Here is a 115,343-nt window from a genome sequence, read left to right on the forward strand (position 1 = left end):
GCAAGACCGCCGAACTGGTCGCGGAAATCTCTGCTGCCTGCCGTGAGCAGGACATCGGTGCAAGTCAGATCAACGAAGCGATCCAGCAGCTCGACAAGGTAACGCAGCAGAACTCCGGCGCGTCCGAAGAGGTATCTGCCACCTCTGAAGAACTGGCTGCGCAGGCTGAAGAGCTTCAGGCGAGCATCGCCTTCTTCAAGGTCGAGCGCTCAAATGCCGCAGCTCCGACGCATTCCGCCCAGATTCGACACGCAGCGCCGGTATCGTCTTCGCGCAGTGCTGCGAAGCCCGCCGCTCTAGGTCGCCGCCCTGCCCCGTCGAGCCCTGTCCACGCCCAGCAGGCACGAGCAAAGGGATTTGCCTTGGACATGTCCATGGGTGGCCCGGACGAGAATGACGATGACTTCCGACACGCTGGCTGATGAACAAATGGACGTGGGCGACAAGCCCGCTTCCCTGACCTGACGCAACAATCTCTCAATCGGCAATGGCGACCAAGACTTCTGGAGAACACGCAAATGGCGAGCCCAACATCTATCATGCAATACGTGACTTTCAGCCTTGGCGAGGAAGTCTTCGCGGTCCCAGTGGACGTCGTTCGTGAAATCCTCGACCACGAAGAGGCGTTCAAGATCCCTCATGGTCCCGATTATCTTCTCGGCCTGAGAGATGTCCGCGGCCAAGGCGTTCCGGTCATCGACCTGCGTCTGCGCCTTGGCATGACCAAAACGGTGAAGACATCGCATACGCGCATTCTGGTGCTCGACATTCCCTTCGTCGAAAAGGTATTGGCGCTTGGTCTCGTTGCCGACAAGGTCTTCGAGGTAACCCCTTTCAGGCAGGACCAGATCGAGACCGCGCCTGACATCGGCATTCGCTGGAACTCCAGCTATATCGCTGGAGTGGTTCGGCGCGAAAGCGATTTCGTCGTCATCATCGACCTCGCAAAGCTGTTCACCGGCGACGCCGGGGAGCTTGCGAAGGTCGACAACGGCCCGATGCGCGCAGCCTGAAAGGACGAGTAATTGAGTACCGCTGTCAGCGTTAATTTCGACGATAGTATAAGCACACGTGATTTCCGCCAGCTGTCCAGCTTCATTTATGATTATTGCGGAATCAAAATGACGGATGCCAAGCGTTCGATGCTGGAAGGACGGCTTCGCAAGCGCTTGCGCGCCACAGGCTTTACAACCTTTGCGGATTATTGCGAGTACCTGTTTCGCCAGGACGGCCTCAAAGATGAGGTTATCTATCTTATCGACGTCGTAACGACGAACAAAACGGACTTCTTTCGCGAACCGAACCATTTCGACTTTCTCGAAAGGACCGCTCTTCCTACGCTTGCCAAAAAGGGGATCAGACAACCTCGCATGTGGAGCGCCGCTTGCTCGACAGGCGCCGAACCCTACACCATGGCGATGATCATGGCGGAAGCCGTCGAGAAGGGTGTTATCTCGGATTTCAACATTCTCGCAACGGATCTATCCACCGACGTTTTAAAAAAGGCACATTCCGGCATCTACAATCGTGACCTTTTGGAGCCCGTTCCAAACGCGATGCACCGAAAATACGTCATGCAGGCGCGAGACAAATATCGCAACGATGTCAGGATTTCGCCGAAGCTCCGCTCGAAGGTGGGATTTGCGCGTATGAACTTGATGAACCCTTCCTATGATATCGGCGAGCCGGTTCACACCATCTTTTGCCGCAACGTGCTGATTTACTTCGACAAGAAGACACAGACGCACGTCCTGACTGAGCTCTGCAAATGCCTGGCCCCCGGCGGGTATCTCATGATCGGACATTCGGAATCTGTGACGGGCATCAGTCTGCCGGTCAAACAGGTCGCAAACACCGTTTTTGTCAAAGAGTAAGTCACCATGGTCAAAAAAGTCCGCGTTCTCATCGTTGATGATTCTGCTAGCGTTCGGCAGACGCTGACTGCCGTGCTGGAAGCCGATCCTGCAATCGAGGTCATTGGTGCGGCGTCCGACCCCTTCATGGCCGCCAAAAGGATCCAGGAGGACCTACCCGACGTTATTACGCTTGACGTCGAGATGCCGCGAATGGACGGCATCACTTTCCTGCGCAAGATCATGTCGCAGCATCCCATACCCGTTGTGATGTGCTCCTCGCTCACCGAAGCCGGTTCCGAAACACTGGTGCAGGCGCTGGAGGCCGGAGCGGTCGACATTATCCTGAAACCGCGCATCGGTGCCGCCGATCATCTGGCCGAATCCGCGTTTCGCATCTGCGAGGTGGTCAAAAGTGCCGCCCATGCCCGCGTAAAGAACATACGCATGCAGCCGCGTGGGACAGGCACACTCGGCGTTCAGGCCAAGCTCACCGCAGATGCTGTGCTGCCGCCACCTTCCGGCAAGGCTATGGCACGCACCACAGAAATGGTAATCTGCGTCGGTGCGTCGACGGGCGGCACCGAGGCCCTGCGAGAAATGCTGGAGAGACTACCCGCAAACGCGCCCGGCATGGTCATCGTCCAGCATATGCCGGAAAAGTTCACCGCAGCCTTTGCCAAGCGTCTCAACGGCCTGTGCGAAGTCGAGATAAAGGAAGCCGAAGACGGAGATCCCGTGCTGCGCGGTCATGTGCTGATCGCTCCCGGCGACAAGCACATGCTGCTCGAGCGTCAAGGCGCACGCTACTACGTTTCGGTTAGGAACGGACCGCTCGTGTCACGCCACAGGCCATCGGTCGATGTACTGTTCCGGTCCGCCGCCCGCTCTGCAGGATCGAATGCCATGGGCGTAATCATGACAGGCATGGGTGACGATGGCGCGCGCGGCATGCTCGAAATGCACCAATCGGGCGCGTATACGATTGCCCAGGACGAAGCTTCTTGCGTGGTCTTCGGCATGCCGAAGGAAGCGATTGCCCATGGCGGCGTCGATAAGATCGTACCGCTGGACCAAATTGCTCGCGAAATCATGGCAGAAGATTACAAACGCTAGTTTGTGATCCTCCATCTTCAGACGCTGTTAACCATATTGTTGAATGATTGAACGGCACTATGAAGCGGTGCGTTCAACGCGCGATGATCGCCTCCCTCTTTTGCTTGGGTCCATTATGGCAGTCATCACATTCGCAAACACCAAAGGTGGTGCAGGCAAGACAACGGCGGTTCTTCTACTCGCCTCGGAGCTTGCACGGCGAGGACTGCGTATCTGCGTTATCGATACCGACCCGCAGCGATGGCTTTCCAGATGGCGGGAGAATGCCGATTACCGCGTCGATCTTTCCGTCATTACCTATGTTTCGGCGACCAGTCTGCAACAGCATGTGCTCGACAATCGCAAAGTATTCGACCACGTGATCATCGATCTTCCGGGAGCGCAATCACCACTGCTTGCGACAGCCGTTGGTCTTTCCAATCATGTCGTCATCCCGGTACAAGGCAGCACGATGGACGCCCAGGGCGGCGCGCAGGTGTTGGAGCTACTGCGCTACCTCGATGATCGCGCAGGCATCAAGATCCCGCATTCGGTCCTGCTGTCACGCGTCAATTCGATGGTTACCACACGCGCCTTGCTTGCAGCCAAGGCGCTACTGGCAAAACGCAACGTCAACGTTCTCAATACACCGATCGTCGAACGCGCCGCCTTCCGCGACATGTTCGAGTTCAGCGGCTATCTCCACATGATGAACCCGTCCCAGGTCAGCAACTTGGACAAGGCTCTTCAAAACAGCGCCGCTCTTGCCGACGAAGTGCTGAGACTTCTTCCCGCCCAGTCCACGACGCGATTGTCTTCAGCGGCGTGATAGCGCTCAGTTGAAGCAAACATCGCGCTATTCGCGCTTGTAATCGTCGTGCAACCGGATGATGTCGTCCTCTCCGAAGTAGGAACCGGTCTGGATCTCGATAAGCTCCAATGGAATCTGGCCGTCATTGGCGAGCCGGTGGGACTTTCCGATCGGAATATAGATGGACTCGTTTTCGGTTAGAAGCCGGGTCTCATCCTCAATCGTCACGGTTGCCGTACCGCGTACGATGATCCAATGTTCCGACCGGTGGTAATGCTGCTGGAGCGAGATGCGGTGGCCAGGCTCCACCTTCAAGTGACTGACACGGTAGCGCGGACCGGAATCCGTCTGCTCGATATGTCCCCACGGACGATAGGCGCGCTTGTGTCGCTCGGTCTTGAGCGAGTGATCGCCATCCTTCAAGCTTTCGACGAGACCTTTAACTTCCTGCACGCGATCCTTCGGCGTGACGAGGACTGCGTCCTTGGTCGCAACGACCACCAGGTCTTTTGCTCCGACGACAGTCGTCAAAATTCCGTTAGAGTGGACAAGGCAACCTTCTGAATCCAGCAGGACACCCTGCCCTTCGATTGCGTTTCGATCATTATGCTTGTCGGCGATTTCCCAGATGGCATCCCAGCTTCCGATATCGGACCACCGGAAATGACCACGAACAACAGCCATGCGCTTGGTGTTCTCGATCACGGCATAGTCGATAGAATTCTTTGGCGACGCTTCGAAGCTCTCCTTATGCAGGCGAAGGAAACCCAGATCGCTCTCGTGGTTATCAACTGCCGCCTCGACCGCCTTCAAAATGTCCGGTGCGTAATTTTGCAACTCCTCGATCATGATATCAGAGCGAAACAGAAAGTTGCCCGAGTTCCAGAGATAGCCTTTTTCAACGTAGCTAACCGCGCGCTCTTCATCAGGCTTTTCAACGAAAGCCTCGACGCTGCACAAATCGGGGTTCCCATTCAGGCTTTCACCGGCATTGATATAGCCGTAGGAGGTTCGCGGCTCCGTCGGCGTCAAGCCGAAGACCACGATGTTGCCCTGCTCTGCGGCTTCAGCGCCCAGACGCACGGCGTCCGCGAAAAGGTCTTCGTCCATCACCACATGGTCAGCAGCAAGCGCCAGCACGAGCGAACCCTTCTCGCGACGGTCGGCCAACACAGCAGCCGCAGCCATCGCCGCGGCGCTGTCGCGCCTTGCAGGTTCCAGGACGACCGTTGCAGGAAGGTCGACCTCCTCTGCCTGTCGCCGCGCAAAAAAACGGAAGTCCTCATTGGTGATGACCAGCGGCTCGTCGTAGAGGCTCTTATCGCCGACACGCTTCAATGTCTGCTGATAGGTAGACAGTTCACCCACCAGCGGCTGGAACTGCTTGGGCAGCTGATCGCGTGACACCGGCCAAAGTCTTGACCCCGCGCCGCCTGCCAGAAGTACGGGAGTAATCTTTCGAACCTGCTCATTCACGGTATAGACCTTTCCAACGCATAAAATTCCTGCGCCGGACAATATAGAAATTTCCCGATACCGCCATCTTCGGTTTGGGAAAGCTTAAGGCGAAAGCTCAGCGGTACACGGTACGCCCCCTCTGCCCGGCACATTCCTAACGTCACGGGGGAGTTCGAGTTCCCTAATCTGAAAGCCGTAGCGCTTATCGACATCACGCTTGACGGTGTTCCACAAAGTCTCGACCGTAATTTCAGCAATCAATCGATTGAATCGAAGCGTTGGATCTACTCGTTCATTTTTGCTGCACCGAACAACATTCAGAACTTGGCAGCTGCGCAAAAAATACAATAACAACGATGGAATTTTATGCCGTTTGTTATGAAGGAAGGTTCCTCAAGCTCATGTCAGATACGACCAAACCAGCCAGCACGAGAGCGTCGGTGACGGATCAGGAGGCCCTCGATTTCCATTCGCAGGGCCGCCCCGGTAAGCTTGAGATCACTCCAACGAAGCCGATGGCGACGCAGCGAGATTTGTCTCTCGCCTACTCCCCTGGCGTTGCCGTTCCGGTCAAGGCGATCGCCGAAGACCCGGCCACCGCTTATGATTACACCACGCGTGGCAACATGGTCGCGGTGATTTCCAACGGAACCGCGATCCTCGGCCTGGGGAACCTTGGCGCCCTGGCGTCGAAGCCGGTGATGGAAGGCAAATCCGTTCTCTTCAAGCGCTTTGCGGACGTCGACTCCATCGATCTGGAAGTCGATACCGAAGATGCGGATGCCTTTATCAATTGTGTTCGCTATCTCGGCCCGTCTTTCGGCGGTATCAACCTCGAAGACATCAAGGCCCCTGAATGTTTCATCATCGAAAGTCGCCTGCGCGAACTGATGGACATTCCGGTATTCCATGACGATCAGCACGGTACGGCCATCATTGCCGCCGCCGGCCTCATCAATGCCATTGCCCTCACAGGGCGCGACTTCAACACCACGAAGCTCGTCTGCAATGGCGCGGGTGCAGCGGCGATTGCCTGCATGGACCTCATCAAGGCCATGGGCTTCAACCCTGCCAACATCATCATGTGCGATACCAAGGGCGTGATCTATCAGGGCCGCACTGAAGGCATGAACCAGTGGAAATCGGCACATGCGGTAAAGACGGAAGACCGCACGCTTGCCGAAGCTATGAAGGATGCGGATGTCGTCTTCGGCCTGTCGCAGAAGGGCGCCTTCACCGAAGAGATGATCGCCTCCATGGCACCGAAGCCGATCATCTTCGCCATGGCCAACCCCGATCCGGAAATAACGCCAGAAGAAGTTTCGCGCATTCGCGACGACGCGATCATGGCGACAGGGCGTTCGGACTATCCGAACCAGGTCAATAACGTGCTTGGCTTTCCCTATATTTTCCGCGGAGCGCTCGACGTTCGCGCCAGCCAGATTAACGACGCGATGAAGATCGCAGCCGCGCAGGCGTTGGCGGACCTTGCCCGTGAAGACGTGCCGGATGATGTCGTTGCCGCTTATCAGGGCAATCGTCCTCGCTTCGGGGCTCAATACATCATTCCGGTTCCTTTCGATCCGCGTCTGATCTCGGCTATCCCTGTTGCTGTGGCCAAGGCCGCGATCGAGACCGGTGTCGCGCGCCGTGTCCTGCCGGATCTCGACGCCTACGCACGTGAACTTTCCGCCCGTCGCGATCCGATGGCATCCACAACGCAGCGCCTCTACGAACGCATTCGCCGGTCACCGAAGCGCGTCGTCTTCGCCGAGGCAGAGGAAGAGCAGGTCATGCGTGCGGCAATCTCCTTCACCGCGCAAGGTCTTGGCACGGCGATCCTGCTTGGTCGTGACGACATCATCAAGGCGAATGCCGAGCGGGCCGGCATCGATCTCGACCGCCCGAATATCCAGATCACCAACGCACGCCTCTCCGCGCGGGTGGATTCCTATATCGATTATCTCTATGCGAGATTGCAGCGAAAAGGCTTCCTGCTGCGCGACGCCCAGCGTCTGATCCATAATGATAGAAACCATTTTGCGGCCTGCATGGTGGCGATGGGCGATGCCGACGCCATGGTCACTGGCACGACGCGCAATTACTCGACAGCGCTCGAGGATGTGCGCCGCTGCATCGACGTCAAGCCGGGTCACCGCGTCATCGGCGTATCGCTGGTCGTATCGCGCAATCGTACCGTCTTCGTTGCCGACACAGCCGTTCATGACATGCCATCGGCGGAAGATCTGGCGGACATCGCGGAGGAAGCGGCGGGGCTTGCACGTCGCTTTGGTTACGAACCGCGAGTGGCCATGCTCGCTTATTCGACCTTCGGCCATCCGACGGGTGAACGCTCCGACAAGGTACGCGAGGCCGTTCGTATCCTCGACAAGCGCAATGTGAATTTCGAGGTTGATGGTGAGATGTCCGCCGACATCGCACTCAATCATCAGAAGATGCAGAGCCAGTATCCGTTTGCCCGCCTCTCGGGACCGGCCAACGTCCTCGTTATGCCCGCCATCCATTCCGCGTCGATCTCGACCAAGATGTTGCAGGAACTGGGCGGCGCCACTGTCATCGGCCCACTGCTGGTGGGCCTCGACAAATCGGTACAAATCACCGCCATGGGTGCGAAAGACAGCGATATCGTCAACATGGCGGCCATTGCCGCTTATAACGCAGGACGATGATGCGAAAGGATGCCAGGTCCGCCGGGCATCCTTGTCTCGCGCGCCGGGCGCGAGAATTTCCTGTTTCAAACGCGACATTCTTCATCAACAAATACATCAGCTCGTGCTAAGTGGCCTCGGAAACATTCGCCGCTCCGGCGGGTGCGCGTTACAAATAGCTGGATAGCCCATGAAAACCTGCACATGCCCGGCGGAAGACATGCCCGGCAGAAACAGTCTTTACGCCCGGTTGTCAGCATGCCTGCTTGAAAAGCCGAATGCAGTCATCGCTCTTTTCGGCGTCTATTATCTTGTTCAGATCGTTGTAAGGCTCTTACTCCCTCCGGCCTTGCGCATCGATGAGGCGCAACAGGTGTTGTTCGCGCAATGGCTGGCACTCGGCTATGATGCCCAGCCGCCGCTCTACAACTGGTATCAGCAAGTCTTCTTCGAAATTTTTGGGACGTCGTTGCTTGGCCTCGCCGTCGCCAAGAACCTCATGCTCTTTCTGATATTCGCCATCTACGTCAAGCTGGCTGATGCTGTGCTGAAAGAGAAGCGTCTGATCATTGTTGCCGCGCTGGCATTTTTCCTCAGCCCGCAACTCTTCTGGCAGGCGCAGCGCGATCTCACGCATACTACGATGTTGATGCTGACCGGCCTCTGGGCGATCTATACGAGCGTTCGCCTTCTTCAAAAGCCGACTACCCTTGGCTACGTCCTCACGGGGCTCGCGGTCGGCCTGGGTATGTTGTCCAAATATAATTTTATCCTCATTCTGCTAGCCACCTTGCTCGCCGTTTGGTTTCATCCAAAGGGCCGGGAACGCATTTTTGACCGTCGCTTTCTTCTGACGATCGGTATCAGTTTTCTGGTGTTTCTGCCCCACTCCATATGGCTCTTCGACAATCTGCAATTCGCATCCGACGTGACCTTGCGGCGTATGGCGGAAGAGGCGCCGGAAAGCCGGTGGCTGCAGATTCTCACGGGCATTGCGCGGGTTTTGTTGGGGTCAGCGATCGTCATCATCCTGCCAGCGCTGATGCTCTTCGCATGCCGCGGGACCAAACGGGAGCTGGAAAGGCAAGAGCCGGAAGGTTCGTCTTGGCTGCGTTTCTTCCTTCATTATTTTCTTGCCCTCGGGGCCGTGCTCCTCGTCGTCATCGTCGCCACCACGATGACCGAAGTCCGCGACAGATGGCTGCTCCCGCTCGTCATGCCGTTTTCCATTCTCGGCGTGTTGTGGCTTGAACGGAAAGCCTTCGATGTCGCATCTTTCGTCAAGAAGGTGCTTCCCGTCTGCCTTGTCGTCATGGCGCTTATTCCGATCGCCTTGATCGTTTCCGTGCCGGTCCAGGCGATGTTCGGCAATACATCCAGATCAAACAATGACTGGCAGGTATTCCGCCATCACCTACAAGACAAAGCCATCACACCCTCGCTCATTGTGACCTCGGATTGGTTCACGGGTGGAAACATGCGTTTCCTCTTCCCCGAAATCACCGTCGCAACCACGACTTATGACGATTTCGACCCTGCCTTCCGGCTTACTGCCGATCGTCCCGTTCTGATGGTCTGGACGACAGCAAGGGATCAATCTGCGGGCATGGCGCAATGGCTGGAAGCGCAGATGGGCGCAACCTTGAAGGACCTCAGCATCCAAACCTTCGAGGCGCCGATGTACTTCAAAGTGGAGGGCAAGATGCAAAGGTTCAGCTACATCCTGATCAAGCCCGAGAACGTGATAAAAACGGCAGGGCAGCCATAGAACCATTGTAAGGCGAAACAACCCTTCGAGAGGTCGGCGCCCTTTAGTCGACAAACAGTATTTAAAGGTGCTAATCAGGTCGACAGATCAGCGATCGGCGCTTGGCTCGTTCCGGATGGATGCGACATGGATAGAAACGGCTCTCAGGGGAAATGCGAAGTGCTGGTCATAGGCACCGGGATCATCGGTGTCATGTCGGCGCTCTATTTGCAAAATGCGGGCAAGTCCGTGACACTCTTGGAACGAGGCGAGATCGCACGTGGAGCAAGTGCGGGCAACGCCGGTATTCTAGCCTTTCCAGAGATCATTCCGATACCCGCCCCTGGGATCATGAAGAAAGCACCGAAGTGGCTGATCGACCCACTCGGACCATTAAGCGTTCCTCCAGCCTATGCTCACAGGATCGCACCCTGGTTATGGCGCTTCTGGAAAGCCAGCTCTCCACGCATGTTCGAACATGGCATGCGGGTCCAAACAAGGATGATGGCGCTTGCCGCAAAAGAAATGCAGCATGTCGCCGCGATGCCGGAGCTGTCGTCTTTCATCTCCAACACCGGAACGCTCGATCTTTACGACAGCGCAACGAGCTTCGACGCGTCGAGCCACCACTGGGAAGAGAAGGCAAAAGCGGGCTTCGTCTTTTCCAGAATTCAGCGTAACGAGATCGACGAGTTGCAGCCAGGCCTTGCCCCGCAATTCAAACACGCGATCTACACACCCTCCGGTTTGCAGGTCGGCGACCCGCACGAATTTACCAAAGCCATTGCCGAACTGGTTATTGCACGTGGTGTGAGCTTCAGAAAGGGTGAAGCAGTCCGGATTCAAACCGTCGGTGAAAGCACCATCGTTACACTCGCCAATGGCGATAAGATCGATGCCGACAAGGTCATCCTCGCCGCCGGTGCATGGTCGAAGCCACTCGCGGCTTCTCTTGGCAATACGGTTCCTCTGGAAACCGAGCGTGGCTACAACACGACCCTGCCTGCCGGCAGCTTTGATCTGAAACGCCAGATCTACTTCAACGATCACGCCTTCGTCGTCACCCCGCTGTCGAGTGGGGTACGCGTCGGAGGTGCCGTCGAACTCGGCGGTCTCGACCTGCCGCCAAACTTCCGTCGCTCCGAAGCGATGTTGAAAAAAGCAAGCCGCTTCCTGCCGGGCTTGAAAACCGAAGGCGGTCAGCAGTGGATGGGGTTCCGCCCCTCGCTACCCGATACTCTGCCAATTATCGGACCATCGCGTGCGACGCGTTCGGTCATCTACGCTTTCGGCCACGGCCATCTTGGTCTGACGCAATCGGCAGCAACGGCCCGCCTTGTCACCGAACTGGTTTGCGAGCGCGAGACGTCTGTCCCTGTCGATCCCTTCCGCGCCAACCGCTTCTCTTGACCTCGACGCAAAAAGGCCCGCTTCGACAGCGGGCCTCTCATCATTCACTTCGATAAAATCAGAACGGCGAATCGGGGAAGTAGAAGTCCTTCGCATTATCCTTGGTGACAAGCGTGGCATCCAGAATATAGGTGCCGCGGACTGGAACCTGATCGTAGAAATTGGCAGCGGTCAGTTCCATTGCAGTCGCAACCATCGACGGCGGATAGAGAACGTCGACCGGGATCATCTTGTCGCCGTCCATGACCTTCTTGATCATGTCCTTGGAGCCTGCGCCGGCAACGACGTATTTGATGTCGGTGCGCTTGGCCTGCTCGATGGCCTGAAGAACGCCGACTGCCATGTCGTCATCCTGACACCATACAACGTCGATCTTCGGATACTTCGTCAGATAGTCCTGCATCACCTTGAAGGCATCGTCGCGGTTCCAGTTGCCGAACTGGCGGTCGAGAACCTTCACCTTGGAGCCGGCAATGCCCTTGTCGAAACCGTCCTGGCGCTGCTGATCGATCGGGATCGGAAGACCGCGAATGATGACGACTTCAGCTTCAGGTGTCTTTTCCGCGATGTATTTGCCAGCGACTTCGCCGAGTGCCGGGTTGTTGCCGGCGACATAGAGGTCGCGCACGGTGTCGTCGTTCACGCTCGGTGCGCGGTCGACAAGCGCCACGAACTTGCCATTGCCTTTGACTTCCTTGATGGCGTTGACCAGCGGATCCGGGTCGGACGGCAGGATGACCAGCGCATCGATGCCCTGGGTCTCGAGATCCTGCACCGCATTCGCCTGGGTTGCGGCATCCGGCGATGTCTTGACGATTACGTTCAGGCCCGGATGCTCCTGCATCAGAAGCTTTGCAACGCGCTCAGCGTGAAACACGACGCCCGATGTCCAGCCATGGTCGGCGGCCGGGATCGAGACGCCGATCGTTACCTTCTTGTCTTCGGCATGTGCTGCCCCTGCCAACGCCACCATGGCGACAGCCATTCCCAACAGTCTTTTACGCATGTGTCTTCCTCCCACAAGATAAGGTCTCATTCCTGAAGCCGGGCGACCTCAAAGCCCGGTATTTCTTGAGCACCGCCAGTCCGACCGGACACATTCGGCGACGCTCCAAGATTCTGTGATCCGCATTAGCGCTGACGCATCAGCGAACGTTGTACCAACATGGCGATGATGATGATCGCACCCTGAATGGCGCCAATCAGATACTCACTGATGAAGTTTGAGAGCAGCATGATATTGCCGACGAGTTCGAGAATGAACGCGCCGCAGATCGTTCCCCAAACGCGACCTGCTCCGCCCTTCAGCGCTGTGCCGCCGACAACGACCGCAGTGATCGCCTGCAACTCCCACATCATTCCGGTCGTGGCAGATGTCGATCCCAGGCGTGGCACGTAGAGAAGAACGGCAATGGCAACACAAAGCCCCTGGATGACGAAGGCAATGGTGCGAACCCGGTTGACGGCGACGCCGGAATACTTGGCAACGTCGCGGTTCGATCCCACCGCCGTTACATGCCGCCCGTAGCGTGTCCGGTAAAGAATGAAGGCAGCGATCGCCGTCACCGCGAGGATGACGATGATCGGAACAGGCACTCCGAAAATCGTGCCGAAATAGGCCGGGCGATACATGCTCTGTAATTGCGGTTCGCGCAAGGTAATGGCGCCGCCTTGCGATAGCCATGTGGTCAAACCACGATAGACGCCCATCGTACCGAGTGTGGCGATGAAAGGCTCGATCTTGCCGACCGTGGTGATCAGGCCGTTTGCCAATCCGCAAAGCGAACCGGCAATGACAGCGAACACGATTGCCGCTGCCAGCATCAGGGCAGGATCGGCAATCGCACCTGAATTCATCAGCAGGATCATGAGGCTTGCAACAAAGGCGACCATGGAGCCGACCGACAGGTCGAGATCACCGGCCGAAATGACGAAAGTCGCACCAACGGCAATGATGGCGATGAAAGCACTTCGGGTCGCGACATTGGCCAGATTGGTGATGCTGATGAAGTTGGGATTGACCAACGCCCCAACGATCAACAGCAACAGGAGGGCCACAAAGGGCGCCACTGCGCGCAAGTCGACATCGCGAAAGGATCGCGAACGGCGGGCACTCTTTTCCTTGCCATCTTCACTTATGCTCATACCCACAAAGGACCTCCCGTCCTGCGATTGTTGCCCGTGCGATCTCGCTTGATCGAGTTCTGCATCAGGCTGCTGTCTTTGTTTTCAATCCGGCGGCATAGCGCATGATTTCATGCTCGTTGATCTCGTCACCCTCAAGCATGCCGACAATCCGACCTTCGCGCATCACCGCAACGCGAGTGCAAAGTCCGATGACTTCCTGCATTTCAGAGGAGACGACGATGACGGAATGACCATCGCGCGCAAGTGCCGAGATGAAGTGATATATTTGCTGCTTGGTGCCGACATCGATACCGCGTGTAGGCTCATCAATGATGATGATTTTCGGCTCGGTCTCCATGACCTTCGCCAAAAGAAGCTTCTGCTGGTTGCCACCCGACATCCGACCGACCATCACATTGCCATCGCGCACGCGAATATCGAAGCGCCGACGCGCCTTCTCGAGAGCTTTCGCCTCGCTGCCCGAACTGAGATAACCAAAGCGCCCATGACGATCGAGCGATTGCAAGGTGAGATTGAGGCCCATGCCGGCACCCAGCAGAAGCCCCTTGGATTTGCGGTCCTTCGTCATATAGGCAAGTCCTGCATCGATAGAGGCATGCAGATCATGCGAGGGAAGTGTAACGCCATTGGCGTCTACATCGCCCGTCTGCCTGCCCTTCAGGCCGACAATCGCCTCCATCAGTTCCGTTCGTCCAGAGCCGATCAGACCGGAGAAGCCCAGGATTTCCCCCCTGCGCAGATCGAAATTCGCGTCCTTGACGTAGCCGGTGGAGACGCCTTTCACATTAAGAACGATCTCTTCATCCACATCCGGCTCGCGTTTTGCCGGGTAGAGGCTCGAAAGTTCACGCCCTACCATCAATTGCGCGATCGCCTCTCCATCCAACATCGAGGTCGGGGCGGTCTTGACCCAATGACCGTCTCGAAGAACGGTGACTCGGTCGGTCAACTCCATCACTTCGTCGAGCTTATGTGATACGAAAACGAAGCTCGTTCCCTGATCGCGCAGCTTGCGCACCTGCTTGAACAGATAGCTGGTTTCTTCCCGTGACAGGACGGCGGTCGGCTCATCCATGAAAACGATGCGCGCTTCACGGCTGATAGCCTTGGCGATTTCCACCATTTGCTTTTCTGCGATGGAAAGGCTGGAAATCAGCGCATTCTCATCAACATGACAATTGAGAAGGTCGAGGATGCGGCGTGTTTCGGCACGCATGAATTTGCGATCGAGGACCCCGAAGCGCGTTACCTCACGACCAAGAAAAATGCTTTCGGCAACGGTGAGGTGTTCTGCGAGATTGAACTCTTGATGGATGATGACAATGCCAAGAGCTTCAGCCGCGCCGTTCGGCGGCAGCCTCACAGGCTGCCCGTCCAGAAGAATATCACCGGAGCTTGGCTGCTCGAACCCAGACAAAACTTTGACAAGCGTAGATTTACCTGCACCGTTTTCGCCCATCAGAGCATGGATTTCGCCCGCCCTCAGCTCAAAATTGACGCTGAACAAGACCTGCACACCATTGAACGATTTTGAAACCCGGCGTGCGCACAGCACCGCATTGCCGTTCTCGACGGTTTCCATCCCACTCCTCCATGCGGCTCCCATTCCGCTAGGTCGGTGTAAACCTTTACATGGACAATGTAAAGGTTTACATTGCTTCTCGTTACACAGATGTGATCAATCCATTTGACGCAAAGCGCGGCGTGTGTAGTGTCCGGTCGCAGGCAGACCCGAGGCTTTTCTTTGTCCAATTCGCCACCAGCCACGATTGAAGACGTAGCCCGTATTGCGGAGGTTTCGATTGCCACCGTGTCTCGCGCCATCCACAACCCTGAAAAGGTTGCAAACTCGACCCGGCTGAAGGTCAATCAAGCCATTGCAGTGACAGGCTACACCACCAATGCAGTGGCAAGGAGCTTGAGACTGGGGCGCTCCAATATGATCCTAGTGGTGGCGCCAGATATCGGCGATCCCAATTTCTCCAATATTCTGATTGGGTTGGAGAACGAGGCTCGCGCCCATGGATACGGTATCCTGATCGGACATACGCAGAACGATGCCCAGCGCGGTCTTGAGTATCTGAAGTTTCTCAATGCCAATCAGACCGCCGGTCTCATCCTGTTCACCGGTATTCTCCCGTTTGGACATCAGGCGATGACGGCGCGTCTTCCGCCGAGCGTTGGCGTCTTCGAGCCCATCTTCAACGGCGGCATTCCTTATGTCGGCGTGGACGATACCGCAGGCGCTCGAAAGGTGGTGGACATGCTGATTGCCGAGGGACATGAGCACATCGCCTTCATCGGCGATTCGCGCGTTCGCCTCGCCTATATGCGCAGGCGCGCAGGCTTCGACGAGGGCATGAACGCCGCGGGCTTGGCGAAGAGCAACCGCATGATATTGGAAGGCGACGGCACGCTGGAAAGCGGGCGGCTTGCCGTGGAACAGCTTTTCATGCGCGACAAGTTGCCGACAGCCTTCATGTGTGTAAACGATCAGACGGCCATCGGGGTCATGATCGGCCTGTCTGCACGTGGCTATGATGTGCCTGCGGATTTTTCGGTGACGGGCTTTGACGACATTCCGCAAGCCGTCTTCATGTCGCCGCCGCTCACCACCATTCGCCAGCCCCGCAGCGCGATCGGTAAGCATGCTATGGCGCTTCTCTTGCAACTCCTCAACAATGAGGAGCCGGCGCAGTCGGACATCCTGCTGACGCCTGATCTTGTCGTCAGAAATTCCGTGGCGGCGCCATCAAGGCGCGGCCAGAGACCGCGCGACAGAAGCTGATCAAAAAAGGCCGCTGATATTTAGTAAGTATCCCGGCGCGCAGCTTCTTCGGTTTGGGATTGCGCCCAAAGCGTTGTCTGGACAGCGTTCTGAAACTCCATCACCTCTTCACGCATGGCTGTCTCGTCGTAGCCCAACTCCGTCAAATGCGCGGCGAGCGCACGGCATTCATCCCGCCAGAACCGGTTCGCCTGATCCCCATGAAGGGTCTCCAGCATATCAGCGCAACGCTGAATATCGCGCAGACGGTTTTTGACGGGAAACGCAATTACTTCTGAACGCTTGGTCACACATACACCTGACAGCTTGAGAATCGGTTCCCAAGTTTTACGGTCTACATAGTTAACGAAGTCTGGAGAGGTCGAGCGGAACGGGTTATCGGCAACTCGACGTCACGTTTTGCTCAGGATTCCCGTCAAGGGCGATTGCCTGAGGTCGCATCCTCCGATGTGAAAATATCCTTGTTGAGCATATTTTTACCCTGAAACCTTACCTGAATTTCATGTTCGGCGGGGTATTTGAGCCTATTACTTGGTTGAAACGATGCCAATTTGCCCATATATTTTATGGAAAAAGAACAGATGAAAAATTGTAGCCCACAAAGCGGGGTGACATCAGGCGAGGAGAGAGACATGTACGCGCCCCGCGTTTTCGTCAGCATGATCTGCGCCTTGCTGGTGTTCGCGGTGGCGACATATTGGATCCATGGCTCCTTCTACACAACGTTGATCCAGACCGCCATCTCGCTTGTCATCATTCAGATATTCTACTTCATCGGTGTCGTGTTTATGGTATCGCGCGAGAAGAAGCGCATGCGCAAGACACTCGAATTTCAGAAAGATCGGCCTGCTTCACCCGACCAGGCAGGCCCGGAAGCCATACCGGCCGTCAGTCGTCATCGCCCGACGCTAAAAGACATCTGACTGCGCTCACCTCCTGAAGTGTTTTGAATATATTTCGCAGGTGCGAAATAGCACTTCCCTCTCCTCATCCCTGCCATGTTTCCTCTCCAGTAATCATGTCGAATGCTGAAGAACGGGAGCGAAGTCATGGGCTCACAATCCATCTGCGTCATCATTGCAGCTAAAAATGCGTCATCGACGATCGCAGAGGCGATCCGATCAGCGCTGGTGGAGCCGGAAGTCTCGGAGGTCGTCGTCATCGATGATGCATCCACGGACGACACGTTTCAGGTTGCCAAGCAATGCGATGACGCAACGGGACGACTAGTCGTTGAGCGCTTCGATATCAATCGCGGCCCTTCCGCCGCACGCAATCATGCGATCGGCATTTCCTCGGCACCGCTGATCAGCATTCTCGACGCGGACGATTTTTTCTTCAACGGGCGCTTTGCCGCAATGGTGGAGAAGGACGACTGGGATCTGGTGGCAGACAATATAGCCTTCATTCAGCAAGGGTCACCTTCGGCAACCGGTATCACTCCCCGTCGCTTTGCCCCCCAGCATCACTTCCTGACGCTCACCGAATTCGTAAAGGGAAATATTTCCACAAGAGGAATTGAGCGCGGTGAAACCGGCTTTCTGAAACCCGTCATCCGCCGATCGTTCCTCGACCAGCACCAGCTTCGCTATGACGACGCCCTGCGTCTTGGTGAGGATTACGAACTCTACGTTCGGGCACTTGCCTCAGGTGCGCGATACAAAGTTATCCACAATTGCGGTTACGGTGCCATCGTGCGCGGCAATTCCTTGAGCGGACGACACAGCACACAGGATCTCAGGCGTCTCTATGAGGCCGATCGCAAGATTCTCGCCGACTACGCTCTGTCGGAAGAGGAACAATCGGCGCTGAGGGAGCATGAGCGGCACATTCGGGAGAAGTTCGAATTGCGGGATTTCCTCGACGCCAAATCACAGCGTGGCTTGGGCGGCGCCATGGTTCATGCATTGTGGCGCCTTCCCGCCGTTCCTGCCATCACCAACGGGATTTGGCACGACAAGACAGCACGCTTGCGCAAGAAGCCCGCTCAGCCCGCCGATATTCGTTATCTTCTGAAAGGAACGCCGCTGTCTTCCTGATGGAAAAAGCGGCGTTTTTTCGTCTCAGAAATAGTCCCGCTTGACGGTTTCCAGAACCGCCTGAAAACGCTCCTTACGCTCTTCCAGCCGTCCGTCGGGGCTCAGTCTTGGTTCCGCACGGCTTGCCTGCCATAGCGCCAGAATCGACGGAGCGGCGAGAACCTGCTTTGCCAGTTTGCGCAGCGGGCGTTGGGTATCGGCACGGACGAGCACGTCGCCATCGTCATGTGGCGCGGCAGAGGTACGTTCGACGATGACGGGCGGTGGCGGTGGCGGAAAGCTCATGCCCCAGAACTTCGAACCTTTCTTTGCAGCTTCTGCGCGTGTGGACACGGGAATGTAACGAGGCTCGTAGGCGACGCCGACGCTTCCTGCCCAGTCACTCCACTTGAAGCTGTTGATCGATTGCGAGGTGCTGACCGCTACCCAGGGAACGCGAAACGCATCGGCGAGGATCGCGCCATGCATGGATTCGGCCACGATCATTTCCGACTGGGCAATCTGCTTGATCACGGACTTCGCCTCTCCTCTCGGATCGAGATAGGTGAGACCAGCCGGTTCGCACACAGTGTCCCACATGCCGAACTCCGCCGATTCCCAATGGGGAACGAAGGTCTTCTTGTAGATCTTCTGCAGGTTCTGAAACTCCGGCATCTCCGTCACCATCACGGCAGGATCGACGATGCCCTTTTCGGGCGGCAATCCAAGCTTGGCGGCGGTCATTTCACCGCGCACGCAACGAATATCCCAGAGATCGGGGTTCGATGTATCGGGCACGGCACCATATCCATATCCGCTGCCGATCACCAGCTTGCGCTGACCGGGGGGGAAGAGCACATCGTTGAGAACGGTGCCGACTCCGACAAGCAGAACATCCGGATGAACATCGCGAAGCCCCGGCAGCAGGAAATCCCAGAGCCAGAGATTGAGGTCGTCGCCGAAATTCCCGTGATGGGATTCCCAATGGTAAGGTTTCATGGATCACTCCTGAAAGAAAAACGGAATGCAGGGATCATGACTTCGAGCGGGCAAATTTGCCCGCACCAAGTTCGAAAGCTGCACGCAAAATTGCTGGATCACGCATCATCCATTTGAACAGAAGGCCAAGCTCCGGCGCCTTGCGGCGTTTCAGATTACCTGCCTGGCTCCAAAGCGCCTGTCTGCGCGCCGTATTTTTGTAAGATGCGATAGACGCAACATCGGCGGGCCGTGCCGAAAACCTGCTCTGCAAGGTGTCGAGCGCGACCCAGGTATTGAACTGCTGGCGCAGAAACTCCGGCGAGGTGTTGTCGATGCTGTGAAAGATATTGACGCCCATGCCGCGTGCGGCACCGGCATCGTCACACAGAAGGGTGCGCTTTGACGCCAGAATGCAGTCGCAGAAAAACAGGACATCTTCTGCCGCCAGCCGAAGTGCTGGATCAAAACGGATTTTTTCAAACAGCGGCCTGCCGATGACCATGCAGGAGAGATGAAGAAAGCTCCAATTTCGCAGCATGACGCTGGCGAGATCCGGCAGTTCGATGACTCGCGGTGATTCGCTTAAGCGCTCGGCACCCTCGTTCTTCTCAAGCTCCGACATAGCGAAGTGATAGTAAAACTCATCGCTTGCCTGCATCGACGCCCAATAGCATTCGCCTTCGAAGCGGTCGAGGCTCAGTTCAGCGTTCGTCAGATGCTCCGGCGTCCAGATATCGTCCGAATCAAGAAACGCGACGTAGCGCGTCTCAGTTGGCACGTGATCGAGCCCGGTATTGCGCGCTCCGCCTGGACCACCATTCGGCTGCTTGACGACTTTGATACGATTCGTCTGCTCTTCGCTGAGCTCAGCCAGTTCATTTTCAATAGGATACGGCGATTCATCGTCGACGATCACAAGATCGAAATCCTGGCATTCTTGCGAGAAGACCGATGCCAATGCACGACCGAGTATGCCATGTTTCTTCTGGTAGTATGGGATAACGACTGTAAATTTCGCCATTGTTTCGCCCCTTGTTTCATCAAGAAGTGTCGGGCCCGCCGTAGGACTACGGCCCCGATGAGTGGCAAACCTCCCGCCGGCATACCTTATTTCGCCGGCCTCCAGACACAGGATGGACCCATGCCTCCAGCCCCAAGCGTCAAAACCATCACGGCCAATGTCGGCTGGAGCGTGCTATCAAAGACAGGCACATTCGGGCTTAAATTTGTCACAGTCCCGATTCTCGCACGTTTGTTGACACCGGAAGAATTCGGTGTGGTAGCGGTCGGGCTGACCGTCGTGCAATTCCTGACGATGATTGCGGGCGCTGGCCTGACCTCCGCACTGATTGTGGAGAAGGAAGAGGATATGGATACGATCCATACCGTATTCTGGGCCAATCTCGCCATCTCCTGCACCATGGCGGCGATCCTTTATTTCGGTGCCGAGTTTTTCGGTGGGCTGCTGGGCGCTGTTGAAAGCGCCTATCTCCTTCGCATCATGGCCTTTCTTATTCCGCTGCAATTGGCAGGCGATGTCGCTTATTCGCTGCTGGCGAGACGAATGAATTTCAGCAAGGACGCCATCTGGAGCATGACGTCCGAAAGCGCTGCGGCCGTTCTTGCCGTCGTCCTAGCCTTTGTTGGCTTCGGGGTCTGGGCTCTGATCATCCAGCTTTTTGCCGCAGCACTCATCCGGCTCGTAGGGCTATACGTCGTATCGCGCTACAGACCGCGTTTCGTTATGAGGCCGAGGCGGCTCGTCCCATTGCTTGGCTTCAGTTCCGGTCTGATGGGATCGGAACTCGCCAATTTCGTCACGTTTCAATCGCCAATGGTCGTCATTGCCCGGCATCTAGGACTTGCCGACGCCGGCGCCTACTCCGCAGCCAACCGCTTCGCCAGTATACCCAACCAAGTGGTGCTCTCTGCCGTTATGGGCGTTCTTTTCCCGGCCTTTAGTCGGATGATGGACGATCGGCAGCGGCGGCGCGAAGCGCTGATGTTCAGCACGCAGGTGCTGACCGTCATCCTTGCTCCCATGATGTTCGGCCTTTGGGCGGTAGCAGAGCCGGCAATGCTCGTCATATTCGGGCAAAATTGGGCCTATGCCTGGCCGGTTCTCGGTCTGCTTGCGCTTTCCAAGGCCATTCTGACGCCATGCAGCACCTTCATCCCCTATCTCAAAGGGGCAGGCTATGGTCGCGTGCTGTTCTGGTCGGCAACGATCCGCGCTGTCGTCACTACTGGCGCCGTCTGGCTTGCGGCAATCTATGGGTCGCTGATCGATGCGATGGTCTGGCTTTGCATTGTCAATGCGGCAACACTCGTTGCCTATTCCTGGGCAGTATTCAAGGCAAGTGAGACACCCTTCTTCTCCGGTCTCTACATCAGCAACAGACCGATGATCTCCGCTTTCATCATGGCGCTCGGTGTCCGCTACATTCTGCAATGGACGGGCCCTGCGCTTCCTCATGCTTACATGCAGGTTCTGGTGGGAGCTCTTGCAGGCGGCGTCATCTACGGCGCACTGATCCTGCTGACCGAAAGAGCGCTTCTGCTCAAAATCATCGGGCTCGTGAGAGCGCGCAAGGGCGCAGGCGCTCCGGCGACGATCGCCACATAACGGAATGCAGCCCCCTTGCCACATCTGCGATTTCGTTTTCAATGTGGCGTAACAAGACAGCGCATCGCGATCTTTTTTGCGATGCAGCATAAATCCCAAGCGCTATCCACAGTTGAAAGCCTGCTTGCCCCAACGCGGGATCCTGTTTTTAATCAATAAATTTCAATAGCTTGATATGAAATTTCATTTTTGAGTATTCGCACCCAGACATTTACCCCTCATATCTTGCGGCGCGTTTTTCCCGCGCCGCCACATTTTATCCTCAAGTCAAAACCAGACTCTTAGTCACGGGCTTCAAGTTCGCTTTGTTTGAATCGCGGTGAGGGGAGACACCGCCCAACAAGGGTAACTGATGTGACTGTTGATCAGAACCTATCTTCCCGTATCAATCTGATGCGTATAATTTTGATATCCGGCATCGTACTTGTTCACGTGCCACACGACCCTGAAACGAGCCCGTTTCTGGGTCTCTATGGCGTGTTCGACTGGTTGCGGGTGTTTTTTGGCGATGCGCTTTTCCGCATCGGCGTGCCATGCCTGAGCGCGATCTCCGGATATCTCCTGTTTCGTCGCGGCTGGAATGCCTTCAATTATCCGGCAACGATCAAATCCAAGACCAAGACCGTGCTTCTACCGTTTATCCTGTGGAATGGCGGGTTATTGATCGCGGTCATGCTTCTCCAGCGCGCAGGTGTCGGCGTTGGTTATTTTCCGGACCTGTGGAACGCCAGCCCGCGCGAAATGCTAAGCCATGGGGTGGCGGTGGAAGAACTGCCCGTCAACGTTCCGCTCTACTTCCTGCGCGATCTCTTTGTCTGCATCCTGCTATCCCCTCTGCTTGCGCTATCGGTTCGGCGCTTCGCCGTGCCGACGCTTGCGGTCCTGTTGCTGTTGACGGCCATACCCGATCTCAGCCTGATGGTCGTGCAGAAGAAATCCATCCTGTTCAGTTTCACGCTCGGCATTGCGCTTGCTCTTCACAAGATCGACCTGAAGATGCTCGATCCCTATGCCAAACTCTTGACGGTCACTACGCTGATCTTGTCCGCCGGGCTTGCCACCGGGCTCTATTTGACGGGGCCGGAATTCACCTTTGGCCTAAACCTTCTGCGAAATCTGCTGGCGGTTTTCGGCGCTCTGGGCTTCTGGGTCGCCTCGTCCCTGCTGGTGGAGAACCGTCTCGGGCGGCGCTTGTCTGAGACGGGGAGCCTGAGCTTCTGGATTTTCTGCGCTCACTACCCGCTGCTAGTCATTCTTTGGATGGTTTGGAACAAGGGAGGGGCGGACTTCTACCCCGCTTTCTACATCGGCGCGGTAGCCGTGACCTTCGTGCTTCTCATCGTCACCAATCAACAGATGCGCGCTAGGCTTCCAGCACTTTATGCGATCCTGACAGGCAGCCGTAGCGGGAAACCGAAACCTCTCGCCCACAACAGCGCGGCAGAGCCGGCTTCGTCTCAACGCATTTCCGCAACAACCGCTTACACGCCACGACGGAGGTAACACATGGCCTACCCCTCCCAACGCCAGTCGCAAATTCTGGCGACCGCTTTGATCGCGCTTACCAGCATTTCTCCTGCCTTCGCCCAGGAAGACAACGGAAAGTCCTTCGTCGAGAACTTCGATAGCATGGACCGCTCCTTCTGGTACGTATCCGATGGATGGAACAATGGTCCGCACCAGAATTGCACCTGGTCAAAGAAGCTGGTGCAGTTCGAAGGCGGCCATCTGCAACTGGGATTCTCCGATGAAAAGCTTGGAGATCGCAACTATTCGTGTGGCGAAATCCAGACGAAAGGCCGCTACCGGTATGGCACCTACGAGGCCCGGATCAAGACCGCGTCCGGACCCGGCCTCAACTCGGCCTTCTTCACCTATATCGGACCAACCGACAAAAAACCGCATGACGAAATCGACATGGAGATATTGGGAAAGAACAGCAACCAAGTTCAGCTGAACCAATATATCTCAGCCAAGGGCGGCAATGAAAAGCTGGTGGATGTGCCAGGCGGCGCCGACAATGGCTTCAATGATTACGCATTTGTTTGGGAACCGCAGCGGCTGCGTTACTATGTGAATGGCAAGATGGTTCACGACGTCACCGACCCGTCGAAAATACCGCAAAATGCTCAGAAGATCTTCTTCAGCCTTTGGGGCACCGACACGCTGAAAAGCTGGATGGGCAAATTCGACTATTCCGGCCCAGTGGACATGCAGGTGGATCGCTTCGTTTTCACCGCGCTCGGCGACAAGTGCCAGTTTCCTGAATCGGTTGCCTGCAACGCCGATAACAACTGACGCAAGCCAACTCGAACGGATTGGATGACTGGATCGACCATGACCCATATTCTCTATCTCGCGCATGATTTGGGCGACCCCGCCATCCGCCGCCGCGTCATGACGTTGCAAGCTGGCGGGGCGACCGTCAGCCTCGCGGGTTTCAAGCGCGGCGACAATACGCTGGCCAGCGTGGATGGCCTGATGCCTATTGTGCTCGGGGAGACTGCGGATGGCCGTTTTGCCCAGCGTATCGCATCGGTCGCAAAGGCAAGCTTCAATCTTGGTGTAAGACTGAAGGGGAGCGCAAAGCCAGACATCATCCTTGCCCGCAATTTGGAGATGCTCGCACTCGCCCGTCGGGCGAACGCTTTTTATGGAGCCGACATTCCGGTGGTCTATGAGTGTCTGGATATCCATCGCTTGCTGTTGAATAATGGATTGCCTGGCAAATTGCTGAACGCGGTTCAGCGTGCTCTTGGCCGAAACGTCAAATTGCTTGTCACAAGCTCGCCGGCATTCGTCGAGAATTATTTCACGCCACGCTCCGGCCTCAACCTTCCGGTGCTGTTGCAGGAAAACAAGGTGCTGGCACTGGACAGCGCCACCATACAAGCTCCCTCCCCCCGAGTGCCCGTAGCCGGACAACCCTGGAAAATCGGATGGTTCGGCGCATTGCGCTGCCGCAAGTCTCTGCAAGTTCTAGCCGACTTTGCAGCGCGCATGGATGGCAAGGTCGAGGTGATCCTGCGCGGTCGTCCGGCCTACTCCGAATTCGACGATTTTGATGGCTTCGTCGAAAGATCGCCGCATCTCACTTTTCTAGGGCCGTATCGAAACCCGGAGGATTTGGCGTCGATCTATCGTGAGGTCCAGTTCACATGGGCGATCGACTTTTTCGAAGAAGGTCTGAACTCAAGCTGGCTGTTACCTAACCGGCTCTATGAAGGCTGTTTGCATGGTGCCTTGCCGATTGCGGTTGCAGGAACTGAGACAGCCCGTTTTCTTCAGGAGCGTCATATCGGCCATGTTCTGGAGAAAGCAGACCCTGCCTCTTTAGAGGGACTGTTTGCCGATCTTGACGATGCAGCTTATCTGAACGGGGTACGCAAGCTTGCGACGATCGGGCGCGAGCAATGGGTGACGGACACAAACGCTTGCCGTGAATTCGTGCGCGTTCTTCAGTCTCTGACGTCACAGACGTCGGGAACTTCTGCCGATCCGGTTGCCCCACTTGCTCTGTGCGGGAGAACATCATGAAGTCAGGATCAATCCCTCACGTGAAGACCTTGATCGTCATTCCCTGCCTCAATGAAGCACGAACCATTGACGATTTGCTGTTGAAGTTCTCCAGCACACTGAACAATCGCGATGATCGTATCATCGTCGCAGACGGCGGCAGCACGGATGGAACACGCGAAATCGTCGCCGATTTCTCGCGCCAGGATCAGCGTGTCATTCTACTGGCTAACCCCAAACGCATACAGAGCGCGGGGATCAATCTGGCTGTGGACGTTTTCGGCGTAGGCTACGACTATATGATCCGCATCGATGCGCATGGTGACTATCCCGATGACTATTGCCACCGGCTGCTGGAAGACGCGGTCGCAACGGGCGCGGATTCAGTGGTGGTCGCAATGGAGACCGTTGGGCACGGCGTCTTCCAGAAGGCAACGGCCGTGGCGCAGAACTCCAAGCTTGGCAATGGCGGATCGAAGCATCGCGAAGGCGCGAAAGGCCGTTGGATCGATCACGGCCATCATGCGTTGATGCGGATTGAAGCCTTCAAAGCCGTCGGCGGCTATGACGAGAGCTTCAGCCACAACGAGGATGCCGAACTCGACCATCGCCTGCGCAAAGCGGGCTTTCGTATCTGGATGACCGACAAGACCCGCATGACCTACTATCCACGCGCCAGTATCGGACCGCTTTTCCGCCAGTACATGGGCTACGGGCGCGGCAGAGCTAAAAATGTGCTCAAGCACCGGTCCATACCCAAAATTCGTCAGATGATCCCGCTTGCCGTGCTGCCCTGTGCCGCCCTTTCTGTGTTCGGCTTTGTGCATTGGATTGCCGTTCTGCCGCTTTGCCTCTGGATTGCCGCATGCCTGGCATATGGCGTGTGGATGGCGATTGTAGAAAAGAACCCTTACGGGCCGCTCGCGGCGATCTCGGCTATGACCATGCACCTAGCGTGGTCGACAGGTTTCTGGCGCGAGCTCATAGGCTCCATCACAGCAACCCAGCCGCTTGCAGGAAAGGCTGTCTCGTGACGATCAACTCCGCTTTGCCAATCCCGCCTGCTTTGCTGAAGGTCGATATCGCGATCTGCACCTATCGCCGTCCCATGGTGGCGGATACGTTGCTGTCGCTCTTCCGACTGGAGGTTCCGGCCGATCTTTCCGTTCGCCTGATCGTTGCGGACAATGACGCCGAGCCGTCAGCGCGCGGTATTATCGATGCATTGCGGCAGCGCTCGCCCTTCCCGATCCATTATGTCCACTGCCCGAAGTCAAACATCTCTATTGCGCGAAATGCCTGCCTTTCTCACAGTGAAGCGGACTATCTGGCCTTTATCGACGATGATGAAACGGCACCATCCAACTGGTTGGCTGAACTCCTGAAAACGGCACAGAAAACGGAGGCAGACGCGGTACTTGGCCCGGTAACCGCGCTTTACGATAATGACACCCCTCTCTGGATGCGAAAGGGCGATTTCCACTCGACACGGCCCGTCTGGGTCAATGGCGAAATCGTCACTGGCTATACGTGCAACACGCTTTTGCGGATGGCGTCCCATGCAGTGAAAGGCAGACGGTTTGCGCTGTCTCTTGGACAAAGCGGAGGCGAAGACACGCATTTCTTCACTCATATGCATCAGGCAGGAGGCCGCATCGCTTACGCTGAAAAGGCTCTTCTGACAGAGCCCGTACCGGGCAACCGAGCAAGCTTCACATGGCTTGCCAAGCGGCGCTTCCGCTCCGGTCAGACCCATGGTCGATTGCAAGCGGAGCATAAAACGGGTCTGCGTCGACTGCCGCTCGTTGGAGTGACAGCGGCGAAGATTGCCTACAGCGCTGCGTTCACGCTTCTGACTGCATTCGATCCCGTGCGCCGCACGCGCTCCGCCTTACGCACCGCGCTTCATGCCGGCGCACTGAGCGGCATTTTTGGTGTTCGCGAAATCCGTCAATATGGCACGGTGGAGACTGTATGAGCGCGCTGCAAACGCAACCGGACGTCAGCTTTATCATCGCAGCCTATAAGGCCAGCGATACCATCGTCGCGGCCATCGATAGCGCTTTGTCGCAAGACAATGTCTCGCTTGAGGTCATCGTCGTGGATGACTGCTCCCCCGACGATACGCGAGCCGTGGTTCACGCCGTCGCTCAGCGAGATCCACGCGTCAAGCTCATTGCCCTTGACGACAATCGCGGTCCGGGTGGTGCACGAAATGCAGGGATCGATGCTGCTCAGGGACGTTGGATTGCCGTGGTCGATTCCGACGACGTCATCTATCCGGATCGCGCCGTGCAGATGATTGGGCGCGCGGAGAAGGCCAATGCGGAGATCGCCGTCGACAATCTGGACGTCGTATATAGCGACGGACGTGCGCGGGAGACCATGTTCGAGCCAGCTTTTCTGGAAGCCAAAGCATATCTGACTTTGGAAGACTTCATTCGTTCCAACATCGTTTTCAAGTCGACGTTCAATTTCGGTTACATGAAGCCTATCTTCCGCCGCAGTTTTCTCAACGACAATGGTCTGCGTTTTCGGCCGGAATTGCGCATCGGCGAGGACTACCTTCTCCTCGCATCGGCGCTTGCCTCTGGCGCTTCCTGCGTTATCGAGCCAATGCCGGGCTATGTCTATCATGTGCGGCAAGGATCGATCTCCCGTGTGCTCGAAATCCACCACGTAGACGCGATGATCGAGGCGGATCAAAGCTTTCTTCGGGAATTTCCGCTTTTGCCCGCCGCAACGGATGCACAAGCCGAACGAACGAGGAGCCTCATCGAGGCGAGGCATTTCCTCATGCTGGTCGACAGCATCAAACGGCGTTCGGTGGGCGAAACGGTCAAGATCGCGCTTCGTGACCCGATCGCTTTGAAACATCTCCGCATGCCGATCTCTATTAGACTCCAGAAGCTCCGAAATACTTTACTTTCTTCATCCTTATCTCCGGCGACGCCGTCCAGAAACTGAACGCTGCGGGTCAGGCGAGGCAATGACTGCCGCGCGTCCCGCGCCCTTTTAAAAGTTACAAGGTAGGTCCATGAACCAGAAAACCTTTAGATCAAACGGCCATTTCCACGACCCCGAGAAGGATTCCGACACCTTCATCGACCTTGACCGCCTTTGGGCCGCGATTGTCCGCCGCGCCAATGTGATCGGTGCCTGCGTCGTTGCGTGCATGGTTCTGGCCGGCCTTTATCTTGTGGTCGCGACACCGGTCTATACCGCAATGACGCAAGTACTGCTGGATGAAAGCCTCTCTCGCTACGCCGAGGAAGAAGCGCCTGTCCCGGCAGCACAGGTCATCGACAACCGCATTGCCAGCGCGGTGGAAGTTCTTAAGTCGAAGGAAATGGCCCTGACCGTTGTCGACAAGGCGAAGCTTGACGAGAACGACACGATCGTCAACCCGTCCATGTCGCCCGTGGATATTGTCAAATCATCCGTCAAGACGATCGTCGATCTGGTGACACCGAGCGATCCTGCCGCCTCCGAAGATGCCATCCGCAATGGCAAGCGAGAAAAGGCAGCCGCTGTCATCCAGCAGGCGCTGACCGTGGAGCGCGTCGGACGAAGCTCGGTGATCGCCATCTCTATCCGGTCCACCGACCGCCAGTTGGCGGCAACCATCGCCAAGACCTACGCCAATGCCTATCTGACGGAACAGTTGAACGCCAATTTCGACGCTTCCGAGCGTGCTTCCGTTTGGCTACAGGAACGTCTGACGGATCTGAACCAGCGCGCTCAGGCCGCTTCGCTTGCTGTCGAAAAATACAAGTCCGACAACAATATCGTCTCCTCTCGCGGGGAGTTGATCTCAGAGGGCCAGCTTGCCGATCTGAACGGTCAGTTGATCGCAGCGCAGGCCGATGCCGCGACCGCTCAGGCACGCTACACGCAGTATAAGACAATTATCGATCAGGGACCGGAAAACGCTGTCAACAATGCGGTCGTTTCGGCGCGGGACACGGACAACACCGTCATTCAGGACTTGCGCAAGCGCTACATTACGATCTCCGACCGCGAGCGCGGCGTGGTGCAGCAGTTCGGCAAGGATCACCCGCAGGCCGTCGCACTCGAGTCCGAGAAAAAGGATGTGGCAGGCCAGATCTACCAGGAGCTTCAGCAACTGACCGGTAGCTTCAAGAATGAATACGACGTGACGCAATCGCGCGTGAAATCGCTACGCGAGAACATCGACAGAGTTGCTGGCCGCAATTCGCAGACCAACATAACGATGGTCAAGCTGCGGGAACTGGAACAGCAGGCCGCAGCATTGAAGACTCTATACGAGTCCTATCTCGGCCGCTTCGAGGAGGCATCGCAGAAACAGTCGTTCCCGATTGCAAAAGCACGCATCATCTCTGAGGCAGGACTTCCGACATCGCCTTCCAGCCCCAAGAAGACCATGACGATGGCGCTGTCGATCGTACTCGGGCTGATGCTCGGTGGAGGCCTGGCAGCGGTCCTGGAATTCCGCGACCGGTATTTCCATACGGGCAACGACGTTCGTGACAATCTGCGTATGCGCTTCCTCGGCTACCTGCCCTTCATTGGCGAAAAGGGCGTCGAGAGTGGTAAATCGGAAACGGGCGCCGCCACCCCGGACGTGCCGGATGCCAATATCGAGGACAATGGGCAAGTCTCGTTCCAGAAGATGCTGCGACTTGCCGTCGACAGTCCGCGCTCCAGCTTCACCGAAACGCTGCGCAACGTGAAACTGACGGCAGATGTCGTGATCCAGGAACGTCAGTGCCGCGTCATCGGCGTCATTTCTTGCCTGCCGAATGAAGGCAAATCCGTCGTGGCGCTCAATCTCGCAGGCCTGATCGCCACCACCGGAAAGCGGACCCTTGTTGTGGACGCCGATATCCGCAACCCCGGCCTCAGCCGCATGCTGACGACGCGTCAGTCCGCCGGGCTAGTCGAAGTCGTTCTCGACGACGTTCCATGGACGAAAGCGGTCAAGGTCGACAGCCGCACCAAGATGGGCATCCTGCCGGTTTCCGTCAGCAATCAGTTCGCCCATTCGAGCGAGCTTCTGGCATCAGCCGGCATGCGTCGGTTCATGGAATCTGCCCGCGAAGCCTGCGATTACATCATCGTAGACCTTGCGCCGGTCGTACCCGTTATCGACGCGAAGGCGTTCGCCTCACAGGTGGATGGTTTCGTCTTCGTCACCGAATGGGGCAAGACGCCGATCCAGATGGTTCAGAACCTGATGAACCACGAACCGGAGATCGCCAGCAAGACTCTCGGCATCGTCCTGAACAAGACGGACATGACAGAACTCCAGCGCTACGCCGACCCCGGTGGCTCGGAGCACTATCACGAGCAGTTCGACGCCTATTACGGTGACGCCAAGAAGCCGACGCCCGAAACGGTGTGACCAGGCAGACAATAGGCATGGATATTGGAAAGCGTGGCGCGTTGATTGAGGCAGTGATAGCCTCATTCACGCGTCCAGGCCGTGGTAAAGCTCTTTAGAAATGCCCGCCCATGAGCGGGCATTTTCTTAGCGTGCCCTTGCGAGCCGACAGATTATTCGCCTTTATGTCGGCACGATCGATGCCACGCAGGATAATGCTACATGACTTCCCCTATCGCTTATGTCTCTCGCGCAACCGATGAGGAGGAGGCAAATTGGATCGCGATGCTGTCTCAGGCGATGCCGGAAGAGACGATCGTTTCCGTGCGTCAGATGACGGACGACCAGCACAAAGCTGCGGAAATCGCCGTCGTTGCCAATCCCGATCCCGACGATATCGGCAAACTTTCTGGTCTGAAGTGGATTCACAGCCTGTGGGCAGGGGTCGAGCGGCTGGTCGCCGAACTTGGGCCCTCAACGCCGCCCATTGTGAGGCTGAAGGACCCGGAATTATCGCGTGTAATGGCGGAGGCCGTTCTTGCCTGGACCTATTATCTGCATCGCGACATGCCAGCCTATCGTCAGCAGCAGGAAAGGCGGATCTGGAAAGACCTCGACTACCGGCATCCACGGGAGGTGACCGTTGGTCTCATCGGTTTGGGTCTGCTTGGCACGGCATCCGCAAAGCGTTTGCAGGATGCCGGCTTCAATGTCATGGGCTGGAGCCGTTCGCTCAAGATCCAAGAGGGCGTGGAAACCCTGTCCGGCGAAGCCGGTCTTGATCGACTTCTGGCAATAAGCGATATCGCCGTGTGCCTCGTTCCCCTGACCGCGCAAACCCGCGGGCTGATCAACGCTCGCCGCTTGCAGCGTATGAAAAAGGGCGCTTCCATCATCAATTTCGCAAGAGGCGCGGTCATTGCTGGCGACGATCTTCTGGAATCGCTTAACAGTGGCCATATCGCCCACGCCGTTCTCGATGTCTTCGAGAAAGAGCCACTGGATGCGAACTCTGCCTTTTGGACGCATCCCAAGATCACGGTTCTCCCACACATCTCGGCCCCGACCGATCCTCACTCATCTGCGGCGATCGTCGCACAAAATATCCGCAACTGGCGGCTTAGCGGAAACCTGCCGGCAACGATCGACGTGCAGCGAGGCTACTAAGCCTTGAGCGTCAAGGCTTGCCCATTGCCTGCTCGATTGCAAAACGGACGTCGGTTTCAGTATAGGGCTTGCATAGCAGCACGGCACCAGCAGGAGCGTTCTTCGGCAACAGATTGTCGCCGGTGGCGAAGACCACGGCAATGTCGGGCTTGCGCTGTTTGACCAGCACGGCAAGTTCCGCGCCTCCCATATCCGGCAGGCCGAGATCAGTCACCAGAACGTCCACCTCTTCGCGGTCGAGAAGGTCCAGCGCCTGAGATGCGTAAGCGGCTTCGACCACTGCGTGACCGCTTTCCATCAGAATATCGGTCGTGTTCATGCGGATCAGATCGTCATCTTCGACAAGCAGAATACGCAAGGCGTCTGTACTGACAACCTTCGCCGATATCTCGGGCGCGGCGGCGCTGTCGGGCGTGCGGTCGCGTCCCGCCTCTGCCCTCTGCTTCTGGTTGGCGATGACATGGCGCAAACGTCTGGCAAGCGCTTCACGGGTGTAAGGTTTCGACAGAAGCTCGACGCCCGGATCCAGCTTGCCACCATGAACAATGGAGTTTTCCGTGTAACCGGACGTAAACAGGATCGCCAGATGAGGCATGCGCTCCTTCACGCGCCGTGCCATCTCGCTGCTTTTGAGCGGCCCGGGCATGACCACATCGGTAAAGATGACATCGATCGGCACGCCGCTTTCGGCCACCGTCAATCCAGCCTGAGCATCCCGTGCGGTGAGCACGCGATAGCCGAGATCAGACAGCATTTCTACCACGGTGCCACGCACCTCATCGTCGTCCTCGACAACGAGAACGGTTTCAGATCCACCGACGACGGGACCGTTGTGAACGACGATCTCGCGATCCTCATCGGCAATGGAGCGCGGCAGATAGATGCGAACCGTCGTTCCCTGCCCGATCTCCGAATAGATCTTCACATGACCGCCGGACTGCTTGACGAAACCATAGACCATCGACAGGCCAAGACCCGTCCCCTTGCCTTCAGGCTTGGTGGAAAAGAATGGTTCGAAGACGCGGTCGAGGATTTCCGGTCGCATGCCGCTGCCGGTGTCGGTCACCGCAAGCATGACATATTGTCCAGGTTCGACCTCAGCATGACTGCGGGCATAGTCCATGTCCAACGAGGCATTGCCCACTTCGATCGTCAGCTTGCCAGCGCCTTCCATTGCATCGCGCGCGTTGATCGCAAGGTTCAGAAGGGCGTTCTCAACCTGAGTCGGGTCGGCAAACGTATTCCACAGGCCACCCGCCGTGATGACCTCGACTTCGACCGCTTCGCCGAGCGAGCGTCTGAGAAGATCGTCCATGCCGGCGACGAAACGGCCGACATTGATCACCCTCGGTTCCAGCGCCTGACGACGTCCGAAAGCCAGGAGTTGGCTTGCCAGTTTCGCGCCACGGCTGACCCCGGCCAGCGCATTGCCGACCCGGCGCTCCGCCCGTTCGTTACCCGCGACATCCTTGGAGAGGAGCTGAAGATTTCCGGCAATGACCTGGAGCAGGTTGTTGAAGTCATGCGCAACGCCGCCGGTCAACTGGCCGATGGCCTCCATTTTCTGCGCCTGCTGAAGCGCAAGCTCCGTCTGGCGGCGCTCGGCAATTTCCTTTTCGACGCGCGCCTCAAGGCCTTCGTTCAACTGACGAAGCTGCTCTTCGGCCCTGATCCTGTGACGGATTTCACGCTCGAGATTGGCGGCATGTTCCTTTAGAGCCACCTCCGCGCTGCGCTGCTCGGTGATGTCGGTATGGACGCCGACCCACTCAATGATATCGCCTGTTTCTCCGATGATCGGCACGCCACGAATGGCGAACGTGCGATACATGCCGTCACACCTACGGACACGATGTTCCCATACATAGGTGGCCTTGGCTGCAACCGCGCGATTCCAGCTGTTTATGGAACCTTCGCGATCAGCCGGGTGCACCGCCTCGGCCCAACCGAAACCCTGATATTCCTCGAAAGACTGGCCGGTCAGTTGCGACCATGCTGGCTGTTCACCCTTCATCCGTCCTTCGGGACTGTTGGTCCACAATACGCCATGAACTGCATTGACCGCGGCCTTGAAACGGCTGTTGCTGACGATAATTTCGCGCTCTGCCTGCTTGCGGTTTTCGATATCTATGATGAGGATGTAGCAGCCGTCGACTTCACCTCTGTGATCGCGTCTTGGAACATAACGAATTTCAGCCGCATGCCGTACTCCATCAGCACGTTTGATGGTGGTATCGGACACAACCTCCTCACCAGCCATCGCCTTTTCTATGAAGGGCTTGCGCTCGCGAAAGAATTCCTCGCCGACGACATCGATAACTTGCTTGCCAAGAACATCTTCAGGCTTGCGCCCGAACCACTCGAAATAGCCCTGATTGGCAAAGCGATAGGTGTAGTTGAGGTCGATGAAGCCGACGAGAATGGGCAAAGCGGCGGTTAAACGGCTGAGTTCCTCGCGGCTTGCCGCCAGCGCCTGAACTGTCTTAACCTTTTCGGTGTTCTCAAGAACCGTACATAACAGACCTTCGACAACACCCGCATCATTATAGATCGGCGTGTAGAAGAGATCGAATACCACTTCTTCCGCAGCGCCGTTTCGGTGAAGCACCATTCTCTGATCGCGGAAGGACTGGATTTCTCCACGAAAACCCGCTTCCAGAACTTTCCGATTCCAGTCCCAGATTTCCGGCCACACCTGTGCAGCGGTACCACCAAGCGCTTGCGGATGTTTGTTTCCGGCAATTTCGAAGTAGCCGTCATTGTAGATCATCACATGATCGGGCCCCCACATCAAAACCTGCGGGATGGGGGAGTTAACGACTGAATTCACCTTCAACCGCAATATGGACGACCAGTTGGAAATCGGCCCCAACGAGGTTCTGGACCAGTCGAACGCCCGTACCAGCGCACCGGCTTCTCCACCGCCAACGGGCCAATTGGCCGAAGCGTCCATATCACTCATGCAAATTCACCAACAAGAACGTAGGCTTGCAACAGCCAAGCCTTGAACACAGGAAGTGGAAAGCGCTTTCGCTCGCCCTTTCGAATGCACTTATGAAGCTTTTTTTTCAACACTATGCAAGAGGCATGGAAGCGCTATTAGGTACAGCCATGTGCCAACCACTTCGAAAGAGCGTTTGAGGCCGCTTTTCCAGTTGCAAAACAAGCCGTTAGAAGGTATCCGCCCGTCGGCGCCTCCCAGTCGAGCATCTCCCCCGCGACGAAGACGCCCGGGCGTGCTCTGAGCATGTAATCGTCATCAATGCCCTCCCAGCGAATCCCTCCCGCGCTGGAGATTGCTTCTGCGATCGGACGAGGCGCATCTAGACTGAGTGGAAGCGCCTTGATCAGCCGTGCGATCTGACTGGCAGACATGCCCGCGAGGGATCCGCATTCGCGCAAAAGCGCCACCTTTACCGGCGGAAGACCAACACTCTTGCGCAATCTGTTCGAGAGACTGTCCTTGCTGGAGCCGCGCGCCAGATCCCGCTCGATGCGCTCCTCGGAACGACCCGGCGCCAGATCAATTGTCAAGACGGCTTGGCCTGTCGCCGAGAGGCTATCCCTTAGCGCGGCGGAATGGGCGTAGATCAGACTACCCTCCACGCCATGCCGGGTGACGACAAACTCGCCTTCGAACCGCCCGGCAGACGAGGTCGTGGTCACGGATTTTACCGGCTCGCCAGCGAAACGATCGCGAAAATGGTCGCTCCAGGCAACGTCGAAGCCGCAATTGGCCGGCTGGAAATCCGCGACATCGACTCCGGCATTTCGGAGTTCTTCCACCCACTCCCCGGTTGAGCCAAGCCGCGGCCAGCTCGCTCCACCAAGCGCAAGCAAGACAGCATCCGGTCTGATCTCAAGCGGCCCAGTCGGGGTCTCGAAGAGAAAGGTGCCATCACCCAGTCCAATCCACCGATGTCTGGTCCTGATTTCGACACCGTCACTAGCGAGACGGCCAAGCCATGCGCGTAGCAAGGGTGACGCTTTCATTGCCCGCGGAAAGACCCGGCCGGATGTGCCGACGAAGGTTTCTTGTCCCAATGCATGCGCCCAGTCGCGCAGCATAGACGGGGTAAAGCGATCGAGAGCTTGTTTCAGCCGAGGCTGCGAAGCACCGTAGCGCGTGGTGAAGAGTGCGTAGTCCTCGCCGTGGGTGATATTGAGCCCGGACTTCCCGGCCATTAAAAACTTTCGCGCAACGGTCGGCATAGCTTCATAAACAGTTACGTCTACACCCGACGAGGACAGCTCTTCGGCAGCCATGAGGCCCGCCGGGCCTGCGCCAATGATAGCAACCTGTTTTCTGCGCATCGCCAACCGTCATCCTTCGCGTGTTTGCTCTTATTAATCCGTTTGCCACCGTGCGTATATCCGCTATTGAGACGTCATGTTCACACTGACCCGAACGGTAAACTTCGAGCAGGACATCAGGAAAAGCCGGTTCCTCGCGATAGCTGGTCCGGTGGCCGATGAGGACGCGGCTAAACGCTTCATCGCTCAGCACTCTAACTCCGCAGCCAATCATAACTGCTGGGCCTGGAAGATCGGACAAAACTACCGCTTCAACGATGACGGCGAACCTTCCGGCACAGCGGGCAAACCCATTCTTCAGGCCATTGATGGACATGCCCTCGATCATGTCGCGGTGGTCGTGACGCGCTGGTTCGGGGGCATTCTCCTTGGCAGCGGTGGTCTCATGCGCGCCTATGGCGGAACGGCGGCATCCTGCCTCAAAAGCGCGGAAAAGACTGCCATCATTCCAGCCTATCAGGCACGACTGAGCTGCGTTTTTTCCGATCTCGCACTGGTCAAGGCACGCCTTCTTTCCATCGATCACCTTGTGATCGAGAGTGAAACATTCACCGACTCGGGCGCGGATCTGAAGTTGTCCGTGCCGGTCAGCGAGGCGGAGCGCATTGCGCAAACGATCCAGGACGTGACCAGCGGACGTGCCAATCTTCCCCTGCCGGAGTAGCAGGCCTGTGCTGCGCTGGCATGCTCCCCAAAACATGCTATGAGGCGTGCATGTCCGTCGATTTGCACAACCCGATCTATAATCCGCCGCGCGTGCCCTTCATCTCGATTGTCCATCAGGATGAAGGCTTTCTCGTGCTGGACAAGCCAAGCGGCCTCCTGTCGGTACCGGGACGTGACCCGGCTCTTGCGGACAGTCTCGCAACCCGAGTGCAAAAACAGTTTCCATCAGCGCAGATGATCAACCGCCTGGATAAGGACACTTCAGGTATCGTCTTGGTGTCTCTCAATAAAAAGGTGCATGCGGCGATTGCCAGCCAGTTCGAAAGCCGCACGACACGAAAGATCTACAAGGCTATCGTCTGGGGAGACGTTAAGGGCGAGGATGGTGAGATTGATCTCCCGCTTGCCTTGGACCAGGACAACAAGCCACGCCATCGGGTGGATTACGCGGACGGTCGCCCGGCGCAAACGCAATGGCATGTTTTGGAGCGTCTTCCTCTGCCTTCAACGCGGCTCGAGCTGCGGCCTCTGACAGGAAGAACTCACCAGTTGCGCGTCCACATGAAAGCAATCGGTCATCCAATTCTCGGAGATGAATTCTACGCGGAAAGTGAGGCACTTGCGGCATCGGGCCGTCTTCTGTTGCATGCGGAAGAGCTCGGTTTCACCCATCCCGATGGGGGCGATGTCACCTTTCGTGTTCTAGCCCCCTTTTGAGATGCATGATGGCACCGAAACAAACCAAAGAAGAATTTGTCGTTGATTTTGTCGGTGGAGCAGTCGGTCATCGGCTGCGCTCCGGTGAAGGACGCGGGCAGGCCTTGCCGAAGGCAGCTGGCTTCACCAAAGGCCGTACACCGCGTGTCGTAGACGCGACGGCGGGACTGGGCCGGGATGCGTTTCTGCTCGCCTCACTCGGTGCTGACGTAACGTTGATTGAAAGATCGCCGGAGATGCATGCGCATCTGGCAGACGGGATTGCTAGGGCGAAGGCGGAAGGCGGAATCTATGAAGAAATCGCATCACGCATGACCCTTCTTCTTGGCGATTCCAGAGACTTGATAAAGGTTCTATCCCCCGAGGTGGTTGTCGTCGATCCGATGCATCCACCGCGCCATAACAGTGCGCTGGTGAAGAAGGAGATGAGGGTATTACGCGCTGTGGTGGGTGCAGACCCGGACCAGCTTGAGCTGATGATGACAGCCCTGGAATGCGCATCGAAAAGGGTTGTACTGAAGTGGCCGCTGAGGGCGGCGCCGATGGAGGGACTGCCAAAGCCCTCTCACCAGATTTGCGGAAAAAACACCCGCTACGACGTCTTCATGATGTTCCGAAATTTGCCTGCAGACGACTAGCGAAAAACGGGTTTGCGATGGGCGTTCATCAATAGCTCATGACGCGAAGCAAACTCCCCGAAAAGCTTGCGAAGACGTTTCTCCTCAGCTTCGTCAAGCCTGTAGCGCCGGCAAAATTCCACGACGCTCAAAATCGGCTTGACCTCTGTAGTGTCGAGCGTGCCCTTATCCAATATTTGCATGATGCCCTCCTGTCTGACGTGGATAAACGCCGCGCCAAAGGGAATGTTCCTCACTAAAATGCGTGGAGGATATTTTGCATGCGCGAACACGCGTCGATCAAGTTTTCTTGACGCTTGTTGTTGCAACTAAAAAACGCTCGAATTGTTCCCGGTCCGCTCGATAAAAACTGGAAGGGAGTGCCATGTTGCGCCTACGAAAGATGCTGTCCACCACGATTCTATCCGCCATGCTGACTGTGCCGGGCTACGCCATCGCACAATCATCCGGCCCGGCTGAAACCAACCCGCCGCACGGCAAAGATCAGAGGCCTGCTTTCGAAGGGCAGACCCGAGCGCCACAGCCGGAGAAAATGCCGTCTCTGCAAAAGACCGTCATAGCCGACGACCTGCCGCATCTGTGGTCGATGGCCCTACTTCCCGACGGGCGTATCCTTGTAGCGGCCAAGGAAGGCGCCATGCACATCCTCGCCGGGGGTAAAGTCGGTCCTGCTATCGAAGGCGTGCCGGAAGTCGCTTCGTCTGGCCAGGGCGGTCTTCTCGACATTGCACTCGCACCTGACTTCGCCACATCGGGAATGATCTATTTTTCGTTCTCCGAGCCGCGCGATGGCGGGAACGGCACCTCGGTAGCCTCTGCAAAGCTCGTTGAGAAAGACGGCTCGGCAACATTGGAGAACACCACCGTTATCTTTCGTCAAATGCCGACCTATGACGGAGACAAGCATTTCGGCTCGCGGCTGGTCTTTGGCAAGAATGGGGAGCTCTATGTGACGGTGGGCGAACGCTCCGACAAGGAACCACGTGTTCAGGCGCAGGATCTGTCCAGCGGCTTGGGAAAAGTTTTCCGGATCGACACCAGCGGCAAGGCGCTCAAGGACAACCCTTTTGCCGGACGTGAAAACGCGTTGCCTGAAATCTGGAGTTATGGTCACCGCAACATCCAGTCTGCCGCCCTCGACGGTGAGGGACGCCTCTGGACAGTAGAACACGGGCCGAAGGGCGGCGATGAGCTCAACCGTCCCCAAGCGGGTCTGAATTACGGCTGGCCGGTCATTACTTACGGCATCGAATATAGCGGCGACAGGGTTGGTGAAGGCTCGACCGCCAAGGAGGGCATGGAGCAGCCAGTCTATTATTGGGATCCCGTCGTCGGTCCTTCGGGCATGGTTTACTATGATGGCGATGCAATTGCGGAGTGGAAGGGCTCCTTCCTCATCGGCGGCTTGGTTACCAAGGGTCTGGTGGTGCTGAAAATGGACGGCGACAAGGTTGTGTCGGAAGGGCGTCTGCCGCTGGACGCACGCATCCGTGACGTGGAGCTTGGAAAAGATGGCTCTGTCTACGCCGTGACCGAAGAGCGGGGCGGCGGAAAATCGCAGATCATTCGCCTGGCTCCGGAAGCCTGATCAAATTCGCAGGAGCGGGCGCGTCCCGCTCCTTTTTTGCGGGAACGGACGCTGTTCACGACAGTTATTTGAGGAAACTCGAAGGCAGCGTGAGCATCATGAACCAACATCCCGTCCGACTCCTGAAGAAAATCGGCCTCACCTATGTCAGCGATCAGGAACCGGGCATTACCCGGGAGCGGCGCGGCAAAGGCTTTTCATACCGGCTTCCGGATGGCACGCTGCTCTCCGACAAGATAGAAATTACCCGCATCCGGTCACTGGCCATCCCACCGGCCTATCAGCGCGTCTGGATTTGCATGGAGCCCTCCGGGCATCTTCAGGCAACCGGCTTTGATGCGAGAGCGCGCAAGCAGTATCGTTATCATGCCGATTGGCATGCCTTCCGGGGTGAAACGAAATTTTTCCAGCTGAAGGCGTTTGGTGAAGCCCTCCCGGCGATTCGCCGCAAGGCGATTTCCGACATAGAAAAGGACGTTAACGGCCAGAGCCGGACACTTGCCGCACTGGTGCTTCTTCTGGATGCAGCCTATCTTCGCGTGGGCAACAAGACTTATCTGGAGAGCAACGGAACCTATGGAGCCACCACTCTTCTGAAGCGCCACGTGTCACTCGGAGAAACCATCGAATTGCGGTTCGTTGCAAAGGGTGGCCAGAAGGTCCGCCGCAGCCTCCGGCATCCCCGCCTGCAGAAAATCCTTGAAGAAATCGCCGACTTGCCCGGCAAGCAGCTCTTCGTCTGGCAGGATGAAAATCACGTCGTCCATCCAATCGATTCCAGCGCGTTGAACGCTTACCTTTCGGAAACATCAGGCGAAGGCATATCGGCCAAGACCTTTCGCACATGGGGCGGTACGCTGGCAGGGTTCTGCCATGCCGCCGAGCGGCTGGCGAGCGGAAGTACACCGACGATCAAAAGCATCTGCGAGGCAGCCGCTGAAGAACTGTCCAACACGCCGACCATCTGCCGCAAAAGTTATGTGCATCCCTCCGTCCTCTCCCTGGCAACGGAGCCCAAAGCCATCAAGCGGCTGGAGACCGTTCTCGAAGCCCCTGCCAAAGCGATATCTGGGTTGAGGGCCGACGAAAGGCGCCTGATTGCCTATCTCCCCTGATAACCGGGTGCGCTGATCGATCTCTTCCGTTCAGCTTGGTGTCAGCAACGCCCTCCAGAAGGCACTGATGAGCCGGCAAAGCAAAATAACTGTGCGCCTCCGGCTACACCCATTGCCACTGGAGAGCATAAGTTTTGGCACCTTTGACAGATGACCTTCATCGCAGCACCATCCGGCGTCCCGAGATCGGCAGCATCACGCTAAGTGTTATTACTGCGCTCTATCTGCTTTTCTTCATGAACCAAACCTTCTGGTCGAAGGTGAACACGCATCTCTCGGCCTATCCAGTGGCCATATACGCGCTCTACATTGCGATGACGGCGTTTTTCATCGCAGTTCTGGTGACATTCTCGGCGAAGTACATCATGAAGCCGATCTTCATGGTGTTGATCGTCATTTCGGCATTGTGCTCCTGGTTCATGGATCGCTTCGGAGCGGTTATCGACCGCGACATGGTGCGTAATGCATTCGAAACGACCACCGGCGAAGCGAACAATCTGATCACATCTGCTTTCGTCGTGCATATGATCATTTATGCGCTCGTTCCAATCGTGCTTCTCGCGTTCGTCCGCATCCGCCATCGCCCAATTCTCGGGAAGCTTTTCTGGAATACGGTCAGCGTGATCGCTTGCCTGGTCATCATCGCCGGAATGGGTGCGTTAAACTCCAAAACCTTCACCACTGCCATTCGTCAGCACCGGGACATCGTCAAGAGCCTGAACCCAATCACGCCGATCTTCTCGACCGCGCATTATCTCCAGGCCGCGAATAAGGAAGCGCAACTGACGGTCACGCAGACTGGTCTGGATGCGAAAGTGAAGGCCCCGGTCGTGGCTATCAACAAGCCGCGCATCACGGTGGTCGTTGCGGGCGAGACCGCTCGCGCTGCAAATTTTTCCCTGAACGGCTACGGACGGGAAACCAATCCGGAACTGAAGAAAAGAAATATCATCTATTTCCCGAGCACGGTCAGCTGCGGAACCTCCACTGCAATCTCCATTCCCTGCATGTTCTCGAAGTTCACCCGTTCGGAGTACACACATAGCAAGGCGCTTTCGAACGAGAATGTCATGGACGTTCTGGTCCATGCCGGCATCGACGCGCAGTGGCTCGACAATGACACCGGAAGCAAGGGCGTTGCCGACAGAATTCCCTATTTCGACCTGAGCGCGACGCGCGATCCCACCTTCTGCAAGACAGGTGAATGCAGCGACGACATCTTTCTCGACAGGCTGGACAGCTGGCTCGACCGCGTTACGAAAGACAGCGTCATCGTCATTCATCAACTTGGCAGCCACGGTCCGTCCTACTATCTTCGCTATGGCGACAATTTCAGGACATTCACGCCGGATTGCCGCACCTCCGAACTCGGCAATTGCAAGGACGAAGAGATCGTCAACTCATATGACAACACGATCCTTTACACGGACCATTTCCTCTCGGCCATCATTGACAAGCTGAAGGCACGCTCCAACAAGCTGGCGACGGGGATGCTCTACGCTTCCGACCATGGTGAGTCTCTTGGGGAAAACGGCCTCTATCTCCATGGCGCACCTTACATGCTTGCACCGGCAGAACAGACGCACGTGCCATTCCTTGTCTGGATGGATGATGATTTTGCACGCTCCATGGGTGTCGACCGCGCCTGCCTTGCCGACGAGGCAAAGGCTGGTGGCAAGTCCCACGACAATTTCTTCCATAGTATCCTCGGCATGATGAACGTTTCGACTTCAGTCTATGACTCATCGCTCGATGTGTTCCGCCCGTGCCAGTCGAAGCCCTCGACCTGACAGACAATCGCCTTGACGACGAACTGCCCGGAGCGATACGCATGGGCAGTTCAGGAGTGAGGGTCGAGTTGCGGGTTCTATTGGTTGAAGACGATCACGTTTTGGGAGAGGCGCTGAGGGACCATGTTGCCGCGGCAAATCACGCGGTGGATTGGTTTCAGACATTGAGCGAAGCGACAGCCGCAACTCAGACTGTGAGCTACGGCTTGATCCTGCTCGATCTGCGTCTACCCGACGGAGAAGGACTGGCACTGCTTCGAACGCTGCGCAAAGCAAACAACCCTGTTCCCGTTATCATCCTGACTGCCCATGACCAGGTCTCGGATCGGATCGAAGGCCTGAACGCAGGTGCCGACGATTATCTCGTCAAGCCGTTCAATCTGGGCGAGTTGACCGCACGGATGCTCGCCGTGTCGCGACGTTATGAAGGCCGTTCGACGCCGATCGTCAGGCTACCGGGAATTGAGATCGATCAGGCAGCGAAGAGTATTACGGTCAATGACCGGTCGCTGTCGCTGAGTGCGCGCGAGTGGGCGGTGCTTGAGAAACTTGTCGAAAGGCCGGGCGCACTCGTCTCGAAAGCGCAATTACAGGAAACGCTCTACGAATTCGGCGCCGAGATAGAGAGCAATACCGTCGAGGTCTATGTCAGCCGCCTGCGCAAGAAAATCGGCTCTGACCGCGTCGAAACCGTAAGAGGACTTGGTTATACGATACGCTGATCTCATCCCCCAGAAGAACAGCATGACGCGTCGGATGGTTCTTGCTCTCGTGAGCGTGCTGGCGCTTTCCTGGATGGTCGCTTGCGCCATGGGCGTGATGGTGATGCAGGACGAATTTGCCGAAATATTCGATAGCGGTGTCCAGGAAACAGCCGACAGGCTGCTGCCGCTTGTCGCTGAGGATCTTCGCGAGCGCAGTCCGGAGGCGCAGCGCCGCCTAGGCCAACCCAGCACCGGCACGGAATATCTGACTTATCAGGTACGCGACCGCGACGGCGCGGTCCTGCTGCACTCCCACGACAGTGCCAGAGAGGGCTTCGACGTGCCGCTCACACCGGGTTTCGCCGACACCGATACCCAGCGGATCTACACTGTCGTCACACCGGAAGGTGATCTTTACCTTCAGGTGGCGGATGCCTTTGCCAATCGGCGTGAAGCCATAGAGGAGGCTTCAACGGCACTTATACTGCCTGTTCTGGTCCTCATCCCTGCAAGCATCATCGCGGTTATCCTGGTCATTCGCCGTACCCTTGCGCCAATCCAGATATTGAGGGACGATATTGGCCGTAAGGATGGCGGCAATCTCGCGCCCGTCGATTCAGGCACACTTCCCGCCGAACTCGATCCAATAGCGCGCTCTGTGAATCTGCTTCTGGAAAGATTGCGCTCCGCATTGGAGGCGGAGCGCTCTTTCGCCTCCAACAGCGCGCATGAATTGCGTACACCGATCGCAGGCGCATTGGCACAGGCACAGCGCCTCAAAGCCGATATTCCGGCCAACTTGGCAGGCCGCGTCGACCAGATTGAATTGTCGCTCTCGAATCTGGCGCAACTCTCCGAGAAACTGCTGCAAATGTCGCGCGCCGAAGCAGGTATCGGCATTTCGGATACGCTTGTCGATCTTCTGCCAGTCGTTGGACTGATGGTGACGGACATGGATCGTTCTGAACTTGGTAACGGCCGCATCCGCCTTCACCATGCTGCGGATGCGGCGCTGAAAGCCAAAATCGATCCCGACGCCTTTGGCATCGCTATCCGAAACCTCCTGGAAAATGCGCTGACACATGGCGCGGAGGATTCCAAGGTGGAGGTGTTTGTGGAGGATAGCACCGTACGGGTGGTCAATGATGGTCCGACCGTTGATCCTGCGTTGCTGCCACGCCTGACGACGCGTTTCATGCGGGGCCAGACCCAGGCTGCCGGCTCAGGGCTTGGCCTTGCCATCGTAAGCAATCTCGCAGAGCGGATGAACGCGTCCCTGACGCTTGCCTCTCCCGCACCCGGCCGTGAAGAAGGCTTCGAGGCGCGTATCGATCTGCCAAAGCAAGGTTGAGGCCTTCGGAAACAATATCCGAAGGCCGGGTTCGCTCAATCCTCGTGGATGTGGCTGTGGTCGCGCGTATCGCGCATCTTTACATACACAATCAATGATAGCGCGATCATCAGCGTAACATACCAGAAGAACCAGCTTTCATGCCCAATCTGCTTGAATTTCAAGGCTACGAATTCCGCAGTGCCGCCAAAGATGGTGTTGGCCAGCGCATAGGGGAGCGCCACACCGAGCGCACGAATATGGGCGGGAAACAGCTCTGCTTTAACCACCGCGTTGATCGACGTGTAGCCCGTTACGATCAATAGGCCGCCAAGCACCAGGGCAAACGCGATATAAGGGTCTGTGGTCGTCGAAAGAACGCTGAAGATGACATAGGTGAACAGCGTGCCAAGAATACCGAAACCGACCATCAGCGGCTTACGGCCGATTTTATCCGACAGGGCGCCTGCCAGCGGCTGGCAAAGCATGAAGACAAAAAGCGCGACCGTGGTGATCTCGGTCGCGGATTCCTTGCTGAAACCGGACGTATTGACGAGGAATTTCTGCAGATAGGTGGTGTAGGCATAGAAAGCGAGCGTGCCGCCAGATGTCAACGCCATCACCATCAGCGCCTCTTTCGGATAGTGCTTGAAGAGCGCCCATCCGCTGGATTTTGGTGTCTGAGCGGTGGCTGCCTTAGCGTTCTGGAAAGAGTGGGTTTCGACAAGCCCGCGCCGGATGTAGAACACCGCGATGGCAAGGATACCACCGATGAAAAAGGGAATGCGCCAGCCCCATTGGCTGAGTTGCTCTGGCGTCAACAGGCGCTGTAACACCAGAAGCACGGCAAGCGCGACAAGCTGACCGGAAATAAGCGTCACATACTGAAAACTGGAAAAGAAGCCACGGCGGTTCTTTCCCGCCATTTCGCTGAGATAGGTTGCGCTTGCCCCATATTCGCCGCCAACGCTGATCCCTTGGATCAGGCGCGCGAGAACGAGAATGGCGGGCGCTGCAATGCCGATCGTCTCGTGCCCGGGCGTCACGGCAATCATTAGAGATCCCAGACACATGAGCGTTACAGACAGCGTCAGCCCCGCCTTGCGGCCCTTGCGGTCTGCGTAGGTTCCCATCAGCCATGCACCGATCGGACGCATCAGAAAGCCCACGGCAAATACCGCGGCTGCACTCAACAGCTCTGCCGTCTGGTTGCCAGATGGAAAGAAGATCGGCGCGAAATAAAGGGTAAATGCGGAATAGACATACCAATCATACCATTCGACGAGGTTGCCCGCCGATCCGCCGATGATCGACTTCAATCTCGTTTTTTGATCAGGAGGAGTTCCAGCGGTTGTTTGATCTGGAAGGTTGCTCATGGTGGTCTCCGTTTATTTCAAGCCGGAAAAACAATATTTGGGCCGTGGGGTGCTGGTATCAGCAACTGGCGTCTGAGGGCTATACACCCCCGCAACAAGAGCGGACAAGATAATTCGGACTACTTATTGTTTGCAAGTATAGGTGCTTCGTGGCGTCTCGCCATGAGACTTTCATCCGACCGGTATGACCTCGGCACAGGTGCCCGGCTAGGCAGTTCTTTCTATACCTGTGAACATCGTTTGAAACATAAACTGCGGGATTGCTTTCACTGCGGCGTCTCCCCTATTGGAATCCAATGACCTACGCGTTTTCGCTTCTCAAGCCATCCAAGCTTCTGTTGCCGCTCACGCGGGCAGCCGAAGCGCTGGCGCGCTTCGATGAACGGGTGAGCCGTTCGCCAATCCGCGAGGGGTTCCTGCAGCGGCAGAATTTTCAGGACGCGGTCTCTTCCCTCTGGATCGATGGCGAATTGGTGCATGTCGAGGATCTTGTCCTTCACGATGCACGGATGGATATCCGAGCTCCTACAAACGAAATCGTCAACGCACACCGTATCCTTCGCGCAAGACGATTGATGGAAAGCCATGCGCCGCAGTGGCCGTTCGGCGACGAGGGCATCAATCTGTTGCGTGGCAAAAGTTCACAACCGCAGCCGCTATCGCCAAATGTCGATACTGATAACGACGACACTGAACAGCCCGACCGCGAAGACAAGAACAATACGGATGACGCTCTTGCCGAGGAGCTCGCCGAAATGGATGCCCTGCTTTTACGCAGCAGCGCTATGGTCAGCGATGCCCTCAGCTACCGTTCACCCGCGTTGCGATCCTCAGAAATACCCGAGGACAGGGGGGCCGTAGAGGAAAGCGAAGACGACCGGCTTCAGCAATGGCGAAAGCTTGTGGATCAATGCGTTGATCATCCCGGACCGCTCCGTGCGGCGATACTGCTTGATGCCTGGCGCAGCCTTGAGGTTCTGGATCGCAGCCCCTGGCTTGGCCGTCAGTTGGCAGCGGCCTCCCTTCGCGCGGGGGGATTGGCAACGCTTCCGGCGCTTAACACCGGACTCCGCACCATCCAACGAGAGCGACGCCATTCACCGCATCAGGAGGAGCGTCTGATCGCAATCCTCGACGGGATGCATGAGGCTTCGCAACTGGGAATGAGGGAACATGACCGCCTGCTAAACGGCAGGAGCCGCATGGAGAGGCGACTTGCGGGAAGGCGTTCGAATTCGAGGCTTCCCGACCTGATCGAACTCGTTCTCGCAAATCCTGTCGTGTCCACCGCGATGATCGTCAAGGCGCTCGGTACCACGCCGCAGGGTGCAGTCGTTCTTGCCAATCAACTGGAATTGCGAGAGATGACGGGGCGCGGACGGTTCAGGGCGTGGGGGATTTTGTAGCCCCACGCCCCTCGTTTAGGCAGGTTTGATCAGCTTGCCATCGCGTAGCGTGGGTGCGAATGCGCCGCGCCGATCCTGCTTTCACTACCGACACGGAAGCGTCCAACCATGCTGGCCAGGTTTTCTGTTTCCTGCGACAAGCTCTGAGCCGCCGCTGTGGTTTCTTCAACCATCGCCGCGTTTTGCTGTGTCACCTTGTCCATCTGATCGGCCGCAGACGAAACCTCGCGAAGGCTGACAGCCTGTTCGCGAGCGCCGGAGGCGATCTGGTTGACGGTCTGGCTCATGCCGACAACCTGCTCGACGATCTTGCCGAGAGACGCACCGGTTTCCTCAACTAGTTGAACCCCGACCTCTACCTGGCTGGACGACATGGAGATCAAACTCTTGATCTCCTTTGCGGCCTGCGCAGAACGCTGAGCCAGTTCCCGCACTTCCTGGGCAACGACAGCAAAGCCCTTACCTGCCTCGCCAGCGCGGGCAGCTTCCACGCCGGCATTCAATGCCAAGAGGTTCGTCTGGAAGGCGATTTCATCGATCACACTGATGATATTGCCAATCTTGCTGGACGATCCTTGAATTTCAGTCATTGCGGCGACGGCACGGGCAACGACATCACCACCCTTTTCAGCATCGCCCCTGGCGCTTGCGACCTTTCTTTGCGCATCGGATGCACCTTCAGCTGTGTCGTTGACGCCACGGGTGACTTCGCTCAGAGCTGCAACGGTTTCTTCCAGAGACGCAGCCTGCTGCTCGGTGCGGCGCGCAAGATCGTTCGACGCCGTGGAAATTTCGGTAAGGCCGGAGCGGATGGTATAGACCGCCTGCACGACATTGCTGATAGTTTCTTCAAGTGCGGTAACGGACACATTGAAGTTCTGCCGGATAGACTCGAATTCCGGCGCGACTTTTTCGTTCATCCGCACGGTCAGATCGCCAGCCGCCAGAGCGTTGAAGCGGCTCTGAACAACTTCCACGAAGTGACGGAGGTCTTCTGCTTTGGCGTTGTCCACGTCACTCTGACGCTTGCGGTCCGATTCGACTTGACGTTGCAGCTGCTCCTGCTCGGCCTGGACGTCCTCGCCGCGAGCCAGCGCGAAGCGGAATTTCTCAAGAGCGGCTGCCAGATTGCCGAGTTCATCCTTCTTTCCGGTCTGGGCTACCTGGTCCTTGTAGTTGCCATTCGCCATCTTGCCGACCGACCCCAAAACGGAGGTCAGAGGCTTCTTGATCAGGATCTGGGTCGCGACGAGAATAACGCCGAGCGTCACTACGAGAATGATCAGGCTACCGATCAGCATGTTGTAGATCTGCTGCCAGACAGGCGCGGAGAAAACCGCTGGCGGCACGTCCAGTACCGTCGCCCAGGTGGTGTTCATGCCAGGCGCAGTGAACGGATAGATCAGGCGGACAGAACCATCGGGAAGGCCGTGGATCACACGTACCTTTCCGTCTCCCAAGGCCTGCTTGACCTGATCGGCGCCGACATCGGCGTAGTCCTTCATCAGATTGTCGGCGTTGGTGTGCGACAGCCACTTGCCGTTGCTCGCCAGCAACATGACGCTGCCACCCTCGAAAGGCTTGATCTGCGACAGGCTGGCGGTCAGATCGTCGAGCTTTATATCGACACCCGCCATACCCACGAGCGTGCCACCCACCTTCACCGGCACCGAGACCGATGTGACGAGCTTCTGCATGTTGGTGAGATAGGGAGAGGTGATGAGTGGCTTGCCGGTCTTCAGCACGCCGCCATAATACTCATCCTCCGGCTTGATCGACCATGTCGAGAACTCAACCTTGCCGCTATCACTCTTGGTCCAGTAGGGCGTGAAGATGCCCTCCTTGTTCAGCCCCTCGGTGCCCACGGTCGGCTTCGGGCTTTTGCCATCAACCAGTTCACACATCCATGCGCCAAAAACGTTTGGATATTGCGGCGCTACGGTCTCGATCATCGAAACGATGTCGGCGCGGCTGCGCGAACCTTTCTCAATGAAGCCACCGATGGTGGCAGCAAGCGTTGCGCCTGCCGATGTTGCGACGGATATATCTGCAGCGATACGCTGGCTGACCGCACCTGCCTTCTCCGTTGCAAGTGCCATGACGTCATGCTCTGTCGCTGACTTCACGTTCAGAACGTTGACGGCGGTGTAAGCAATCATGATGCCGGCGATAGCTGTTCCGGTGGCTAGGATAAGCTTTCCGGAAACGGAATTGAGAATCTTCTTCATGCGACGAGCCCTCTAACTTCAGGGCGACGTTAGTGTAAACTTTTAAACAATCTGCAAACAAATCGCTGAAAGAAGAACATTGTCTAATTGATAGTCCTTGAAATGGATTGATTGCTTTATCTGTCAGAAAAACCCACGGCTCTGCTTGATCGACAAATCACGAGAGCTGGCAGATCAGTCTTCCCTCACGGCCCGGAAATAAAAAGAGGTGACTGACGTCCAGCCACCTCTTCCTTGCTTGTTCTAATCCTACCTCTCAGAAACGAGTGACTGATGCACGCGCGTCGTTCTTGACGCTACAGCATCGGCCTTCCCGCGCGTAGGTCACTTACCATTCAAGCTGGGTAGCGCGATGCGTACCAGTTTTGGAACAAGGTGTATTGGCTTTCCAGATGACGGCGCTGCGATGCGCTTAATTCGTCCGTCTCGTTAAAATGCAGCGTGTATTCGGTATCGCCGTTCAGGACCATCAGATACTTGTAGTGCAGAACGAGGTCAGGACCTTCATCATAGGTCGAGAGCACCGTCAGAGCCTCTTCCAACTCGCGCGCTTCGACGCGTGCCGCTGCATCGCCCTTGGCTGCCTTTTCGCACAATGCGACCAGATGCAGCACTTCCTTCGGCAGGGCATTCCCGATACCGGTGATGGCGCCGCCGGCGCCACAGTTGACGAAGCCATGATAGACACCCGTATCTACGCCGACCATGAGGGTCAGGTCGTCGTCACCGGCGGTGATGTTTTCAGCAGCGTAAGTCATATCCTGCTTGCCGCCGAACTCCTTGAAGCCGATGAGGTTCGAATAGCGCGAGCGCAGATCGAAGAAGAGATCGGCGCGGGTGGCGAAACCGTAATAAGGGCTGTTGTAGATGACCGCCGGCAGACCATTTGCTGCTTCCAGAATGGCGGAGAAATGTGCCTTCTGCGCGGAAACCGACGACCCGCGAGACAGAACACGCGGAATGACCATGAGGCCCTTGGCCCCGACCTTTGCAGCGTGCGCAGCATGGCTGACGGCGGACTTGGTATTGATTGCGCCGGTTCCGACGATGACTGGAACACCCGCTTCGGCAAGACGCTTAACGCCTTCCTGGCGCTGCTCGTCTGTCAGCAACGGCCAATCGCCCATGGAACCGCAATAGACGACTGCCGACATACCGGCAGCGATCAGTTCCTTGCCCTTCTTCACGAGGAGATCGAAGTCAGGGGTTCTGTCCGCCTTGCAAGGCGTCATGAGGGCGGGAATGCATCCGGTGAAGATCGTGCTGGCCATGGTTTCCAATCCTTTTGCGGCACCATAGCCGCCTGATATGCACCCTTTTAGCATCGAAGCTCATCTCTGTCGACAAATAAAATACAAGAAATTTGGCCGCCAAACTGTATTGATCCGTGAGTATCGTCTGGCGGACTCACAGGCTAAGATTGGCGCTCTGGCGGGTATCGGCAGTAATATAGGAGCGGATCTGGGTGACGATCTGATCGGCATGTGCCCGTGCAAGCGCATCGGCCTTTTCGACATTGCGGTCGATGATTGCCTGGATCATGTCCTCGTGTTCGCTGACATATTGGTTGGGAAGCACATCGTTGAAGGACGAGTAATAGAGACGAAGAATACGCCTGCCTTCGTCCAGAAGCCGCGTGAATAGTTCGACATAGTGGCGGTTGCCGCCGGCTTGCGCGATCGCGACATGAAAATCGCGGTTGGCGGAAATCATCGCCAGCGCGTCACGTTGCTCGACAGCAAGCGCGAATGCGCTCTGCAGGGCACGAATCTGCGTGATATCCGCTTCTGTATGATTGGCGGCTGCAAGCCGTGTGGTCACACGATACATCAACGTCAATGCATCGAAGAACTCCGGCAATCCTAGAAAGTCGATCTGCGACACGATGGTGGCACGGTTGGTCAGCGTCGTGATCAACCCCTCGGCGGAAAGACGAACCAGCGCCTCGCGAATGGGTGTGCGCGATAGCGAGAAGCGTTCGGACAGTTGCAGTTCGTCGATCGGACTGCCGGGCGCAAGCCGCAATTCGATGATCTCGTTGCGCAGCGTCTCATAGACGGTGGAGACGCCAAAGCCTCTTCGGTGTGTCTGTTTTTCCCGCTCGTCAGCCTTGTCCACCTCTGCCATCAGTTCATCCTTCGCTGTCAATTAGACAGGCTTAGTCCAGAATCGCCACAGATGGGAAGGTCAAACCGTCCAATGAAAACGCCGGGACAATGCCCGGCGTCATCTCAATCTTCTCAGGCTGCGCGAAGCGCCGCGCTCAAGGGGATCTCTACATCGATTTCAAGAAGCGACATATGTTCGTCGCTGTCCATCTTCACATGGACCTTGTCGCTATCGATCTGCACATGCTTGGCGATTGCGGCGAGAATTTCCTCACGCAGTATAGCCACCAGATCCGAACCTTGATTGGTGCGCTCATGCGCCAGAAGCACCTGCAATCGTTCGCGTGCGACGGGTGCGGACTTCTCTTTGCGAAAAAGGCTGAAGATGCTCATGCAGCCCTCCCGAAAATCTTGGCGAAGATGCCGCGCTTTTCGCCGGGAACCGACAGGGGAATGTCTTCACCCGACAAACGTCGTGCCGCATCGAAATACGCCATGGCCGGTGCCGACTTGGCGTCTGCGAGCGTAACAGGGGCACCAACGTTTGAGGCGCGCAGCACGTCCATGCTCTCAGGAATAATGCCGATCAGCGGAATAGACAGGATTTCCAGAACGTCATCGACCTTGAGCATATCGCCACGCTCTGCGCGGGCGGCATCATAACGGGTCAGAAGAAGGTGTTTTTCCATCCGCTCGCCGCGCTCAGCCTTGATCGTCTTGGAATCGAGAAGGCCTATGATGCGGTCGGAGTCGCGGACGGAAGATACTTCCGGATTGGTGACGACAACGGCAACATCCGCATGGCGCATGGCAAGCGTCGCGCCGCGCTCGATACCGGCTGGGCTGTCGCAGATAACCCAATCGAAATGCTTCTTCAGTTCATTGATGACCCATTCGACACCTTCCGGCGTCAGATTGTCCTTGTCGCGCGTCTGGGAGGCCGGCAGCAGAAACAGCGTCTCAAGACGCTTGTCACGAATGAGGGCCTGAGTCAGCTTTGCATCGCCCTGAATGACATTGACCAGATCGTAGACCACGCGACGTTCCGCACCCATGACCAGATCGAGGTTGCGGAGACCGACGTCGAAATCCACGACGACAACCTTTTCCTTGTTCTGCGCCAGCGCTGCGCCAAGTGCTGCGGTGGACGTCGTCTTTCCGACGCCTCCCTTGCCGGAGGTAACGACAACTACCTTCCCCATCCTGATCTCCTGTTTCCTTGCCGCTTACGGCTTAATTGAGTTTGTCCGCCTTGATCGTATCGTTTTCCAGCCAGAGCTGGACGGCCTGCCCCCGAAGCTTCGGGTCGATATCCTCCGCCACCTTGTAAACACCGTCGATGGCGAGAAGCTCGGCTTCAAGCTTCTTGCAGAAGATGCGCGCTGTGGCGTTCCCCAGCGAACCGGCCATGGCGCGTCCGCGAAGCGCACCGTAGATATGGATCGAACCGCCTGCGATCACCTCTGCGCCGGAAGCAACAGAGCCTACGATCGTCACGTCGCCTTCCGGAAAGATAATCGACTGGCCGGACCGTACAGGCTCGCTGATCATGAGCGACTGAACGACGCTGCGGATTTCCGTCACCGGTGCCTTCTGCGACTGAGCCGGGGTTTCCACCTCGGCAAGCGCCACTGGCTCCACGTCAACATCGGAGGCCGGCTTTCCGCCCTTGAGCGCGGGCGGCATGCCAGTTTCAATCATTGAAGGGCGCGCGCCCTCGATGCCCATGATGGCAACGTTGCGATTGTAAAGCTCTGCCAACAGGGACTTGAGGCCTGCCTTGTCGAGCTTCAGCTCGGCCACATCCAGCACCACCGGACGTGACAGAAAGAACCCGGCAGAGCGTGCTGCCAGATCGTCAAGTCGCTCCAGCCAGACATCCAGCGGCGACTCGGGAGAAAGAACAACCGCCAGAAATGAGCGGCCCTTGATACGGATCGAACGCGAGTCTGTTAGCACTTTGGTCATCTTGGTAAAGAATTCGTTGATAGAGAGGTAGCGGTGATTTGGTTAACAAATGGTTAACGCGGCCCATCCGCACCTGCGAAAATTAACTTCGACACCCCCTTGACCGTCTGACGGACTGAGTCGCTCGATCCCTGCCAAACTGGCCGCTTCACGGCCTGCCGGAACCGGCCATAATCCAGAAGGTTATAAGCTCATCCGGGGGGAACACGATGACTGAGAACGCAACCAAACACTCATCGAGGGAAAGAGAGTTTCTGATCGGGCTTGCGCGCGGCGTCGGTGGTGCGCTTCTCTTTGCACTTCCCATGTTCATGACGATGGAGATGTGGTTTCTCGGCTTCTACATGCCGCGGGAAAAGCTGCTGCTGCTATGCCTCCTTAATATCCCGCTTCTCGTGGTATTGGCAAAGCGTGTCGGCTTTGAGAAAACCTCTTCCTGGTTTGAGGCAATCCGCGATGCTGTCACAGCCTACGGGCTTGCGATCATCGTCAGCGCTGCCATTCTGGCGCTTTTCGGGATCATCAACGACCAGGTGACGACCAGCACGACGGTCGCAAAGATCGGACTCCAAGCCGTGCCTGCCAGCATCGGTGCGCTTCTCGGCCGCAGCCAACTCGGCATGCATTCCGAAGACGATGATGAGAGCGACGACGCAGAAACAGAGACGAGCTATTTTGTCGAGCTTTTCATGATGCTGGTAGGCGCTCTCTTCCTTGCGCTGAATGTCGCCCCGACTGAGGAAATGATCCTGATCGCCTACAAGATCACACCCTATCAGACGCTGATCACCGTGCTGCTGTCACTCGTATTGATGCATGGTTTTGTCTACGCCCTGCATTTCAAGGGCGGACACGGCCAGCCGGAAGACAGCGCCTGGTGGAACACCTTCATCCGCTTTACGATGCCAGGCTATGTTATAGCCCTTGGCATCAGCCTCTATTGCCTGTGGAGCTTTGAACGGCTTTCGGGAACATCCTTGTCGCAGATCGTTGCAGCCGTCGTGATTTTAAGTTTCCCGGCTGCAATCGGCGCGGCTTCCGCCCGCCTCGTGCTATGAGAACGCCATGACCAAATCCTCCGCAGACGGCCATATCGAAACGTCTTCACCTCACTGGATCGAGTGGGTAACCGGCATCGTGTCGTCGTTGCTCGTGATAGCGATGCTGGGCTGGATTTCATGGGACATCTATCGCTATGACGATTCTAAAGCGGATTTCGAACTTGCCGTCGTCTCGATAGAGCCTGTCAGCAGCGGCTTCAGGGTAAACTTCGACATCCACAATGTCAGCCAGTCCACGGCCGCCACAGTTCATGTGGTCGGTGCGCTGCGCAGCGCAGACGGAGCGACGGATACGGCGGATGTGACCTTCGACTATGTCGCTGCCGAATCCCATGATAACGGCACGCTGTTCCTCAAGAACGATCCGCGATCGGGCACGCTGGATTTGCGTGTTGCGGGCTTCACCGATCCTTGACGATCAAAGGCGCTGTTCGGTCTCATGGTCGAAGAGATGCAGAGATGCCGGATCGATGTTGAAGCCCACTAGGTCGCCGGCTTTCACATTGCTCCTTCCCTGAAGCGCCACCGTCATTTCCGGCTGCGTCGCCGTGGTGACGGAGGTCGCTGACCCTGTTGTTTCCACGATCCCGACCGGCAGCGTGATCGTCGAGGATCCGGGCGGTGCGAGCGTGATGTGCTCGGGCCGGATGCCGACCGTGACCCGCATACCCGGTACAATAGCTACGGGCGACATGATCGTTTGAGACTTCGACTTTCCACCGAAATTCAAAACGAGCGTTCGTCCGTCTTCCGCCGCGACAGCCGGCACGAAATTCATAGCGGGGGAGCCAATGAAGCCAGCGACAAAGCGGTTCACCGGCCGGTCATAGAGCTCAAGCGGCGCTCCCTGCTGTTCGATAGCGCCGGCTCGCATGACGACGACATGGTCGGCCATGGTCATGGCTTCAATCTGGTCATGCGTCACGTAAACGGACGTTGCATCCAGACTGTTGTGCAGTTTGCGGATTTCAGCGCGCATGTGGACGCGGAGCGCTGCATCGAGGTTGGAAAGCGGCTCGTCGAAAAGAAAGGCCTTGGGATTGCGGATGATGGCGCGGCCCATTGCCACGCGCTGGCGCTGACCACCGGAAAGCTCGCGTGGATAGCGTTGGAGGAGAGTAGTCAGGCCGGTGATCTCGGCGATCTCCTCCGCCTTGCGCCGCGCCTCGGCCTTGGCCACACCCTTGAGGCGAAGCGAATAGGTGAGGTTCTTCTCCACTGTCATGTGCGGATAGAGAGCATAGGACTGGAACACCATGGCGATATCGCGCGTGCGCGGCGGCTGGCGGGTGATATCTTCGCCTTCGATCCGGATTGTGCCGCTCGAGATAGTCTCCAATCCGGCGAGTGTGCGCAGCAAGGTCGACTTGCCACAGCCGGACGGCCCGACAAGCGCCACGAACTGGCCTCTCGGGATGGCGATATCGATGCCGCGCAGCGCGTGATAGGCGCCGTAATGTTTCTGGATGCCGGACAGTTCGATCTGCAATTTCATTTGAGCGCTCCGGATGTCAGCCCGCTGACGATGCGGCGCTGAAGCAGGACGAAGATGATGAGAATGGGCGTTACATAGATCGCCGCGAAGGTCATGATGCCGGTCCAGTCGGAGGCGTTCGGCCCGACGAAGAACTGCAAGCCGACCGTCGCTGGCTGGAAGGCGCGATCGGTAATAAGCGAGCGCGAATAGACATATTCGCCGAGCGACTGAAGGAAGATCAGAATTGCGGAAACGAGAATGCCGTTTCGCGCAAGCGGCACCGAGATGCGCAGGAACGCACCGATGCGACTGTTCCCATCCACCATGCCCGCCTCTTCGAGTTCACGCGGCACCTGGGTGAAGGCGGCACGCACCAGGACGATATAGAGCGGCAGCTTGTTGGCAGCGGTCGCCAGGATCACGCCCGTGCGCGGCCATGACAGCAGGCCAAGCTGGCTGAAGGCGACGAAGACGGGCGTCACCATCAGGGACGGCGGCAGAACTTGCAGCATCAAAACAAGGAAGAGCGCCATATCCATCCAGATTGAGCGGACACGCGCAAGGGCATAGGCGCAACCCGTACCGAAGAGCACGACAAGCGACACCGTGCCAAAGGCGATGATCAGCGAGTTCTGGATGAAGGTATCCATGCCCATGTCGTTCCAGACACGGGTTATTTTCAACTCTGGATGATGCGGCCAGAGTGTCGGCGGATTGGCGAAGGTTTCGGTATTGGTCTTCAGCGCCGTCACATACATCCAGTAGAGCGGGAAGAGGTAGATCGCGACGACGACGAGGGCGATGGCCAGCAGAAGCCAGCGTTTCCAGAGGTTACTAGACAACATGTTCGTGCCTCGTCGAGCGGACATAAGCGGTGGCAACGACGATGACCAGAAGGGTCATCACGACGGAAACGACCGACCCATGGCCAATGCGATACTCGCGGAAGGCAAGCTCCCACGACCAATATTGCAACACGTTGGAGGCATTGGATGGCCCGCCTTGGGTAAGCGCTGCGAAGAGGTCGAACTGCTGCAGGGTGAAGATGATACCGAGCGAAATGACGGCACCAAGCTGCGCCCGCATCATCGGCAGCGTGATCGTGAAGAAGCGCTGCAAGCGCGTCGCGCCATCCAGTTCCGCCGCCTCGTAGACATCGTCGGGGATCGAAGCGAGGCCGACCGACAGCAGGATCATGTTGAAGGGGACGCCGAGCCAGATATTGGCGATGATGACGGAATAGATCGAGATCGACGGATCAGAGAGCCAGAAGATCTTCTGCTGGGTGATACCAAGCGATTGCAAAAGCCAGTTCACCACGCCGAAGTCACCGGCCAGAATCCAGCCCCAGATCGCACCGACCACCAGTCCCGGCATGATCCAGCCCGCGAGGAAAAGACCACGCAGCCACGAGGCCCCGGGGAAATCAAGCCGGAAGAACAAGGCGAGCGCCAGCCCAATGCCCAGCTGGAAGATGACCGAAAGAAAGACGAACAGAAAGGTGTTTCGAACAATCGGGATGAATAGCGGATCGTCTATGATCTCGCGGTAATTATCGAGACCGACAAACGGACGATCGAAGGTGGCGATGGTGAAGAGATCGACGCTCTGGAACGAGATGACAAAATTGTAGATCAACGGAAAGGCTGAAAATGCGACAAGATAGGCGAGCGCGAACAGCACGAGCACACTGTCAAATCCGCCACCATCCCGAAAAACTCGATTGAAACGAAGCATTTCGCCTCCCGATATCTCACATGAGCATCCCCGGGTGCTATGACCTACCCTAGGGATTGACGCGCTCAAGCAGTTTGCAAACCGGCTGCGGACGAGACTTCTTCGCCCGCAGCACTTTGAGACAGACAGATGCTGCGGATTATTTGCCCAGGATCTTGTCGATCGATTTCTGTGCCGTCGCCAGGGCATCTTCCGCCTTGGCCTGACCAGTCAGCGTCGTCTGAATGGCAACCTGAATCGCCTTTGAAATCTTCGACCAGTCGGGGCTTGGCCCGCGGTTGCGCGCAAACTTCATCGACTCTTCGAACACCTTGTAGGCCTGCGGGTATTTCGGGTCTTCGGTCTTGACCGGATAGGCCGGAACGTAACCGAACTCGTTCCAGACACGCGGCATCTGCTCATACATATATTCGATGAACTTGAAGGCTTCCTCCGGATGCTTGGAGTTGGCAACGATGACGTTGTCGCCCTCTCCAAGCGCGGAGGCATGCGGCGCGCCTTCCTTTGGAACAGGCAAGATCGCGACGCGATAGTCGAATTTCGCGTCCTGACTCATGCGCGGCAGCTCCCATGGGCCGGAAATGCTCATCGCAGCGTTGCCGGCATTGAAGGTGCCAGTGGAATCCCATTGACCACGGATCAGCGTGTCCTTGGACGCAAGCCCCTCGTCGATGAACTTCTTCCACAGTGTCAGCGCTTCGACACCGCCCGGGACATTGACCTTGTTGTAATCACCGCCCGCCATCTGCAGCCATGGCAGGAACTGGAACGTGCCTTCTTCGGTCGCTGCGGCGGAGAAGGCCAGGCCATAAACACCCTTATCCGGTTGCGTCAGCTTCTTGGCGGCATCGTAAAGCTCGTTCCATGTCTGCGGTGGTTTGTCCGGATCGAGGCCTGCGGCCTTGTACATGTCAGCATTATAGTAAAGCGCGATGGTGTTTGCGCCGCGTGGGATACCGTAGACGCCGTCCTTATAGGTAACGGAAGCGAGTGGGCCAGGCAGGATCTGGTCGAGCTTGATGACCGAGCTTTTTTCGATCATCGGCTTCATGTCGAGCAGCAGCTTGCGCGATGCAAAAAGCGCTACATCCGGATTGTCGATATAGGTAACGTCTGGCGCTTCACCCGTCGCCATGGCTTTCGCAAGTTCGTTGACCATATCCGGGAACTGAACCGAGCGGACGTTGACCTTGATGTCCGGGTTCTTGGCCGAGAATTCCTCCGCCATCTTGTAGTGGTACTCTCCCGGCCGATCGACGGTCCAGAGATTGATCTGAACCGGCTCCGCCCATGCGGGCGTCGACAATGCGGCAAGTGCAACTGCACCCATAAGCTTTGCAATAGTCATGATACTCCTCCTTTGATCATGATTGCGATGCCGGCCTCCACCGGCCTTATCCTTACAGAAGTGACGGGTCGCCGCCTCCATATTCTGCGGCGAGATCGACGAAGGCCCCTCCCCGGCTATGCTTCAGATAGTTGAGCGCATGGACCTGACCGGTCATTTCCAGCTGATCGCGATAGACCGGATCATGCCAGCCTTCGATGTCGATCGAGCCTGACCAGCCGGCCAGCCGAAGCTCGGAAATGATATTGGTCCAGTTGCTGTCGCCGAAGCCTGGCGTGCGCATGAAAACGAATCGGTGCTTGCCGAAGATGCCGTGCTCCTTGATCACATCCCAACGGATGGTCGCGTCCTTGCCATGGACGTGGAAAATCTTGTGCGCCCATTTGCGGATTTGCGGCAGCGGGTCGATCAGATAGACCATCTGGTGGCAGGGCTCCCACTCAAGACCAATATTGTCGTCTGGCGTCTCGTTGAACATCATCTCCCAGGCATCAGGATTGTGAGCGATGTTCCAGTCGCCCGTCTGCCAGTTGCCGTCCATGGCGCAGTTCTCAAACGCAATCTTCACACCCTTGTCGGCAGCGCGTTTCGCCAGCTCGCTCCAGATTTGCTTGTAGCGTGGCAAGCTCTCCGGCAAAGGTTTGCCCCGGACGCGACCGGTAAAACCTGCCACGCAGGTGGCGCCAAAATGATGGGCGTTGTCGATGCAGTCCTTCCAGCCTTGCAGGGTCTGGATATCCATTTCCGTCTCCTCCAGAGGGTTGCCGAACATGCCGAGCGTCGAAATGGTGATATCGCGATCACCGATCGCCTCGACGCAACGCTTGCCGAGCTCGGCCAGATCCTGGCCATTGGTCGTCTGCCAGAAGAACGGTTCGAAGCTCTCGAAACCGAGGTCGCCGATTTCAGAGATGCGCTCGGCGGCGTCTCCCTTTGTCGCACTGACCATGGTGCCGATACGGACGGATTTTGCTGGATCGCTCATATTAGACCTCAAATTTCGATAGGAATACGCTGACCAGTGCGGGCACTTTCAATCGCGCCCATGACCATGGCCAAGCTTTTGATATTGTCGGACGAAACGGTCTCGGGAACTGTGCCGTTTTCGATCGCGCGCAGGAACGACAGGAGCACACTCGCATGCCCTAGCGTCTGCTCCTGCTCATCGATTTCAGAAACGTTTACGGTAGACGCTCCGCGCAGAAGCCCCTCTTCGGCGCCTGCCACGGATGCGGAGAAATTGTCTTCCCCATCCCACAGGATCATACCCTCAGATCCGACCAACCGCCATGTGCTTTCCCAACTCGTACGCTCGCCTTCGGCACACCAGGAGCCGCGATAGGTAAACACCACATCATTGGACAGTTCGAAGATCGCGTTGGCCGATGCGCCGTGGGCATACCAGGAGCCGGCAGGATTTTTCTCGACGCAGTAGACCGCAAGAGGATCCTGATCGGCGACGAAACGCGCTGCATCGAAGGTGTGGATCGCCATGTCCAGCAACAGCACATTGTGCATTTCCTCGCGGAAGCCGCCGAAATGCGGCGCAAGAAAGAAGTCGCAGTGAATGGCGGTCAGCGCGCCGATGACCCTATCCTGAACGGCGCGGCGAAGTCGGCGTATACCTCTGATATATCGTCTGTTTTGAACTATCGAGTGAATTTTTCCGGCATCCGCTGCCAAGTCGATCAGCGTCTTCGCCTCTTTAAGAGAAGGCGCCATCGGCTTTTCGCTCAACACGTGGCACCCCGCCGCCAATGCGGTGGCGACCACGCTGAAACGCGCAGCAGGAATGACAACGTCGAAAACCACGTCTGCACTGGTTTTGGTAAGGACGTCCTCGAGGTCGTTGCCGATGACGACGTCGCGGAGCGAGAACTCGTCGGCTAGAGTTCGTGCCGCGGTTTCGTTCAAATCGACAAGACCGCAGATGCGGATTGAGGCCTGCAAATCTGGATGTGATTCGATCGCGCGCAGCCAGCCTTTGGCCATAGCTCCGCACCCGCACAAAACGGCTTTCAATGTCACATGATCCTCCCCGCTGCGCGCAAACTCCTCTTTGCGCTACCAGCTTTCGTAAACGTTTACGAGACTATGCTTAAGGTGCTAGATGTGTCAAGACCATAGTGAAAGGCTTCTCAATTCCGGAGCCGGGAGGACATGCATGAAGGGCATACGCCAGCTCGCAGACTATCTGGATATCTCCATCGGCACCGTATCCCGCGCCTTGAACGGCAAGCCGGACGTGAATGACGATACCCGCCGCAAGGTTCTGGAGGCAGCCGAAAAGCTCGGTTATGTCGCGAACCAGTCTGGACGGAGTCTGAGACAGGGAACGACCAACGTCATTGGCCTGATGACAGGCAGCGATGCGCAGACTGTCGAGAATGCAGACAACTTCTTCCTCGGCCTGACGGATGGGCTGCAAAGCGTGTTTTCCGCCCACAATCTCGATCTCATTGTGCTGCCTTGTCCGGCCGAAGAAGATCCGGATGAATATTTAAAGCGGATGGTAGCGCGGCGCATGGTCGATGCGATGGTCATCTCCTCCACCAGCAGGATCGACAAGCGTGTCGATTTCCTCAAGCAGACACGGCTTCCCTTTGTCACTCTTGGGCGAACGGGTTCCAGCACCGATCACGCCTGGATCGATCTCGATTTCGAAGGCGTGGCGAGAACCGCCGTGCTTCGTCTTGCCGCTGCAGGTCATCGTTCAATAGCCGTTGCTGCACCAGATACCGATATCAACCTCGGCTACGTCTTCCTGGAGGGGTATCGCAAGGGTCTGCAGGAAGCTTCGCTCCCCTATGACGACCAACTCATCATCCGCGCCAAGTCCAGCGAACAGGGTGGCTATCACGCGGCAAGCGAATGGCTGCAAATGCGCCCGCGCCCAACGGCGCTTATTCTGATCTACGAATTGATGGCAATCGGTCTCTACCGGCGCTTGGCCGAGGTCAACCTTCGCGCCGGACAAGATCTCGCCGTGATCGGCTTTCGCGAAGGACCGAGCGGCCAGTTTCTCGAACCGAGGCTCACAAGTTTTCGCATGTCGCTGCGTGATCTCGGCGTCTCTGTCGGCAAGACCCTGCTGTCGACCATGCCGGCTTATAGCAGCTTTTACCCCGATCAGCCAAAAAACATCATCTGGCCGATGCAGCTCATTCCGGGCGATAGCGATATCTCCGCCTCGCAATCCAAATGATATCCGGCCACCATTAGGAGGCCGGATATCCTCATTCACTCAAGCCTCAAGCCAACGGACCTGCTCAGGCGTCAGCTTGATGTCGAGCGCCGACAGGCTGTCTTCCAACTCGGCGATGGTCCGTGGACCGATCAGCGGGATGACCGGGAATGGCTGGGCGATCACATAGGCAAGTGCGATGTGGATCGGATGACGGCCAAGCTCCTTTGCGAGCTCGATGGCACGGTCACGGCGCTCGAAATTGCGCTCGGAGTACCAGACGCGCACGATCTCTTCGTCGTCGCGCTTGTCCCGGCCTGCTCTGTCCGTGAAGAAGCCTCGGCCTTGGCTTGACCAGGCAAAGTTTGGGATCTGGCGTTCTTTCGCCCACTCTTTCCAGGGCTCGTCAGACGCCGCCACGCATCCGGCCCAGATCGGGTCCAGCATCTCGGCCAGCGAGAAGTTGTTGGACAGCGCGCCGGGTGCTGTCTTGCCGGTCTTCTCAGCATAGGCAATCGCCTCATCCATGCGCTGGCGCGTCCAGTTCGAACCACCGAAAATGCCTCTGATGCGCCCGCGCTTCACCTCGGCATCCATGGCATCGACGAACTCACCCACAGGGACATCGGTATTGTCGCGATGCATGAAATAGATGTCGACATAATCCGTCTTCAGCCGGTTCAACGATTGGTCGAGCTGCTTGGCGATAACGTCAGGATAACAAAGCGGCGAATGCGCTCCCTTGCCGATCAGCACGATCTCTTCACGCGGAACGTTGCGGCTGGTGTGCCAGTCGCCGAAGATCGCTTCGGTCTTGCCGCCGCCATAGACGAAGGCTGTATCGAACAGATTGCCGCCTGCCTCGTAGAAGCTGTCGAGCGTCAGCGAGGCGGAGGCGAAGTTGGGAAAGAACTCGAAACCGAGCGCCACGACGGAGGCAGGCTTTGCAACGCCCGGAATCTGCCGCTTGGGCACGGAATTGCCGGGAGCGACCTTGCCGCCAGCGATGTTCAGAACTCGCTTGGCTGCGGTCTCCACACCATATTCCAGGCCGACCGATGCGCGCCACTGGTCCATGACCCTGAGATTCCCGAGCGTGTCGGCCCAGCTCATCCCAGGATAAGCAAATTCCGGTGATGTGTTGCGGATGGCCTCACCCGCCGCATCGACTTCGAACGAGTAAAGATAGCGATCTTCCGCCACATCGATGGTCTGGCGTTCCTTGCCCTTAATCACATCGATCTTGCCGACCCCGCCCTTATGGCCGGAGGCGAACCAGAAGTCTGGCACTTCGATGCGCCCTTCAGAGCCGATGATGCGCAGCACGTTATCCTGGTTTGCCATGATCGAGCAGGAGACTTCGGCTATGATATCATTCGGAAATTTCAGGACGGCGGACGCCCATTCATCGACGCCCGACTGACCGAGATGGGCGACGCCGGACACCTTGGTAGGCTCGATAAAAGGCTGACCGGAAGCGGCACCGGCAATTAGCCGTGCCATGGAAACCGGATAGCCTCCGACATCGAGAATGCCGCCACCGGCACTCTCATTGGCAAAAAGCCGATGATCAGCGCGGAAGCTGCCCATGCTGAAGCCGAAACTGGAACGGATAATCCGCACCTCGCCAATCGCGCCGCTCTTGACCAGGTCGACAATCTTGGCGGTCTGCGGATGCAGCCGGTACATATAGGCTTCGCCAACGAAGACCCCTGCCTTCTTGGCCTCATGAAAAATGGCATCGGCATCATAGGCCGAAAGCGCAATCGGCTTTTCCACCAGCACGTGCTTGCCCGCGCGGATCGCCTTGATGGCCCATTCCGCATGGCCGGTGTGCGGGGTTGCAATGTAGACCGCGTCTATCTCAGCATCCGATAGCAGCGCGTCGTAGCCATTGACGATGCGAGCGCCGGGGAAGCCATCGCTCAGTCCCGGGCGATCGGGGTTACGCGTGGCGATCGCGACTAGCTTGCCGGTGGTGGAGTGTGCAACGCCTTCGGCAAAGGTCTTTGCGATGGTGCCAGGTCCGATGATACCCCAGCGTATAGGTTTAAGGTCGGGCATTGTAGTCCTCATCTGCTTTTGATGGAAAATGGGATCAGCGTAGGCGCTTGCCACCGCTGTCGAAAAGGAAAGCCTTGTTGGCAGGAACAGAGACGGTAAGCCGATCGAGTTTACCGACATGCCGGGACTCGGGTCGCTCGATGACCAGCGGTAGCTGCTCCGCCAGATGGGCGTAGACATAGCTGGTGTTACCCAGATGTTCCGCGACATCTACCGCGACCGTCAAATCAGCAGCCTTGCCGGCATCCTCGAAATGCTCCGGACGAATGCCGAGAATTATAGGCGATCCGGTTCCGGGCCGTGCTGCAATCGGCAAGGTCAGTGAGAATGACGGCGCGTGGTCGAGGGTGATGGTTACGCCCTCGGCGGCTTCACCAGTGACGATGCCCGGCAGAAAATTCATCTTCGGCGATCCGACGAAGCCTGCAACAAATCGGTTTTCAGGATCATCATAGAGATCGAGCGGCGCACCGGCCTGCTCGATCTTGCCACCGCGCAGCACCACAATCTTGTCGGCAAGCGTCATAGCTTCTGTCTGATCGTGGGTCACGTAGATCATCGTGGTCCCGAGTTGCTTATGCAGCTTGGAGATTTCCACGCGCATCTGCACACGCAGCTCCGCATCGAGATTTGAGAGCGGTTCGTCGAACAGAAACACCTGCGGTTCGCGCACGATGGCCCGACCGATGGCAACACGCTGCCGCTGGCCGCCGGAAAGCTGCTTTGGCCTGCGCTGCATCAACTCGTTGATCTGAAGAATTTCGGCGGCACGCCGCACACGGGCTTCCGTATCCGTCTTCGGATTGCCGTTCATACGAAGGCCGAAGGAGAGGTTTTCTTCGACCGTCATATGCGGATAAAGCGCGTAAGATTGAAAGACCATCGCTATGCCACGATCGGCAGGTTCGGCATCGTTGACGACATCACCACCAATACTGATCTCCCCGTCGGAAATATCCTCAAGACCGGCAATCATGCGCAGGAGAGTTGATTTACCGCAGCCGGAGGGGCCGACAAAAACCACGAACTCGCCGTCCTCGATCTCCAGGTTCGCACCATGGATGACCTCCAGCGAACCATAACGTTTGACGACGTTTTTAAGTGAAAGTCCCGCCATGCGGCTCCTCCCGGATTACTTGACGGCGCCGGCAGAGATGCCGGCGATGAAGTGGCGCTGCAACACCACGAAGATGACGAGAATGGGTGCGGTGAGCAGAACAGCACCTGCCATGATACCACCCCAGGAAACCTTGGTGAGCCCGATCAACGTGCCGAGGGCGACAGGTGCGGTCATCATGCCAGGCCGCGAATTGATCAGCAGTGGCCAGAGGTAGTTGTTCCAGGATGCCAGGAACAGGATGATCGAAAGGGCGGCCATCGTCGGGCGCGCAAGGGGAAGCGCTATGCGCAGGAAGATTTGCCACTCCTTTACCCCTTCCACACGCGCTGCATCGAAAAGCTCACCCGGCATCATGGTGAAAGACTGGCGCATAAAGAGCACGCCGAGCGAGTTGAACAGCGGCGGTACGATCAGGGCTACCCATGTATTGGCAAGCTTGAATTCGCGAGCCACCATGATGAACTGCGGAATGACGACCACCGCATAAGGCAAGGTGATCGTACCGATAATGATAGCAACCACCACTGAGCGTCCGGCGAAGCGATAGCGCGCCAAGGCCCATCCGGCCATCGAGGTCAGCATGACGGAAAGAACCGTGTAGACCACCGCTACCGTAATCGAGATGAACATGGCCCGTAGAAAATCGGTATCGGCCTGGAGGTTCTGGAAATTCTCGATGAAATGCGTCGACGGGATCAACTCGATATTTGGGCTGAAGATGCCGTAATCCGGCATGGTGGAGAAGACGAACATCATCCACAGCGGGAAGAGCCAGATCAGCGCAAGCGGCGTCAGCGTCGCGTGCAGTGCTATTTTCTGCCAGAGAAGCGATCTCGATTTCGACCTCATTTCTGCTCCCTCCCGACCCAGAGATTGAAGAGCGATATGACGATGGCAAGCGCTGCGATCGTATAGGCAATAGCCGAGGCATAGCCGAAATTGAGCGAGGTGAAGCCCTGGCGGTAGAGGAAGATGCCAAGCGTCTCTGTTCCGCCACCCGGCCCACCGCGATTGGTGATAAGGAAAGGCTCGGTGAAGAGCTGCATCGTCCCGATGACCGACAACACCATGCAGAAGATGATGATGGGTTTGAGAAGCGGCAGCGTGATGTGAAAGAATTGTTGGCGCTTGCTGACCCTATCCAGCCGCGCCGCCTCATAGACGTCGCCTGGAATGGATTGCAGGCCAGCAAGAATGATGATCGCGTTATAGCCCGCCCACCGCCACGTCACGGCGATAATGATCAGCGCCATGGCGGCTGTGGCATTGTCGAACCACGATATGGGTGGGAGGCCGACATTCACCAGCATCTTGTTGATGATGCCGAAATCGGCACTGAACATCAGACGGAAGACGGCAGCATAGGCAACCTCACCCACGACAACCGGGGCGAAGAAGGCAAAGCGGTAAAGCGGTCTTGCCTTCAGCATCGGAGAATTGAGCAGCACGGCCATGATGGTGGCCAGCGCGATCATGATCGGCACCTGAATGACGAGGATGATCAGCGTGTTGTAAAGTGCGTTGTAGAATGCCGGGTCGCCGATCAGACGGCCCCAGTTCATCGTCGGCGCAAAGCGCCACGGATTGACGCGTGTGTTCTGGAACGACAGCAGAAACGAATTGATGATTGGCCAGAGCCAGAACGTCGTGAAGATCAAAAGATAGGGCGCGAGAAACGCGTAGGCGACCCTGGTTCTGATGGGCATCTTCACCTCCCGAATGATGATTGTGCATGAAGGCTGAGCCTATCCGGGCGCCCCATGCAAGGGGCGCCCGGCTCTGGTTCAGCTTGGGAGATCACTGTGCAGCCGGAAGACCCGTTGCGGATTCGATCTGCTTGGCGGCATCGTCGAGTGCCGTCTTGGCGTCCGGGTAACCGCCCGCCAGATATTTGGTCTGGACCGCACGGTAGATGCCTTCCGCATCCGACTGATAGGCCGTGCCTCTGCTCGGCTTGATCTTCGGCAGGGTCGCCAGAATATCCGTCCATACGGCCTGCCCGCCCCAATAGGGTTGCGGCTCCTTGACGAACGGATCGTTGACGGCAGACAGGAGCGACGGAACGAGGCCGAAGGATTTCAGCATCGTCACCTGGCCTTCATTCGTTGTCAGCGCATAGTCGACGAATTTCCACGCCGCTTCCTTGTTCTTGGAGACGGAGCTGATGGCAAGCGACGAGCCACCGAGGTTGGCCGCCCGAGGACCATCTGCCGTTAGGCTCGGCATGGGATAGACGCCCCACTTGCCGGAAAGGTCTGGAGAGCCGGAGCGGATCGAGCCTTCGTACCAGCCTCCATACATCTGGCTCGCGACCTTGCCTGCCGTGTTGGCCTGGATCTTTTCATCCCAGATCGCAGCTGTGATGATGCCCGCATCCTTCATCTGCTTCAGCTTTTCCAGCGTCGCAACGCAGGCCGGCTGATTGATGGTGATTGATTGCCCATCTGTCGAAAAGTAACCGCAGCCCTGCTCATTGGAGATCATGCGGAACCATTCGCTATCACCATTGAAGTCGGCCTGCGTCATGACCACGCCGGGATTGGCCTCCATGACCTTCTTGCCGGCGGCAATGAAATTGTCCCAGGTCTTGATGGTCGCCGGATCCACACCGGCCTTTTCATAGAAGTCACGGCGGTAGAAAACGGCAACAGGACCGGAGTCCCACGGAACGGCATAGGCGACGCCATCGACTTCCAGTTCCGTGCGTTTAAATTCAGGGAAAAGCGCCTGCTTTTCAGGCGTGTAACCGAGCGCGGTGACATCGGTAAAGCAATCCGGAAAGCGGCTCCAGAAAACTTCGGCCTCAAAGTTTTCAACGGTTACGATATCCGGCAGGCCCTCCCCGCCAGCGGCACAGGCGGCGAGCGCCTTATCATAAACCTGATTGTTGCCGAGATCCTGCACATCCACCTTGATGTCCGGATTGGCCTTGTTGAAGCCTTCCAAGGTAGATTTCAGCGCCGATGCGGCAACGTTCCAGCTCCAGATCGTGATGGTGGTTTGTGCGGATGCGGGTGCTGCCGCAAGCAGGGCAAGCGATACCGCCACGCCCGTCAATTTTAAGCACATTGAAAACCTCCCTTTTTCAATTGCCGTTCTTAAGCGAACATGCGCAGATTAGCGGGGTGGCGAAATCTGTCTCGTAAAAAGGGAACGTGAATTTGTCGAAAAGTAAGATCGATGAAAAAGCCGTCTATCAGCCGGGTGCGAGCAGCATCGAAGGGTGGCCAACGACGCTGCAGTTTTTCTACGACCATCCGCCCGTCATGCTGATGCCCCACTGGCACGCGCAGGTCGAGGTCAATTATGTCATGTCGGGAAGCGTTCACTATCGCATGGGCGACCATACGTTCCGGATGGGCGCCGGGCAAATGTGCCTGTTCTGGGGCGGGCAACCGCATCAGATGGACGAATCCTCAGATGATTCCTTTTACGCTGGCGCACATCTGCCACTTTTTCACTTTTTCCGAATGCGCTTGCCACGGGCTGTATCGGCCATGCTGATGGGTGGCGCGACTATGCTGACCGACGTCACAGGAAAGGCGGATGACGAGAACTTCGCCCGATGGCGGGAATATGCTAAATCCGGCGATACGGCAAAGGCGCAACATGCGGTCGAGGAGTTGATCCTGCGCGTCGAGCGCATGTTCATGGAGCCCTACGACGTGATCTCTTCGGCGGCCTCAGCCGCCAATACCACGAGCCAGGAAAACGCTGCATCTGTTGCCGTTGCACGCATGTGCGATTTTATCGCCGCCAACTTCCTCGACGATATTGATGCGACGGATATTGCCCGAGTGGCCAACCTGCACCCGAAATATGCCATGAACCTGTTCCGCAAATCGACGGGCATGACGCTGATGAAATATCTGACGCTTCTGCGCCTGTCACGGGCGCAGGCCATGCTGGTGAATGGCAAGGAGAGCATTCTGAGCATCGCGATGGAAAGCGGCTTTGGATCGGTCAGCGCATTCAACAAGGCGTTTCGCCAGATTGCCGGTATTCCGCCATCAGGCTTCCGGCGCGGCAGCAATGGCTATTTTCAGTAGCCGCAGGGCTATTGCTGTCTCAAGCCTGCGACGGACCGTGAGATGGCAAAACCGTTAATCGCAATTTAACTATTGCATGTGCGTCAAAGATGGCTATTTTCCCTGCTGCGCTGCAACATCATCTCTCCTTTGCAGCGCAGTCGCATGCAATCAACGCGACGGCACTCGCCGCCGACACATCCGTGTCCATTCTTTCAGGGAGATTTTCAATGACGATTTCCGTCTCAACATCTTTTACAGCACACGAAGCCAATGCGCCTTTTGCAGGTAAAATCGCTTCAGCCCGTAATGCAGCAGGCTATACGGTCGATCAACTGGCCTTGACCTGTGGACTGACAACTCAGGAAATTCTTGCGCTTGAAACGGGCGCAGACAGCGACCCATCGCGCCTCAAGCGCGTTGCCAACGCGCTCCAGATTCCTCTGGCTGCCGTTCTTTAAAGACCTGAACACACGCCGATCGACGAAGGGCGCTTGCGGCTGATGCCAATGCAAGCGCCTTTTTCACATACAATATTTCTTATCCTCTTCGCTCTTCCATTTTCCGCTATGATGCACCAAATGCCCTGCATGGAGTGGGAGCGCTGCCGCCTCTTCAAGCATGTTAAGGCGAAGGAGGCGAGCATATGGCCCTTGTTGACAGCGTAGAGATTTCAGACCCAGTCGAAAACAACGCGCTCTGGCCACACCAGAGAAGCAATGTGCTCGACTGGCTCGTCACACAGACCAGCGGCAATCGCTATATCGACAATATATTCGTCGAAATGTGCGTGCGCCTGAGAGATCAGGGCGTCTCTATTGCACGCGCATCGATGAACTTCCTTGTCCAGCATCCACAATGGCGCGGCGCTCGTATCCTTTGGCGCAATGGCCAGCCGGAAGCGGCATTCGACACCTATGCCTATGGCAGCGAAACGGCGGCGGAATATCTGAACAGCCCCTTGTACGATATCCATAACGGGGCGGAGGAAGTCCGTCAGGCGCTCCATGGACCAGGCGTCATCGAGCGGGACTACCAGATTTATCGCGATCTACGCCAAGAAGACCTGACAGACTATGTGGCCTGGCCGCTCCAACACACATTCGGCAAGCGCCATGTGGTGACATTTGCCAGCGACCGGCCGAACGGATTTCTGGCGTCCGAAATCGAAACGCTGAAAAGTCTGGTGCCGGCGATCGCGCTGGTTTCGGAAATTCGTCTGAAAAATCGTATGGCTCGCACATTGCTTGAAACCTATGTCGGGCCCCATGCCAGTCAGGAAATTCTGGACGGGGCAACCCGCAGAGGAAGCGGCAACACGGTAAGCGCTGTCATCATGATCTGCGATTTGCGGGACTTTACCCGGATCTCCGACTTGTGGCCGCGCGATGACGTGATCGAATTGCTGAACGGCTATTTCGATGCGATGGCGGAGCCGATCGAGAAACACGGCGGTGAAATCCTCAAATTCATGGGCGATGGCCTGCTGGCAATCTTCCCGTTGAACAATGCCGATGCCGCCACCAATCTGATTGCAGCTATTGGCGAGGCGCAGGAAGGGCTTAAAAAGCTGAATGAAAACAATATCAAAAGAGGCCATGAGCCCTTCGGCTACGGGATTGGCGTTCACGTCGGCGATGTCATGTACGGCAATATCGGCTCCCGGACCCGTCTCGATTTCACGGTGATTGGCCCGGCAGTCAATATCGCTTCACGGCTGGAAACCCTGACGAAGACCGTCGGCAGGCGCGTTCTTCTGTCCGAGGACTTCGTCAGCATGCTGGAGGACAAGAGCACGTTCGAGAGCCTCGGCCCGCGCCTGCTGCGAGGCCTTGAACATCCGATCGGTGTCTACGCCCTGCGAAACTCCACGATCGACCCATCCACGGCATGACATGAGCGACGACGAGACTGAAAGCGCCCCGACGAGCCGGATGCTGTCCTGGGCCAGAAATTCCACAATCTATCGTCTCGAAAAGCGGATGATGACGGAGCGTCAGCTGTTCGACGCCATTTCACGTAAGGCAAAGGAGAAGTTCCAGGATATTTCCACGTCACAAGTGCAGGCGCTTGCCGAGTCAGCGGTTCGCTTTGCCTATGAGATCAAGGCGCTCGACGATAATGCCTTTGCCGAAATCACCACGCGCTCTGGCGTCAGGAGCGGCAGATCCAGGCGCGCCATTGCACAGAAACTGACCCAGAAAGGCGTGAGTAGAGATATTGCAGAGCACGCACTTGCAGACAGCGATGATCTCTACGCAGCCGTCGTTCTGGCGCGCAAGCGACGCTTCGGTCCGTTTCGCCGGGACGATGAGGTGGATGAAAAACGCATGAGCAAGGAAATCTCGGCCTTTGCCCGCAACGGCTACAGTTTCGACATCGCTAATCGGGTGTATGCCATGTCCATCGAGGAGGCAGAGGAGATCCTCGGTTCGCGGTGATCAAAAGGCGTCACGGCGCAGGCTTTGTCTTCAGATAGGCAATGATATTGTCGATTTCGGTGGCGCTCCACAGACCGAAGAAGCGCATAGAAGTGCCAGGTACCTTCTTCTTCGGGCTGGAAAGAAACTCTCTTAATGCCGCTTCATCCCAGACAAGACCGCTGGCTCCAGCGTCCTTCATCGCTTGCGAGTAATTGGGATAATCCGCCACGGAGCCGGCACGGCGACCGACGACACCCATCAGATGCGGACCAAGGCGTGTTCGGGGGTTGTCGATGTTGTGGCAACTGGCGCATTTGCCAAAAGCACGTTCACCTTCCACCGGATCGCCTTCGGCGCTGACGCTCGCGACAGATAACGTGAGCAGAAACGCTGCGGCAGATAGGGTCGCCTTCATGAAACTCCTCGTTCGCTCTCACAGAAATGCCCTCCCCGCCATTATAGCGAGAAGGGCAGTCTCTTTCATGCGGCATTTTGACGTGGCCGCAGAAATGACGATCAACCGTTGGCCGGTGTCAGGGTGACCGAAGTGCCCGTTGCGGCGAGGTTCAGACCAACCTGGCCGGTGACGCTGACGGTCTGAAGCTGGATGGAGCCAGCCGTGCCACCGACCAGAACGTTTGCACCGACGCCAACACCAAGCGTCGCTTCAGCCGTAGCGCCCTGATAGAGGCCGGAGAGCGAACCGCGATGGTAGCCGGCGGTCGGAGCGAACACGGCCCATACGAGCTTGCCTTGCGTGGTGAAGCCCAGGTCAACACCCATCTTGCGGATGACGCCAGTGTAGACGTCCGTGCGACGCGCGCCAACCGTGGACTTGAACGTGCATTCCAGTTCCTTGGCAGAACCGATGACATAGCCGACACCGCCGCCAACGTCGCAGGTCAGGTAACCAATCTTGACGCCGTTGCGATCATCGCTGTCCTGATAGGTCTCGCGATAAGGCGCCAGATCTGCGGCGACCGCGCTCAAAGGACCGCTCAGTCCAAGCGTGACAGCGGCAAACGTTACGGCAAAAGTCTTTTTCATCTGTTTTCTCCTGTTTAATTATGACCCGCGGCAGCCCGGATGTCTTTGTTGGACATTCAATTGCGCACCACCAAGATTGGTTCCAACGAAATGGCTCGAACCGTTCGAGGCAAACGGGGATTCTTTGCAATCGTCCCTATTGAGGTATCTGAGTAGGCATTCATTTGGGCGGGATCAGGGCATTTTAAACCAGCATGATGCAGGTCTACTTCGCCACAGGACCATCCAGGAGTGCGGTATTGATCGTCGCCTTCAAAGGCAAATGATCGGAGGCCACACGCGCTAGAGCGCTATCGTGCGCTTCGACCTTCTCGATCATGCCGTCACGATTGGCAATGATCCGATCCAGCGCAAGCACTGGCAGCCCAGAAGGAAAACTCGGCACTGCGGGCGGCAAGGTGCCGAAGGCATCACGAAAGGTATTGAGAGATGACCCGTTACCAAGCCGCCATTCATTCAGGTCGCCCATCAGCACGGTCGGCTGTGTCTCACGCGCGTTGAGCAGTTCCACCAGGGCTCGAGCCTGTTGCGCGCGAGAGTGCCGCAGCAAGCCGAAATGCGCTGCTATCACACGCAAGGTTCCAGCCGCCTTTAGATCGAGCTCCACAACTAGCGCGCCGCGAGGCTCAAGCCCCGGGAGCTTGACCGTGTGAACGTCGCGGACGGCACCTTCGCGAAACAGCACGACGTTGCCATGCCAGCCATGCGCCTTGCTGCCCCCGGAAACCGGCACCGGGGTAAGACCGCAATCACGTTCAAGCCGTCCGAGATCCAGAAGGCCCGTTCGTTCCCCGAAACGGCTGTCCGCCTCCTGCAATGCGACCACATCGGCCCGCAACTCGTGGATCACCCTGCTGATCCGGTCGGGATCGAATTTGCCATCACGACCGACGCACTTGTGAACATTGTAGGATGCAACGACGGGGGAGGTTTGCTCTGCCGCAATCTGGTCCGGACATCGCCTGTTCTTGCGGTTGCGCAGCGACGACATAAAGACTGCGGGGAGGCTATCGTTCTTCGGTCGCATCGGTTTCCTGTCTTGGATCGCGTGAAGGGTTTCAACTCGATCCCGGTGTCAAAGGTAAGGCGAAGCCAGCCACAATATCCGCTCTGTGAGACGAACAAAAAACGGTCTGGCCCTCAGTTCATCCAGCTTTACCGGTGTCGCGCCCTCCATGGCAGTCGCCATGCGCTCCGAGACCGTCGTTGCAAAGCCCTCGTCGAGAACTTCAATATCCACCTCAAAGTTCAATCTGAGCGAACGCGGATCGAGATTAGAGGAACCGACATAGGACCAGCGGTCGTCGATCACCAGCAGTTTGGAGTGGTTGAAGGGGCCCGTGGCACGCCAGATCCGGCAGTAACTCCTCAGCAACTGGTCGAACTGCGCCGTCATCGCCCTGTCGACCAGCATGAGATTATTGGTCGCCGGAACAATGATATCGACAATAACACCTCGTCTTGCCGCCGTCGTGAGGGCGGAAATCAGTTCGCGATCCGGCAGGAAATAGGGCGACATGATGTGGATAGAGGAACGGGCAATGGAAAAAGCGCCCATAAGCATCTTATGGCTGGTCTCGATGCTGTTATCGGGACCGGAAGCCACGGCGCGCATGAGGAGCGGTTGACCGGGAACGCCGTTCGGTATGGTGACGTCCCAGACAGGTCCGTCAAGACGCTCGCCACTGGCAAAGCCCCAATCCTCGGCGGCCACGGTGAAAAGGTCGGATACCACCGGCCCCTGGACCTTGAAATGGGTATCATGTGATTGCTTGTCGCCATGGAACTCGCGTGTGAAGCCTTCGCGAATATTCATGCCCCCGGTAAACGCAACCTTGCCATCGACGATCAGTATCTTGCGGTGCGTGCGCAGATTTGCATAGGGCAGCCGAAGCCCCATGATGACATTGCCGTTGAAGACAGCGGAGGGAATTTCTTCCAGCCGCAGCTTCGATAGTATGCTTGGCACAGAGTATCGCGCACCCACGGCGTCGACCAGAACACGGACTTCGACGCCCCTCTCCCTGGCCCGGGCCAGAGCTGCGACGAACCTCAGTCCTATCCGGTCGTGATCGAGAATATAGGTTTCCAGGATGATTGAACGACGGGCAAGACCGATGGCTTCGAGCATGGCCGCATAGGCCTGATCTCCATCGGACAGCGTTTCGATGGTGTTGCCGGTCGTCAGCGCCGCGCGCGTCACGCGGTCGCCAACAGTCTTCATGGCGACGAAACGGCGACCGAAACGCTCGACGACAAGACTGTTATCGGCATCGAAACGCGCCACCCGGTCCATGATCGTGCCATGCATCAACGATCGTTGTTGCCCCAGCGTGTTACGGCGGATGCGGTTGATGCCGGCGATGGCATAGAGCAAAGCGCCGATGATGGGAGAAAGCACAATAACGCCCACCCAGCCGAGGGCTGAACGGACTTCCTGCTTGGTCATGGTCGCATGCACCGCAGCCACAGTCCCCATGACAAGCGAGAGCAGTGCGAGAACGTGGGGCCAGTAAGCTTCAAACAATGCGATCATGCCATCAATATAGCGATGAAGGACCAAGCCGCAACGACCTGAATTGCGAGAGAAAACAACTGACTTGTAATCAAATCCAATTTACCTTAGGACCGTTCGACATCATGCAAATCGGTATGACGCCCATGCGTTTGAGACACATCGCTCTTCTTGCCTGCGCCGGTGTAATGCTCGCGGGCTGCAACGAAACGCTCGAAACCGTCGAGCGTGACGTGTCTCACGTCAAAAACAAGGTCGATTATCCTCTCTCCCCCACCATCCTTGCCGAGATGGACAAGAAGAACATGGATCGCAATGCGCCGATCATGATTCGCATCTTGAAGGAAGAAGGCAAGCTGGAAGTCTGGAAGGCGAGACGCGACAATCGCTTCGAGGTGATCGCTTCCTACGATATCTGCGCTTGGTCCGGCAAACTCGGACCAAAGGTCAAAGAGGGCGACCGTCAGGCACCGGAAGGATTCTACAATCTTTCGCCAGGGCACATGAACCCCTATTCAAATTATTATCTGTCGATCAATACCGGTTTTCCGAACCGCTACGATCAGGCGAACGGTCGCAATGGCACAAACCTGATGATCCATGGCGCGTGCTCGTCGTCGGGCTGCTACTCGATGACCGACGCACAGATGCTGGAGATCTACGCATTCGCACGGGACGCCTTCAAGGGCGGCCAGAAGACGATTCAGCTTCAGGCTTTGCCGTTCCGCATGACGGCGGAAAACATGGCTCGTCATCGTAAAAGCGAAAATTACGAATTCTGGAAGATGCTGAAGGTCGGCTACGATCATTTCGAAGTGACCAAGCGTCCACCGGACGTCAATTTCTGCGAGAAGAAGTACGTCTTCAACCAGCAGGCGCAGGGTGGTCAATTCAACGCGGCAGCCGCCTGCCCCGCAACAAGCACGCCGCCGGCGCTCGCAAGCGCGCTCGTCAGCTACAACAAGAGCTACGACCTTGCCTATGACAAGGCCATGAAAAAATTCGATGGCATGGTGTGGTACGATCCGACCGAAGCGGAACGCAAGGTGCTGGTGGCGGACAAGCGCAAGGGGCGTGAACCGGCATACGCACCGACGGGCTCTGCGCTGAAAGCCGGCAAGCTGATGAAGGAAACGGAATTTGCCGCACTGATGGAAAAGAAGGCGGCGAAGGGCATCTCGGCAACGGGAGCCACGGCGATCGCCGCTGCTTCGACATCTCCAGCAAGGCCAGCCGCACCGGCCTCTCAGCCGACGACATCTCAGCCGGCAACGCCCGCCCGCCCGTCTTCTATCATGCTGGCTGCAGCAGCGCAGGTGCCGCAACGCGCAGCACCGGCATCTGCAGCGGCAACGCAGAATGTGCCGGTTCCGACCGTCAATCCGCTGGCCTTCAGCGCACAGGAGCCGGAAGAACCGACAAAGAAGCCTTTTTGGAAATTCTGGGCCAAGGAGTGATTTTGGTCGCAAGGACCGTCTTTGATCTTAGAGGGCTCAAATGCCCTCTGCCTGTCCTACGCTGTCGCAAAAGGCTGGCCGCAATGGCCTCCGGAGACGAGGTGTTCGTGGAAACGACCGATCCTCTGGCGGTTATCGACATCCCTCATATGTGCCGGGAAGACGGCCATGCTCTTCTCGAGACCATCGATACGACAGACGGCCATCGCTTCCACATTCGCCGCGCTTGAAGAGATCGCCTGTCTAAGATCTCACGGGCCTGCAGCGGGGCCCTTCGTATCGGGATAGAGGTATCCTGGAACCAACGTTCTCGTCTTCGTGTTGTCCTGCGGACTCCATGAGGCGCAAATGACGAAAAACGGGACCCCATCCGAAATCATGCAGAAACAAATCTGGTCGGCATCTTTTGGCGGCTCTGCGATTGTTGGCACTGCGATCCATGACGGGCATCTTCTGCGAGAAGACCTCCTTGCCAGTATCGCACTTTCGAACGAGGAACGGCTCTATGAGGAGGACCCGTTCACTGGCGAGATGATCGGCGGGCTGACGAACCGGATCATCGGACACAGATCGCGCTTTGAAATCGATCTCAACAGGGCTCGCGATGCCGCCATCTATCTGACGCCAGACCAGTCCTGGGGCCTGGAGGTCTGGAATGAACCACCGTCAGAGGCGGCACTCGCTACGTCGCTTTCCGTTCACGACGACTACTATGCCATGCTTGCGTCCTTTCTCGACCGGATCGAGATGTCTCATGGGCGGTTTGTTCTACTGGATATTCACAGCTACAATCACCGTCGCGGTGGCCCGAATGGAGCGCCAACTCCTCAGGAGACAGCACCCGATATCAATATCGGTACGATCTCCATGGATCGAAGCCGATGGTCTTTTGTCGTGGACGCCGTGATGGCGCACTTTGCCTCGGCAGATATCGGTGGCCGCAAGTTGGATGTTCGTGAGAACGTTGCCTTTCAAGGGCGCGGCGAACAAACGCGATTCGTTCATGATAGATATCCACAGAACGGCTGCGCCATCGCAATCGAATTCAAGAAGATCTTCATGGACGAGTGGACGGGAAAGCCAGATACCCGCATCGTCTCAGACATTCGTCACGCTATAACTGAACTGGAACCGGTACTCGAGCGACTGCTGCGAGAGAGCCGATGAACAACGTTTCTTCGCTCAAAGCAACCGATGACATTCCATTATCGACGAAGATTGCCACGGCTCTGGCCGAAGGTCAGGCGATCCGCACAGATGTCGGCAAGGATGGCCGCCTCCACATCGACCGTCCCCTGCCATTCCTCTGCCTACACCTGACCTATGGCACAAAAAATCTGGCCGCACGCGACATCACGTCGTCGAACGCGTCCTATCTCATCGCATCGAGCCTCAGCGAGGCGGCACCCATCGTCCAAGCCGTCGGCGCGGAGATGATGAAGCGTTTCGGCGCCTTTATCGTACTGGACATTGGTGAACTGGAGCATGATATCCGGCTTGCCGACGATTCACCCTTCCTGCCGCATTACGAGGTTGCGGTTTCGGCCACAAGCGAACCCCAGACGCAGAACGCGCGAAAAGCCTTCATCAAGGCAATCTGCGATGCCGAAGTGCGTTTCCGCACACCGAGGATCACACGCCCGGAACCCAAGCAGGATCCAGTCCTTCGGCTGCAGGAAGCCGATGTTCCATTTCCCTGCGTCGGCGTTCGCTTTGCGCCTATCTATCGGCAACCGGAATCCGGGTCGGATTATCCGGGTCTGCGCGAGACGATGATTGCCGATCTTTTCGATGCGGGGCTGCGGGCCTTTGCAGCTTTTGCGGCGGACACCGAAACGCTGCGCATCACCACGCACCGGGCGCTTGGCCGAAAAGCCTTCGTAGACGCTGTGAGACGCGCGGACAGGTCCATTGACGAGATCGCTCAATCGTTCGATTTCCTACTTTCCGTCACGCCCATCAATGCCCGGCAAGCCTTCGATGAGTTCCAGCAAAGCGACTTTCAATATGCTCCGCATTTTCTCTATCGCCCGCTGGGCGTCGATGTCGAAGAGCAGAAGCGCAAACTTTACTCGGTCGCTTTCGATCATCTCGAAGACCCGGTCCTCTATCACCTCTACCGCGAAAAGCAGCAGGAAATAGACCTGCAGCTGACGATGCTGGCGCATATGCACAGGCGTCAATACACAGACTTCGGGCGGGCTCTTTACGGCTCCGTCGAGCCTGAACTCCTGACACTCGCATCGGACGTGCTCGCGCAGTGTAGAATGCCGGTCGATGAGGGCGAAATACCTTTGGTCGGCTGTTATGAGGTGGTGCAGAAATCCCGCGAGATGGTCGACGCCTATCATCACGAGGAACCGAGTTTCAGAGCACGCGTCGAAATTCGTGACGACCTTCCTCCGGGGCTGATGGTGACGGGCGAAAAGCTGCTTATCTCCCGCCATACGGTGATGGAACAACGGCGCGTCGACGCTCTCCTGCATCACGAAATAGGCGTCCATTTGCTGACCTACTTTAATGGTTCGGCTCAAGGACTGCGCCTGTTTCGTACCGGCCTGTCCGGTTATGAGGGTGTGCAGGAAGGTCTGGCCGTGCTGGCCGAACATCTGGCAGGCGGCATGACGCGTCAACGCTTGCGGCTGATTGCCGGACGCGTCGTTGCCTGCGCCGCCATGCTCGATGGTGCAACCTTTGTCGATACCTACCGGCTGATGACGCAACAACATGGGTTCGATGCGGCCAACGCATTCAATATGGTGCTGCGCATCTACCGCGGTGGCGGATTGCCGAAAGATGCGATTTATCTGCGCGGGCTGAACGAAGTCTTGCAGCACTTACGAAAAGGCGGCGCGCTCGACCCCTTCTGGATGGGCAAAATCTCGGCTGCTCATTTCCCGGTGATGCAGGAACTGTCTTTGCGTGGCCTCTTACGTCCACCCGGCATTCGACCGGCTTTTCTACTGTTACCGCGAGCCAATGAGAGACTCGAAAAAATACGATCGGGGCTTTCCATCGCCGAAATGGCCACACTTTGAGGGAGGGAACTATGCGCCTAGCATTCTTTGTCAATTCGATCGAAGGCGAACATCCAAGCTACGCCACCGGGCTCCTCGCCATGGCGGCGCTCAACCGTGGTCACGACGTCATTTACCTGACACCCGGCGATTTCACTCTGCGTCCAGATGATACGCTCGTTGTGCACGCGCTCGTCATGCCGAAACAAAAATACAAAAAGGTGGAAACTTTTCACGCCACTCTGCAGGAGCGGCAGTTGCAGCGAGAAACCATCGACATCGAAGAGATCGATGCGCTTATGCTGCGCAACGATCCCTCTCTCGACCAGACCGCGCGACCCTGGGCAGTTCATTCTGGCATTCTTTTTGGACGACTTGCCGAGCAACGGGGCGTACTTGTTCTAAACGACCCGGAAGGCCTGGCGCTGGCGCAAAACAAACTCTACTTCCAGAGCTTTCCTGAAACCGTTCGTCCGACCACGCTGATTTCCCGCAATGTTGAGGAGATACGGGCCTTTGCGGACGCGCATCCCAAGGGCGTTATCGTCAAGCCGTTACAGGGTTCCGGCGGCAAGAATGTCTTCAAGATCGGGTCTTCCAAGGAGACAAATCTCAATCAGATTTTCGAGGCTATCAGCATCGAAGGTTACCTGATAGCGCAGGCCTATCTGCCAGCGGCGAAAAACGGCGATATCCGCTTCTTCATGATGAATGGAGAGCCTTTGATGCGCGATGGCGCTTACGCTGCGCTGCGGCGCGTTCCGGCCAAGGGCGATCTACGCTCCAATATCCATGCTTCCGGCACCGCCGAAGCGGTGGAGGTCAACGACGACGTGCTGGCGCTGGCGGAGATGATGCGACCCAAGCTCGTGGAGGATGGCATGTTCCTCGTCGGCCTGGATATCGTCGGCGATAAGATCCTGGAAGTAAATGTCTTTTCGCCGGGCGGTCTTGGACATATTCGTGAACTCACCAATGTGGATTTCACCGACACCGTCATTGAGGCTGTCGAGAAGAAGGTTACCATGCAGGCAGCCTCCGCAGGTATGGTAAACAACCGGTTGCTTGCCACGCTTTAGGGTCGAAAGTCGATTGACGGATTGCTGACCCTCCCATAACTGTTCCGTCAGCATCTCTCTTGCCGGAACGACAAATCCCATGAAGCCGGGCCAACTCGCCGCTTATATTTTCCTTGCTGTGGCTTGGGGATTGTCCTTCACGCTCGTGCTGCGTGTTGTGGAGTCCTTCGGTTGGGTCGGCGCGGTGTCGCTGAGGTGCCTTATTGCCAGCGGCACACTTTATCTGGTGGCAAAGGCAAGCGGGAGACCGCTTGACTTCTCAGCCGGATGGCGCGCCTTCTCGATTGTCGGCGCAACGACGGTGGCGGGCCAGCTGATCGGATTATCCTACGCCACACCGCAGATCGGCACTGCCATGGCTGCGATATTCGTGGCCAGTATTCCACTGTTCTCGATGTTGATCGGGCAACTCTGGGGCCTTGAAAAAATATCAGCGCAGTCGATGATCGGCATCTGCTGCGGCATAGTCGGCATAGTCGTTCTTGTCGGCTTTCCAGCAGTGCCGGTAACGCAGGCTTTTATCCTGGGCTCTTTCGCCTGCATGATCGGTTGCCTCTGCGCGGCATTTGGCAGCAATTATGCCAGCCGCTTCCTGAAGGGCACCGGTTCTTGGGAGATCACCATCGGATCGTTTTTCGCCGGCGGCGTCCTCACACTACCGCTTCTTGCCGTTGTACCTGTCCCCGCAGTCCCATCACTCGTCGATGTCGGCTATCTCGTTGCACTCGCAATCATCATGAGTGCGCTCACCTACATAACCTATTTCCGTCTGGTAGCGACCATCGGCGCGACCAAAACGATCAGCGTTGAGTTTGTGGTGACCGTGATCGCCGTCTTCATCGGAGCCTTCGTGCTGGATGAGCCCCTCTCGGCGGCGCAATTCATAGGTGCGGCCATCATCGTCATAGGCTGCGCGCTGGTGCTGGGCGTTCTTCCAGCACGAAGGCGCGCACCTGTCGTGCCGGATTTATAATCAAGTGCGAAAATTTCGTGCGGGACGGCCCTCAACATTTCTCCAACTTCGTTCTATGATCAGTATGTTATGATATCTGCTAGAGCAGAGATTCGCGTACCTGTCTCATTTGCCTGCCACCGTTCAAGGATGGAGGTCGCTTGGACTTACGGTGATACTACACCCGGGGATGGTATAGATAAGCATGGCAAGTGACCCGAACGATCCGGACTTCAGCGAAAACCAGTTCGTCATGCCCAAACCTGCCGCAGAGGTTGAGAGGCCTGAGGCGGACAGCAGCATCCGTGTGGGCCGCGAGGGTCGTGAATTCTGCATATATCCCGCCCAACTCGGATACGACCTTCAGGAAGAACTTGATTTCTTGTCCAACCGGGTGATGGAGCCTAACGTATTTTTCACCGGTCGGCTGCTTGCACCTGCCATGCCGCGCATCGAAGATCGGTCCGTTCGCTTTGCTCTGATGCGTGACGAGAACGGCCGACGCAGTCGCATGCGCTTTCTCATGCCCTTCACCATCGAGAAACCCGGTTTCTCCGTCGGCCCCTCCATCTTGCGCGCCTGGGCCAACCCGTTCGGGCCGCTTGGAACGCCATTGGTGGATAGCGAGGGCGCAGCCGAAACCATCGACAATCTTCTCGATGCATTGATGCAGCCTGAACTTCGGTTGCCAAGCGTGCTCGTGCTTCCGCTGGTGCGGCTGAACGGACCTTTCGTACGCATGATCAGGGCTGTGGCGTTAAGCCGGAATCTTCCAGTTTCCATGGCTGAGCGCCACAGAAGGCATCTGCTTCAAAACGGACCAGATGCCGACATCTATCTTCAGAACAAGCTTTCCTTCGACGATCGCAACTTGCTGAAAACAAAGTGGTCGGACCTTCAGGCATTGGGGACTGTGTCCTACAATGTCGCTCGTCAGGCAGGCGATGTGCGTATGCGGATGGAGGAGTTTCTGGCGCTGGAGGCGAATGGCACGAAAGGGCGCAAGCGCAATGCGCTCGTGACCGATCGCTACCGCACTGCCTTTGCCCGTGAAGCGATCAACAATCTGGCTGAGATCGACGCGGCGCGTATCCACACCGTCGATTTAAATGGAGAAGCGATCGCCTCCGTCGTCATTCTCATGGCCATGGGTGAAGCCTATATCTGGAAGGCAGCGTTCAACGAGCGTTATGCGAACTACATGCCCGAGCGGCTTCTGACCCAACGCCTGACCGAATGGCAGCTTGATGACGCCAACATCATCTGCACTGACAATTGCGTTGTCGAAGAGGAGCTGTCGCTCACAGGCTTGTGGGACGATGCGGCCGAAATGGGAACGCTCGTTGTCGGCTTATCGCAAAACAGCGACCGAGATGTGCGCCAGGTGGCAACCCAGGTCCATATGTACCGCAACACCCGCAATCTGGCGAAGGCGCTGCGCGAGCGGATCATGTCTCTTGGACGAAAGGGCGGCACTGCTACCTGATCGTGACGACATCTTCATCGATAGTCGCGGTTGTTAAATTCTCCAATGATTTTATCTTGCCCTTCCGGCTGCGCGCATATGCGACCGGATGGAGAGTAAAACGTTTCGTTTTCACATCAGACGAAATGCAACAGGGAGACAGGCATGGCGGACGAAAAGTCGGTAAAGGATTGGGAGCAACTGGCCGAAAAGGAACTGAAGCGCGCTCCCGATACCCTCACCTGGCAGACGCCTGAAGGAATTGCCGTCAAGGCCCTTTACACATCAGACGATCTCGACGGCCTATCTCATCTCGACAGCTTACCCGGCTTTAAGCCATTCGTTCGAGGACCCCGCGCCACCATGTATGCTGGCCGCCCCTGGACGATCCGTCAATATGCCGGTTTTTCCACAGCGGAAGAATCGAACGCCTTTTATAAGCGCAATCTGGCGGCTGGCCAAAAGGGACTGTCTGTCGCTTTCGATCTGGCGACACACCGGGGCTACGATAGCGATCACGAGCGCGTCGTTGGCGATGTCGGCAAGGCGGGTGTAGCGATCGACTCCGTTGAAGACATGAAAATCCTGTTCGACGGCATTCCTCTGAAAGAAATGTCTGTGTCGATGACCATGAATGGTGCTGTCATCCCCATCCTTGCGTCTTTCATCGTCGCTGGGGAAGAACAGGGATGCTCCCATGCGGAGCTTTCAGGCACCATCCAGAACGACATTCTCAAAGAATTCATGGTGCGCAACACCTATATCTACCCCCCGGCACCTTCGATGCGCATCATCGCCGATATCATCGAGTATACGGCGCGCGAGATGCCACGCTTCAACTCGATCTCCATTTCCGGCTATCACATGCAGGAGGCGGGTGCGACGCTGGTTCAGGAACTGGCCTTCACGCTGGCGGATGGACGGGAATATGTGCGGGCGGCGTTGAAGAAGGGATTGAATGTCGATGATTTTGCCGGTCGCCTGTCCTTCTTCTTTGCCATTGGCATGAACTTCTTCATGGAGGCTGCCAAGCTGCGCGCTGCACGCCTCCTATGGTCGCGAGTGATGGAAGAATTCAATCCGCAAAAGCCGTCTTCTATGATGTTGCGCACCCACTGCCAGACATCGGGCGTGTCTCTACAGGAGCAGGATCCATTCAACAATGTCATTCGCACCGCTTATGAAGCCCTTTCAGCCGTCCTAGGCGGCACACAGTCGCTCCACACCAACGCGCTTGACGAGGCCATGGCGCTGCCGACTGATTTTTCCGCCCGTATCGCTCGCAACACTCAGCTTATTCTGCAGCATGAAACCGGCATCACCAAAGTCGTCGATCCGCTGGCAGGTTCTTACTATGTGGAGAGCCTGACGAACGAGCTTGTAGGGAAAGCCTGGGCGCTGATGGAGGAGGTGGAGCAAATGGGCGGCATGACCAAAGCCGTCGATGAAGGTCTGCCGAAGAGGCTGATCGAGGAGGCAGCGACCAAACGCCAGGCGGCTGCAGACCGGGGCGAAGAGATTATCGTTGGCGTCAACAAGTTCCGCCTGGAGAACGAAGAGCCGATCGATATTCTAGATATCGACAACTCCGCCGTCCGTGCGTCGCAGATCAAGCGTCTGGAAACCGTTCGCCGTCAGCGCAATCCGGTAGACGTTGAACGAACACTGGCAAACCTTTCCGAAGTCGCGCGCACAGGACAAGGCAACCTGCTCGAATCGGCTGTGGAAGCGGCGCGCGCTAGGGCAACCGTCGGAGAGATTTCAGACGTCATGCGCGCTGTCTTCGGAGACCATGCCGCCGTTCCGGAGGTGGTTCACGACGTTTACGGCGCGGCCTATGAGGACGATCCGGAGTTTGCAACCTTGCGTAACCGGATCGTCGAGCTGTCGCACACCGTGGACGGCAAACCACGCATGATGATCGCCAAGCTCGGTCAGGACGGCCACGACCGCGGGGCGAAGATCATTGCATCCGCTTTTGGCGATATCGGCTTCGATGTGATTGCAGGCCCCCTGTTCCAGACGCCGGAGGAAGCGGCAGATCTCGCGGTGGAGAACAGGGTGCATGTGGTGGGAATGTCGTCACTTGCTGCTGGCCACAAGACGCTGGCGCCGCAACTGGTCGCAGCGCTGAAGGCCAAAGGAGCAGAAAAGATCATCGTCATCGTCGGCGGCGTCATTCCACGTCAGGACTATGACTTCCTTCTGGACAACGGCGTTGCCGCGGTCTTTGGACCTGGCACCAATGTACTGGAAGCTGCCCGCGCCGTGATAGACCTGATGCAGGGTCGACTGCGTAACGCTTGATTACAACCAACGCCGATAAAATGGTCCCAACGAAAAAGCGATGGATTTGCACCCATCGCTTTTTGTTTTTGTGAGTGTTGAGGACAGAGCTTATTCGGCTGCCTTCTCCAGTTCGGAAGGCTCAGCGCCTTCTGCCTCTTCGGCACCGGCGGTACGGCGCGGGCGGCGGGGACGCGGGCTGGTGCTGCGTGCACGGCGCGGTGCGCGCTCGCTTGCACCGGCTTCAGCCTGAGCTTCTTCTTCCACAGCCACTTCCTTGGGCGTACCCTCGATGACCGGCTGTGGCGCGGAGCTTGCATCGTAAACAGGCGCGACAGGTACAGGCGCTGCAGCTACAACGGTCTCGGCACCTTCCTCAGCCTGCGCTTCACGCGGCTGACGCTCAGGACGGTTCTGACGGTCCCGGCGATCGCGACGCTCACCTCTGTCCTGACGATCCTGCCGTTCGGGACGCTCCTGGCGCTCGGGCTGATCATGGCGCTGGGCGCGCTGTTCATTCTGCTCATGCGCAACGGGCAGCACAACGACGACATCGTCATTTTCATTGCCATCCATATCGTCGCCATCACGATCGTTGCCGTAATCGCCGCGATCGTCGCGCTGGAAACGTTCCTGCATCTGCGCCTGGGCAGACAAGATAATGCGATTGTAGTGTTCGGCGTGCTGGAGATAGTTTTCAGCCATAACGCGGTCGCCAGAGCTTTGCGCATCCCGTGCGAGAGCAGCGTATTTCTCCGCAATATGCTGAGCAGTGCCGCGAATTTTAACATCAGGGCCGGAACTGTCATAAGTCCTGGTCAGCGGATTTCCACCCTTACGGTTGAAATTGTTGTTGTTACCGCCGCCGTTATTATTGTTGTTGTTATTACGCCCCCGGCCGCGCTTGTTTTGCTGTCCTGGCCTCATCAATTGCTCACCTGAATTCTGTTTTGCTGATAATTCTCGTATTTCGATGCGATCCAGGCGAGCAACAAAACGCTTCTCCTGAACCGCGACCATTACGCGCCCTGCTCTCTTGAGAGACAAGACTTCGCGTTTTCCGACCGGATGCGCATATGCTGCATCAAGCCGCTTGCGAACAAAGTTTCCTGAATCACATGCCGGAAATGCCCAGCCTTTCAGAGCTCTCCAAGAGAACCCGCTTCGGGACTGATCCAAACCCTGGCGAATCTTATTTCGCCCTCAGCCACCCGGCATGTGGCCGCAAACTAGCCCGCTTCCTGCGGAAATCCAAGCCTTTTCTTTTGCTTTGCAAAATATCCTTGAACAAAACATCCACAGCTGTTTTTCGACCTATCTGCGGAATATCAATACGCGATCATGACCGCCATAGTCTTTGACGCGGTTGGCGCATTCATATCCCTTGGATGCAAATATGGTGGTTACATCTGCCATCTGATCGTAGCCTATTTCGACCCCGACCACTCCACCGCTTTCGAGAAAATCCACTGCTTTTTCAGCTATAACTCTATACGGGAGAAGCCCATCCACACCGCCGTCTAGGGCGATGAACGGATCAAATTCGCGAACTTCGCGATCCAATGTATCGATGACATCGGTTCTGATATAGGGCGGGTTTGACAAGATTATGTCGAAACGTCCCGAAATATGCTCGAACCAGTCGCTCTCGATTGTCTCGAAGCGCTCTGCAAGTGCAAGCCGCTCTGCGTTGCCACGCGCAGTCGCAATTGCGTCTTGCGAGATATCGCTTCCCACGCCTGTTGCCTCGGGAACTGCGTGGAGAAGCGAAAGGCATATGGCGCCGGTTCCGATTCCCATATCGAGGATACGCGCCGCATCCTTACGCTGCACTGCAGCGCGGACATATGGCAGCGCAGCGTTGACCAGCACCTCCGTATCAGGACGGGGTTCCAGCGTCCCCTGCGACAGCAGAAAATCGAGCCCGTAGAACTCACGGCGTCCGAGGATGCGGTGAACTGGCTCTCCCCTCTCGCGCCGCGCAATCAAGGCCTCGATCCGATCCACCTCATCCGTTTGAAGCGGACGGGCACCATTCAGAACGAAATCTGTCAAGGAAAAGCCAATGACCCCGCCGATCAATAGACGAGCATCGGTTGTCGGATCGGCGATGCCGGCAGCGTTGAGGCGCTGCTTTGCCTCGGCCACGCAAGCCTGAACTGTTAAACTGGACTTCACCGCTGCTCGCCAAGCTGCGCGAGCTGGCCCGCCTGATAATCGGCAATCAGCGCGTCCACCAACTCGTCTATGTCGCCTTCGATCATGCGGTCGAGCTTGTAGAGCGTCAAATTGATGCGGTGGTCGGTGACGCGACCTTGCGGGAAGTTATAGGTGCGGATGCGCTCGGATCGATCACCCGACCCCACCTGGCTCTTGCGGTCGGCGGAGCGTTCGCTGTCTGCCTTCTGTCGCTCGATGTCGTAAAGCCTCGAGCGCAGAACCTGCATCGCCTTGGCGCGGTTCTGGTGCTGCGATTTTTCCGAGGAGGTAACGATCAGTCCGGTCGGCAGGTGGGTAATGCGAACGGCCGAATCCGTCGTGTTGACGTGCTGACCTCCGGCGCCGGACGCACGCATCGTGTCGATGCGGATGTCTTCCGGGCGAATTTCGATATCGATATCCTCGGCTTCCGGCAGAACGGCGACGGTTGCGGCAGATGTATGGATGCGTCCGCCCGCCTCCGTTTCCGGCACACGCTGCACGCGATGCACGCCGGACTCGAATTTGAGTTTTGAGAACACGCCGCGACCGCTGATCGTGGCGATGATTTCCTTGAAGCCGCCCGCTTCCCCTTCGCTTGCCGAAAGGACTTCCACTTTCCAGCCCTTGCCGCTAGCAAAACGCTCATACATGCGGAAAAGATCGCCAGCAAAGAGCGCTGCTTCTGATCCGCCGGTGCCGGCACGAATTTCCAGAATGGCGCTCTTCTCATCTGCCGCGTCCTTGGGCAGAAGAAGGATCTGCATATCCTTCTCCAGCGCTTCGATACGCTCGGACAGCTCTGGAAGCTCAGCCTCGGCCAACTCACGCATATCCCGATCCATGGTCTTGTCGGACAGGATCGCTTCGAGGTCCGCAGCCTCGGCCTGAGCTTTCTCATATTCGCGAATGGTCTTCACCACAGGCTGCAATTCCGAATATTCGGAGGCCAGCTTGACATACACGTCTGCGGCGGGGCCTTCAGACATACGCGCCTCGATTTCACCGAAGCGTCGTTCAAGCTCACGCATTTTGTCGACGGGAAGCTTCGCCACCTGTCACATACTCCACTCTAAGATCATCGTGTTAAATAGGGATGGAATGCGTCGCAGCAAACCGAACCAGCAGATCGCGCGTATTTTCGAACGACTTGTTGTCGTCCAAAGCCGCATTCAACTCTTCTGCGAGCAGACCCGCATCCAGCCCGAGCAACATGGCCTTTACCGGACCGATCGCCGTGGGCGACATTGAGATCGAACGGTAACCGAGCCCGATCAGGGCCATGGCGGACAAGGGCTTGCTGGCCATTTCTCCGCACAGCGTCACCGGCGTCTTGTTTCGTTCTCCGGCACGGATAATATCGCGCAGAATACGCAGGAAAGGCTTGCCGAGATTGTCGAACCGATCCGAAACACGGGAATTGCCGCGATCCACAGCCATCGCGAACTGAAACAGATCGTTCGAACCGACCGAGACGAAATCCACTTCCGACATCAATTCGTCGAGCTGCCACATCAATGACGGCACTTCCAGCATGACCCCGAATTGAAGCTTGCGCGGCAACGCATGACTGAACTTGGAAAGATGCTGAACTTCCTTCTGCATCAAATCTCGGACCGCATGGATTTCCGAGACTTCGGTCACCATCGGCAACATCATCTTCAATTCCGCCCCCGATGCCGCGCGCAGAAGCGCGCGCATCTGAGTACGCAACAAACCCGGACGGTCGAGCGAAAGACGAATGGCGCGCCAGCCGAGTGCCGGGTTCTCTTCTTCCTGCCCGCGCATGTAGGAGACGACCTTGTCGCCGCCGATATCAAGCGTGCGGAATGTTACCGGCTTGCCCTTGGCCTGGCGCAGAACACTGCGATAGAAGGCCTCCTGCTCCTCGCCTTTGGGCATGTTGGAGGCAATCATGAACTGCAGTTCGGTACGAAAAAGTCCGATGCCATCCGCGCCTGACTCTTCCAGTTGCGGCAAATCCACCAGCAGGCCAGCATTCATTTTCAGGCTGACCTTTTGGCCATCCTTGGTGATCGGTTCCACGTCGCGCAGCGCACGGAATTGTTCCTGACGCCGCGCACGCAGGCGAACCTTTTCCTCGTAGGCCCGCTGCAAATCCGTGACGGGACGCAGATGAACCTTGCCGTCATCCCCGTCGATGATGATCGGATCATTATTCTCGGCAAGCGCCACGATTCCGGTCGCCTGGCCGATGACCGGAATACCCATGGCGCGGGCAACGATCACCACATGGCTTGTGACCGCGCCGTCTTCCAGCACCAGTCCGCGCAGCTTTTCACGTGGATAATCGAGAAGCTCGGCCGCACCCATGGCGCGCGCCAGAACGATGGCATCGAGCGGAAACTCGTGTTCGGGGCTTCTGCCACCAAAACCCATCAACTGGCGCAATAGTCGGTTGGCCAGATCGTCGAAATCATGCATCCGCTCGCGCAGATAGGGATCTGTCAGGCGCATCATACGCGCCTTGGTGTCGCTCTGCACCTTTTCGACCGCAGCTTCGGCTGTCAGACCGTTGCGGATCGCCTCTTCCATGCGGCGGACCCAGCCCTGATCGTGGGCGAACATGCGGTAGGTTTCAAGCACCTCGCGATGCTCGCCCTCGGTGGCGACATCACGACGTTGCAACATGTCGTCGATAGAAAGACGCAATGAGCCGATCGCTTCGGCCAGCCGGCGAATTTCCGTATCGGCGTCCTCGTTGAGAAGATTGGTCACGACGATGCGCGGATCGTGGAGAACCACATGACCGAGGCCTATACCTTCGGCATAGGCGTCACCGTCGATGGAGACGGCTCTGGTCAGATCCAACTCCACGCCAGGGCGGGTGATTTTCTTCAATTCGCCGCTCGCCACAATCTCCGCAATAAGCATCGCGGTTGTCTCAAGCGCTTCAACTTCATCCTCCCGGTATGTTCGGCTGGTCTTGTTCTGAACGACAAGAACGCCAAGAGTGCGACCGGATCTCAAAATCGGCACACCGAGGAAGGAATGGTAAATTTCTTCGCCCGTTTCAGGGAGATAGCGGAAAGCGGGATGCGCCTGCGCGTCCGAAAGATTGAGCGGTTGGGCGGAAGCGGCGATCGTACCGACAAGGCCCTGCCCCATTTTCAACTGGGCAAGATGCACCGCATCCTTGTTCAAGCCCTCAGTAGCGTAGAGCTCAAGAATGCTGTCGGAGCGAAGCACATAAACGGAACACACTTCGGCAACCATGTTGCTGGCAATCTGCCGGACAATCTGGTCGAGGCGCTCCTGCGGCTCAAGATGCTCCGCCATCATTTCGCGAAGCCGCCTGAGAAGGACGCGCGGACCTGCAGAAAGGTCTCTCATCGCGTATGCTCCCGAATGCCGAACGTGCGAAGTGAGGGGTTCGCACGAAAGGTTCAATCAAATTTATAGCGCACCTTTTACAGCGACAAGCTGAAATTGGTACCCCTAAAGCGTGTGCGAATTTTAAGATTCACCTTTAAAGCTTTAGGTCGTCGCTTCACGCATGTCGATATCGCAAAATCGCAAGGCGGTTTTGCGCGACGGCATTTGACCGGGACAACGCACGTTTCAGAAGAATCGAGTGCCGTGTGCCAAAGTCAGAGAATCAACTTTTATCCAGACCATAGGCAGAATGCAAAGTACGAACTGCAAGTTCGGCATAGGCGCCATCGATCAGGATGGAAATCTTGATTTCCGAGGTGGTGATCGCCTTGATGTTGATATTCTTTTCGGCCAGCGCCTTGAACGCGCTAGCAGCCACGCCCGCGTGGCTGCGCATACCGATGCCGATGACGGACACCTTGGCAAGCCCGGTTTCGTTCTGCACCACGTCAAAGCCGATCTGCGCCTTGTTGTCTTCCAGAACCTTCAGCGCTTTGGGAGCGTCACCGGAGGGAACCGTAAACGTCATATCCGTGCGCGAGCCGTCTTCAGAGATGTTCTGCACGATCATGTCGACATTGATATGGGCTTCCGCCAGCGGGCCGAAGATCGCAGCGGAAACGCCGGGGCGATCCGCGAGGCGGCGCAGCGAGATTTGTGCTTCATCCTTGGCATAGGCGATGCCTGTTACGACTTCCTGTTCCACGATTTCATCCTCGTCGCAAATCAAAGTACCGGGCGGGTTGATAAGGTCACCCATGCCCGGCGCATCGGGGTCCTCGAAACTGGAGCGCACGAAGGTCCGAACCTTGTGGACCATGGCAAGCTCGACCGAACGGACCTGCAGAACCTTGGCACCGAGAGACGCCATTTCAAGCATTTCCTCGAATGCCACTTTCTTCAGGCGGCGAGCCTTTGGCTCGATGCGCGGGTCAGTCGTGTAGACGCCGTCGACGTCGGTGTAGATGTCGCAGCGATCAGCCTTCACGCCAGCGGCAATAGCCACAGCGGATGTATCGGAACCGCCACGTCCAAGGGTGGCAATGCGGTTATCCGGACCGAGACCCTGGAAACCGGCAATAACAGCCACCTGTCCCTCGCCCATGCGACGAATGATATCGGAACCATCGATGTCGAGAATACGGGCTGCGCCATGGGCATTGTCGGTACGGATCGGGATCTGCCAGCCCTGCCAGGAGCGAGCGTTCACACCCATGGACTGAAGCGCAATGGCCAGAAGACCGGATGTGACCTGCTCACCGGAGGCGACCACGGCATCATATTCGCGGGCATCGTAAAAGGATGCTGAGCCGCTGGCGCCAGCGACTTTGGGCGTGTTCTGTACCCAGTCGACCAGTTCGTTGGTTTTTCCGGACATTGCCGAAACCACCACGGCCACTTCATGGCCTGCATCCACTTCACGTTTCACATGCCGTGCGACATTGTGAATACGTTCAAGGTTTGCGACGGACGTACCGCCGAATTTCATGACAATGCGAGCCATAGCCTAGACCAGTACCATCCCACTGCGCCGCGCGAGCGGCAGATAAGAAGACATCCCGCTCCCAGAAAGACCGGGCTTGCAGGTTGCGGGTCTCTTAGCGAAAAGGATAAGGCCATGCAATGCCGTTTGTGAACCATGCGGTACGGTTCTGGGGGCTTACCCGTGTCGACCTTGAAGCGGGCCTAAGCGCAAAATCGGCAAGCGTACCGCCCCGCACTGTACAAATGCGGCCAATGGCAGTAAAAGCGCGCCACATGAAATGGCCATAGTGGCCTCAACGGCCTGTGTGGCGTCGTCCGTTTGGGACAAATGCAGGCATCCATATTCCGAAAGACGGTAGATGACAGACACTCAGGGTATCGCCCCTGCGATTGCGCAGGCGTTGGAGAAGCGCGGCTATAAAGACTTGACCCCGGTTCAGCAGTCCATGCTGGATCCGGAACTTGCCGACAAGGACGCGCTCGTCTCGGCGCAGACCGGCTCGGGAAAGACGGTCGCTTTCGGCATTGCGCTGGCGCGTACCCTTCTAAGCAATAGCGAACGTTTCGGCCAGGCTGGCGCTCCGCTCGCTCTTGCCATTGCGCCCACGCGCGAACTTGCCATGCAGGTGAAGCGCGAGCTGGAGTGGCTCTATGAATTTGCCGGCGTCTCGATTGCCTCCTGCGTCGGCGGCATGGATATTCGCAACGAGCGCCGCGCGCTGGAACGTGGCTCCCATATTGTGGTCGGCACACCGGGTCGTATCTGCGACCACATCAAGCGTGGGGCACTCGACCTCTCCTCGCTGCGCGCCGTTGTTCTGGACGAAGCTGACGAGATGCTCGATCTCGGCTTTCGCGAAGATCTGGAATTCATTCTGGAGGAATCGCCCGAAGACCGCCGGACGCTGATGTTCTCGGCCACTGTCCCGCGCAGCATCGCCAAGCTTGCCGAAAGCTACCAGAAGAATGCCGTGCGCATCGCGACTGCTTCAGAGCAGAAACAGCACGTCGATATCGAATACCGCGCCATGATGGTCGCCGCTTCGGATCGCGAGCACGCCATCATCAACGCGCTGCGTTTCTACGAGGCGCGCAACGCCATTGTCTTCTGCTCGACACGTGCTGCCGTCAACCACCTGACAGCGCGCCTCAACAATCGTGGTTTCTCTGTCGTCGCCCTTTCCGGCGAGCTATCGCAGAACGAGCGCACGCACGCGCTTCAGGCCATGCGTGACGGCCGCGCCCGCGTTTGCGTGGCCACCGACGTGGCTGCGCGCGGTATCGACCTCCCCGGGCTGGAACTCGTGATCCATGCCGACCTGCCGACCAATTCCGAAACGCTTCTTCACCGTTCGGGCCGTACCGGCCGCGCCGGTCAGAAGGGCGTCAGCGCAATCGTCGTTCCCGTCAACCAGCGTCGCAAGGCCGAACGTCTTCTCGAAGGCGCAAAAATCAGCCCCGCATGGGTTCATCCACCTTCCGCCGACGAGATCGTCGAACGCGATGGTGCACGCCTGTTGGCAGATCCGTCGCTGAACGAGCCTGTCACCGATGACGAGCGCGATTTCGTCACCAAGCTTCTGGAGCAGCATGGCGCGGAGAAAGTCGCTGCGGCCTTTGTGCGGATGTATCACTCTGGTCGCTCGGCGCCTGAAGACATTTCCGAAGTTGCCCTTGATGGCCGCAAGCCACGTCGCGACAGCTTCGAAAACGTCGAGAACAATGCACCGCGCCGCGACCGTTCGGACTTCGCCGATAGCGCCTGGTTTACCCTTTCGGTCGGCCGCAAGCAGAATGCCGAGCCCCGTTGGCTGATCCCTATGCTCTGCCGCTTCGGCAAGCTGACACGCCAGGATATCGGCGCGATCCGCATGCAGCAGACGGAAACCTACGTGGAACTGGCGGCTGATGCCGTCGACCGCTTCGAGTCCGCTCTCGGCAAGGACATGACGCTCGAAAAGGGTATTCGGGTCAAGGCCATCGAAGGCAAGCCCGAAATGACGGGCAAGAGCCGTGAAGACACCCGTCCGCCAAAGGCGCAGAAGAAGTTTGCTGGCAAGGGTGATTTCGGCGGTGAGCGCCGTGGCGAAGACAAGCCCTGGAAGAAAAAGGCTAATGCCGCTGGCGACAGGCCCAGCAAGTTCGAGGGCAAGAAAGACAAGCCTTTCGAAAAGCGCGGACCTAAGAAAAAAGATCACTCCTAAAAAAAAACCCGGCCTAGCGCCGGGCTTTTAAGTTTTTAACGGCCTTCGCAGTTGCGATCGCCAGGACGGCACCACATTCCGCCACCCTGATCGGACGGCTGCTGTTGCTGCTCCTGCCAACGCCGTTGACGCTCGCCATCATTCCAGTTGCGATCGCGTTGACCGTCGCGGTTACCCTCGCGCTCCCAGCGCGGACGGTCCCTGTCGCGGTCACGCTCGCGCTCTCTGTCTCGCTCGATGCGGTGCTGCTCACGATCGCGGCGGTCACGGTCGTTCTGGTCCCAGTTGCCATAGCGCTCTTCCCAGCGTCCGTCGTTCGGGCCAGGGCCGCGGCGATCACGCCACTCCTCGCGTGGCGGGCGCGGGCGATCGCGGTCGGCCCATGGTGGAGGTGCATTCCAATAACCGCCGGAGGGCGGCGGGCGGCGCCAGCGGTCACGCTCGCGATAGAAGTCGCGGTCGCGGTAGTAGCGATCCCAGTAACGGCCAACCTCGAACGTAATGACCGGAACGCCGAGATCACGGTAGTAGCGCGGTTCTACGTAAACGCGGTTCTGGCGATAGGTGGTCTGGATATAGCGCCCGGCGACCCAGCCGCGTCCATAGCTGAACGATACATCGCACCAGGGCGTGTCGGACAGGCAGCCATGAATCGTCAAAGGCGCGCCGTTTGGAATAACCACCACCGCCGGATAGGCCGTGCTTGGACCGGAGCGCATATTGACGTTGGCGGTGGCAAAGCCGCGCGTCGCCGCTTGCGCAAGCGCGGGCGCAGCAGCGAGCGCCAGCAGTGCAATTGCACCTAATAATTTCTTCTTCACTTTTTTCTCCTCAAGCAAAGGACTGGCCACCGTTGTTCGGCACTCAGCGCTGTAAAAATACGCTGCCTTGCTGAACGCAGCATGAAACGAAAGGGCGGCAAAACGGTTCCTTGCGCCTATGGGCCGCGCAAAACCATTGCTCCATAGCAGGCAGCCCCTTGACTTCACCTTTCAAGCATCCGACTTCAGGATCATAGAATTTTAGGAGATGACCATGAGCGAGACCGCGAAAACGACGATCGACCAGAGCGAAGTGGATCGTTTCTCCGCCATGGCCGCGGAATGGTGGAGCCCTACCGGCAAATTTCGCCCGCTCCATAAATTCAACCCGGTAAGGCTCGAATATATTCGAAACCGTGTCTGCGAGAATTTCGGTCGCGACCCAAAAGCGCATCGCCCTCTCGAAGGTCTGCGTTTCCTGGATATCGGCTGCGGCGGCGGCCTCCTGTCGGAGCCAATGGCGCGGATGGGCGCTGATGTCGTTGGCGCCGATCCATCTGAGAAGAACATCGGCATCGCGTCTACCCATGCGCGCGAGAGCGGCGTAAGCGTCGATTACCGCGCCGTTACGGCCGAGCAGTTGCAGGCCGCGGGCGAGACATTCGACGTAATCCTCAACATGGAAGTGGTCGAACACGTGGCCGACGTCAATCTTTTCCTGACGACCTGCGCGCAGATGGTCCGGCCCGGCGGGTTGATGTTCGCAGCAACAATCAACAGGACGCTGAAGGCCCGCGCGCTTGCCATATTTGCAGCAGAAAATGTGTTGAAGTGGCTGCCACGCGGAACACATCAATATGAAAAGCTGGTGCGACCCGAGGAACTGGAAACGCCTTTGAAGGCGAACGGGCTGGAAATTACTCATCACACGGGCGTGTTCTACAATGTCTTGCAAGACAGGTGGAATCTCTCTCCCGACATGGATGTGAATTATATGGTGCTCGCAAAGCGCCCCATGTAAGCCTTCAGACGGCAGCGCGATGGCGCATGACCGTTCGTCCACATCCTGCTTCGATCAACTGTCCGCTGATGGGCGACGGTGGCCCTTTGGAGTGTCGCGCCAGAAGGTGCCAAGCCAGGCATCGGTCGATGGCGGTCGAAATGCACCGAAGCCGGAGGTTGGGCAGAACGTCATCTCACCGAAGACGGGCCCGGTCGGCTTGTCGTAGAAGTCGATACGGACGAACTCGAAGCCTTGCGCAAGCGTCCGGGCTGCGGCAAGAATGGCATCGAGGTGCGGCGGACGCGGCAGCTCCTTGTCTTCCATCGGATAATAGTGACCGAATGGCAGCTTCTTCCAATTCTCGTCATAAAAGCAACGCCGGTGATCGCTGAAGCGTGCTGTATCGATTTGGATGCAGGGAATGGCGTTCTCGAAGCAAAAGAGCTTGTAATCAACCGGCGCTTCGCCATTTTCGCCGATAAAGGGCTCAATAAAGATTTCTGGATCGATGTGGTTGTACCATTCCTCCGCAAGTCGCCAAGCGGTGCGGCCCTGAAGCCAGGCGTCACATTTCTCTTTCGCGCCAACCAGATCCTGCGGCCCATAGACGAAGATGTTTCGATCCGACCCGTGATTGACCTTGATCACGTAAGGAAACGGCAGCGCCGGGCAATCATCGAGATTTTTGCCCCGCCAAAGCGTCGGCGTCACCCATTCCTCGCCAAGCAGTTTCGCCACATGCGCTTTGACCGCAATCTTGTCGCTTAAGAGGATCAGGCGCGGATCGTCCGCCGGTTCTCGCCAGGCGATTTTGCGGGCGACCAGATGTTCGTTCAGCGTCTTTGGATGATCAATGTTGGGCCAGAGCTTATGATAGCGGAAATACTGCAACTGCGTCGCCTGCTTGATAGGCAGGCAACGGATCGTGGCGTGATAGAGCGCCTTCAAGAGTTTTCCGATGACACTTTTCTGCGGTTGACCGACTGCCATGCCCATCCTCTTTCGCCCGCCCACCGGCTGACTCCAATAGCTTTAAACAATTCTGGACGCCCGCCAGAGCATGATCCCCGAAATGGATGCCGTTATCAGCGCGGTCACAAACGCGGCAAGCCCCGCCCCCATGAAGCCGAATGTGCCGATGAGAAGGAAACTCATTCCGACAGATAGGATCACACTCGACAGGTTGACGAAGGCGTAGGAGCCGTCTTTTCTAAGGCTGCTTAATCCGAAGCCCATCAGATCCGTACAGGCACGCACCGCCGCCGTCAGCAGCAGCAGCGCGAAAATGCCCTTGTACTCGCTAAGCGTTGGCATGTTCATGAACTTTACGACGATGCTTCCTGCAATAAAGATCGCTGCCCCGAGAACGAGCCCGACCACTGCGGTCTTGACGAACTGCCGTATCATCATGCGACGCCACTCATTGATCGAACCATCGCTATAGGCTTTGAATAATTTGGGAATGGCGATTTGTAACACCGCCGTCGAAATCAACGTCTGCAACGCATTCGCCAGCGACCAATAGAACGTATAGACGCCCGTGAGGGACAAGGTCAGCAACAGCGACACGATGTAGCGGTCCGCATAGACCAGGCCGACATTGCTCATATCGCTAATGTGGATGAGCCAGGAGCGGCGCATGCGGCTCCTGATCCAATCGTAGCGGATGGGTGTTCTGACGATCCGCGCAAGCGGCCAGTGCCGCAAAAAATAAAAAAGCCCGGCAAACATGCCGAGATATCCGAGCGCCCATCCGGCGAACACCGTCTCAATGTTGCGAAACGAAGAGAACAGCAGCCCCAGTGCAATGACCGGCAGAACCCAGGATGTGGTGCGCAAGAAAAACAGAATATTGGCAGCGCTCGACATTTCCTTGGAAATCAAGGGCATATGGATATCGCAGGAAATGGTTTCCAACCACACGACAATAAGAACGAGTACATAAAGCGGCTTGATTGGATAGTCGAAGAGGAAGGCGCAGGCCACCAAAAGCAGCGTTACGATCGACAGCGAAGCGACCGTAACCGCAAGCCGCGTTTTCATATAGGCGCCGGTCACGCCATTCGACTTGCCGCTGACATCGCGGGCAATAAAATAATTGAGACCCCACCCAAGAATGGCGGGCGCTGTAGTGACGACACCAAGCGCCAGACCGTAAATGCCGGCCGCCTCCAAACCCATGAATTTGACGATATAAAAAGAGAGGGCAAAACGCAGGACAAGCGTCGACCCACGAAGCCCGGTATTGAACAGCACGCTGAGACCCATCGATCTCAGGCCCTTGCCGAGGAATGGAAAGCGCTTCATCGCAAGGTGTCCAGTCTGTGCCAAACCAGCCTCAAAAGTGAAGGCCGGCATGGTCCTGACGAACCACACGCGCCTGCTTCAGCCCGCCTTCTTCGAGAGCCACGAGCGACAGGACAGTGCTTCCTGCGTCCTCTTCGTTTTCAAGGAGAACGACTTCATCAATCATTCTTGCAATCGAACTCGATGCTGCATGTGCGCTAGCAATCCCGCCATCCACGACGATCAGATCGAAAGCCTCATTCTCATCATTCACCATATGTCCGGACAGATGTGCCTCAAGATCGGCGCCCGCCGGCAAAAATTTCAGAAGCGACGTCTCCTCGAAATCGGCAATCACTCCACCATGGGGTTCGGCGGCATAGTCTTTTACGGATGGAGAATAGCCAAGCAACATGGCCGTCAAGGCAGGATCGCGGCTCGCGCCATCCGCCAGCAAGACGCGCCGTCCCAACCGAGCGGCGGCATGGGCCAGATTGAACGCAGCGTTGGAGGCGCGGTTTTTCAGACCGGTAGAAACCACCAGAACCGCATAACCCTTCGCAAGGGGAACGGAAGCGCAAAGTTCTTTCACAACCCCGGCATAATCGTCCGTGTCTCGTGCAAGAAGAGCGCTGCTATAAGTGCCGGAGATGATGCCGGACTTCCGAAGCACAGGGTTACGCACCGGCTCCGATGGCGTGACGGGCGCTTCCACTTGGGTGGGCGCACTCGCCTCCTCGACAGTGCCGGCATTGGGCGCTCCGGTCGGCTCGGCAAGCGTTTCAACGGCCTTTTCGGCTTTTGCAGCCTTCAACCGTTTAAAGCGGTTGATGACGTTTGCCGGACCTGGCGCGATCACGACTGCGTTTCGCCCGCCGAATTGGTCGCGCAGCACCAGAAAGCCTGCCGCAAGAATCATACCGAACAGTCCGGCACCTGCCGCAATCAGGGCTCTCGGCGGTCCGGCCTTGCGCAACGGCGCCTCTGCAACTGAAATGATCCTTGGATTTTCTGCGGGTGCGCTTTGCTGCTCCGATAGCTGGCGGGTGCGCAACAGGAAGGACTCATAGACAGCGCGATCGCTGTCGAGCTTGCGTTGAAGTTCGCGCAGTTGAACCATGGTGTCTTCTTCACCATTGAGATTGCGCTTGAGAGTGTCGAGATTGGCCTGAAGAAGCGCCAACTGATTTTTCAGTCGATCCAGATTGCGCGACGTGGTGGTCGCGAAGTTGCGAAGCTGATCGTCAAGGATCGTTGCCAGGGACTGGGTTCTGGCTCTCGCCGCCCGAAGCGCGGGATGCTGCGCGCCAAGCGAGGTGGCAAGAACGGCTTGCTCCTCCTGGCTTTGCTGATAGCGCGCCCTCAGAGAAATGATCGAGGGCGTGAGAGACGTGTCTGGAATGGATCGCAGATATTGCCTGTCGTTGCGCGCCTGCGTCAGCTCGGACACCAGGGCCTCGTTCTCGGCGATTGTGCCGGATAGGCGGGCGATTTCGGCATTGGCATCGGTGATCTGCTGTTCGATGTCAGGGCGACCGGCAACATTTGCAAGATTATGCGTGGCTCGGTAGGCCTGAACGGCGCGGTCTCCATCCTCCACAGCTTTTCGAAGCTGTTCGAGCTGTGCGGAAAGGCTGCCCCCCGTCCGTTTCAGCGTATCGGTATTCATTTCGGAACGGAGCTGGAGGTACGTGTTGGCAACGGTATTGGCGATCTTCGCCGCCTGCTCCGGGCTGTTCGACCGCACCGTTACATTGACGATGAAGCTTTTACCGACGATCGCCACGGACAGAGCCTTACGCAGCCTATCGATGGCAAGCTGAGTGCGGCTTCTGCTGTCGGTGTACTCGGATCCGAACGCGCCGAACTCCGGATCATCCTCGAGGTTTTCCTTCTCGACCACACGGGCCAGAAGCTCATTGGACGTCAGCAGATACTGCTGGTTCAGCACATGCGAGTCCACCGCCCGCGGCTGGGTGGACAATTCGCTTTCCAGAATTCGCGAGCCTTCAGGGTCGAGCAGGATTTGTGTGGTCGCCTGGTAGTAATTGCGCATCAGCAGTGAAATGCCGAATGCAACCATGCCCAGCAGCAGCCCGCTGAGGATGATACGAAGAATGTTTCGCCACAAAAGCGCGAAGAGTCGCAACAGGTTCTCCGGCCCATGCGTGGGTTCGCGATAACTCGCTTCGTCCATCACATTCTGGTTCATCGCCATGTCAGTTCACCGGCCTATAACTCAATACATAAAGCAGACGAGGAACCGGTGAAGACATCGGCACACCATGACCCACGTAAAGAAAGGTCTAAGTTTTGGACAGGATCGCCTCAATATAACAGACGGCCAGACCTGGACACTTTCTGGGTCACCTTAGAACGGCACCTGTTAACATACCGTTTTGCGGGTCTTTTGACACGAAGCAGCAAAAAAGGCCGAGGGGCTAGATGCTCCCCGACCTTTAATATCGACATCGTAGTTCTTAACCTCAGACGGCAATCTCGCGTCGTTCACGATCGGTGACGATCGAGAGATCGAGCACCTTCTGAAGGTTGGCGGCGTGGCGGAAATCGGGATCGGCGACCCCGCCTTCCATCACGGCTTTGGCGAATTTCTCATAATTCGTCGGCACCGGCTCCGGCTCGATATCGCGCCAGATCGCCTTTTCGATATCGTCGCCAAGGCATCCGCGCAGTGTCGAATATTCGGGCGTATGAACGACCTCAAGCGCACCTTTGTCGCCATGCAGGCGCAGGCGAAGCTCGTTCAGATGGCCGGTCGCCCAACGGGTGGCATGAATGACCCCCATGGCGCCATTCTGTAGTTCCGCCGTCATGGTGAAACTGTCATTGGCGTCGAGGTCGTAGACGTCGATCCGGTTGCCTTCATATTTGTCGAAGGTCTTCAGGCGCGTGAAGATACGCTCCACATCGCTGCCCGCACCGTAAGATGCAAAATCGAGAATATGAATGCCAACATCGCCTAGAACGCCGTTCGAGCCGTGTTTGGTTGAAAGGCGCCAGAGCCATTTGCTCTCCGTCATCCAGTCGCCCCAGGCTTTCGACACCAGCCAGCTCTGGAGATAGGAAGCCTCCAGATGCCGCAGCTTGCCGATACGGCCCTCCAGCACCATCTTGCGCGCTTCCTGAAGCGGTGCCACGTTGCGGTAAGTGAGGTTCACCATGGCAACCAAGCCTGCCTTTTCGGCGGCATCTGCCATTTCCGCGGCTTTACCATAGGTTTCCGCCAAAGGCTTTTCGCAGAAGACATGCTTTCCAGCAGCCAACAACTTGAGGCTGGTCGGATGATGGATCGCATCCGGCGTGACATTTGCCACAGCGTCGAATTCACCCCATGCAAGAGCATCATCCAGCGAGGTGAAGGTCAACGGTATGTTGTGGCGTGCAGCAAAGGCGCGCACGATCACCTCGTCGACATCGACAGCGGCGACGGTTTCCACGCCCGAAATCTGAGAGAAGTGGGTGGCGTGCGTGTTCGCCATACCACCGGTTCCAAGAATAAGTAGCTTCATAATGGATTACCTGTAACCTGCTTCACCAGCCTGGTGCAGTTTAGGGCCGCGTTCCTCAATCGGCTCGAGCGCCTGTTCGACGGGCACGTTCGGCGCATCGTGAATGCTCTTGAGCGCTCCCACTGGATTGTAGGCCCACTTGACCGAATTGCTGATCACCTTCTGAATGTTGTCGTCATGGTAGGTGGGATATGTTTCATGCCCTGGGCGGAAATAGAAGATATTGCCCGCACCGCGGCGCCAGGTCAGGCCTGAGCGAAACACCTCGCCACCCTGGAACCAGGAAATGAACACGGTTTCCAATGGTTCGGGAACGGAGAACTGCTCTCCGTACATTTCCTCGTTTTCCAGTTCGAAATGCTCCGGCAGACCAGCCGCGATCGGATGGCGGGGATTGATGGTCCAGATGCGTTCACGTTCGCCGGCCTCGCGCCATTTCAACGCGCATGGGGTGCCCATCAGCCGCTTGAACGGTTTGGAGAAGTGGCCTGAGTGGAGAACGATAAGGCCCATGCCTTCCCAGACGCGCTTCGCCACGCGCTCGACGATTTCGTCTTGAACTGCGCCATGGTCCTTGTGGCCCCACCAGACCAGCACGTCGGTCTGGTCCAATCTCGCCTGCGAAAGACCATGTTCTGGCTCTTGCAGAGTGGCGGTCGTTGCGTTGATCTCCGGGTCCCTGTTCAGGGCATCGGCGATCGTGTTATGCATGCCGTTTGGGTAAACAGCACGAACGGTCTCGTTGATGTGTTCGTGGATATTTTCACCCCACACGACGGTATTGATGGTCATAGAGATACTCCTTGATGAACCAGCGCTGCTTGTTAACGCCAGTGAACGGAAATTGATCAGGCGGCTCCGCGTGTTTCTGCGCGTCTCAGCGAAACGCCCGCCTGATCGAAACGGTGAATGTGCTCCGGCAAGGGCGATAACTTGAGCGTCTCTCCCGTCGCCCGGTGGGAAACCCCCTCCTCGCGAACGACGAGCGGCTCGTCCGCGCCGATATCAACGTATATGTAGCTATCGGAGCCAAGCATTTCGGAGTGGACGATCTCGCCCGTCCAGCCACCCGCACCGTCTGAAACGACGATATGTTCTGGCCGAATGCCGATCGAATGCGCACCATGGCTTTCTGCAAGACGGCCGCCGATAAAATTCATCTTCGGTGAGCCGATGAAGCCCGCGACGAAGGTGTTGACCGGGGCTTCATATAGCTCAAGTGGCGTGCCAATCTGCTCGACACGGCCGTCCCGCAACACACAAATTCTGTCCGCAAGCGTCATCGCCTCCACCTGGTCGTGGGTAACGTAAATCATCGTCGTGTCATGCATGCTACGGTGGAGCTTGGCGATTTCAAGACGGGTGGCGACGCGAAGGGCGGCATCGAGGTTGGAAAGCGGCTCATCGAAGAGAAAGACCTTCGGATCGCGAACGATGGCGCGTCCGATCGCCACGCGTTGGCGCTGTCCGCCCGAAAGCTGCTTGGGCAGACGTTCCAGGTAAGGGGTTAGCTGCAGCATCTCAGCTGCTGCCTCCACGCGCTTGCGCCTCTCTTCCTTGCTGGAACCGGCGAGTTTCATGCCGAAGGCCATGTTTTCGAAAACTGTCATATGCGGATAAAGCGCGTAGGACTGGAAGACCATGGCGACACCGCGCTTGGCCGGCGTCAGGCGATTGACGATCTCACCCTCGAAGGAAAGCTCGCCCCCGGTGATTTCCTCCAGGCCGCAGATCAGGCGCAGAAGCGTGGATTTTCCGCAGCCGGATGGGCCGACAAAGACCATGAATTCGCCGGAACGGATATCCATGTCGATGCCCTTGATGACGTCGAAGGCGCCGAAGGATTTGCGTAAGTTTCGCAGTTGAATGCTGGTCATGAGATTTCTCCTAGCCTTTGACGCCACCGGCTGTCAGGCCGGAAATGATGCGTCGCTGGAAGATCAGAACGAGGATAACGAGTGGGACGGTGACGATGACGGAAGCCGCCATGATCGTTCCCCAGGGAATTTCAAACTGGGAGCTTCCCGAGAGCAACGCAATCGCTACCGGAACCGTGCGTTGCTCGTTGGATGAGGTGAAGGTCAGCGCAAACAGGAACTCGTTCCAGGCCGCGATGAAGGCGAGAAGTCCCGTCGTGACCAATGCCGGCCACATCAGCGGCAAGAAAACCTGCGTGATGATGACCCAAGGCGAAGCGCCATCGACAATCGCAGCCTCCTCGATTTCAACCGGCAGGTCCCGCATGAAGGTCGTGAGCACCCAGACGGTAAAGGGCAGCGTGAAGATCATGTAGGAGAAGATCAGCGCCAAGGGGGTGTTGAAAAGGCCTGCCCAACGGATCAGTTCGAAGAGACCCGCCAGCACCGCGATCTGCGGGAACATCGAAACCGAAAGGATCGTCAGCAGCAGCAGAGCACGACCCCGGAAGCGAACGCGGGCAAGAGCGTAAGCGGCAGTCACGGCCAGAAGCAGAGACAACGCGACGACGCAGGTCGCGACCAGCAAAGAGTTGCCGAGATTGCGCAGGAAGCTGTCATTGGCCAGCACGTCGGCATAGTTGCCGATTGAAAAAGTCTTCGGCAGATAATTGATTTCAAACAGCGCCGTACCAGATTTGAAGCTCGTCAGGATGGCGTAGTAGAAGGGGAACACGGCCACTACGATGATAATGGCGACGAGCGCGTAGAAGGCGGTGTTTTTGAGAACCGTCGTTGCCGTCATCTTGCGCCTCCATCAGTGTTGACACGGCCAAGCCACATATAGACGATGGTGATCGAGGCGATGATGAGAAACAGCATGGTCGAAACCGCAGCGCCATAAGCAAACTTGTCGAAGTCAAAGAGGTTCTCACGTGCCAAAACCGACATGGTCCGGGTCTGCGCATTGTTCGGTGTCAGGATGTAGATCAGGTCGAAGACGCGCATCGCGTCCAGCATACGGAAGATGACCGCGACCATAAGGGCCGGGCGGATCATCGGCAGCGTGACACGCCAGAACACCTTGATCGGGTGGATGCCATCGACCCTGGCCGCCTCATACATATCCTTGGGCACCATCTGCAGACCAGCAAGGATGAGGAGCGCCATGAAGGGCGTCGTTTTCCAGACATCAACGATCAGTACGGCGGTCATCGCCGTCTCGGGATTGGCCGTCCATGCGATCTTCTGGCTGATGAGGCCAAGACTCAGCATCATATCGTTCAGAATGCCGAACTGGTCGTTCAGCATCCACGACCACATGCGCGCCGAAACGATGGTGGGAATGGCCCAGGGAATGAGGATCGCGGCGCGGACAAGGCCTCGGCCCTTGAATTCGGCATTCAGCACCAACGCGACGATAAGACCGAGAACCGTTTCCAGCGACACTGAGAGAATTGTAAATTTCACCGTGTTCCAGGCGGCACCCCAGAAGACAGGGTCTGCCAAAAGGCCACGATAAATGGTGCGACCGCTGCTGAGTGTAATCCAGGAAATGTAATTCTTCAGGCCAACGAATTGCGCGTCGGAGAGGTTGGTCAGAGAGGCATCCGTCAGACTGAACCAGACGGTTCTGACGAGAGGCCAGCCCGCGACCAGGGCGAGCACGAGGAAGGTCGGGGCGAGGAACAGCCACGCGGAGCGCAGCCTTTCCGATTGCAGGTCGGAGCCGACCGTCGCCGCCGGTCGATCAGGGACAGGAGTTTTCATGAGAGTTTCCACCGATTGGACGGGAAGCGAAGCGGCAAGCGATACCGCTTCGCGTTTTAAGTGTTACCAGCCACTTCCCTTGAGATCGGTCAGCTCGACTTCGAGCAGCTCGAGATTTTCTGCGGCCGTACCGGAGCCGGAAAGCGTGTTGTGAACAGCACCCCAGAATTTGGACGACACCTCATTATATTTCACCTTCGTAGCTGCGGACGGACGCGGTACCGCCGTTTCAAAGATGGGCTTCCATTGCGGCATGAAGGGCTGCGCGGCAGCTACATCCTTATCGTCGTAGAGTGCCGCGATGGTGGGCATGTTGGAAAGCTCCACCGCACGCTTCTTCTGCGTCTCGGCAGAGGTCAGGAACTTCACCAGTTCAATGGCTGCATCCTGGCTCTTCGAATATTTGGAGACAGCGACGTTCCAGCCACCCAAGGTCGAAGCAGGTGCCTGACCCTCTGCGCCCGCAGGTAGCGGCACGACGCCGAACTTGCCCTTGATAGCGCTATCTGCACCATTGCCCAGAGCATAGGCATAAGGCCAGTTACGCATGAACACCGAATTACCGGTTTGCCAGACGCCGCGGGCCTCCTCTTCCTTGTAGGCGAGCGCACCTTGCGGAGCGATAGTGCCGATCCAGCTCTTGGCCATTTCAAGTGCGGCGGCAGCCTTTTCATTGTTGATGCTGATGTCACCGTTGGTCTCGACGATATGCCCGCCGCCAGCAGATGCCACCCATTCGAGGGCGTTGCATGTCAGGCCCTCATAGGCGCTGCCCTGAAACACGAAACCCCACATGTCTTTCTGTCCGGCGGCGCGTTCCTTGTCCTGAATTTCCTTGGCCGTTTCCGCCATTTCCTTCCAGGTCTTCGGTGGCTGCTTGCCGTATTTGTCGAGCAAATCCTTGCGATAGAACATTGCCGGCGCGTCGGTGTACATCGGCATGGCAACAAGTTTGCCGTCCACTGTCTGCGAAGCAACCACAGACGGGAAGTGCTGAGCGATGACGTCCTTCGCCGCAGCCGTCAGGTCGACGAACTGATCGGCAAGCTGCGGAGCCCAGACGATATCGGTCTGATAAACATCCACATCCGTGTTTCCAGCTGCGAGCCACAGCCGGTACTGACTAAACTGTTCGCTTGACGACGGCGGCATCGTCACAAGCTTCACCTTGTGGCCGCTCTGCTTTTCGAATTCGGTCAGACGCTCACGAATGAAGTTGAGGTTCTTGCCAGTGGAGTTCGCGGCCATGGCGATTTCGGCAGCGTGCGCAGACGCGGCAAAGGCCAAAAGACTGCCACACAGGAACAAAGCCCTCTTAGAAAAGTTCGTCATCATTCTCCTCCCTCTGAAACTTTGACGACCACAAATTGAAAACGCTTTCAATTTTGGAGAGCTTACAATTCCCATTTCTTCTGTCAATAGGGCGCCAATTGCTATTTAATCGAGCCTCTCCATCGACAACCCGTGGCCAAACGTGAAGCCTATGAATCTAAACGGTTCATGACGATCGTATAATTTTAAATCGGTTTCGATTTTTGTTGCTTGAAAAATTCCAATTGAGCTAGCATGCAGATGAAAACGGCGGACATCATGAAGCTCAAGGATTTTGCAGAACAGGTTGGCCTCTCTCCAACGACGGTCAGCCGTGCCCTTGGGGGCTATCCGGAGGTTCGTCAGGAAACTCGCGAGCGGGTGATGGAGGCTGCGCGCAGGCTTGGGTATAGACCCAATGCTAACGCAGTGAGGCTCGTCACAGGTCGCGCAGGCGCTATTGGTGTTGTCATGGGCCGCAGCGGCGGCGGACACTTTTTCTCGGAATTCATGGGCGGCATGGCAGCCCGTCTGGAAGGACAGGAAACCGACATTCTCGTCAGCGTGGCTATCGACAACAATCTGGACGAGGAACTGGCGATCTTCAACCGCTTGGCGGCAAGTGGCAAGGTAGATGGCATCGTCGTCCATTCTCCTCGCCCTGCGGATGAACGCATCGCCTTGCTCAACCGGTTGGGCGTCCCCTTCATCGTGCATGGCCGGTCAAACATCTCTCTTCCGCATGCCTGGCTCGATATCGACAATCGCGATGTGACATACCGCCCCACCATGCATTTTCTGGAGCGCGGCCACCGGCGCATTGCCTTGATCAACGGACCGAAGGGAAGGACATTCGTCAACAACCGAGAACAGGGTTTCCGAGACGCTCTCACGGAGTACGGCCTGACCCCCGACCCCAAACTGATGATGAACGAGCATTTCAGCGAGGAAACAGCCTTCCGATTCGCGCGTGCGCTTCTAGAGCAGCCATCCCGCCCGACCGCGTTCGTCGCAGGCGCGATGATGACGGCACAAGGGGTCTATCGCGCCGCCACACAAATGGGCCTTTCCATCGGCAAGGATGTCTCCGTGATTGCCCATGACGACGTCTTCCCCTACCTGACGCCGGAAAGTCTGATGCCGCCGCTTTCCACCACGCGCTCATCCATGCGCATGGCCGGCATGCGCGTGACCGAACTTCTGCTTCAAATCATATCGGGCAGGCCGGTTCAGGAATGCCAAGAGCTATGGCCGGTGGAGTTGATTCTGCGCCAATCCACCGGCTCTCTTACATGACCCATCCGATATTCTTGATTACGTTTTTTGGGGCTCCGCCATCTGACGATGGTGTTTTGCCAGCACGCCAGCCGGCGTCACATTTGCGACGGCCGTCACAATCTTGTTTTTCCAGCCGCTGACGACATCACCGTCGCCCTTCATCATGGCGTCGAAACCGACTTCGGCAACGAAAGTGGGATCGTCCTTTTTCCCTTGCCCAACCGGCGTGTCCAGCATACCGGCGCGCTCGAAGAATTCGGTATCCGTTGGCCCCGGCATCAGGCATGTAACAGTGACGCCCGTGTCTTTCAGTTCATCCCGTAGTGCCAGAGCAAAGCTGTTGATGAAGGCCTTTGTGGCGTTATAAACCGCCTGGAAACTGCCGGGCATGAAGCCGGCGATCGAGCCGGTCAACAATATCCTGCCGGAGCCACTACTGCGCATCAGATTGCCAACGTGATGCACCAGCGCCACCGTGCCGCTGATATTGGTGTTGATGACACGTTGGACGCGTAAAAGATCCTGGTCGAGAAATGCATCGCCGAGCCCCTGACCTGCATTCGCCATCAGCAAATCTACGGGTCGTCCCTGAGTTGCGATGGCCTTCACGACGCTTTCAATCCCAGCCGGCGTTGCGAGGTCGGCGATAACGGGTGTGGCCTTAACGCCCCGAACGGTAAAAGCACTCACGGCGCTCAAAATACGTTCGTCGTCAGCGACCACGAGCAGGTCGTAACCTCTTTCGGCTGCGCATTTTGCCAGTTCGAAGCCGATGCCGCTGGAGACACCGGTCACGAGCGCAAGCCCCCTCTCCCTTTGCGTCTCAGACATAGTGCTTCTCCTTACGGCTTGATGACAACTTTGATGCAGCCGTCGTCCTTGTTCTTGAATGTTTCGTAGAGGCCGGGGCCTTCTTCCAGCGTGGCGCGATGAGTAATGACGAAGGATGGATCGATCTCACCCTTCAATACCCGATCCATCAACATCGGGAGGTATCGCTGGACAGGTGTCTGCGCCATGCGAAGCGTCAACCCTCGATTGATGGCGGAACCCATGGGGATCTTGTCGAGGAAGCCGCCATAGACGCCGACAATGGAGACGGTGCCGAAATTGCGGCAGCAATGGATAGCTTGGCGCAGTACATGCGGCCGGTCGGTGCCCATGAACGTTGCGACCTTGATGCGGTCGATGCGCGAATCCCAACTGGCCGCCGGATCCGCCTCCGTACCGACGGCGTCGATGCACGCATCCGCACCACGCCCGCCGGTCAATTGCATGATCTCGTCGTAAATATCGGTTTCGAGATAGTTCAGCGTCAATGCGCCCGAGGCGGCTGCAAGCGCCAGCCGTTCCACCACGCTGTCGATGGCAATAACACGCTCAGCGCCCAGCATATAGGCGGAACGGATCGCCATCTGACCGACCGGTCCGCAGCCCCATATTGCGACGGTTTCGCCAGGTTGAATATTGCAGAACTCAGCGGCCATGTAGCCGGTCGGGAAGATATCCGAAAGGAACAGAACCTGCTCGTCGGTCAATCCATCCGGCACCTTGACCGGCCCAACATCGGCATAGGGCACACGCAGATATTCCGCCTGACCGCCACTATAGCCACCGAGCATATGCGTGTAGCCAAAGAGACCCGCGGGCGAATTTCCCCACATTTTCTTCGCCTTTTCCTTGTCGGGATTACTGTTCTCGCAACCGGAAAAGAAGCCCCTCTTGCAGAAAAAGCAGTGGCCGCAAGAGATGGTGAAGGGTACGACCACGCGGTCGCCGACTTGCAGCTTGCTGTTGCCCTTGCCGACTTCGACCACCTCGCCCATGGCCTCATGGCCCATCACGTCGCCGGAATGCATGTCCGGAACGGAGCCATGATAGAGGTGAAGGTCGGAGCCGCAGATGGCGCAGGCGGTCACCTTGATGATGGCATCGCGATCATCCTCGATCACGGGATCGGGCACGGTTTCGCAGCGAATATCGTGTTTTCCATGCCAAGTTAGCGCCTTCATAACATTCTCCTCCGGTTCGCTTGGGGTTACCCTTCGAACTTGACCTGTTTGAGAATGTTCCGGACGATGGAAATCGCGCAGCCATTACGTCGCCCGATGAGACAATCTCATCAAGGCGAACCCGCAACCATCCTGCTAAAAACCCATGGACGGTTACTGGATGTCGAGCAGGCGCTCCAGATAGCGTCGCTCCACATCGGCAGGTGGATTGTTGCCGAGCTTCTCGCGGATCGCTTCGAGGATTTCACGCGCGCGCTGCACATCGATTTCATCCGGCACGCGAACCTGCGAGTCGCCGAAATCCGGACCAGAATTTGCACGCGGACGGCCTAGTGGATCGCGACCATTCTGGTCGCCCTGCCCCATCATGCCCTGCTGACCCTGACCAGGCTGCTGGCCCTGCTGGCGCATGGCCTGCATGATCTGACCCATCATGTCCTGCGCGCCCTGACGCAGCGCATTCAGCGCATTGCCCTGACCTTCGACTGCCTGTTCGCCGCGGCTCTGTCCCAGCGCCTCACCAGCACCCTTCATTTCCTGCTCTGCCTTACCGAAGTTCTGGCCAGGCTCCATGCCGAGATCGCGCAAGCCCTTTTGAAGCTCGCCAAGCTGCTTACCAAGCCCGTCCTGCTGCTGGCGCAGGTTCTTCAACGCCTCGCGAAGCTGCTGGGCAGTCATCTGGTCGGGGTTTTGCCCTTGCCCATTCTGCTGCTGCCCATTCTGCTGCTGCCCATTCTGGCCTTGCTGGTCTTGCGGCGGCTGGCCATTCTCGCCCATCTGCTGTTCGCCACCCTCTTCGCCCTCTTGAGGATCGCCGCGTTGCATGCGGTCGCGCAGTGCCTGATCGAGCTTGAAGGTTTCGTCCATCAGCTTTTGCTGCTGCTGCATGATCTCGCCAAGCCTGTCGATCTGCTGGCGCAACTGGCTGTTTTCTTGCTGCTGACCCTGCTGGCCGCGCTGCGGTCTGCCTGCCTGCAGGTTGTTCATCATGCGTTGCATTTGCGACAGCATTTCCTTCGCTGCGTCACGGTTGCCGGAGCGGGCCAGGTTCTCGATCTGGTTCATCATATTTTCCAGATCGCGTTGGCGCAGCACGTTCTGCGCCTGCTGGTTCATATTGCCCTGAGGCGCGTTCTGCATGCGCTGTGCGAGCTCCTTCATGAACTCGTTCATCGCGTCGCGAAGCTCTTGCATCAGCTTGGCGATCTCTTCATCTGGCGCCTTGCGCTCCAGCGCCTGCGACAATGCATCCTGCGCATCGCGCAAGCGTTTTTCCGCCTGCGACAGATCGCCATCTTCAATGCCAAGTGCGATTTCCCAGAGATAATCCGCCGTATTCTTCAGCATCTCCTCATTATAGGCGAGCTTCATGCGCGCCTGCGCGGATTGCAGCAGGAGGTAATGCGTCTTGTTGGGGATGGTCTCTTCCGGCCGCAAACTGACCGCGTCATTATAGGCGATCGCCTTCGGCATCTGCCGGGTATCGAGCGAAAATATCTGCCGCTGTTCGGCGACAGAGGCTGCCAGAGGTTCAGAGAAATTGCGACCGGGAAGGATCATTTCCTGCGGCGGACTCTTGCCGGTCTGCCCAGCGCCGTCCGTCGCAACCAGCGTAATGCGCACGCGCTTGCCAGCCATCGGGTGTTCGGTGAGATTGCGACTGGTGACACCCTTCATGTCGCGCGGGTTCTGGCGCGGAAGATCGAGCTTGTACTCCGGGGCCGGATAAAGCGGTTTTGCATCTGCCTGAACCTCGAGAGGCTCGATGACGGCATGGGCCTCGCGCACGCCATAATCATCCTTCGCGGTAAAGCCGATCTCAAGCGCGCCATTGGCCGCACGGCGAGGAAGATTATCGAAAGCGATGACTGGCGGCTTGTCGGGGATGATGTTGAAGAACCAGGACTGACCATTGGCCTCGATCGTCCCGCTTTCCTTGAACTCCATAGTGAAGGTCCGCGGCGCAACGGCAGCGGGATTGTCTGGGCTTGGCGGCGGTGCTGGAGCTTCAGCGGCGGTCTTCTTTTCTTCCGTCCCTTCGGGCGCGAGCTTTTGCAACTCGCCAGCCTCGTCCGGCTCGAACGTCACCTCTTCCTGGCCAGCGCCGCCCGTCATGCGGATTGTCAGCTTGGAAGATTGCGGAACCGAGACTGCCTCATCGCGATCGGCATTCTGACTGGTCAGAAAGATCGGCGCACGGCCGGTGTAGGATGGCGGCGTGACCCAAGCATCGAGACGGATATCTGGATTCAGCGGACCGGAGGCAGGGCGGTTGCGAAACGCATCGGCAACGCTGCCCGCACCGTTCGAATAGGAGAAGCCAAAAGCCGCCACCAAAAGAAGCGCCGGAACGGCGCGCAACGCCATTCGGTCGTGTCCAGCAATATCCGGTCGAGGAAAGCCGGCATCGAGCGCGGCAATCCGCTCGGCCATACGCGTCTGGTGTTCTCGCCATAAGGCGCGCGCGATCGGGGTGTCGAAAGCGGGTTCGTCTTCCTGCACGCCGACAGGCTGGTGCGCGAGGCCGTTACGCTCTTCAAGCAGGCGGGACGCCTCATCCTTCGATGGCCAGCGCAATCGCGCTATCGGGAGCAATGATATGAGGAACGAAAAGACGAGAAGAAAAACGACGGCCCAGCGCCAAAGGTCGGGCATCTGTCGGAAAAGTCCGAACCAGCCAAAAGACAGGAAGAGTGCGGCGATGGAGAGCGGCAGAACCGTCTGCGGAGCGAGGCGCTCGACAAACAGAACGGCTTTCGCAAAGAACCGCTTCGCTGCCACGCGTCGTGCGAGCTCAGGTCTTTTATCGAAAGCGCCTCTTGCGCCCTGCCTGGTGGTCATCAATCCGTTCTCCCGGTCTGGCCACACGATTTCGCCGCCGATCTCGCCAACGCCGCAGCCACGAAATCCCTCAGTGCAACAGAGCGCAGGATAACATCGTTTGTGGCGAAGACGAGGGCAAGCCACGGCTTGCCCTCTTTTTTTAGTTCAGTTCGCCTAATCGTGATGACGCCAATCAGTCCAGCCAGGCGGGTAAGGAGTCGAGCGCGATCAGTTCTTCATAGGTGCTGCGAGGACGAACGACATGGAACTGATGGTCCTTGACCAAGACTTCCGGCACCAGAAGACGGGAGTTATACGTTCCGGCCTGGACAGCGCCATAAGCGCCCGCCGAACTGACCGCGATGAGATCACCCGGCTGAGGTAACGCCATCTCGCGATCGAGTGCCAGATAATCACCCGTTTCACAGACCGGTCCCACCACATCCGCCTTGATGCGTGGCGCATCGGCCGCCGGCTGAACCACCGGACGAAGGCCGTGATAGGCTTCATAAAGTGTGGGTCGAATGAGATCGTTCATCGCCGCATCGACGATGACGAAATCCTTCTCGCCGCCATCCTTCACATAAAGAACTTCGGTCACGAGAATACCGGCATTGCCGACGATCAGCCGACCAGGTTCGGTGACGATCTTGCAATTGAGGCTCTTCAATTCGTTCTTGACGATATGCGCATATGCATCCGGCAAAGGCGGTGGATTGTTGTCATCCTTGTAGGGAATGCCAAGACCGCCACCAATATCCACATGGCTGATCGTATGACCGTCGCCGCGCAAGGATTCCACCAGCTCGCGCAAAAGTCGGAACGCATCTTCGAAAGGCTGCAAATCGGTGATCTGGCTGCCGATATGCATGTCGATGCCGCTGACATCGATACCGGGCAGCGTTGCGGCATGAGCATAAACCTCCCGCGCCCGCTGATATGAAATGCCGAACTTGTTTTCCTTCTTGCCGGTCGAAATCTTGGCATGCGTCTTGGCATCCACATCCGGATTGATGCGGAAGGAGACATGCGCCTTCTTGCCAGCCTTCATTGCTCGCAGATTGAGGATTTCGAGCTCCGGCTCCGATTCTACGTTGAAGCAGTAGATCCCTATCTCAAGCGCCAGATCCATTTCCGCCGGCGTCTTGCCGACGCCGGAAAACATGATGCGGCTTGCAGGGATACCAGCGGCCAGCGCGCGGCGCAGTTCACCACCGGACACCACATCGATACCCGCACCAAGCTTGGCCAGCGTTTTCAGCACCGCCTGGTTGGAGTTGGCCTTCATCGCGTAGCAGACCATTGCATCTACATCGCTGAAGGCCTCAGAGAAAACCTTGTAGTGGCGCTCAAGCGTCGCTGTCGAATAGATGTAGAAGGGCGTCCCGACAGCCTTGGCAATTTCAGGCACAGCAACGTTTTCGGCGTGCAGCACGCCGTCGATGTAATGAAAATGGTTCACGGCCGTATTCCGTTATAGAAGCTTATCGAGAACGAAGGGACGTTCCG

The 115,343-nt window shown here is 57.2% G+C and carries 98 protein-coding genes and 1 pseudogene (1 of these 99 running past the window's edge); 47 read left to right on the forward strand and 52 right to left on the reverse strand.

The genetic code is table 11. The features are described 5' to 3' along the window. From QZ869_RS05590 to QZ869_RS05610, 5 genes and pseudogenes are all read left to right on the forward strand, one after another. A pseudogene (locus QZ869_RS05590) lies at positions 1-422 on the forward strand (methyl-accepting chemotaxis protein); the annotation flags it as partial. Between the two features lie 96 nt (positions 423-518). Beyond that, positions 519-1,013 carry a chemotaxis protein CheW gene (locus QZ869_RS05595; RefSeq protein ID WP_296017531.1) on the forward strand — a complete coding sequence of 165 codons (495 nt, stop codon included), beginning with the start codon at positions 519-521 and terminating at the stop codon, positions 1,011-1,013. A gap of 12 nt (positions 1,014-1,025) precedes the next feature. Then, entirely contained in the window at positions 1,026-1,874 is an 849-nt protein-coding gene (locus QZ869_RS05600; protein ID WP_296103135.1) for a CheR family methyltransferase, read from the forward strand. 6 nt (positions 1,875-1,880) lie between these two features. Next, complete coding sequence (locus QZ869_RS05605) at positions 1,881-2,969, forward strand: chemotaxis response regulator protein-glutamate methylesterase (RefSeq protein WP_296079918.1); 1,089 nt, start codon at positions 1,881-1,883, stop codon at positions 2,967-2,969. Positions 2,970-3,084: 115 nt separating this feature from the next. Further along, entirely contained in the window at positions 3,085-3,777 is a 693-nt protein-coding gene (locus QZ869_RS05610; protein ID WP_296017534.1) for a ParA family protein, read from the forward strand. Between the two features lie 27 nt (positions 3,778-3,804). Here the strand turns inward: QZ869_RS05610 and QZ869_RS05615 are convergent, their stop codons facing one another. Then, positions 3,805-5,235: a mannose-1-phosphate guanylyltransferase/mannose-6-phosphate isomerase gene (locus QZ869_RS05615; protein WP_296103138.1), complete on the reverse strand. Its 1,431-nt coding sequence runs from the start codon at positions 5,233-5,235 to the stop codon at positions 3,805-3,807. A 383-nt stretch (positions 5,236-5,618) separates the two neighbouring features. Between QZ869_RS05615 and QZ869_RS05620 the strand changes: the two genes are divergently transcribed. From QZ869_RS05620 to QZ869_RS05630, 3 genes are all read left to right on the forward strand, one after another. After that, positions 5,619-7,907 (forward strand): NADP-dependent malic enzyme, encoded by a 2,289-nt coding sequence (locus QZ869_RS05620; RefSeq protein WP_296103140.1) that lies wholly within the window; start codon positions 5,619-5,621, stop codon positions 7,905-7,907. 169 nt (positions 7,908-8,076) lie between these two features. After that, positions 8,077-9,654: a glycosyltransferase family 39 protein gene (locus tag QZ869_RS05625; protein ID WP_296103143.1), complete on the forward strand. Its 1,578-nt coding sequence runs from the start codon at positions 8,077-8,079 to the stop codon at positions 9,652-9,654. Between the two features lie 126 nt (positions 9,655-9,780). Beyond that, a complete protein-coding gene (locus QZ869_RS05630; RefSeq protein ID WP_296103145.1) occupies positions 9,781-11,043 on the forward strand; it encodes an FAD-binding oxidoreductase in 1,263 nt (420 codons plus the stop codon). Between the two features lie 58 nt (positions 11,044-11,101). On the opposite strand, the gene QZ869_RS05635 is transcribed toward QZ869_RS05630, so the two are convergent. The 3 genes from QZ869_RS05635 to QZ869_RS05645 all read right to left on the reverse strand — a co-directional run bounded on the left by QZ869_RS05635 (position 11,102) and on the right by QZ869_RS05645 (position 14,773). Next, entirely contained in the window at positions 11,102-12,049 is a 948-nt protein-coding gene (locus tag QZ869_RS05635) for a substrate-binding domain-containing protein (protein WP_296103146.1), read from the reverse strand. A 125-nt stretch (positions 12,050-12,174) separates the two neighbouring features. Beyond that, complete coding sequence (locus QZ869_RS05640) at positions 12,175-13,188, reverse strand: ABC transporter permease (protein ID WP_296099226.1); 1,014 nt, start codon at positions 13,186-13,188, stop codon at positions 12,175-12,177. Between the two features lie 64 nt (positions 13,189-13,252). Further along, positions 13,253-14,773 carry a sugar ABC transporter ATP-binding protein gene (locus tag QZ869_RS05645; RefSeq protein ID WP_296103148.1) on the reverse strand — a complete coding sequence of 507 codons (1,521 nt, stop codon included), beginning with the start codon at positions 14,771-14,773 and terminating at the stop codon, positions 13,253-13,255. Between the two features lie 162 nt (positions 14,774-14,935). Here QZ869_RS05645 and QZ869_RS05650 point away from each other — a divergent pair, with 162 nt between their 5' ends. Continuing rightward, positions 14,936-15,979, forward strand: a complete 1,044-nt coding sequence (locus QZ869_RS05650) for a LacI family DNA-binding transcriptional regulator (protein ID WP_296103151.1) — start codon at positions 14,936-14,938, stop codon at positions 15,977-15,979. Positions 15,980-15,999: 20 nt separating this feature from the next. Here QZ869_RS05650 and QZ869_RS05655 read toward each other — a convergent pair whose 3' ends face one another. Beyond that, positions 16,000-16,269 (reverse strand): DUF6074 family protein, encoded by a 270-nt coding sequence (locus QZ869_RS05655; RefSeq protein WP_296039217.1) that lies wholly within the window; start codon positions 16,267-16,269, stop codon positions 16,000-16,002. Between the two features lie 342 nt (positions 16,270-16,611). Between QZ869_RS05655 and QZ869_RS05660 the strand changes: the two genes are divergently transcribed. Continuing rightward, positions 16,612-16,902 carry an exopolysaccharide production repressor protein gene (locus QZ869_RS05660; RefSeq protein ID WP_296103153.1) on the forward strand — a complete coding sequence of 97 codons (291 nt, stop codon included), beginning with the start codon at positions 16,612-16,614 and terminating at the stop codon, positions 16,900-16,902. A 126-nt stretch (positions 16,903-17,028) separates the two neighbouring features. Continuing rightward, positions 17,029-18,018, forward strand: coding sequence for a glycosyltransferase family 2 protein (locus tag QZ869_RS05665; RefSeq protein ID WP_296103155.1), 990 nt, complete (start codon positions 17,029-17,031; stop codon positions 18,016-18,018). A gap of 24 nt (positions 18,019-18,042) precedes the next feature. Here QZ869_RS05665 and QZ869_RS05670 read toward each other — a convergent pair whose 3' ends face one another. Both QZ869_RS05670 and QZ869_RS05675 read right to left on the reverse strand, forming a co-directional pair. Beyond that, the gene (locus tag QZ869_RS05670) at positions 18,043-18,996 is read right to left on the reverse strand and encodes a polysaccharide pyruvyl transferase family protein (RefSeq protein WP_296099235.1); all 954 of its coding nucleotides are present in this window, start codon (positions 18,994-18,996) and stop codon (positions 18,043-18,045) included. A 34-nt stretch (positions 18,997-19,030) separates the two neighbouring features. Continuing rightward, on the reverse strand, positions 19,031-19,999 hold the full coding sequence (locus tag QZ869_RS05675; protein WP_296099238.1) for a glycosyltransferase family 2 protein: 969 nt from the start codon (positions 19,997-19,999) through the stop codon (positions 19,031-19,033). A 120-nt stretch (positions 20,000-20,119) separates the two neighbouring features. Between QZ869_RS05675 and QZ869_RS05680 the strand changes: the two genes are divergently transcribed. From QZ869_RS05680 to QZ869_RS05720, 9 genes are all read left to right on the forward strand, one after another. Continuing rightward, a complete protein-coding gene (locus tag QZ869_RS05680; protein WP_296103159.1) occupies positions 20,120-21,604 on the forward strand; it encodes a lipopolysaccharide biosynthesis protein in 1,485 nt (494 codons plus the stop codon). A 354-nt stretch (positions 21,605-21,958) separates the two neighbouring features. Further along, positions 21,959-23,107 (forward strand): acyltransferase, encoded by a 1,149-nt coding sequence (locus tag QZ869_RS05685; protein WP_296103161.1) that lies wholly within the window; start codon positions 21,959-21,961, stop codon positions 23,105-23,107. Positions 23,108-23,110: 3 nt separating this feature from the next. Then, positions 23,111-23,902 carry a glycoside hydrolase family 16 protein gene (locus QZ869_RS05690; protein ID WP_296103162.1) on the forward strand — a complete coding sequence of 264 codons (792 nt, stop codon included), beginning with the start codon at positions 23,111-23,113 and terminating at the stop codon, positions 23,900-23,902. A gap of 39 nt (positions 23,903-23,941) precedes the next feature. Continuing rightward, positions 23,942-25,141, forward strand: coding sequence for a glycosyl transferase family 1 (locus QZ869_RS05695; RefSeq protein ID WP_296103163.1), 1,200 nt, complete (start codon positions 23,942-23,944; stop codon positions 25,139-25,141). Beyond that, complete coding sequence (locus QZ869_RS05700; RefSeq protein ID WP_296103167.1) at positions 25,138-26,154, forward strand: glycosyltransferase family 2 protein; 1,017 nt, start codon at positions 25,138-25,140, stop codon at positions 26,152-26,154. Before QZ869_RS05695 ends, QZ869_RS05700 begins: the two co-directional genes overlap by 4 nt. 2 nt (positions 26,155-26,156) lie before the next feature. Continuing rightward, complete coding sequence (locus QZ869_RS05705; protein WP_296103616.1) at positions 26,157-27,098, forward strand: glycosyltransferase family 2 protein; 942 nt, start codon at positions 26,157-26,159, stop codon at positions 27,096-27,098. Next, the gene (locus tag QZ869_RS05710; protein ID WP_296103169.1) at positions 27,095-28,087 is read left to right on the forward strand and encodes a glycosyltransferase family 2 protein; all 993 of its coding nucleotides are present in this window, start codon (positions 27,095-27,097) and stop codon (positions 28,085-28,087) included. Before QZ869_RS05705 ends, QZ869_RS05710 begins: the two co-directional genes overlap by 4 nt. 70 nt (positions 28,088-28,157) lie before the next feature. Next, positions 28,158-30,506: a Wzz/FepE/Etk N-terminal domain-containing protein gene (locus QZ869_RS05715; protein WP_296099251.1), complete on the forward strand. Its 2,349-nt coding sequence runs from the start codon at positions 28,158-28,160 to the stop codon at positions 30,504-30,506. Positions 30,507-30,707: 201 nt separating this feature from the next. Continuing rightward, positions 30,708-31,652 (forward strand): glyoxylate/hydroxypyruvate reductase A, encoded by a 945-nt coding sequence (locus QZ869_RS05720; RefSeq protein ID WP_296103171.1) that lies wholly within the window; start codon positions 30,708-30,710, stop codon positions 31,650-31,652. 10 nt (positions 31,653-31,662) lie between these two features. On the opposite strand, the gene QZ869_RS05725 is transcribed toward QZ869_RS05720, so the two are convergent. Beyond that, positions 31,663-34,614, reverse strand: a complete 2,952-nt coding sequence (locus QZ869_RS05725) for a PAS domain-containing protein (RefSeq protein WP_296103173.1) — start codon at positions 34,612-34,614, stop codon at positions 31,663-31,665. Between the two features lie 137 nt (positions 34,615-34,751). Beyond that, a complete protein-coding gene (locus QZ869_RS05730) occupies positions 34,752-35,966 on the reverse strand; it encodes a TIGR03862 family flavoprotein (RefSeq protein WP_296099258.1) in 1,215 nt (404 codons plus the stop codon). A gap of 76 nt (positions 35,967-36,042) precedes the next feature. On the opposite strand from QZ869_RS05730, the gene QZ869_RS05735 reads away from it, so the two are divergent. Genes QZ869_RS05735 through QZ869_RS05745 form a run of 3 tightly spaced genes read left to right on the forward strand, consistent with a single transcriptional unit; the run spans position 36,043 to position 37,987 of the window. Beyond that, complete coding sequence (locus QZ869_RS05735) at positions 36,043-36,630, forward strand: YigZ family protein (RefSeq protein WP_296103174.1); 588 nt, start codon at positions 36,043-36,045, stop codon at positions 36,628-36,630. A 50-nt stretch (positions 36,631-36,680) separates the two neighbouring features. After that, positions 36,681-37,349 carry a pseudouridine synthase gene (locus tag QZ869_RS05740; RefSeq protein WP_296017586.1) on the forward strand — a complete coding sequence of 223 codons (669 nt, stop codon included), beginning with the start codon at positions 36,681-36,683 and terminating at the stop codon, positions 37,347-37,349. Between the two features lie 8 nt (positions 37,350-37,357). Next, complete coding sequence (locus tag QZ869_RS05745) at positions 37,358-37,987, forward strand: class I SAM-dependent methyltransferase (RefSeq protein WP_296103175.1); 630 nt, start codon at positions 37,358-37,360, stop codon at positions 37,985-37,987. Here the strand turns inward: QZ869_RS05745 and QZ869_RS05750 are convergent. Further along, positions 37,984-38,169 (reverse strand): hypothetical protein, encoded by a 186-nt coding sequence (locus tag QZ869_RS05750; protein ID WP_296103177.1) that lies wholly within the window; start codon positions 38,167-38,169, stop codon positions 37,984-37,986. The genes QZ869_RS05745 and QZ869_RS05750 overlap by 4 nt on opposite strands. Before the next feature lie 182 nt (positions 38,170-38,351). On the opposite strand from QZ869_RS05750, the gene QZ869_RS05755 reads away from it, so the two are divergent. The 5 genes from QZ869_RS05755 to QZ869_RS05775 all read left to right on the forward strand — a co-directional run bounded on the left by QZ869_RS05755 (position 38,352) and on the right by QZ869_RS05775 (position 44,535). After that, entirely contained in the window at positions 38,352-39,575 is a 1,224-nt protein-coding gene (locus tag QZ869_RS05755; protein ID WP_296103179.1) for a PQQ-dependent sugar dehydrogenase, read from the forward strand. 98 nt (positions 39,576-39,673) lie between these two features. Further along, positions 39,674-40,690, forward strand: coding sequence for a DNA topoisomerase IB (locus tag QZ869_RS05760; RefSeq protein ID WP_296017636.1), 1,017 nt, complete (start codon positions 39,674-39,676; stop codon positions 40,688-40,690). Between the two features lie 134 nt (positions 40,691-40,824). Then, entirely contained in the window at positions 40,825-42,480 is a 1,656-nt protein-coding gene (locus QZ869_RS05765) for a phosphoethanolamine transferase (RefSeq protein ID WP_296103181.1), read from the forward strand. 68 nt (positions 42,481-42,548) lie between these two features. Next, the gene (locus QZ869_RS05770; RefSeq protein WP_296103619.1) at positions 42,549-43,202 is read left to right on the forward strand and encodes a response regulator transcription factor; all 654 of its coding nucleotides are present in this window, start codon (positions 42,549-42,551) and stop codon (positions 43,200-43,202) included. A 4-nt stretch (positions 43,203-43,206) separates the two neighbouring features. After that, positions 43,207-44,535, forward strand: a complete 1,329-nt coding sequence (locus tag QZ869_RS05775; RefSeq protein WP_296103621.1) for an ATP-binding protein — start codon at positions 43,207-43,209, stop codon at positions 44,533-44,535. A gap of 35 nt (positions 44,536-44,570) precedes the next feature. Here the strand turns inward: QZ869_RS05775 and QZ869_RS05780 are convergent, their stop codons facing one another. Then, positions 44,571-45,890: an MFS transporter gene (locus QZ869_RS05780; protein ID WP_296017595.1), complete on the reverse strand. Its 1,320-nt coding sequence runs from the start codon at positions 45,888-45,890 to the stop codon at positions 44,571-44,573. 296 nt (positions 45,891-46,186) lie between these two features. On the opposite strand from QZ869_RS05780, the gene QZ869_RS05785 reads away from it, so the two are divergent. Next, on the forward strand, positions 46,187-47,296 hold the full coding sequence (locus tag QZ869_RS05785) for an RHE_PE00001 family protein (RefSeq protein WP_296103182.1): 1,110 nt from the start codon (positions 46,187-46,189) through the stop codon (positions 47,294-47,296). A gap of 29 nt (positions 47,297-47,325) precedes the next feature. On the opposite strand, the gene QZ869_RS05790 is transcribed toward QZ869_RS05785, so the two are convergent. The 6 genes from QZ869_RS05790 to minC form a co-directional block, all read right to left on the reverse strand. After that, a complete protein-coding gene (locus tag QZ869_RS05790) occupies positions 47,326-49,515 on the reverse strand; it encodes a methyl-accepting chemotaxis protein (protein ID WP_296103624.1) in 2,190 nt (729 codons plus the stop codon). A 344-nt stretch (positions 49,516-49,859) separates the two neighbouring features. After that, positions 49,860-50,795, reverse strand: coding sequence for a dihydrodipicolinate synthase family protein (locus QZ869_RS05795; RefSeq protein ID WP_296103184.1), 936 nt, complete (start codon positions 50,793-50,795; stop codon positions 49,860-49,862). A gap of 136 nt (positions 50,796-50,931) precedes the next feature. Then, positions 50,932-51,651 (reverse strand): GntR family transcriptional regulator, encoded by a 720-nt coding sequence (locus QZ869_RS05800; protein WP_296103186.1) that lies wholly within the window; start codon positions 51,649-51,651, stop codon positions 50,932-50,934. A 113-nt stretch (positions 51,652-51,764) separates the two neighbouring features. Beyond that, positions 51,765-52,025, reverse strand: a complete 261-nt coding sequence (minE, locus tag QZ869_RS05805; RefSeq protein WP_296017605.1) for a cell division topological specificity factor MinE — start codon at positions 52,023-52,025, stop codon at positions 51,765-51,767. Further along, positions 52,022-52,834 carry a septum site-determining protein MinD gene (minD, locus tag QZ869_RS05810; RefSeq protein ID WP_296017608.1) on the reverse strand — a complete coding sequence of 271 codons (813 nt, stop codon included), beginning with the start codon at positions 52,832-52,834 and terminating at the stop codon, positions 52,022-52,024. The genes minE and minD overlap by 4 nt, the downstream gene beginning before the upstream one ends. Before the next feature lie 31 nt (positions 52,835-52,865). Continuing rightward, the gene (gene minC / locus QZ869_RS05815) at positions 52,866-53,600 is read right to left on the reverse strand and encodes a septum site-determining protein MinC (RefSeq protein ID WP_288431124.1); all 735 of its coding nucleotides are present in this window, start codon (positions 53,598-53,600) and stop codon (positions 52,866-52,868) included. A 209-nt stretch (positions 53,601-53,809) separates the two neighbouring features. Between minC and QZ869_RS05820 the strand changes: the two genes are divergently transcribed. After that, positions 53,810-54,658, forward strand: a complete 849-nt coding sequence (locus QZ869_RS05820; RefSeq protein ID WP_296017614.1) for a TIGR02587 family membrane protein — start codon at positions 53,810-53,812, stop codon at positions 54,656-54,658. 7 nt (positions 54,659-54,665) lie between these two features. Then, complete coding sequence (locus tag QZ869_RS05825) at positions 54,666-55,076, forward strand: TIGR02588 family protein (RefSeq protein ID WP_296017616.1); 411 nt, start codon at positions 54,666-54,668, stop codon at positions 55,074-55,076. 3 nt (positions 55,077-55,079) lie between these two features. On the opposite strand, the gene QZ869_RS05830 is transcribed toward QZ869_RS05825, so the two are convergent. From QZ869_RS05830 to QZ869_RS05855, 6 genes are all read right to left on the reverse strand, one after another. Next, positions 55,080-56,156, reverse strand: a complete 1,077-nt coding sequence (locus tag QZ869_RS05830) for an ABC transporter ATP-binding protein (RefSeq protein WP_296079989.1) — start codon at positions 56,154-56,156, stop codon at positions 55,080-55,082. Then, positions 56,153-56,983, reverse strand: coding sequence for a carbohydrate ABC transporter permease (locus QZ869_RS05835; RefSeq protein ID WP_296039157.1), 831 nt, complete (start codon positions 56,981-56,983; stop codon positions 56,153-56,155). The genes QZ869_RS05830 and QZ869_RS05835 overlap by 4 nt, the downstream gene beginning before the upstream one ends. Then, a complete protein-coding gene (locus QZ869_RS05840; protein ID WP_296079993.1) occupies positions 56,973-57,875 on the reverse strand; it encodes a carbohydrate ABC transporter permease in 903 nt (300 codons plus the stop codon). The genes QZ869_RS05835 and QZ869_RS05840 overlap by 11 nt, the downstream gene beginning before the upstream one ends. Before the next feature lie 139 nt (positions 57,876-58,014). Beyond that, on the reverse strand, positions 58,015-59,223 hold the full coding sequence (locus QZ869_RS05845) for a sugar ABC transporter substrate-binding protein (RefSeq protein WP_296039154.1): 1,209 nt from the start codon (positions 59,221-59,223) through the stop codon (positions 58,015-58,017). 52 nt (positions 59,224-59,275) lie between these two features. Beyond that, positions 59,276-60,208, reverse strand: coding sequence for a sugar phosphate isomerase/epimerase (locus tag QZ869_RS05850; protein ID WP_296103189.1), 933 nt, complete (start codon positions 60,206-60,208; stop codon positions 59,276-59,278). A gap of 8 nt (positions 60,209-60,216) precedes the next feature. Next, entirely contained in the window at positions 60,217-61,251 is a 1,035-nt protein-coding gene (locus QZ869_RS05855) for a Gfo/Idh/MocA family oxidoreductase (RefSeq protein ID WP_296079998.1), read from the reverse strand. A 136-nt stretch (positions 61,252-61,387) separates the two neighbouring features. Here QZ869_RS05855 and QZ869_RS05860 point away from each other — a divergent pair, with 136 nt between their 5' ends. Next, on the forward strand, positions 61,388-62,428 hold the full coding sequence (locus tag QZ869_RS05860) for a LacI family DNA-binding transcriptional regulator (protein WP_296014224.1): 1,041 nt from the start codon (positions 61,388-61,390) through the stop codon (positions 62,426-62,428). Positions 62,429-62,467: 39 nt separating this feature from the next. Here QZ869_RS05860 and QZ869_RS05865 read toward each other — a convergent pair whose 3' ends face one another. The 5 genes from QZ869_RS05865 to QZ869_RS05885 form a co-directional block, all read right to left on the reverse strand. Beyond that, positions 62,468-64,471, reverse strand: a complete 2,004-nt coding sequence (locus tag QZ869_RS05865) for an aldo/keto reductase (RefSeq protein ID WP_296103191.1) — start codon at positions 64,469-64,471, stop codon at positions 62,468-62,470. 34 nt (positions 64,472-64,505) lie between these two features. After that, positions 64,506-65,588, reverse strand: coding sequence for an ABC transporter ATP-binding protein (locus QZ869_RS05870; RefSeq protein ID WP_296103195.1), 1,083 nt, complete (start codon positions 65,586-65,588; stop codon positions 64,506-64,508). 15 nt (positions 65,589-65,603) lie between these two features. Further along, the gene (locus tag QZ869_RS05875) at positions 65,604-66,440 is read right to left on the reverse strand and encodes a carbohydrate ABC transporter permease (RefSeq protein ID WP_296014220.1); all 837 of its coding nucleotides are present in this window, start codon (positions 66,438-66,440) and stop codon (positions 65,604-65,606) included. Further along, on the reverse strand, positions 66,437-67,297 hold the full coding sequence (locus QZ869_RS05880; RefSeq protein ID WP_296014219.1) for a carbohydrate ABC transporter permease: 861 nt from the start codon (positions 67,295-67,297) through the stop codon (positions 66,437-66,439). Before QZ869_RS05880 ends, QZ869_RS05875 begins: the two co-directional genes overlap by 4 nt. A 91-nt stretch (positions 67,298-67,388) precedes the next feature. Beyond that, positions 67,389-68,660, reverse strand: coding sequence for a sugar ABC transporter substrate-binding protein (locus QZ869_RS05885; RefSeq protein ID WP_296103198.1), 1,272 nt, complete (start codon positions 68,658-68,660; stop codon positions 67,389-67,391). Positions 68,661-68,746: 86 nt separating this feature from the next. Between QZ869_RS05885 and QZ869_RS05890 the strand changes: the two genes are divergently transcribed. The 4 genes from QZ869_RS05890 to recX all read left to right on the forward strand — a co-directional run bounded on the left by QZ869_RS05890 (position 68,747) and on the right by recX (position 72,060). Continuing rightward, complete coding sequence (locus tag QZ869_RS05890; protein WP_296103200.1) at positions 68,747-69,640, forward strand: helix-turn-helix domain-containing protein; 894 nt, start codon at positions 68,747-68,749, stop codon at positions 69,638-69,640. Between the two features lie 209 nt (positions 69,641-69,849). Further along, entirely contained in the window at positions 69,850-70,080 is a 231-nt protein-coding gene (locus QZ869_RS05895) for a helix-turn-helix domain-containing protein (protein ID WP_296014214.1), read from the forward strand. 185 nt (positions 70,081-70,265) lie between these two features. Next, positions 70,266-71,513, forward strand: a complete 1,248-nt coding sequence (locus QZ869_RS05900) for an adenylate/guanylate cyclase domain-containing protein (protein WP_296103202.1) — start codon at positions 70,266-70,268, stop codon at positions 71,511-71,513. Between the two features lies 1 nt (position 71,514). After that, a complete protein-coding gene (gene recX, locus QZ869_RS05905; RefSeq protein ID WP_296103204.1) occupies positions 71,515-72,060 on the forward strand; it encodes a recombination regulator RecX in 546 nt (181 codons plus the stop codon). Between the two features lie 10 nt (positions 72,061-72,070). Here recX and QZ869_RS05910 read toward each other — a convergent pair whose 3' ends face one another. From QZ869_RS05910 to QZ869_RS05925, 4 genes are all read right to left on the reverse strand, one after another. Then, positions 72,071-72,457 (reverse strand): cytochrome c family protein, encoded by a 387-nt coding sequence (locus QZ869_RS05910; RefSeq protein ID WP_296039135.1) that lies wholly within the window; start codon positions 72,455-72,457, stop codon positions 72,071-72,073. A 101-nt stretch (positions 72,458-72,558) separates the two neighbouring features. Further along, positions 72,559-73,089, reverse strand: coding sequence for a DUF992 domain-containing protein (locus QZ869_RS05915; protein ID WP_296014207.1), 531 nt, complete (start codon positions 73,087-73,089; stop codon positions 72,559-72,561). A 205-nt stretch (positions 73,090-73,294) separates the two neighbouring features. Then, positions 73,295-74,116 (reverse strand): endonuclease/exonuclease/phosphatase family protein, encoded by an 822-nt coding sequence (locus QZ869_RS05920; RefSeq protein ID WP_296103207.1) that lies wholly within the window; start codon positions 74,114-74,116, stop codon positions 73,295-73,297. A gap of 48 nt (positions 74,117-74,164) precedes the next feature. Next, positions 74,165-75,625, reverse strand: coding sequence for a phospholipase D-like domain-containing protein (locus QZ869_RS05925; protein WP_296103627.1), 1,461 nt, complete (start codon positions 75,623-75,625; stop codon positions 74,165-74,167). A 125-nt stretch (positions 75,626-75,750) separates the two neighbouring features. Between QZ869_RS05925 and QZ869_RS05930 the strand changes: the two genes are divergently transcribed. The 8 genes from QZ869_RS05930 to scpA all read left to right on the forward strand — a co-directional run bounded on the left by QZ869_RS05930 (position 75,751) and on the right by scpA (position 85,881). Further along, on the forward strand, positions 75,751-77,061 hold the full coding sequence (locus QZ869_RS05930; protein ID WP_296080200.1) for a murein L,D-transpeptidase family protein: 1,311 nt from the start codon (positions 75,751-75,753) through the stop codon (positions 77,059-77,061). After that, the gene (locus QZ869_RS05935; RefSeq protein WP_296103209.1) at positions 77,037-77,291 is read left to right on the forward strand and encodes a sulfurtransferase TusA family protein; all 255 of its coding nucleotides are present in this window, start codon (positions 77,037-77,039) and stop codon (positions 77,289-77,291) included. The genes QZ869_RS05930 and QZ869_RS05935 overlap by 25 nt, the downstream gene beginning before the upstream one ends. A 118-nt stretch (positions 77,292-77,409) precedes the next feature. Further along, positions 77,410-78,228, forward strand: a complete 819-nt coding sequence (locus QZ869_RS05940) for an N-formylglutamate amidohydrolase (RefSeq protein WP_296103211.1) — start codon at positions 77,410-77,412, stop codon at positions 78,226-78,228. After that, entirely contained in the window at positions 78,225-80,099 is a 1,875-nt protein-coding gene (locus QZ869_RS05945) for a flavohemoglobin expression-modulating QEGLA motif protein (RefSeq protein ID WP_296103213.1), read from the forward strand. Before QZ869_RS05940 ends, QZ869_RS05945 begins: the two co-directional genes overlap by 4 nt. Before the next feature lie 11 nt (positions 80,100-80,110). Then, positions 80,111-81,157: a glutathione synthase gene (locus QZ869_RS05950; protein ID WP_296103215.1), complete on the forward strand. Its 1,047-nt coding sequence runs from the start codon at positions 80,111-80,113 to the stop codon at positions 81,155-81,157. Positions 81,158-81,236: 79 nt separating this feature from the next. Beyond that, a complete protein-coding gene (locus tag QZ869_RS05955) occupies positions 81,237-82,130 on the forward strand; it encodes an EamA family transporter (protein WP_296103216.1) in 894 nt (297 codons plus the stop codon). Between the two features lie 184 nt (positions 82,131-82,314). Next, the gene (locus tag QZ869_RS05960) at positions 82,315-83,595 is read left to right on the forward strand and encodes a GNAT family N-acetyltransferase (RefSeq protein ID WP_296103217.1); all 1,281 of its coding nucleotides are present in this window, start codon (positions 82,315-82,317) and stop codon (positions 83,593-83,595) included. Between the two features lie 144 nt (positions 83,596-83,739). Next, positions 83,740-85,881 carry a methylmalonyl-CoA mutase gene (gene scpA, locus QZ869_RS05965; protein ID WP_296103219.1) on the forward strand — a complete coding sequence of 714 codons (2,142 nt, stop codon included), beginning with the start codon at positions 83,740-83,742 and terminating at the stop codon, positions 85,879-85,881. A 90-nt stretch (positions 85,882-85,971) separates the two neighbouring features. On the opposite strand, the gene QZ869_RS05970 is transcribed toward scpA, so the two are convergent. From QZ869_RS05970 to QZ869_RS05990, 5 genes are all read right to left on the reverse strand, one after another. Next, a complete protein-coding gene (locus QZ869_RS05970) occupies positions 85,972-86,787 on the reverse strand; it encodes a DUF4167 domain-containing protein (protein ID WP_296099346.1) in 816 nt (271 codons plus the stop codon). A 387-nt stretch (positions 86,788-87,174) separates the two neighbouring features. Further along, a complete protein-coding gene (prmC, locus tag QZ869_RS05975; RefSeq protein ID WP_296103221.1) occupies positions 87,175-88,038 on the reverse strand; it encodes a peptide chain release factor N(5)-glutamine methyltransferase in 864 nt (287 codons plus the stop codon). Continuing rightward, the gene (gene prfA / locus QZ869_RS05980) at positions 88,035-89,114 is read right to left on the reverse strand and encodes a peptide chain release factor 1 (protein WP_296014187.1); all 1,080 of its coding nucleotides are present in this window, start codon (positions 89,112-89,114) and stop codon (positions 88,035-88,037) included. The genes prmC and prfA overlap by 4 nt, the downstream gene beginning before the upstream one ends. Positions 89,115-89,145: 31 nt before the next feature. After that, entirely contained in the window at positions 89,146-91,413 is a 2,268-nt protein-coding gene (ptsP, locus tag QZ869_RS05985; protein WP_296014182.1) for a phosphoenolpyruvate--protein phosphotransferase, read from the reverse strand. Between the two features lie 265 nt (positions 91,414-91,678). After that, positions 91,679-92,959 (reverse strand): aspartate kinase, encoded by a 1,281-nt coding sequence (locus QZ869_RS05990; RefSeq protein ID WP_296014179.1) that lies wholly within the window; start codon positions 92,957-92,959, stop codon positions 91,679-91,681. A gap of 340 nt (positions 92,960-93,299) precedes the next feature. Here QZ869_RS05990 and QZ869_RS05995 point away from each other — a divergent pair, with 340 nt between their 5' ends. Then, positions 93,300-95,144: a DEAD/DEAH box helicase gene (locus QZ869_RS05995; protein ID WP_296103223.1), complete on the forward strand. Its 1,845-nt coding sequence runs from the start codon at positions 93,300-93,302 to the stop codon at positions 95,142-95,144. A gap of 35 nt (positions 95,145-95,179) precedes the next feature. Here QZ869_RS05995 and QZ869_RS06000 read toward each other — a convergent pair whose 3' ends face one another. Further along, a complete protein-coding gene (locus QZ869_RS06000) occupies positions 95,180-95,965 on the reverse strand; it encodes an SH3 domain-containing protein (RefSeq protein WP_296103225.1) in 786 nt (261 codons plus the stop codon). Between the two features lie 214 nt (positions 95,966-96,179). On the opposite strand from QZ869_RS06000, the gene ubiG reads away from it, so the two are divergent. Continuing rightward, positions 96,180-96,926: a bifunctional 2-polyprenyl-6-hydroxyphenol methylase/3-demethylubiquinol 3-O-methyltransferase UbiG gene (gene ubiG / locus QZ869_RS06005; protein ID WP_296103227.1), complete on the forward strand. Its 747-nt coding sequence runs from the start codon at positions 96,180-96,182 to the stop codon at positions 96,924-96,926. A 54-nt stretch (positions 96,927-96,980) separates the two neighbouring features. Here ubiG and QZ869_RS06010 read toward each other — a convergent pair whose 3' ends face one another. From QZ869_RS06010 to QZ869_RS06050, 9 genes are all read right to left on the reverse strand, one after another. Beyond that, positions 96,981-97,898 (reverse strand): ATP-grasp fold amidoligase family protein, encoded by a 918-nt coding sequence (locus QZ869_RS06010; protein WP_296103229.1) that lies wholly within the window; start codon positions 97,896-97,898, stop codon positions 96,981-96,983. Between the two features lie 42 nt (positions 97,899-97,940). Further along, a complete protein-coding gene (locus tag QZ869_RS06015) occupies positions 97,941-99,215 on the reverse strand; it encodes a hypothetical protein (protein ID WP_296103230.1) in 1,275 nt (424 codons plus the stop codon). Positions 99,216-99,246: 31 nt separating this feature from the next. Next, a complete protein-coding gene (locus tag QZ869_RS06020; protein ID WP_296103232.1) occupies positions 99,247-101,412 on the reverse strand; it encodes a GumC family protein in 2,166 nt (721 codons plus the stop codon). A gap of 268 nt (positions 101,413-101,680) precedes the next feature. Beyond that, complete coding sequence (locus QZ869_RS06025) at positions 101,681-102,724, reverse strand: Gfo/Idh/MocA family oxidoreductase (protein WP_296017749.1); 1,044 nt, start codon at positions 102,722-102,724, stop codon at positions 101,681-101,683. 6 nt (positions 102,725-102,730) lie between these two features. Further along, complete coding sequence (locus QZ869_RS06030; RefSeq protein WP_296103234.1) at positions 102,731-103,516, reverse strand: ThuA domain-containing protein; 786 nt, start codon at positions 103,514-103,516, stop codon at positions 102,731-102,733. A 56-nt stretch (positions 103,517-103,572) separates the two neighbouring features. Beyond that, the gene (locus QZ869_RS06035) at positions 103,573-104,601 is read right to left on the reverse strand and encodes an ABC transporter ATP-binding protein (RefSeq protein WP_296017744.1); all 1,029 of its coding nucleotides are present in this window, start codon (positions 104,599-104,601) and stop codon (positions 103,573-103,575) included. Positions 104,602-104,611: 10 nt separating this feature from the next. Next, positions 104,612-105,445, reverse strand: coding sequence for a carbohydrate ABC transporter permease (locus QZ869_RS06040; protein WP_296103235.1), 834 nt, complete (start codon positions 105,443-105,445; stop codon positions 104,612-104,614). Beyond that, a complete protein-coding gene (locus QZ869_RS06045; protein ID WP_296103238.1) occupies positions 105,442-106,410 on the reverse strand; it encodes a carbohydrate ABC transporter permease in 969 nt (322 codons plus the stop codon). The genes QZ869_RS06040 and QZ869_RS06045 overlap by 4 nt, the downstream gene beginning before the upstream one ends. 63 nt (positions 106,411-106,473) lie before the next feature. Next, a complete protein-coding gene (locus tag QZ869_RS06050) occupies positions 106,474-107,742 on the reverse strand; it encodes an ABC transporter substrate-binding protein (protein ID WP_296103241.1) in 1,269 nt (422 codons plus the stop codon). Between the two features lie 258 nt (positions 107,743-108,000). On the opposite strand from QZ869_RS06050, the gene QZ869_RS06055 reads away from it, so the two are divergent. Continuing rightward, on the forward strand, positions 108,001-109,017 hold the full coding sequence (locus QZ869_RS06055) for a substrate-binding domain-containing protein (RefSeq protein ID WP_296103629.1): 1,017 nt from the start codon (positions 108,001-108,003) through the stop codon (positions 109,015-109,017). 18 nt (positions 109,018-109,035) lie between these two features. On the opposite strand, the gene QZ869_RS06060 is transcribed toward QZ869_RS06055, so the two are convergent. The 5 genes from QZ869_RS06060 to QZ869_RS06080 form a co-directional block, all read right to left on the reverse strand. Next, positions 109,036-109,830, reverse strand: coding sequence for an SDR family oxidoreductase (locus tag QZ869_RS06060; protein WP_296103244.1), 795 nt, complete (start codon positions 109,828-109,830; stop codon positions 109,036-109,038). 11 nt (positions 109,831-109,841) lie between these two features. Then, positions 109,842-111,011 carry a zinc-dependent alcohol dehydrogenase gene (locus QZ869_RS06065; RefSeq protein WP_296103247.1) on the reverse strand — a complete coding sequence of 390 codons (1,170 nt, stop codon included), beginning with the start codon at positions 111,009-111,011 and terminating at the stop codon, positions 109,842-109,844. 153 nt (positions 111,012-111,164) lie between these two features. Continuing rightward, entirely contained in the window at positions 111,165-113,852 is a 2,688-nt protein-coding gene (locus tag QZ869_RS06070) for a TIGR02302 family protein (protein WP_296103250.1), read from the reverse strand. Positions 113,853-114,027: 175 nt separating this feature from the next. Next, a complete protein-coding gene (gene lysA / locus QZ869_RS06075; protein ID WP_296103253.1) occupies positions 114,028-115,296 on the reverse strand; it encodes a diaminopimelate decarboxylase in 1,269 nt (422 codons plus the stop codon). A 12-nt stretch (positions 115,297-115,308) separates the two neighbouring features. Then, positions 115,309-115,343 carry the end of a lipoprotein gene (locus tag QZ869_RS06080; protein ID WP_296017727.1) on the reverse strand. 160 nt of this gene lie beyond the right edge of the window, so 35 of the gene's 195 nt are visible here — the last part of the coding sequence; its start codon lies off the right edge, out of view — the gene reads right to left on this strand; its stop codon occupies positions 115,309-115,311.

It is taken from the genome of uncultured Agrobacterium sp., from assembly GCF_913777885.1.
Taxonomy (GTDB): domain Bacteria; phylum Pseudomonadota; class Alphaproteobacteria; order Rhizobiales; family Rhizobiaceae; genus Agrobacterium.

What these genes read in the sequence shown, in the direction of transcription:
- QZ869_RS05595 (WP_296017531.1), top strand. Translation starts at nt 519, where the DNA reads ATGGCGAGCCCAACATCTATCATGCAATACGTGACTTTCAGCCTTGGC.
- QZ869_RS05605 (WP_296079918.1), top strand. Translation starts at nt 1,881, where the DNA reads ATGGTCAAAAAAGTCCGCGTTCTCATCGTTGATGATTCTGCTAGCGTT.
- QZ869_RS05610 (WP_296017534.1), top strand. Translation starts at nt 3,085, where the DNA reads ATGGCAGTCATCACATTCGCAAACACCAAAGGTGGTGCAGGCAAGACA.
- QZ869_RS05620 (WP_296103140.1), top strand. Translation starts at nt 5,619, where the DNA reads ATGTCAGATACGACCAAACCAGCCAGCACGAGAGCGTCGGTGACGGAT.
- QZ869_RS05625 (WP_296103143.1), top strand. Translation starts at nt 8,077, where the DNA reads ATGAAAACCTGCACATGCCCGGCGGAAGACATGCCCGGCAGAAACAGT.
- QZ869_RS05630 (WP_296103145.1), top strand. Translation starts at nt 9,781, where the DNA reads ATGGATAGAAACGGCTCTCAGGGGAAATGCGAAGTGCTGGTCATAGGC.
- QZ869_RS05635 (WP_296103146.1), bottom strand. Translation starts at nt 12,049, where the DNA reads ATGCGTAAAAGACTGTTGGGAATGGCTGTCGCCATGGTGGCGTTGGCA.
- QZ869_RS05640 (WP_296099226.1), bottom strand. Translation starts at nt 13,188, where the DNA reads ATGAGCATAAGTGAAGATGGCAAGGAAAAGAGTGCCCGCCGTTCGCGA.
- QZ869_RS05645 (WP_296103148.1), bottom strand. Translation starts at nt 14,773, where the DNA reads ATGGAAACCGTCGAGAACGGCAATGCGGTGCTGTGCGCACGCCGGGTT.
- QZ869_RS05660 (WP_296103153.1), top strand. Translation starts at nt 16,612, where the DNA reads ATGTACGCGCCCCGCGTTTTCGTCAGCATGATCTGCGCCTTGCTGGTG.
- QZ869_RS05665 (WP_296103155.1), top strand. Translation starts at nt 17,029, where the DNA reads ATGGGCTCACAATCCATCTGCGTCATCATTGCAGCTAAAAATGCGTCA.
- QZ869_RS05670 (WP_296099235.1), bottom strand. Translation starts at nt 18,996, where the DNA reads ATGAAACCTTACCATTGGGAATCCCATCACGGGAATTTCGGCGACGAC.
- QZ869_RS05675 (WP_296099238.1), bottom strand. Translation starts at nt 19,999, where the DNA reads ATGGCGAAATTTACAGTCGTTATCCCATACTACCAGAAGAAACATGGC.
- QZ869_RS05680 (WP_296103159.1), top strand. Translation starts at nt 20,120, where the DNA reads ATGCCTCCAGCCCCAAGCGTCAAAACCATCACGGCCAATGTCGGCTGG.
- QZ869_RS05690 (WP_296103162.1), top strand. Translation starts at nt 23,111, where the DNA reads ATGGCCTACCCCTCCCAACGCCAGTCGCAAATTCTGGCGACCGCTTTG.
- QZ869_RS05695 (WP_296103163.1), top strand. Translation starts at nt 23,942, where the DNA reads ATGACCCATATTCTCTATCTCGCGCATGATTTGGGCGACCCCGCCATC.
- QZ869_RS05700 (WP_296103167.1), top strand. Translation starts at nt 25,138, where the DNA reads ATGAAGTCAGGATCAATCCCTCACGTGAAGACCTTGATCGTCATTCCC.
- QZ869_RS05710 (WP_296103169.1), top strand. Translation starts at nt 27,095, where the DNA reads ATGAGCGCGCTGCAAACGCAACCGGACGTCAGCTTTATCATCGCAGCC.
- QZ869_RS05715 (WP_296099251.1), top strand. Translation starts at nt 28,158, where the DNA reads ATGAACCAGAAAACCTTTAGATCAAACGGCCATTTCCACGACCCCGAG.
- QZ869_RS05720 (WP_296103171.1), top strand. Translation starts at nt 30,708, where the DNA reads ATGACTTCCCCTATCGCTTATGTCTCTCGCGCAACCGATGAGGAGGAG.
- QZ869_RS05725 (WP_296103173.1), bottom strand. Translation starts at nt 34,614, where the DNA reads ATGAGTGATATGGACGCTTCGGCCAATTGGCCCGTTGGCGGTGGAGAA.
- QZ869_RS05730 (WP_296099258.1), bottom strand. Translation starts at nt 35,966, where the DNA reads ATGCGCAGAAAACAGGTTGCTATCATTGGCGCAGGCCCGGCGGGCCTC.
- QZ869_RS05735 (WP_296103174.1), top strand. Translation starts at nt 36,043, where the DNA reads ATGTTCACACTGACCCGAACGGTAAACTTCGAGCAGGACATCAGGAAA.
- QZ869_RS05740 (WP_296017586.1), top strand. Translation starts at nt 36,681, where the DNA reads ATGTCCGTCGATTTGCACAACCCGATCTATAATCCGCCGCGCGTGCCC.
- QZ869_RS05745 (WP_296103175.1), top strand. Translation starts at nt 37,358, where the DNA reads ATGGCACCGAAACAAACCAAAGAAGAATTTGTCGTTGATTTTGTCGGT.
- QZ869_RS05750 (WP_296103177.1), bottom strand. Translation starts at nt 38,169, where the DNA reads ATGCAAATATTGGATAAGGGCACGCTCGACACTACAGAGGTCAAGCCG.
- QZ869_RS05755 (WP_296103179.1), top strand. Translation starts at nt 38,352, where the DNA reads ATGTTGCGCCTACGAAAGATGCTGTCCACCACGATTCTATCCGCCATG.
- QZ869_RS05760 (WP_296017636.1), top strand. Translation starts at nt 39,674, where the DNA reads ATGAACCAACATCCCGTCCGACTCCTGAAGAAAATCGGCCTCACCTAT.
- QZ869_RS05780 (WP_296017595.1), bottom strand. Translation starts at nt 45,890, where the DNA reads ATGAGCAACCTTCCAGATCAAACAACCGCTGGAACTCCTCCTGATCAA.
- QZ869_RS05785 (WP_296103182.1), top strand. Translation starts at nt 46,187, where the DNA reads ATGACCTACGCGTTTTCGCTTCTCAAGCCATCCAAGCTTCTGTTGCCG.
- QZ869_RS05795 (WP_296103184.1), bottom strand. Translation starts at nt 50,795, where the DNA reads ATGGCCAGCACGATCTTCACCGGATGCATTCCCGCCCTCATGACGCCT.
- QZ869_RS05800 (WP_296103186.1), bottom strand. Translation starts at nt 51,651, where the DNA reads ATGGCAGAGGTGGACAAGGCTGACGAGCGGGAAAAACAGACACACCGA.
- minE (WP_296017605.1), bottom strand. Translation starts at nt 52,025, where the DNA reads ATGAGCATCTTCAGCCTTTTTCGCAAAGAGAAGTCCGCACCCGTCGCA.
- minD (WP_296017608.1), bottom strand. Translation starts at nt 52,834, where the DNA reads ATGGGGAAGGTAGTTGTCGTTACCTCCGGCAAGGGAGGCGTCGGAAAG.
- minC (WP_288431124.1), bottom strand. Translation starts at nt 53,600, where the DNA reads ATGACCAAAGTGCTAACAGACTCGCGTTCGATCCGTATCAAGGGCCGC.
- QZ869_RS05820 (WP_296017614.1), top strand. Translation starts at nt 53,810, where the DNA reads ATGACTGAGAACGCAACCAAACACTCATCGAGGGAAAGAGAGTTTCTG.
- QZ869_RS05825 (WP_296017616.1), top strand. Translation starts at nt 54,666, where the DNA reads ATGACCAAATCCTCCGCAGACGGCCATATCGAAACGTCTTCACCTCAC.
- QZ869_RS05830 (WP_296079989.1), bottom strand. Translation starts at nt 56,156, where the DNA reads ATGAAATTGCAGATCGAACTGTCCGGCATCCAGAAACATTACGGCGCC.
- QZ869_RS05835 (WP_296039157.1), bottom strand. Translation starts at nt 56,983, where the DNA reads ATGTTGTCTAGTAACCTCTGGAAACGCTGGCTTCTGCTGGCCATCGCC.
- QZ869_RS05840 (WP_296079993.1), bottom strand. Translation starts at nt 57,875, where the DNA reads ATGCTTCGTTTCAATCGAGTTTTTCGGGATGGTGGCGGATTTGACAGT.
- QZ869_RS05845 (WP_296039154.1), bottom strand. Translation starts at nt 59,223, where the DNA reads ATGACTATTGCAAAGCTTATGGGTGCAGTTGCACTTGCCGCATTGTCG.
- QZ869_RS05850 (WP_296103189.1), bottom strand. Translation starts at nt 60,208, where the DNA reads ATGAGCGATCCAGCAAAATCCGTCCGTATCGGCACCATGGTCAGTGCG.
- QZ869_RS05860 (WP_296014224.1), top strand. Translation starts at nt 61,388, where the DNA reads ATGAAGGGCATACGCCAGCTCGCAGACTATCTGGATATCTCCATCGGC.
- QZ869_RS05865 (WP_296103191.1), bottom strand. Translation starts at nt 64,471, where the DNA reads ATGCCCGACCTTAAACCTATACGCTGGGGTATCATCGGACCTGGCACC.
- QZ869_RS05870 (WP_296103195.1), bottom strand. Translation starts at nt 65,588, where the DNA reads ATGGCGGGACTTTCACTTAAAAACGTCGTCAAACGTTATGGTTCGCTG.
- QZ869_RS05875 (WP_296014220.1), bottom strand. Translation starts at nt 66,440, where the DNA reads ATGAGGTCGAAATCGAGATCGCTTCTCTGGCAGAAAATAGCACTGCAC.
- QZ869_RS05880 (WP_296014219.1), bottom strand. Translation starts at nt 67,297, where the DNA reads ATGCCCATCAGAACCAGGGTCGCCTACGCGTTTCTCGCGCCCTATCTT.
- QZ869_RS05885 (WP_296103198.1), bottom strand. Translation starts at nt 68,660, where the DNA reads ATGTGCTTAAAATTGACGGGCGTGGCGGTATCGCTTGCCCTGCTTGCG.
- QZ869_RS05895 (WP_296014214.1), top strand. Translation starts at nt 69,850, where the DNA reads ATGACGATTTCCGTCTCAACATCTTTTACAGCACACGAAGCCAATGCG.
- QZ869_RS05900 (WP_296103202.1), top strand. Translation starts at nt 70,266, where the DNA reads ATGGCCCTTGTTGACAGCGTAGAGATTTCAGACCCAGTCGAAAACAAC.
- recX (WP_296103204.1), top strand. Translation starts at nt 71,515, where the DNA reads ATGAGCGACGACGAGACTGAAAGCGCCCCGACGAGCCGGATGCTGTCC.
- QZ869_RS05910 (WP_296039135.1), bottom strand. Translation starts at nt 72,457, where the DNA reads ATGAAGGCGACCCTATCTGCCGCAGCGTTTCTGCTCACGTTATCTGTC.
- QZ869_RS05915 (WP_296014207.1), bottom strand. Translation starts at nt 73,089, where the DNA reads ATGAAAAAGACTTTTGCCGTAACGTTTGCCGCTGTCACGCTTGGACTG.
- QZ869_RS05920 (WP_296103207.1), bottom strand. Translation starts at nt 74,116, where the DNA reads ATGCGACCGAAGAACGATAGCCTCCCCGCAGTCTTTATGTCGTCGCTG.
- QZ869_RS05925 (WP_296103627.1), bottom strand. Translation starts at nt 75,625, where the DNA reads ATGATCGCATTGTTTGAAGCTTACTGGCCCCACGTTCTCGCACTGCTC.
- QZ869_RS05930 (WP_296080200.1), top strand. Translation starts at nt 75,751, where the DNA reads ATGCGTTTGAGACACATCGCTCTTCTTGCCTGCGCCGGTGTAATGCTC.
- QZ869_RS05940 (WP_296103211.1), top strand. Translation starts at nt 77,410, where the DNA reads ATGACGAAAAACGGGACCCCATCCGAAATCATGCAGAAACAAATCTGG.
- QZ869_RS05945 (WP_296103213.1), top strand. Translation starts at nt 78,225, where the DNA reads ATGAACAACGTTTCTTCGCTCAAAGCAACCGATGACATTCCATTATCG.
- QZ869_RS05950 (WP_296103215.1), top strand. Translation starts at nt 80,111, where the DNA reads ATGCGCCTAGCATTCTTTGTCAATTCGATCGAAGGCGAACATCCAAGC.
- QZ869_RS05955 (WP_296103216.1), top strand. Translation starts at nt 81,237, where the DNA reads ATGAAGCCGGGCCAACTCGCCGCTTATATTTTCCTTGCTGTGGCTTGG.
- QZ869_RS05960 (WP_296103217.1), top strand. Translation starts at nt 82,315, where the DNA reads ATGGCAAGTGACCCGAACGATCCGGACTTCAGCGAAAACCAGTTCGTC.
- scpA (WP_296103219.1), top strand. Translation starts at nt 83,740, where the DNA reads ATGGCGGACGAAAAGTCGGTAAAGGATTGGGAGCAACTGGCCGAAAAG.
- QZ869_RS05970 (WP_296099346.1), bottom strand. Translation starts at nt 86,787, where the DNA reads ATGAGGCCAGGACAGCAAAACAAGCGCGGCCGGGGGCGTAATAACAAC.
- ptsP (WP_296014182.1), bottom strand. Translation starts at nt 91,413, where the DNA reads ATGAGAGACCTTTCTGCAGGTCCGCGCGTCCTTCTCAGGCGGCTTCGC.
- QZ869_RS05990 (WP_296014179.1), bottom strand. Translation starts at nt 92,959, where the DNA reads ATGGCTCGCATTGTCATGAAATTCGGCGGTACGTCCGTCGCAAACCTT.
- QZ869_RS05995 (WP_296103223.1), top strand. Translation starts at nt 93,300, where the DNA reads ATGACAGACACTCAGGGTATCGCCCCTGCGATTGCGCAGGCGTTGGAG.
- ubiG (WP_296103227.1), top strand. Translation starts at nt 96,180, where the DNA reads ATGAGCGAGACCGCGAAAACGACGATCGACCAGAGCGAAGTGGATCGT.
- QZ869_RS06010 (WP_296103229.1), bottom strand. Translation starts at nt 97,898, where the DNA reads ATGGCAGTCGGTCAACCGCAGAAAAGTGTCATCGGAAAACTCTTGAAG.
- QZ869_RS06015 (WP_296103230.1), bottom strand. Translation starts at nt 99,215, where the DNA reads ATGAAGCGCTTTCCATTCCTCGGCAAGGGCCTGAGATCGATGGGTCTC.
- QZ869_RS06020 (WP_296103232.1), bottom strand. Translation starts at nt 101,412, where the DNA reads ATGGCGATGAACCAGAATGTGATGGACGAAGCGAGTTATCGCGAACCC.
- QZ869_RS06025 (WP_296017749.1), bottom strand. Translation starts at nt 102,724, where the DNA reads ATGAAGCTACTTATTCTTGGAACCGGTGGTATGGCGAACACGCACGCC.
- QZ869_RS06030 (WP_296103234.1), bottom strand. Translation starts at nt 103,516, where the DNA reads ATGACCATCAATACCGTCGTGTGGGGTGAAAATATCCACGAACACATC.
- QZ869_RS06035 (WP_296017744.1), bottom strand. Translation starts at nt 104,601, where the DNA reads ATGACCAGCATTCAACTGCGAAACTTACGCAAATCCTTCGGCGCCTTC.
- QZ869_RS06040 (WP_296103235.1), bottom strand. Translation starts at nt 105,445, where the DNA reads ATGACGGCAACGACGGTTCTCAAAAACACCGCCTTCTACGCGCTCGTC.
- QZ869_RS06045 (WP_296103238.1), bottom strand. Translation starts at nt 106,410, where the DNA reads ATGAAAACTCCTGTCCCTGATCGACCGGCGGCGACGGTCGGCTCCGAC.
- QZ869_RS06050 (WP_296103241.1), bottom strand. Translation starts at nt 107,742, where the DNA reads ATGACGAACTTTTCTAAGAGGGCTTTGTTCCTGTGTGGCAGTCTTTTG.
- QZ869_RS06055 (WP_296103629.1), top strand. Translation starts at nt 108,001, where the DNA reads ATGAAGCTCAAGGATTTTGCAGAACAGGTTGGCCTCTCTCCAACGACG.
- QZ869_RS06060 (WP_296103244.1), bottom strand. Translation starts at nt 109,830, where the DNA reads ATGTCTGAGACGCAAAGGGAGAGGGGGCTTGCGCTCGTGACCGGTGTC.
- QZ869_RS06065 (WP_296103247.1), bottom strand. Translation starts at nt 111,011, where the DNA reads ATGAAGGCGCTAACTTGGCATGGAAAACACGATATTCGCTGCGAAACC.
- QZ869_RS06070 (WP_296103250.1), bottom strand. Translation starts at nt 113,852, where the DNA reads ATGACCACCAGGCAGGGCGCAAGAGGCGCTTTCGATAAAAGACCTGAG.